The organism is Streptomyces sp. NPDC001219, from assembly GCF_053597915.1.
This window is the reverse complement of record NZ_JBSFJF010000030.1, coordinates 1-96,738: the sequence shown is the minus strand read 5'-3', so window position 1 is coordinate 96,738 and position 96,738 is coordinate 1. Positions and strand designations below refer to the sequence as shown.

Genomic DNA, 96,738 nt, shown 5'->3' with positions numbered 1-96,738 from the left:
GAGCCGCCAGACGGTGGGGGTGAGGGCGGTGCCGGGCCGGCGGTGGAGGGTGACGCGCAGCTCGTACGAGGTCAGGCGGAGGCCGCTCGCGGGGGTGTCGATGGCGAAGGTGTCGGTCGAGATGCTGCTGCGGCCGTCCTTCTGGCCGTCGACGGAGGTGCGCCGTATGTCGGCGTCGCTGTCGCCGGCGGTCCAGCGGCCCATGACGTACCAGGGGGTGCGGCCGCCGTCGGAGTAGGTGCCGCGCAGTTCGACGGCGATCCACGTGCCGGCCGGGGTGTGGGCGTTCCAGGAGGCGACGGCCTCGGTGGCCGGGACCTTGAGGGGGTGTGCCGGGGAGGTCCAGACGGCGTACTCCCAGGCGGTGGTCCGGCCGGTGTGCGGGTCCTTGTAGTCGACGGTGCCGGCCGGGTGGACGAGGCGGATGCCCGGCCGGGAGCCGTGTGCGGGGCCGGTCCCCCGGGCGCGGCCCGAGTGCCAGTCGGCGGTGGTGGTCCAGGCGTGATAGTCCACGAGGCTCTTCGGTCGGCGCGCGGCGGCCTCCGGGGTGGTGGGGGCCGGGGACGCGGGGGGCGTACGGGCGGGGTCGGCGGCCTGCGCCGCGGGGGTGGCGGCGCCCGCCGCGGCGGCGAGCGCGGCTGCCAGGACGGTGCGCCGGGGTGCGGAGCTGGTCATGGAGTGTCCCCCAGTGGGATGCAGAGGAGCGGGTGGGAGAGGCCGGGCGGGTGACGGGCGGCGGGGCAGTGGCTCAACTATTGCCCTTCCGGGCCGGCTGCGGAAGGCGGTGCGGGGCGCGTCGCGGCACCAATATTGGTGTGGACCAGTGGCGTCGGAGCGGTGTGCGGTGGCGGCGTACGCTGGCGCGATGGACCATGGCCTCGCCCCGCTCGCCGCCCGGCTGCACGCCGCACCGCCCTCCTGCGGTCCGGTGCGGCTGGTCGCGGTGGACGGGCACGCGGGGTCGGGCAAGAGCACGTTCGCGGACCGGCTGGCCGACGCGCTGGGCGGGGTGCCGGTGGTGCACACCGACGATCTCGCCACCCATGAGGAACTGTTCGCCTGGAGTGAGCGGTTCGGCTCCCAGATCCTCGGGCCGCTGTCGCGGGGCGAGACGGCGCGCTACGGCGTCTACGACTGGGTGCGCGGGGAGTTCACGGAGGAGCGTGCGCTGGCGCCCGCACCGCTGGTGCTGGTCGAGGGCGTGGGCGCGGGACGGCGGGCGCTGCGGCCGTTTCTGGCGTGCCTGCTGTGGATGGAACTGACGCGCGAGGACTCCTGGGAAAGGGGTCAACTCCGCGACGGACCGGGGCTCTCCGCGTTCTGGAGTGGCTGGATTCCGGCGGAGCGCGCGCACTTCGCAGCGGATGCTTCGCGCCCGTACGCCGATTTCCTGGTCCACCAGGGGCAGATGGGGTACGAGGTAGTGGTGGGACCTTCCGGAACACCCTGAGCGGCCCCCTATTTCACCCTCCGTAGCCAACCGCGGCCGACCCGCCCGGCGCCGCCGACAGGGTCCCGCCGAGTACCTCAACTCGGCTTGACCTGGGGGGCGTACAGGACTTACGTTCTCAATGTGCGGTTCAACGGACCGCCCACAGATGCGAAGCCCCCGGTTGTTCCCCCGTGATCGGGGGCTTCGTTCTGTCCAGATGCCGCTCGCGCCGCCGGTCGGGAGCCTCTCTCCCTCACCCAGGGTCACCGCATTCTTCGCGCCGTCACCTCGCGCCCCGCCGTACGTTCTTGGCCCGCACCGCCCTCTTCGGCGTGCACCGATCCCGCAGGTACCATGCGAGTCCGTGCCACCGCCGGCCTGGGACCGAGGTGTGCGCGGAGACGGTCAACTCCCGTCCGCCGTATGCCGGTTAGGGAGCCGCGGCCGGGCACTCGCCCGGCGCCGCGCGGGGGACGCTTTGTGGGGGGACGGGATGGATTTCGGCACTCAGGGTTCGCCCGCCCCGGCCGAGCTCGCCTGGCTGCGCGCGGTCGACGCCTACACCGTGGGCGCCTATCCGCAGGCCGAGGAGGAGTTCCGGGCCGCGGTACGGCTCGATCCGACGATGGCCGACGCCTGGCTCGGCCTGCACGCACTGCGCGCGGACACCTCCCTCGCGCTGCTGCGGATGCACCGGCACCGCGAACGCTTCGGCGACATGCGGGCCCGCCACCGACGCACCCTCAACTCCTGGTACTGGCTGGGCTGGTGGGTCCAGCCGGTGCTGGAGACCGGCCGCGATCTGCTGCTCGCCCACGCCTCCCACTGGCTCGACGGCCGCCATGTCGCCGAGCTGGACCAGGCGCTGGCCGGCTGCCCGCCCGTCGACACCGACCCCCAGGTCCGCTTTCTGCACGCCTGCCGCGCCTACCTCGTCAAGGACTGGGACCAGCTCGTACGGCACACCGAGCCGCTGCTCGCCGACCCGGTGCTGGGCATCGAGGCGGGGCTGTTCGGCGGCATGGCGCGGGTCCGGCTGGAGATGTACGGGCAGGCCGAACCCCTGCTGGCGGCCGCGCTGATGCGCTGCCGCAGCGAGCAGCCGCAGCGCAAGGAGCTGCGCTACTGGCTCGCCCGCGCCCATGAGGGCACCGGCCGCAGCGCCGCGGCGCTCCCCCTCTACCGCGCCGTGCACCGGGTCGACCCGGCGTTCATGGACACCGCGGCGCGGCTCGCCGCCATCGCCGAGGGGGACGGCCTGGACGAGGGCGCCGATCTCGCGACGGTCTCCGCCGCGGGCCTCGGCCAGGGGGCCGGCGGCGACCCGGACCCGCCGGCCCCGCTCGACCCGGTCGACGGCCGGGAGCTGCTGGTGACCGGCGAGGCGGACGGGCCGGACGGCGGTGAGGGCGGCGGCCCGCCCGCCGGGGGCGACGCGGCGGCCCGGGTCAAGGCGACGGCCTCGGTGCCGCGCGGCGCGGAGCGGCTGCCCGCCGGGCCCGCCGATCCGGTGCTGCTGGAGAAAGCGCTGGCGGAGCTGGAGCGGATGGTCGGCATGGAGCCGGTCAAGCGGCAGGTGCGGGCGCTGTCGGCCCAGCTGCGGATGGCGCGGCTGCGGGCGAGCCAGGGGCTGCCGGTGCAGCCGCCCAAGCGGCACTTCGTCTTCTCCGGCCCGTCCGGCACCGGCAAGACCACCGTGGCCCGGATATTGGGGCGGGTCTTCTACGCCCTGGGGCTCCTCGGCGGCGACCATCTCGTGGAGGCCCAGCGGTCGGATCTGGTCGGTGAGTTCCTCGGCCAGACCGCGGTGAAGGCCAATGAGCTGATCGACTCCGCGCTGGGCGGGGTGCTGTTCGTCGACGAGGCGTACAGCCTGTCCAACTCCGGCTACAGCAAGGGCGACGCCTACGGCGACGAGGCCCTGCAGGTGCTGCTCAAGCGCGCCGAGGACAACCGCGACCGGCTGGTGGTCATCCTGGCGGGCTACCCGGAGGGCATGGACCGGCTGCTGGCCGCCAACCCGGGGCTGTCGTCCCGCTTCACCAGCCGTGTCGACTTCCCCAGCTACCGGCCGCTGGAGCTGACCGCCATCGGTGAGGTGCTGGCCGAGGAGAACGGCGACCACTGGGACGAGGAGGCCCGCGACGAGCTGTGCAGCATCAGCGGGCATGTCGTCGAGCAGGGCTGGATCGACGAGCTGGGCAACGGCCGCTTTCTGCGCACCCTGTACGAGAAGAGCTGCGCCTACCGCGATCTGCGGCTCTCCACCTGGCGCGGCACCCCGACCCGCGACGACCTCGCCACGCTCCGGCTGCCGGATCTGATGCAGGCCTACGGCGAGGTCCTCTCCGGCCGCGGCCCGGACACGCCGGGGCGGCCGGAGTTCTGAGCGGCGGCCGGCCGCCCTCGTCTCAGCCCGTCGGCACCCGGTCCTCCGCCGGCAGCGGGGCCTCCTCGCGGGGCTCGCTGACCCGGTCGCCCGCGCGGCCGCGGGTACGGGCCGCCGGTGCCCGCCGGTGCGCGGGGTCACGGACCTCCCCGACCAGCATCTCCAGCACGTCCTCCAGCGCGACCAGGCCGAGCACCCGGCCGGTCGCGTCGGCGACCGCCGCCAGATGGGAGGCGGCCCGGCGCATCGCCGTCAGCGCGTCGTCCAGGGGCAGCTCGGCGCGCAGCGTGGTCATCGGGTGCCAGATGCGCTGGGGCACCGCGCGGTCCCGTTCCTCCAGGTCGAGGACGTCCTTGACGTGGAGGTAGCCCATGTACGCGCCGCCGGGGGCGCACACCGGGAAGCGGGAGTAGCCGGTCCGTACGGTCAGCTCCTCCACCTGGCGAGGGGTCACGGTCGGTTCGACGGTGACCAGTCCCGCCCGGTCGAGGAGGACCTCCGTGACGGGGCGGCTGCCCAGTTCCAGGACGTCCGAGAGCTGTTCCTGCTCGGCCGGCTCCAGCAGGCCCGCCTGCCCCGCGTCCTCCACGAGGTGGGTGAGCTGCTCACTGGTGAAGGCCGCCTCGACCTCGTCCTTCGGCTCCACCCGGAAGATCCGCAGCACTCCGCGGGCGCAGGCCCCGAGCAGCGCAGTGACCGGGCGGCACAGCCGCGCGAAGGCGACCAGACCGGGGCTGAACCACAGGGCGGTCTTCTCCGGCGCGGCCATCGCCAGGTTCTTGGGGACCATCTCGCCGATGACGAGGTGGAGGAAGACCACCAGCGCCAGGGCGATGACATAGCCGAGCGGGTGGACCAGGGCGGCGGGCAGGTGCACCGCCTCGAAGAGCGGCTCCAGGAGGTGGGCGACGGTCGGCTCGGCGACCGCGCCCAGCGTCAGCGAGCAGACGGTGATGCCGAACTGCGCGGCGGCCATCATCTGCGGGAGGTTCTCCAGGCCGTGCAGCACCTGCCGGGCCCGGGTGGAGCCCTCGGTCGCCAGCGGCTCGATCTGGCTGCGGCGTACCGAGACCAGGGCGAACTCGGCGCCGACGAAGAAGCCGTTGGTCAGCACGAGCAGCACCGCGAAGAGAAGCTGGACCAGCGTCATCGGGCCACCTCCGCGCCGAGCACGAGGGGTTCACGGCGCGCCCCGGGGGCGGCGGGCGCCATGACGGTCGCGGTCCGTACGATCCTTATCCGCTCGGCGCGGTGGTGCGACACCAGCCGCACCCGCAGCCGCCAGCCGTCGAGTTCCGCGATGTCGCCGGGGGCCGGGATACGGCCGAGTATGTGGGCCACCAGTCCTGCCACCGTCTCGTACGGTCCTTCGGGGGCGTCCAGGCCGATCCGCCGCAGGGTGTCCACCCGGCAGCCGCCGTCGGCGTCCCAGGCGGGGCGGCCCTCCTCGGGCGGGGCCTGACCCAGCTCGGGCAGGTCCACCCCGTCGTGCTCGTCGCGGACCTCGCCGACCAGCTCCTCGATGATGTCCTCCAGGGTCACCACACCGGCGGTGCCGCCGTACTCGTCGACGACCACCGCGATCGGCTGTTCGCTGCGCAGCCGCTCCAGCAGCGGCTGAACCGGCAGTGTCTCGGGCACCAGCAGCGGCGGTACCGCGATCCGGGCGGCCGGGATGCGCAGCCGGTCGTGCGCCGGGACGGCCAGCGCGTCCTTGAGGTGCACCATGCCGACGATCTCGTCGAGGCGGGTGCGGTAGACGGGGAACCGGGACAGGCCGGTGGCGCGGGTGAGGTTCACCACGTCCTCGGCGGTCGCGGACGCCTGCAGCGCGCTCACCCGGACGCGTGGCGTCATGACGTTCTCCGCCGTCAGATCGCCCAGCGAGAGGGTGCGCACGAAGAGGTCGGCGGTGTCCTGCTCGATGGCACCCGCGCGGGCGGAGTGCCGGGCGAGCGAGACCAGTTCGCCGGGGGTGCGGGCGGAGGCCAGCTCGTCGGTCGGCTCCACGCCCAGGGCGCGCACCAGGCGGTTGGCGACGGTGTTCAGCAGGGTGATCACCGGGCGGAAGAAGTGGGAGAAGACCCGCTGCGGGCCGGCCACGACCCGGGCGACGGGCAGCGGCTTGGACACCGCCCAGTTCTTGGGGACCAGCTCGCCGATGACCATCTGGACGGCGGAGGCCAGCAGCATGCCGATGACGACGGCGGTGCCGGGGACCGCGCCCTTGGGCAGGCCGGTGGCGAGCAGCGGCCCGGCCAGCAGTTCGGCCAGGGCGGGCTCGGCGAGCATGCCGACGACCAAGGAGGTGATCGTGATGCCCAGTTGGGTGCCGGACAGCTGGAAGGAGAGTTCCCGGAGGGCGGAGACGACGGTGTGGGCGGCGCGGTCGCCGTCGGCCGCGGCGCGTTCGGCGTCCGCCTTCTCGACGGTGACGAGTCCGAACTCGGCGGCGACGAAGAAACCGTTGGCCAGGATCAGGACGAGTGCCGCGGCGAGCAGCAGCAGGGGGCCGGTCATGCCGCCGCCTCCGTGGTATGCGGGGGTTGGGGAGGGGCGGCGCAGGTACTACAGGACGATCCGTCCATTGCCGGAGGGAGTCACTCCTCGGGTCGCAGTGGTCCCCTTGAGGGGCGGGGCGCAGGGCGCGCCCCGGAGAACAGAGTAAACAGCGGGGCCTCGATTAGGGCAGGCTCATCCGGCCGTGTGGTCGACAGCACCATGCTTCTCGGTGAGGTCGCGCAGCGCGCGGGCGTCCCGGATGGCCTGGTCCCGGGCGATGCCGGGCTGGATGCCCATGGCGGGCAGGCTGGTGCCGTCGGCGAGGTCGAGGTGGACCCAGGGGTCGCCGGCCCGGAGGTTGACGCGTACGACCTGCGCCCAGGCCAGTTCGCGCCGGGTGGTGAGGTTGACCACCGTGACGCCGTCCTGGCTCGCGACCACCTTCGGGCGGGCGAGGAGCAGGAGGACGGCCAGCACCAGCAGTCCGGTGAGGACGAAGCTCAGCCGCTCGCCGCCGCTCAGCTTCGGCAGCGCCAGCGCGATCGCCGTGAGGGCGGCGAGCTGGGCGAGGCCCACGGAGTACAGGACGACCCGGGTGCGGGTCGGCCGGAAGGTCACCGGCAGGCTGGGCAGGGGCGCGGACACGTCGTCGGTCTTCCGTGAGGGGTGAGGCAGGGGGGTACGGGATCTGGCCGGGGCCGCGGGTCAGAGCCGGCAGGCGTGGATGCCGGTGGTCAGGATCGCGCGGGCGCCGAGGTCGTAGAGCTCGTCCATGATGCGCTGGGCGTCCTTGGACGGGACCATCGAGCGGACCGCGACCCAGCCCTCGTGGTGCAGCGGGGAGACGGTCGGCGACTCCAGGCCGGGGGTGAGGCCGACGGCCTTCTCGACGTGCTCGACCCGGATGTCGTAGTCCATCATCACGTACCGGCGGGCCACCAGGACGCCCTGCATACGGCGCAGGAACTGGCGCACCTTCGGGTCGTCGTCCGGCGCGCCGGTGCCGCGGATGACCACGGCCTCGGACTTGAGGATCGGCTCGCCGATGATCTCCAGGCCGGCGTTGCGCAGGGTGGTGCCGGTCTCCACGACATCCGCGATGATCTCGGCGACGCCGAGCTGGATGGCGGTCTCCACCGCGCCGTCGAGGTGGACGACGGAGGCGTCCACACCGTTGTCGGCGAGGTGCTGCCGGACCAGGCCGGAGAACGAGGTGGCGATCGTCATGCCGCCGAACTCGCTGACCTCCTTGGCCGTGCCCGGGCGGGTGGCGTAGCGGAAGGTCGAGCCGGCGAAGCCGAGCTGGAGGATCTCCTCGGCCGGCGAGCCGGAGTCCAGCAGCAGGTCACGGCCGGTGATGCCGATGTCGAGCTTGCCGGAGCCCACGTAGACCGCGATGTCGCGGGGGCGCAGGAAGAAGAACTCGACCTCGTTCTCGGCGTCGACCAGGACCAGTTCCCTGCGGTCCTTGCGCTGGCGGTAGCCGGCCTCATGGAGCATCGCCGACGCAGGCTCGGACAGTGAACCCTTGTTGGGGACAGCGATGCGCAGCATGAGAGCGAATTCCTTTGCAGCTGAGAGGTGTTGGTGGTGCGGTGGGGTGGATCAGAGGTGGGCGTAGACGTCGTCGAGGGAGATGCCCTTGGCGACCATCATGACCTGGAGGTGGTAGAGGAGCTGGGAGATCTCCTCGGCGGCGGCCTCGTCGGACTCGTACTCGGCGGCCATCCACACCTCGGCGGCCTCCTCGACGACCTTCTTGCCGATCGTATGGACACCGGCCTGCACCAGCTCGGCGGTGCGGGAGGTGGCGGGGTCGCCGGTGGCGGCCTTCTGCTGGAGCTCGGAGAACAGCTCCTCGAACGTCTTCTTGGACATGATGGTGACCACCCTACGCGGTCGGCCCCCGCTCCTAGCGCCAGGGCTCGGACACGGTCCGCAGCGTCGCGGCGGTGGCGACCGCGGCGGTCACCGCCTCGTGGCCCTTGTCCTCGACGGACCCCTCCAGGCCCGCCCGGTCCAGGGCCTGCTGCTCGGTGTCGCAGGTCAGCACGCCGAAGCCGACCGGTACGCCGGTGTCCACCGCGACCTGGGTCAGGCCCTGGGTGACGCCCTGGCAGACGTAGTCGAAGTGCGGTGTGCCGCCCCTGATGACCACGCCGAGGGCGACCACCGCGTCGTAGCCGCGGCCGGCCAGGACCTTGGCGACCACCGGCAGCTCGAAGGTGCCCGGCACCCGCAGCAGGGTCGGCTCGTCGATGCCCAGCTCGGTGAGGGCGCGCAGCGCGCCGTCCACGAGGCCGTCCATGACCTGCTGGTGCCACTGCGCGGCGATGACGGCCACCCGCAGGTCGCCACAGTTCTTCACGGTCAGTTCGGGTGCGCCCTTGCCGCTCACGGTTCTCCTCGTTCGGGTGATGGTGCGGTTGGTGGTGACGTGGTGCCGGGTGGCTACTGGTTGTCGCAGGTGGTGGGGCGGTCGGGCTCGAGCCAGGGGAGGTCGTGGCCCATCCGGTCGCGCTTGGTGCGCAGGTACCGCAGATTGTGTTCGCCGGCCTGGACGGGCATCGGCTCCCGGCCGGAGACCCGCAGGCCGTGCCGCAGCAGGGCGGCGGTCTTCTCGGGGTTGTTGGTCATCAGGCGCAGGGAGCGCACCCCGAGGTCCTGGAGCATCTGCGCGCCCGCCGCGTAGTCGCGGGAGTCGGCGGGCAGTCCCAGTTCGAGGTTGGCGTCGAGGGTGTCGCGGCCGCGCTCCTGGAGTTCGTAGGCGCGCAGCTTGGACAGCAGGCCGATGCCGCGTCCCTCGTGGCCGCGGAGGTAGATCACCACACCGCGTCCGGCCTCGGCGATCTGCCGCAGTGACGCCTCCAGCTGGGGGCCGCAGTCGCAGCGCAGGGAGTGGAAGATATCGCCGGTCAGGCACTCGGAGTGCACCCTGACCAGGACGTCCTCGCCGTCGCCGAGCTCCCCGGCGACCAGTGCGATGTGCTCGACGCCGTCGACGGTGGAGCGGTAGCCGTAGGCGGTGAACTCGCCGTGCGCGGTGGGCAGCCGGGTCTCGGCCTCGCGGCGGACGGTGGGCTCGGACGACTGCCGGTAGGCGATCAGGTCCTCGATGGAGATGATCGACAGGCCGTGCTTACGGGCGAACGGCACCAGCTCCGGCAGCCGCAGCATCGTGCCGTCCTCACCGGCGATCTCCACGATGGCGGCGGCCGGGCGCAGTCCGGCCAGCCGGGCGAGGTCGACGCCGGCCTCGGTGTGGCCGTTGCGGACCAGCACCCCGCCGGGCCGGGCGCGCAGCGGGAAGATGTGGCCGGGCCGGACGAAGTCACCGGCGGCCGACTCCCCGGAGGCGAGCAGGCGGAGGGTGGTGGCGCGGTCGGCGGCGGAGATGCCGGTGGTCACGCCGTGCGCGGCGGTGGCGTCGACGGAGACGGTGAAGGCGGTCCGCATCGACTCGGTGTTGTGCTCGACCATCTGCGGGAGTTCCAGCCGGTCCAGCTCCGGGCCCTCCATGGGGGCGCAGATCAGCCCGCGGCACTCGCTCATCATGAACGCGACGATCTCGGGGGTGGCCTTCTCCGCGGCGACGACGAGGTCGCCCTCGTTCTCGCGGTTCTCGTCGTCCACGACGACCACCGGGCGGCCTGCGGCGATATCGGCGATGGCCTGCTCGACGGGGTCGAGCGCCAGTGCCGCGGCGTCCTCGTCGTACCAGCTCTGCAGTGCGGTCATGCCGCTGCTCCTTCCAGGACGGGGCGGGCGGCCGCGCGCGAACGCAGCCACCAGTCGCGCAGGCCCCACACGACGAGGGCGAGATAGACGACGTAGACGAGGCCGGAGAAGGCGAGCCCGCTGCTGAAGGCGAGCGGGACGCCGACGATGTCGACCAGCAGCCAGGCCAGCCAGAACTCGACCAGACCGCGGGCCTGGGCGACCATCGCGGCGAGCGTGCCGACGAAGATGTAGGCGTCCGGCCAGGGGTTCCAGGACAGCTGCGGGACCAGGGTGAACAGGGTGCCGACGGCCGCGGTGCCCAGGGCGGTGCCGCCGAGCAGCACACCGCGCTCGCGCCAGCCGGCGAAGCGTACGGCGATGGAGCCGTCCTGGGCCTGCTGCCGGCCGCGCTGCCACTGCCGCCAGCCCCACAACGCCACGCCGATGACGAGGAGTTGCTTGCCGACGCCGCCGCTGAGGTGGGCGGAGGCGTAGGCGGCGACGAGGACGACGCCGGACAGGAACTGGGCGGGCCAGGTCCAGATCGAGCGCCGCCAGCCGAGTGCCAGGGCGGCCAGGCCGATGGTGTTGCCGATCATGTCCGACCAGATGACGTGCTGCCCGAGGGCCGTGAAGGCCTCGCCGTTCAGCGTGTCGAGGACGCTCACCGGTCCATCTCCTTGATCTCGTCGAGGTCTCCGCGGTCGTCGGAGCCCCGCCCGAGCAGCCGCTCGACGTACTTGGCGAGGACGTCGACCTCGAGGTTGACGGGGTCCCCGGCCTTCTTGAGACCCAGGGTGGTCAGCGCCAGGGTGGTGGGGATGAGGCTGATGGTGAAGTAGTCGTCCGCCGCGTCGACGACGGTGAGGCTGACGCCGTCGACGGTGATGGAGCCCTTCTCCACCACGTAGCGGGACAGCGCGGCGGGCAGCGCGACCTTGACGATCTCCCAGTGTTCGCCGGGGGTGCGTTCGAGGATCGTGCCGGTGCCGTCGACATGGCCCTGGACGAGGTGTCCGCCGAGCCGCCCGCCGAGCGCCATCGGGCGCTCCAGGTTGACGCGGGAGCCGGCGGCCAGTGCGCCGAGGCTGGAGCGGTTCAGGGTCTCGGCCATCACGTCGGCGGTGAACTCACCGTCGGCGGTGTCCACGACGGTCAGACAGACACCGTTGACGGCGATCGAGTCACCGTGCTTGGCGTCCTCCGTGACGACGGGGCCGCGGAGCCGGAACCGGGAGCTGTCGCCGAGGTCCTCGACGGCGGCGACCTCACCCAGTTCTTCGACGATTCCGGTGAACACGTCAGTTCTCCTCGTTCAGGGCGTGGCGGATGGGGGTGGCGGTGATGCGCAGGTCGGGTCCGAGCCGTTCGGTGTCGGTCACGTCGAGCCGCAACGCCTGGGCGATGGTGGTGATTCCGGCGTCGCCGACGGCGGCCGGTCCGGCGCCGAGCAGGACCGGCGCGAGATAGCCGACGACCTTGTCGACGGCCTGCGCGGCGAGGAAGGCACCGGCGAGCGTGGGGCCCCCTTCGAGGAGCACGGAACGGACGTCCCGCTCGTAGAGGGCCTGGAGCAGCGCGGGGAGGTGCAGGCCGCGCCCGTCGGCGGCGCGCGGCAGCCGGACGAGCGGGGCGAGGCCTTCGAGGTGGCTCGCGTCGGCGTCCTCGGCGACCGCGACGAGGGTCGGCGCGGTGCCGTCCAGGACGCGGGCGCCGGCCTTCACGGCGGTGGCACCGGAGTCGACGATGACCCGCAGCGGCTGGCAGATCGCGTCGTCGGACAGACCCGCGATCCGGGCGCCGAGCTGCGGGTCGTCGGCGCGGGCGGTGCCGGAGCCGACGATCACGGCGTCCGCGGCGGCACGCAGCCGGTGCACGTCGGCACGCGACTGGGGCGAGCTGATCCACCGGCTGGTGCCGTCGGCGGCGGCGATCCGGCCGTCGAGGGTCGCGGCGTACTTCCACAGCACGAAGGGGCGGCGGCGCAGTACCGACGTCAGCCAGGCCTCGTTGCCGGCCGCGGCCTCGTCGGCGAGCAGTCCGCCCTCGACGTCGATCCCGGCCGCGGCCAGGGTGACGGCGCCGCCGGTGGCGGTCGGGTTGGGGTCGGAGACGGCGTAGACGACGCGGGTGACCCCGGCGTCGATCAGCGCCTGGGCGCAGGGGCCGGTGCGGCCGGTGTGGTTGCAGGGTTCGAGGGTGACCAGTGCGGTGCCGCCGCGGGCCCGTTCGCCCGCGGCACGCAGGGCATGGACCTCGGCGTGCGGCCCGCCGGCCCGCTGGTGCCAGCCTTCGCCCGCCGTACGGCCCGCGGAGTCCAGGACGACACAGCCGACCACGGGGTTGGGGCTGGTGTGCCCGAGCCCGCGCGCGGCGAGCTCGATGGCTCGGCGCATCGCCGCGATCTCGACGGGGGCTGCGGTGGCCACCGGGTCCTCCTGCCTCTCAGGGCACGGACTCCGGGGCTGTCGGACGACAGAAGCGGAAACGACGCCACGGGAACACCGCGGCCGGACATACACGGACCGCCCGGGAAAATACCCGGACGCGCCGCCGACGGCGGTGTACCGAAGCTCGCCCGCCGCGCACTGCCTCCCATCCGGACTTTCACCGTCGGTGCAGGAATTTCACCTGCTCAACCGGCCGCTGGCTGCGGACGGGTCGCGGACTGTTACCGCCGGTTCGGAATTACACCGACCCCGGAGTGCGCTGCTGCTTTTATGTCAGTACAGCTTCAGTCTGCCACGCCGCGTCGTCGCCCATGCGGGCGAAGCCCTGTGGGCTGCCTCACAGCCCCCGGCGCGCCGCCCGTGTCACAGACGGCGCGCGTGAGGCGTCATAGCGAGGACGTACCCGTTCCTCCACCTCTCAAGGACTGATCCACGATGGCGACAATTCTGGTGACCGGCGGCACCGGCACACTCGGACGCCCCCTGGTGCACCGGCTGCTCGACGACGGCCACGACGTCCGGTCGCTGAGCCGGCACCCCCACACCGGCCGGGAGCGGCCGCGGCCGCACTCCTACGCCGTCGATCTGCGCGACGGCACGGGGCTGCCGGAGGCGCTGGCGGGCGTGGACGCGCTCGTGCACTGCGCCAGCTCACCGGCCGGCGGCGACATGGAGGCGGCCGGGCGGCTCGTGCAGGCGGCGAAGGCGGCGGGCGTCCCGCACCTGGTGTACATCTCGATCGTCGGGGTGGACCGGGTCCCGCTCCGCTACTACCGGACCAAACTCGCGGTGGAGCGGCTGATCGAGGACTCCGGCATCGGCTGGACGGTGCTGCGCACGACGCAGTTCCACCATCTGGTGCTCCAGATCATCAAGGCGGGCGCCCGTTCACCGGTACTGCCGGTGCCGACCGGGGTACGGGTGCAGCCGGTCGAGGTGAACGAAGTCGCCGCCCGCCTCGCCGAGTTGGCGGCCGGCCCCCCGGCGGGCCGGGTCCCCGACATGGGCGGCCCCGAGGTGCTGACCGCCCACGACCTCGTACGGACCACCCTGGAGGCGGGCGGCCGGCACCGGCTGCTGCTGCCCGTGCGGCTACCGGGCGCCACCGCCGCCGCGCTGCGCCGCGGCGGGAACCTGACGCCCGAGCACGCGGAGGGGCGGCGGACTTATGGGGAGTTCTTGGCGGAGAGGGTGGGTGGGTGAGGGCTGTTCGTTGGGGGTGATGGCCGGTGGGCGGGTGAGGGGCTGGCGCGTGACGGGCCGGCGTATGAAGGGCTGGCGCGACCGTGCGACGTCGGGAATACCCGCCCGCCTCCTGCGCGTTGTGGCCCGCAAGGGGGACCCGCACCCCCTACGGGATCTGTTCCCGCCCCCCTGAAGGGACACCCCCTCAGGCCCGGGGCGACACCCCCGGCCCCACCGCCCCGAACAGTTCGTTCTGCGCGGCGTCCCGGGCGGCGAGCACCGCGCCGAGCAGTACCGCCCGTCCGCCGACCGTCCCCGCGCGTACGTCGGTGCGCAGCGGGGAGAGCCGGGCCAGCTGGGCGGCGACCCGGTCGGCGAGTTCGGCGCCGCCGCCGCAGCCGGTCTCGCCGCCGAGGACGACACACCCGGGGTCGAGTACGGCGCACACGGCCGCCACGCCGAGGGCGATCCGTGCGGCCAGCGCGTCGAGGAAGGCGGCTCCGGCGTCCCCGGCGGCCACGGCGGCGCGGACGAGGGACTCGGCGGGCGGGACGTCGGTGGGGGCCTCGGTGGAGGGCCCGTCAGGAGCCGCCTCGGTGGAGGGCCCGTTCGCCCCGCTCGCCCCGCTTCTCACCCCGTTCGGGCCGGCGGCTTCGGCTTCGTCGGACGGTCGGTCCCGTCCCGCTGTCACGGCGGCCGACGACACCCCGTGTTCCGCCGCGAGGGCGCAGATCGCGGCGGAGCCGGCCAGTGCGTGGAAGCCGCCGTCGCAGCCGGTCGCGGAGGGCAGCGCGCCGGTGCCGGGGACCGGCAGGAAGCCGATCTCGCCGGTGCCGCCCGAGGCGCCGCGCCGCAGCGTGCCGTCCAGGACCACGGCGGCGCCGGTGCCATGGCCGAGCCAGAGCAGGACGAAGGTGTCCCGGTCGCGGGCCGCGCCGTCGCGCTGCTCCGCGATGGCGGCGAGGTTGACCTCGTTCTCCAGCAGGACGGGGACGCCCGTCCGCGCACGCAGCGCGCCGACCAGTCCGTCGTGCCACGGCGAGATCCAGTCGGCGGCGCCGAGCCGTCCCGTGGCGGGGTCGATCAGGCCGGGGGCGCCGACGGCGATGGTGTGCGGCGTGTGTGCGCCCGCGGCGGCGAGCGCCTTGTCGACGGCGGCGAGCGCGGTGGCCACGGCCGTATCGGGGGCGGCCTCCGGACCGATGGGGACGGTGTGTTCGGCGCGCACCCGGCCGAGGAGGTCGGCGACGGCGACGGCGACGCTGTGCGTCCGCAGGTCGAGGCCGACGAGATGGGCCCGGTCGGCGACGATCCCGTAGAGCCGTGCGTTGGGCCCGCGCCGCTGCGTGCCGCTCTCGCCGACCACGGCGATCAGCCCGGCCTCCTGGAGGCGCTCGACGAGGTCCGCCACGGTCGGCCGGGACAGGCCGGTCAGCGACTTGAGCTGACCTGCCGTCAAGGGGCCCTCGGATTGGAGCAGTTGGAGGGCCAGGCGGTCGTTGATCAGCCGGGCGGTGGCCGGGGAGGCGGTGCGGCGGTCCGCTGCCGCGCGCGGTGGATGCATGGCGGGATTCTGTCATCCGGCCGGGCCAACGCCCTTATTATCAGGCAGGGTTCCTGATAATTTACCGCCCATGGCTGGCAACGACGGCGCCACTCCGCCTCTCCCCCACCACACCGGACTGCGCCGCGCGCGTTGGTCCATTGCCGCGGTGTTCCTCATCCACGGCTCGGTCACCGGCAACTTCGCCACCCGCATCCCCTGGATTCAGGACCACACCGCCCTCTCACCGGGCCAACTCGGCCTGGCACTCGCCTTCCCCGCGATCGGCGCGTCCCTGGCGATGCCGCTGGCCGGCCGGATCAGCCACCGCCTCGGCGCCCGCACCGCGCTCCGCGGACTGCTCGCCCTCTGGACCCTGTCGCTGGTCCTGCCCGCCCTCTCCCCCGGTCTGTTCGCGCTGGCCGCGGCATTGCTGGCGTACGGCGCGGCCTCCGGGATGTCGGACGTCGCGATGAACGCGCTCGGCCTGGAGACCGAGGACCGGCTCGGCAAACCGATCATGTCGGGGCTGCACGGTATGTGGAGTGCGGGCGCCCTGCTCGGCTCGGCGGCCGGCACCGTCGCCGCGCACGCCGGGTGGGACGCCCGGCTCCATCTGGCCGGTGCCGCGCTCGTACTGACACTGCTCGGCGCGCTCGCCTGCCGGGGTGTGCTGGATCTGCGGAGCACCCCCGACGAGCATCCGCCGCCGCGCTTCGCGCTACCGCCGAGATCGGCGCTGGTCATCGGGGCGATCGGGTTCTGCGCGGTGTTCGCTGAGGGCGCCGGCCTGGACTGGTCGGCGGTCTACCTCCGCGACGAACTGGGTACCGACGCGGGCCTGGCGGCCGCCTCGACCACCGCTTTCGCCTGCACGATGACGGTCGCGCGGCTGGCCGGGGACCGGGTGGTGGCCCGCTTCGGCGCGGTGCGCACGGTGCGGGCCGGCGGGGTGCTGGCGGCGGCCGGTGGGCTGCTGATCGTCACGGCGCGGCATCCGGCCATGGCGATGGGCGGGTTCGGGCTGATGGGCCTCGGGATCGCGGTGGTGGTCCCGCTGGCCTTCGCGGCCGCCGGCCGCAGCGGCCCCGCCCCCAGCCAGGCGATCGCGGGCGTCGCCACGATCACGTACACCTCCGGCCTCATCGCACCGTCCGCGATCGGCGGCCTCGCCCAGGCGACCTCGCTGCCGGTGTCGTTCATGCTGGTCACGGCGTTGGCGTGCGGGCTGGTGGTGGGCGCGCGGGTGCTGCGGGTGCCGAGCCGTACGGCGTCGGGCGGCGCTCCCGCGGTGACGGGAGATCTGGAACGGTCCTGAGCGCGGCGGCCGATGGGGCGGCGGCGCCCCGGGCAACGCCCGCGCCCCGGCTCCCCGCCAACGCCCGCCCGCGCCCCGGCGCCTCAGGCCGCGTCCGCCTCCGTGCCCTCGTCCGGAGTCTCCGGCCGGAGCAGCCGGTCGGCTATGGCGCGGGCGTGGTCGGACCAGGGGGTGGGGCGCAGCATCTGTGCGTCGATGCGGACGAGCACCCGGTGCCCCTGGGCGTAGGTCTCTGCGCCGTCGGCCGAGCAGAGCCGGAAGCCGTACGTGAGGCCGGTGCGGCCGAGGCGTTCGACCCACAGGTGCGCCGCGTAGTGGCCGGGCCGGGTGACCGGGCGCTCGTAGGAGACGCGCATCTCCTTGATGACATTGCACATGTCACCCGCGGTGGCCCAGTCGCCGTCGAAGCCGAAGCCCTGCTCGTGCCAGTACTCCGCCCAGGCGCGCTCGGCGAGCAGCGGGTAGCGGGAGTTGTGGAGCATGCCGAGCGCGTCGAGGTCGTCGAAGTGGACGGTGACGGGCACCAGCGCGCCGTACGGGACGGTGGTGGCCTGCAGGGGTTCGACGCTCACGGGGGGTGCTCCTGGGTTTCTCGCGCTCAACGGCGCGGTAGGGGCGGAGGGTGCTGTTGCGAGGGGTGGGGCCCGTACGAGGAGCCCGGGCCATGGTAAGCGGCTGCTTAGGGTGCGGTGGACGCCGGGATGCCTGCGGCGGGTGAGCCTCGCCCCGGCTCCGGAGGCAGGCGTCCCTGCCAGGCTGCTGCACAGCGGGCTAACCTCACCCCATGGGCACGGACCTCACCGTCCTGGTCGTCGACTGGGCGCACCTCATGGAGACCGCACCGGACGACCGCCTCAAGGTGCTGCAGGAGTCGGCGTACGCGGATGACGAGAGCGGCGAGGTCGAGGCGGGCTGGGTGTGGCCCGGGGAACCGGACCGGGCCTGGCTGGGCCGGTACGAGTTCGGCGGCACCCTCGGCTCGTACAAGCCCCACTTCTGGGCCACGCAGGCGTGGGAAGACGTCCGGGGCGCCGCCGGGACCACCCTGCGGACCGCGCTGGACGAGTTCCTCACGGGACTGCTCTGGCCGGGCCCTGACGCCGACAGCGATGCCGGGCACGTGGACGACGGGCTCTTCCCGTCCGAGGACGGCCTGTGGCGGCCCGGACCGCTCATCGCCCGCGGCCCCCGGACCGTGGTCCGTCTGCACCGCTGCTGGCAACGGGCCGCCCCCGCCCTGCCGCGCCTGCGGGAGCCGTACGCCCGCCACGCGGCCTGCCCGGGGCGGTGGATCGCGGACTTCGAGGAGTTCACGGCGCTGCTGTCCGGCTGGGCCGAAGTGGTCGACGAAGCCCGGCGACGCCGGTGGGGTCTCATCGGGCTTCCCCTCTGAACCGGCGTCGGAACGCGCCACAGGGCGACGTCCTGGCCGAGTTCCCCGCGTCCAGGGAGACTTGGACGGCACCTGGCGGCCGTCACGGCTGACGGTCTTCACGCGCGAGCGAGTTGCCCGAATCCCGGCCGGCCAGGTCGCTCCTCGCAGTGGACAGCGGACAACGGGACGGAAGGGTAAGCATGGCGAACAGTGCACTCCTCGTGATGGATGTCCAGGAGGACATCGTGGAGATCGCTGACGACGGGTCCGGGTATCTGCCGCGCCTGCGGGGTGCGATCGACGGTGCCCGGGCGGCGGGAATCCCGGTGATCTACGTGGTCATCGGCCTGCGGCCGGGCCACGCTGACGTCAGCCCCCGCAACCGGGTACTCAGCGCCATCGTGCAGGCCGGTCTCTTCACCGAAGGCGCTCCCGGTACCGAGATCCACCACGACGTCACGCCCCGGCAGGGCGACATCGTGGTCACCAAGAGGCGGGCCAGCGCGTTCTCGGGCAGCGATCTCGACGTGGTGCTCAGGGCGCGCGGCATCGACAGCCTCGTTCTCACCGGCATCGCGACCAGTGGCGTGGTGCTGCACACCCTGTGCCAGGCCAACGACCAGGACTTCGGCCTCACGGTCCTGGCGGACGTCTGCCTCGACACCGACCCGGAGGTTCACCGGTTCCTCACCGAGCGGATGTTCCCGCAGTGGGCGGATGTCGTCACGGCCGAGGAGTGGGTCGGCACCCTCGCGCCGTAGGAGGGGAGGGCGCCCCGGCCCGGCGCCGCCCGGCCGCGCCCCGTCCCGCCCCCAAAATATTGCGTCGAACGCGGAGTTGATCCCTGAGAGGGTCGTGGGCGTCCCGTATGCGCCGCGAAAGGAATGCCCATGCCTCGTGCCGTCTCGTTGATTCGCTCCGCGTCGCTGTCCGATGTCGCGGAGTACGCCTACGCGGCCACGGCGCCGGCCGAGGCACGGCTGATTTTCCTCGCGGGTTCCTGTCCGCTGAACGAGGACGGCTCCACCGCGGCGGTCGGGGACGTCGCGGGGCAGGCCGCCAAGGCCGTGGAGAACATGCGGACCGCGCTGGCGGACGCCGGTGCCTCGCTGCACGACGTCATCAGCACCCGCGTGCTCGTCGCCTCCAGCCGCCAGGAAGACCTGGTGACGGCGTGGGAGGTGGTCCGGGACGCGTTCGGTGAGCACGATGCGCCGAGCACGCTGATGGGTGTCACGGTGCTCGGCTACAACGACCAGCTCGTCGAGATCGAAGCCGTCGCCGCGGTGCTCGATTCCTGAACGGGAAGGGCCGACTCAGGGTGGACGCGCGGGCCAGCCGTCACCGGCACACCTGCCCCGGCGGCCCCGCCCGCTCGCGAACCACCGCCCCCGGCCCAGCAGATGCGCCCCTCTCGGGGCGGTGGGACGGTGGTGGGACAGCTCGTACAGCTCATGCCGTGTCCTGGGTGGGGTCAGCCCACGGGTCCGCCGGCGGGCAGTGCGATGCCCTCCCCGCCGGTGCGCGGTCTGTCGGCCCCTGTCTGTGTGCGGCCTGTCGCGGCCCGGGGGTGTGGTGGGTCGCGCGGCCGGTGAGGCTTCCGGTGTACCGGGGCGGGATGCTCCGGCCGGGCGGTCGCGGCACGCACCCGTTCACCGTGGAGGTATCGCCGTGACCGAGAACTACCGAGAAGGCACCCGGGAGAGCACCCTTACCGTGCCGCCCGTGGCGCTCTGCGGAGACCCGAAGGACATCGACGAATTCCTCTGGCACATGGCCCTGGACTGCAAGGAGAGGCAGATCAACGCGTTCTGGCTGGTATCCAGAGGAGTCAAGGGATATCTGCTGGTGGCCACCGACCGCATCAAGGGGATCGAGTGCCCGGACCTCGTGTCGGGCGCGTACTCCAGCAATAATTACTGGCAGGTCGCCGAGGAGCGGGCGGGCTTCTGGTTCGGGCAGCAGAAGTGGGGTGTGGTGGGGCTGGGGGTCAATGCGGCCCCCCACCGTTCGCACGGCCAGTTGCACATCCATATGTCCGCGGTCCGCCAAGGGGTGAAACCCGCGCTCGACATGGCGTACCAGTCGGGCAGGATCGCGAAGGACTGGAAGAACTGGCCCACGTACCTGAACACGGTCACCGGCGAGGACATGAGCGGCAATCCGCAGTCCCGGACCTATCGCGTGGTCCACACGGACAGCTTCAAGACCCTCAATCTCTTCAAGGCCCTCTACGACAATGTCGTGGTCACCCGCAATGAGTCCATGGGCGACCAGACAATGATCGTCATCGAGGCGGGAAACGGTCCGGCCGACGGGTATTACATCCTCAACAGCTGGGACGGCCTTCCCCATCCCTCCACCGCTCCCCAGGGAATCGGGGTCTGCGACAGTCTCCTCATCTGCAAGTGAGTTCGTTTGCACGTGAGTTCACTTGCAGGTGAGTTCATCTGCAAGTGAGACCTGCGCGAGGGCGGACAAACGGCAGGGAGAAGGGAAATGCCGTCCCGTCGGCGTGCGAGGTGTCGCGGGCGCGTCAGTCGTCCCCGTCGGTGGGCTTGCTGTATTCGCCGGTCCCGGCGTCGAGGAGGGGCGTGCCCGGCCGGGCCGCCGCCTTGGAGAGCCAGCGCAGGGAGTGGTAGCCGGTGAGCACGGTGAGCGTGCCCAGCGCGATACCGCTCAGTTCGAAGTTCTCGCCGAACTTCAGTGAGACGCCACCGATGGCGATGATGATTCCGGCCGCGGCGGGAATGAGGTTCAGCGGGACCGAGAAGTCCACCTTGTTCCGCACCCAGATCTGGGCTCCGAGCAGGCCGATCATGCCGTACAGGATGACGGTGATACCGCCCAGCACCCCGCCGGGAATCGCCGCGACCACCGCGCCGAATTTCGGGCACAGTCCGAAGAGCAGGGCGAAGCCGGCCGCCGCCCAGTAGGCCGCGGTGGAGTAGACCCGGGTGGCGGCCATGACGCCGATGTTCTCGGCGTAGGTCGTGGTGGCGGGGCCACCCACCGCGGTGGACAGGACCGTTGCCGTGCCGTCGGCGACGATCGCCACGCCCATCCTGTCGTCCAGGGGGTCACCGGTCATCGCGCCGACCGCCTTGATGTGTCCGGCGTTCTCCGCGATCAGCGCGACCAGGACCGGCAGCGCGACGAGGATCGCGGAGGTGGAGAAGTTGGGTGCGTGAAAGGTGGGAACGCCGATCCAGTCGGCCTTTCCGACACCGGAGAAGTCGATGCGCCAGTGGTCGGTGACCTTGCCCGCGCCGTTGACGGAATGAATCCGTCCCGCGGTGCGGTCGAGAATCCAGGACAGCGCATAGCCGAAGACCAGGCCCAGGAAGATGGCGATCCGCGACCAGAAACCCCGGAGCACGACGAGCGCGAGCCCGGTGAACAGCATCGTCGCCAGCGCCGTCCACTGGTCCTGGGGCCAGTACGTGGACGCCGTCACGGGCGCGAGGTTGAAGCCGATCAGCATCACGACCGCGCCGGTCACCGTCGGCGGGAGCACCGCGTGGATCACCCGCGCCCCGACGACGTGGATGGCGATGCCGCAGCCCGCCAGGCAGGCGCCCACCACGAGCATCGCGCCCGTCAGGGTGCCGGCGTCTCCCCCCTGGCCGGCGATGACGACGGACACCCCCACGAAGGAGAGCGAGGAGCCCAGGTAGCTGGGGATGCGTCCGCGGGTCATCAGCAGGAACAGGGCGGTGGCGACACCGGACGCCATCAGGGCGAGGCTGGGGTCCAGGCCCATGAGGACGGGGGCGACGAAGCAGGCCCCGATCATCGACACCACGTGCTGGGCGCCGAGCGCGATCGTCCGCCCCCAGGTGAGGCGCTCCCCGGGCCGGACCACCTCGCCGGGCTTCAGATGGCGCCCGTCGCCATGCAGTTTCCATCCGAAACCGGCCATGATCACTCTCCACTCCGCGACGCCCTGCACGTCACAGAGCCGAGGTGATTCATAGTCGAACGAATGCTTCTGGACAAACTGACGCCGCGCCCCCACCGCATGCGTACGCGTCACAAGCGGGCGCGCCGCCCATTACCCCGATCCGGTCATCGGGACCACACAAACCTCACTATCCGCATTCCCACTGTCACGCTGGGTGGATGACGACGACTCAGGATCACGGCGGTCCCGGCCGCACGGGCCCGGCCGGGGGAGCCGCGCCCCGCCCGCCGACCGGAGCGGGAGGCGTGGCCGGCCCGCATGTGGCGGAGGTACTGGCGCGGATGCGGGCACTGGCGGCGGGGTTGCCCGCCGAGGACGGGGTGGCGGTCTTCAACGGCGTCTACCTCGCGGTCACGGAGGCGGTGGCGCGGCGTATCGGGGACGGTACGTTCCAGGACCCGGCGGCCGCCGGTGAGCTGGACGTCCGTTTCGCGCGGCGCTACTTCGCCGCGGTGGACGCCGCGTCCGCCGGGCTGCGGCCGCCGGCCTGCTGGCGGCCGCTCTTCCAGCTCCGCCGCCACCCGGGAGTGCGTCCGCTCCAGTTCGCGCTGGCCGGGATCAACGCCCACATCGGCCACGATCTGGCGCTGGCCGTCCTGGACACCTGCCGGGCGCTGGAGTGTGAACCCGCCGCGCTGGAGCAGGACTTCGAGCGGGTCGGCGGGGTGCTGACGAGCCTGGAGGAGCGAATCCGTGAGCTGCTGATGCCCGGCCCCGATGTGCTGGACGTCGCCGATCCGCTGACGCATCTGGTCGGGTCGTGGAGCCTGGACAAGGCCAGGGACGGTGCCTGGGTGGCGGCCAGGGCGCTGTGGGGCGTACGCCGGCTGCCGGAGGTGGCGGAGGAGCTGACCGAGCGGCTGGACGCCGGGGTGGGCCTGGTCGGGCGGATGCTGCTGACTCCGCTGCCCGGCTGAACGGCGTCCCGGGCCTCCCCTGGCCCGACGTCTACCGCTCGGTCGCCGACCCGCTGGTGACCCTGACCCTGGCCGCGGCCGCCATTTGGTGGCCACGCTGCCCGCCGCGCGCGGCAACGGTGCGGCTGCCACCACCGCACCGCAGATCCGCCCACCCGCCAACAGTCCTCAGTCCTCCGGCAGTTCGACCGGGGCTATCTCGTCGTACACATCGCCCGGACCCGGGTTGGTGGTGTCCGTCGCCCCGCCGAAGTGGTGCATCACGCCCCACACCGCGTTCAGGGCGGTCTGCACCGCGCCCTCGGCCCAGCCGGCCGTCCAGGAGATGTCGTCGCCGGCGAGGAAGAGGCCGCGCTTGTCCGCGGGCAGGCGGTCCTGCATGAAGTGGGTGAACAGCCGCCGCTGGTAGCGGTAGTGGCCGGGCAGGTTGGCCTTGAACGCGCCCATGAAGTAGGGCTCGTTCTCCCAGGAGACGGTGACCGGGTTGCCGATGATGTGCTTGCGGATGTCGACCTTCGGATAGATCTCGCCGAGCGACTTCAGCATGACCTCCATCCGCTCGTTCACGTCCAGCGGCAGCCACTTGAGGCTGTCGTCGCACCAGGTGTAGGAGAGGCAGATGACGGCGGGTTCGTCCGGTCCGTTGTCGAGCAGGTACGTCCCGCGGGTCATCCGGTCGGTCAGCGTCATCGACATGACGTCCCGCCCGGTCTCCTCGTCCTTGTCCAGCCAGAAGGGGCGGTCGACGGGGACGAAGAGCTTGCTGGACTCCATGTAGTGGGTGCGCTCCATCGCCGTCCAGTGGTCGATGGGGAACAGCGAGTCATCGCACGCGATCTTGCTCAGCAGCATCCAGGACTGCGCGGTGAAGACGGCCGCCTCGTAGGTGCGGATGTCGCCGTGGGCGTCGGTGACGGTGATGTGGTTGCCGGCGGTGCGGTGCAGGCGGGTGACCGCGGGCCGGGGCGTGCCGTCGTGCAGCGAGGACAGCGAGGTGCCCGGCGCCCAGTGCACGATCTTCTGCGGCTCGCGCTCCCACAGGCGCAGCGGCAGCTGCTGGCTGCCGCCGACGATGCCGCGGTGGTGGTCGTCGGCCTCGGTGTAGACGACCCGCAGGATCTCCAGGATGGAGTTGGGGAAGTCGGTGTCCCAGCCGCCGGTGCCGAAGCCGACCTGGCCGAAGATCTCCCGGTGGCGGAAGGACTTGAAGGCGGTCGAGTCGCAGAGGTAGCCGTAGAAGGTCTGGTTGTCGAGCTTCTCGACGAGCCGGGACCAGATCTCGCGGATGCGCGGGACGTCGCGCTCGCGGATCGCCTGGTTCATGTCGGAGAAGTCCGCGCCCTCTTCCAGACAGGCGTTCCAGGCGTCCATGACCTGGTGGTAGACCTCGGGCAGGTCGTCGACGGTGCGGGCGTAGTGCGACTCGCCCTTGAGGTCGACGACGGTCGACGGGGTGTCCGCCGCCAGCGGGTTGGGGAACGGCTCGGTCGCGAGGCCCACCAGGTCGATGTAGTGCTGGAGCGCCGTCGAGGACGGCGGGAAGCGCATCGCGCCCATCTCGGCGGTCAGGCCCGCGGCGTCGGCCGGGGTGCCGTCGAAGCCGACGGTCCGCAGCCGGCCGCCTATCTGGTCCGCCTCGTAGACGACGGGCCTGAGGCCCATCTTCATCAGCTCATAGGCGGTGATGATGCCGGAGAGGCCGCCGCCGATGACCGCGACCTCCTTGCCGTGCTCGGTCGCGGGGACCTGGCCGAGGCCCGCCGGGTGGGCGAGGAAGTCGTCGTAGGCGTACGGGAAGTCCGGGCCGAACATGGTGATCGGCGGCTGGGCATCCGCGTGGTGGGCGGCGGTGGGCACCGTGGACGTCATCGGGGACGGGCTCCTTGCAGACAGGGCACAGCAGGCAGGGCGGCTCGGGCCGGGTGGGCCGGCCTGCGGCGGATCGGTGGGGGGTGTGGGGCGGGGTCAGGTCACGTCAGCGGGCCGTACAGCTCGGGCCGGCGGTCGTGCAGATACGGGTTGTCGGCCCGGGACTCCTTGAGGAAGGCGGCGTCGACCTCGGCCCGGACCAGCTGCTCGGTGCGGCCGGCACGGGTGCGGACCACCCCGTCCGGGCCGGCCAGGCAGCTGAGGCCGACGAACTCGAACTCACCTTCCGTGCCGACCCGGTTGACGTACGCCACGTACATCTGGTTCTCGAAGGCGCGGACCGGAATGACGGACTCGGCGACGAACTGGAAGGGGTGCATCTGCGCGGTGGGCACCAGCAGCAGATCGGTGCCGGCCAGTGCGTGGGCCCGGACGTTCTCCGGGAACTCCACGTCGTAGCAGATCATCACGCCGATCCGGAGCCCGGCCAGCTCGGCCTGGACGACGGCCCGCCCCCCCGGGGTGAACCACTCGCGCTCGAAGCAGCCGAAGAGGTGGGTCTTGCGGTAGTTGGCGAGGCGCTCGCCGTCCGGGCCGATGAGCTGCGCCGAGTTGTAGACAGCGGCGCTGTCGTCCTCGTCCTGCGCGGCGCGCTCGGGGTAGCCGTAGAGCACCGCGATGCCGTGCTCGGCGGCGATCTTCCCGACGGCGCGGGCGCTGTCGCCGTCGGCGGGCTCCGCGAGGCGGTGGACGTCACCGCCGATGGCGTAGCCGGTCAGGAACAGCTCAGGGCAGGCGAGGAGCCCGGCGCCGGTCGCCGCGGCCTCGCGGGCGGCGTCCTCGATCACCCGCAGGTTGTGCGCGACATCGCCGGGCCGTCCCGAGCTCTGGAGCAGGGCGGTGTGCAGCGACGTCATGGGACCCCTCGGCGGGACGGTGCGGGCGGACGCATTGACGGTACGGTCCGCCGGTGATCCGGGACAAGGCGCCACCGTTGCGCGCCGAGGAGTGATTCATTGCGCTTTCAAGCGGCTGTGCGGTGATTCGTTGCGCCCGCGCGGGGCACCGGGCCGGACGGCTGCGCCGCTGGTGGCAGGGGTCCCGCCCGATGCCGGTGTGGTCCGGCCGTGGTGCGGGCGTCCGGTCGTTGCCGTCGGGGACTGATGATCAATAGGTTCGGGGCAGCGCGGTTTCGTTGTGCGCTGACCCGGAACAGGAGCGGTGATGGCGGCGATGCGGGCGGTTCCCCTTAAGGGCGGACCGGTGGAGCTACGGGGTGCGCTGGACCTGGAGGTCACACCGGCGGGGGTGCTGCCGCGGCGGTTGCCCGAGTGGACCAAGGAGCAGTACCAGGACCCGTCGGTCCACGGGGTGACCCTGATGCCGTCGGGGGTGCGGCTGGTGTTCCGCACCGACGCGCGTGAGCTGGAGCTCGACGTGCTCACCTCCACGGGGCAGCTCGACACCGACGCCGGGCCCCAGCCGACCGGCACGCTGGAGCTGCTGGTGGACGGCGCGCCGGCCGGGCGCCGGCAGGCGCCGGTGGGGAACGTGGTGCGGATGGCGGAGCCGGGGGCCGAGCAGCGGATGGTCCCGGGCGAGCCGGGGACCGTACGGTTCACCGGGCTGCCGGACGGCATGAAGACCGTGGAGCTGTGGCTGCCCCAGCAGACGCCCACGGAGCTGGTCGCCCTGCGCGCGGACGGTGAGGTGCTGGCGCCGCTGCCGGACGGGCGGCGCCGCTGGGTGCACCACGGGAGTTCCATCAGCCACTGCCTGGAGGCGGACGGACCGACCGGCACCTGGCCGGTGGTGGCGGCCGCGCTCGGCGGCGTGGAGGTGATCAACCTCAGCCAGGCGGGCAACGCCGTGCTCGACCCCTATGTCGCCCGGACGATCCGGGACCTGCCCGCCGACCTGATCAGCCTCAAGGTGGGCATCAACATCGTGAGCCTGGCGGCCTTCCGGCTGCGGACGTTCGGCCCGGCGGTGCACGGCTTCCTGGACACGATCCGGGAGGGGCATCCGGACACCCCGCTGCTGGTGATGTCCCCGGTGAGCTGCCCGGTCCTGGAGGAGACCCCCGGCCCGACGACGATCACCCCGGACGGGAAGCTCGCCGCCCTGGGTGATCCGGCCGATGTGGCGAGTGGCGCGCTGTCGCTGGCGGTGGTCCGTGCCGAACTGGCCCGGATCGTGGCGGCCCGGCGGGCACACGACCCCCACCTCCACTACCTCGACGGACGCGAGCTGCTCGGCCCGGACGAGACGGATGACCTGGCCGACGGGCTGCACCCCGGCGCGGCCGCGTACCGCCGGATGGGCAAGCGCTTCGCGGCGCACGCGTTCGCGGACGACGGGCCCTTCCGGTGAGCGGTCTCCCCTCCGTGTGAGCCGGCGCGGGCGACCTGCTCCGGCGGTAGGGGAGGCCCGGCGGCCCGGCGCGCGCCTCCCGCGTGCGCCCCGGGCCGCCGGTCAGCGTCCGGGGGTCAGATTGGCGGTCATCCGGTCGAGGACGGTCACCGTACGGACGTAGTCGTCGTCGGTCAGCCCGCGCATCAGGCGGGCGCGGGCCGCACCGATCAGGCTCGCGGCCTCGGCATGGGCCCGCCGGCCGGCCGCGGTGAGGGCGAGGGTGTCCCCGTCGGCGGTGAGCAGGTCGCGGGCGAGCAGGGCGCCCGCGACCTCGTCGAGGGTGGGTGATCCGGTCTCCCAGAAGGGCTCCAGCAGCCGGCTCAGCACCGGCCGGGCGAGCGGCCCCTGGAGCGCCAGGCTGTTGAGCACCTGCCAGTCGCGGCGGGTCAGCCGGTGCGTGGACAGGGTGCGCGCGAAGTCCGCGTCGATGAGGGCGTCGAGGGCCTTGAGGTAGTGGCCGAGGGGCTTCAGCGGGCCGGTCATGAGGGCTGCCTCCGGGAGGGGTCCAGGCTGGGCGCGGACAGATACATGCACCATGACAAGTACTTGTCTCCGAGTATTCTTCTCTCCCGGGCAAGGGGCAAGGCCTTTACGGCGAGCGGAGCGGCCGGGTAAGCGAGTTGCGGGGTATGACCGGGACCGGCGGGACGGAGGGCACGCGGATGCCGAAGACGGTGCGGGACGAGGACCAGGACCCGACGGGCGGCGGCGGGGACGCGGAGGTCGCGGCGATCGAGCGGGCCATGGTGGCCCTGCGCCGGAGCGCCGCCCGCCGGACGCTGGCGCGAAGGGCGGCGCGGCAGGGCGGGCGACCGGTGCCGGAGGGGGCCGCGTTCGAGGTGCTGGATGTCGTGGAAGCGGCCGAGGAGCGCGGGGAGCCCGCGGGGGTGCGGGAGGTGGCGGACGCGCTGCGGGTGGACCAGCCGCGGGCGAGCAAGCTGGTGGCGGCCGCCGTGCAGGCCGGTCACCTCCGCCGTGAGGCCGATCAGGCGGACGGCCGGCGCACGCTGCTGACCGTGACGCGGGACGGCCGGGAGCTGCTGGAGGCGGCGCACCACTTCCGCCGGTCCGCGGTGGCGCGGGTGACCCGGGACTGGCCGGCCGCCGAACGCGCCGCGTTCGCCCGGCTGTTCACCCGCTTCATGGACGATTTCGACGCGGTGCACGGGCCCTCCGGGGAGGACTGACCGGCCGTCAGGAACGGCGGCCCGGGGGCGGTCAGCCCTCTCCGGGCGGCACGTCCCGTACGGACTCCAGCACCGTCTCCCGCACCAGCCCGCGCAGCCAGCGGTGCCCCGCGTCGGCCTCCTGGCGCGGATGCCAGGCCATCTCCAGCTCCGTCGGCGGCAGTTCGAGCGGGATCGGCAGCGTGCGCAGGCCCAGGCCGCGGACCGTCGCCGCCCCGGCGCGCTCGTTGGCCAGGCCCACCGCGTCGCTGTCACGGACCATCATCAGCGAGGCGGCGAAGGTCGGGACGGTGGCGATCACCCTGCGCCGCAGTCCGTGTGCCGCGAGCGCCGCGTCGACGGGCCCGGTCAGCCGGCCGCGGCGGGAGAAGTTGAGGTGCGCGGCGTCGGCGAAGCGGCGCACGGTGAGTGTCCCGTTGGTCAGCGGATGGCCCTCGCGCACCACCGCGACCTTCCGGTCGGTGAACAGCGCCTCCCGGCGGATCTCCGGTTCGGGGCTGTCGATGACGCCGAGTTCCAGGTCCGCTGCGCCGTCCCGCAGCAGCGGCACATCGATATGGCTCTCGCCGAGAAAGCGCAGCACGACCTGCGGCGCTTCCCGGGCGGCGCGGGCGACGAGGCGCGGACCGACGGAGGTGACGAAGAGGTCGTTGGCGTTGACGGTGAACACCCGGGCCAACTGGGCCGGGTCGGCCGGCGCGGACGGGGCCAGCACGCCGTGTGCCGCCGCCACCAGCCGCCGCACCTCGGCCCGGATCTCCAGGGCGCGCGGGGTGGGCACCATATGGCGGCCGGCACGCACCAGGACGGGGTCGCCGGTGGTGCGGCGGATACGGCCGAGGGCGCGGCTCATGGCCGGCCCGGAGAGCCCGAGCCGGTCGGCGGCCGCGGTCACACTCTGCTCTTCGAGCAGGGCGTCCAGTGCCGTCAGCAGGTTGAGGTCGATGTTTGCGTTTCGCGCAATCATGGAGTGCACACCTTGCATTTGAGGTCAACTGCAAGGGACCTTAGCGTCCCGCCCATGACCTCCACCGCTTCCCTTCCCAAGTCCCCGCCCGCGCCCGGCGGCATCCGGGCCCGTCCGCGCTCGGTGACGGCCGCGATGTGTGCCTGTGTGCTGGTCGCGCAGTCGCTGGTGGCCGCGATGAACCTCGCGATACCCAGGATCGCCGCCGGCGCTCTGCACCCCTCCCCCGCCCAGCTGTTGTGGATCGTCGACACCTATGTGCTGGTCTTCGCGGGGCTGTTGATCCCGGCGGGTGCGCTCGGGGACCGGGTGGGCCGCAAGGGGGTGCTGCTCACCGGGCTCGGCGTGTTCGCCGCGGGCGCGCTGCTGAGCGCGCCGGCGACCACGCTGCCGGTGCTGCTGGCGGGCCGGGCGCTCTCCGGCGCGGGCGCCGCCCTGCTGGTCCCCGCGACCATGGCCGTGCTGCTGCACACCGCCCCGCCCGACCGCAGGGCCGGGGCCGTCGCCGCCTGGAGCACCGCGATCGGCATCGGCGGGCTGGCGGGCAACGCGGGCGGCGCGCTGATCCTGCAGTTCCTGCCGTGGCAGGGGCTGTTCTGGGTGTACGTGCCGCTCGGCCTGGGCCTGCTGGCCTGGGTGGCGGCGGCCGCGCCCCGGGTCCCCCGGCAGACCGCGGCGCTCGATCTGCCCGGTTCGGCGCTGCTGGTCCTGGGCGCGGCGGCGCTGCTCTTCGGCGTCATCGAGGGCCCGGGGCGGGGCTGGTCCTCGGCCCCGGTGACCGGCGCCTTCGCCCTGGCGCTGGTGGTGTTCGCGCTGTTCGTACGGCACGGGCTGCGGGCCGCGCACCCGGTGCTGGACCCCCGGCTGTTCCGGCTGCCGAGGCTGCTCGCCGGCAGCCTGGGCATCGCCGGCACCTTCTTCGGGATGTTCGCCCTCTTCTACGTCAACGCCCAGTTCCTGCAGTACGTGAAGGCGTACTCGCCGCTCCGGACGGGCTGTGCGATCGCGCCGCTGGCCCTCGGGATGATGGCGGTGACGCGGTACGGCCTGCGCTGGGCACGGCGCGCCGGTGAGGCCAGGACGGCCGGTACGGGACTGGCGCTGGTCGCGGCCGGTCTGCTGCTGCTCGCCACCGCGGACGCCGGCACCCCCTACCTCTGCTACCTGGCGTTTCTCCTGGTGATGGCGGCCGGTGCGGGGCTGGCGACGCCGACGCTGTCGCAGGCGATCGTGGCGTCGGTACCGGCCCACCGCTCCGGGATGGGGTCCGGACTCCAGGGCGCGGCACGGGAGTTGGGCGCGGCGCTGGGGATCGCCGTGGTGGGCACCGTGCTGTCGGTGCGCTTCGCCTCGGGGACCGGGCACGGTGCCGCGACGGCCGCCGCGTTCACCGAGGCCACGGCGCTGGGCTACCGGATCGCGGCGGGGGTGGTGCTGGCGGTGGGCTGCGCCGTGGTGTGGGGCCTGCGGACCGGTGCGCGGGCCGGGCGGAACGGGTGCTGAGCCGGGGCCCCGCAGGCCATCGGGTGCGGGGCCGTCAGCCCGGCGCCCCCGAGCTGTAGCGCCGCAGCAGCGGCGAGAGGACCAGCACGGACTTGGTCCGCTCCACGAACGGCTCGCCCGCGATCCGCTCCAGCACCCGCTCGAAGTGCCGCATGTCGGAGGCGAAGACCTGGACGACGGCGTCCGCCTCACCGGTGACGGTGGAGGCGGACGCCACTTCCGGGTAGCGCGACAGGCCGCGGTGGATCGCCTCGGGCGAGGTGTTGCGGCGGCAGTAGATCTCGATGAACCCCTCGGTCTCCCAGCCGAGCGCGGCCGGGTCGACCCGTACGGTGAATCCGGTGATCGCGCCGTCCGCCCGCAGCCGGTCCACCCGGCGTTTGACGGCCGGTGCGGAGAGCCCGACCTCCTGGCCGATATCGGCGTAGCTGCGGCGGGCGTCCGCGGCGAGGGCGTGGACGATGCGTTCGTCGAGGTCGTTCAGTCGCACTGCGGGTGGATCACTTCTCTGCGGTGGCCAATCGGGAGCGGCGCATGCCGTATCCGAAGTAGACCACAAGGCCCACGACCATCCAGACACCGAAGACCACCCAGGTCACGGCGCCGAGGCTGCCCATCATGTAGAGGCACAGCAGGAAGCCGATCGCCGGGAAGAGCGGCGAGAGCGGGGTGCGGAAGCTGCGCGGCATGTCGGGCCGGGTCCGGCGCAGCACGATCACCGCGATGTTGACCAGCGCGAAGGCGAACAGGGTGCCGATGCTGGTGGCGTCGGCCAGCTCGCCGAGCGGCACCGCGGCGGCGAGCACGCCGCAGAACAGCGAGACGATCACGGTGTTGGCGCGCGGCGCACCGCTCTTCGGGTGCACCTTGGAGAACACCTTCGGCACCAGCCCGTCCCGGGACATCGCGAACAGGATGCGGGTCTGGCCGTAGAGCACGGTCAGCACGACACTGGCGATGGCGACGACCGCGCCGAAGGCGAGCAGCACGGCCCACCAGCTCTCGCCGGTGACCGCCTTCATGATCCCGGCGAGCGCGGCCTCCGAGCCCTCGAACTTCTTCCAGGGCATCGCGCCCACGGCGATCGCCGCGACCAGGCAGTACAGCGCCGTGACGATCACCAGCGAGAGCATGATCGCGCGCGGCAGGTCCCGCTGCGGGTTCTTGGCCTCCTCGCCCGCGGTGGAGGCGGCGTCGAAGCCGATGTACGAGAAGAACAGGGTGGCGCCGGCGGCGCTGACGCCCGCCATGCCCATCGGGAAGAAGTTCGCGTAGTTGCCGGAGCGCACGCCCTGGACGGCGACGCCGCAGAACAGCAGCAGCGCGGCGATCTTGACGACGACCATGATCGTGTTGGCCCGGGCGCTCTCCTTGGCGCCGCCCAGCAGGAACACCATCGCCAGCAGCACGACCAGCAGGGCCGGCAGGTTGAAGATGCCGCCGTCGCCGGGCGGCTGGGACAGCGCGTCCGGGATGGTGAAGCCGAAGACGCCGTTGAGCAGCTCGTTCAGATACTGGCCCCAGCCCACGGCGACGGCCGCGACCGAGACGCCGTACTCCAGGATCAGGCACCAGCCGCAGACCCAGGCGACCAGCTCACCGAGGGTGGCGTAGGCATAGGAGTAGGACGAGCCGGAGACCGGGATGCTGCCGGCCAGCTCCGCGTAGGACAGCGCGGAGAACAGCGCGGTGACACCGGCGAGCACGAAGGCGAGGATGACCGCGGGCCCGGCGTCCGGGACGGCCTCGCCGAGGACCACGAAAATGCCGGTGCCGAGGGTGGCGCCGATGCTGATCATGGTCAGCTGCCACATACCCATCGACCGGCGGAGCGTTCCCCCTTGGCCCTTGCCGCCCTCGGCGACCAGCCGCTCGACGGGCTTGCGCCGCATCAGCCGAGTGGCCATGCCCCCTGACGAGGGGGGCGGGGGGTCGCTGTCCCCTGCGGGCGGGGCTGCGCCGTGCTCCAACACTGGGGTGGCTCCTTTATCGCTGCCGATCAGAATGACGGGTACGGATGGCGGCGACCGGCAGCGGTCGGTACAAGGGCATGCCGAAGCACTCCGTAGCAGGAGACCGCCGAGCAGGCGGACTCCGCCACTCCACGTACAGCGCTTGACCTTACGGCCCGCCGCTGACCTGCCGTAATGCAGGTTCCTTGCGCAACAGTGCACGATTGTTGCGCACCGGCACGGCGGGCGGTCGTTCGTTGCGCGCCAAGTTCCGATCGTACGGGTACCGGCCGGGTGACACCGACCGGGGCCCCGGGTTCCACTTACCCGAACGGCCCCGCACCGAGCCGGTGCGGGGCCGTTGGACGGCGGCTTGGGGACCGGCGAGCGGCCCCGTGGCGGGTCAGTTCCAGCTGTCGTGCAGCGGCTTGCCCTCGGCGTAGCCGGCGGCGCTCTGCACACCGACCACGGCCTTCTCGGCGAACTCCGCCAGGGAGGCCGCGCCCGCGTAGGTGCAGGAGCTGCGGACGCCCGCGATGATCGAGTCGATCAGGTCCTCGACGCCGGGGCGCGCCTGGTCGACGAACATCCGCGAGGTGGAGATGCCCTCCTCGAAGAGCGCCTTGCGGGCCCGGTCGTAGGCCGACTCGTCGCTGGTGCGGTTGCGCACCGCACGGGCCGAGGCCATGCCGAAGCTCTCCTTGTACGGCCGGCCGTCGGCGGTGTGCTGGAGGTCACCGGGCGATTCGAGGGTGCCGGCGAACCACGAGCCGACCATGACGTTGGACGCGCCCGCGGCCAGTGCCATGGCGACATCGCGGGGGTGGCGGACACCGCCGTCCGCCCAGACGTGCTTACCGAACTTCCTGGCCTCGGCGGCGCACTCCAGCACCGCGGAGAACTGCGGCCGGCCGACCCCGGTCATCATCCGGGTGGTGCACATCGCGCCCGGTCCGACACCGACCTTGATGATGTCAGCGCCGGCCTCGATCAGATCGCGGACGCCCTCGGCGGCGACGATGTTGCCCGCCACGATCGGGACCTGCGGGTCCAGCGCCCGGACCGCCCTGATCGCGGTGATCATCGACTCCTGGTGGCCGTGCGCGGTGTCCACCACGAGGGTGTCCACACCGGCCGCCAGCAGGGCCTTGGCCCGCCCGGCCACATCGCCGTTGATGCCGACGGCGGCCGCGATCCGCAGCTTGCCGTCGGCGTCCGTTGCGGGGGTGTACAGGGTGGCGCGGAGCGCGCCCTTACGGGTGAGGATGCCGACCAGCATGCCGTCCGCGTCGACCGCGGGCGCGAGCTTGCGGTTGGCGGCGTCGAGGCGGTTGAAGGCCTCCCGCGGGTCGATGTCCGCGTCCAGGACCAGCAGGTCCTTGGTCATGACCTCGGCCACCTGCGTGAAGCGGTCCACCCCGGCCAGGTCGTGCTCGGTGACGACGCCGACCGGGCGGCCGCCCTCGACGACGATGCCCGCGCCGTGCGCCCGCTTGGGCAGCAGCGCCAGCGCGTCGGCCACCGTCGCGACCGGGGACAGCACGATCGGCGTGTCCAGGACCAGGTGGCGGCGCTTTATCCAGGTCACGACGTCGGTGACGACGTCGAGCGGGATGTCCTGAGGGATGACGACCAGGCCACCGCGGCGGGCCACCGTCTCGGCCATCCGGCGGCCGGCGATCGCCGTCATGTTGGCGACCACGAGCGGGATGGTGGTCCCGGTCCCGTCGTGCGAGGACAGGTCCACGCCCTGGCGGGAGCCGACGGCGGAGCGGCCGGGCACCATGAACACGTCGTCGTAGGTCAGGTCGTAGGGCACCGAAGAACTCTCTTCGAGCGCGCCGTTCTTCGGGTTCAGGAATCGCATATGGCCAGGATACGGGCCCTGACCAGGGGTCATGTGATTGTCCGAGCGCCCTGTGGACGGTGTGTGCGATCCCCCAAGGGGCCCCGCGCCGCCCGTGGTGTCCGTGCCGCTCCCCGGCCCTTCGCGCGAGCGGCGGACCGCACGGCATCGTGGCTGGTCGGGCCCGCTACGGCCGCCGTTCCGCGCTCTGCCTGGCCCGTCCCCTGGCCATGATCACGGCGAGTCCGGTGGCGGTGTCCCGCCAGTAGCCCACCGCGTCCGCCAGCACCCCCTCGACGATGCTCCACTCGTCGGGCGCCGCGGCCGCGTAGCCCTGCCAGCCCGTCACCACGAGCAGCCGGCCGCGGTCGGCGGGGCACCAGGACAGATCGGTGAGGCAGTCGTCGAGCGCGTCCCAGTTACGGCCGAACCAGTCCGGCAGCCGCAGCGCGCGGGCGCAGCGGTCCATGAAGGCGGCCTTGTCGGCGACCTCGTCGAGGTCCAGGGAGGCGCCGGTCCAGCCGGCGTCCCGGGCGGCGGCCAGCGCGTCCGCCACCGAGCGCTCGGCGGGCCAGGGCAGCACCCCCGGGGGTGTGCTGCCGTCGAGGACCGCCGCGAGGGGCCGGGGCACGGGAGCCGTCATCGCAGCACCGCCTTGAAGGACCGGTAGTGATCGTTGGTGTAGTACGTCTCATGGCCCTCGCCGGTGACCAGGCGGCGGGCACCGCGGTCCGGTGCGCCGGGGGTGGGGACCGTGTACTCGTGGTAGTAGCCGCGCGGCTGACGGGGCAGCAGCCGCTCGCGGTTGCCGAAGACCGTGCCGTCCTGGGAGTACGGGAAGGGCCCGCCGGCGTCGATGAGCCGCAGGGTGTCCCGTGCCTGGGAGGGCAGCTCGCCGGCCGGGACGACCGGCATGCCCTGTGCCCAGTCCGGTACGCCGGAGGCGCGCGGCGAGCCGCCGACGGCGGTGGCGGTGGACCGCGGCGCTCCGGCCGAACTCCCGTCGCCGCCACCGCCCGTGGAACACCCGGTCAGCACCAGGAGCAGCCCGGCCAGCAGCGCGCCGGCGAGGGCGGCGGCACGGCGCGGGGAGAAGCGGATCACCATGCGCCGATGCTGTCACAGGCCCGCGCGGGCTGCTCGTCGATGGCCGCGCCCCGGGGGTGCCCCCGGGCGGTGCGGCGCCGGTGCTCCCCGGCCGCTCCGCCCCGCCGGGGTCCGGCGTACGTCACGCCCCGTCAGGGTCCGCCCGGTCCAGTGCGGGGCGCGGCCCCGGGCCGGTCTCCAGCAGCAGATGGTCGGCCGCCGCGGTGTCCGTGACCAGGCTCGTCACCAGCCCGGAACGCAGCACCGCACCGATCGCGGCGGCCTTGCGCCCGCCGCCCGCGATGGCGACGACCTCCGGGATACGGCGCAGTCGGTCCGCCTCGACCGTGATGCACCGCTCGCCGAGGTCCCGGCCGATCCGCCGCCCCTCGGCGTCGAAGAGGTGCGCCGACATCTCGGCGGCGGCGCCCAGCGAGGCGTAGTGCTCCCGCTCCTGCTCGCTCAGCATGTCGTAGACGGTCGAGACGCCCGGCTCCCAGGAACCGATGGAGACACAGGCGACGGTGACCTTGTCGAAGTAGTCGAACGCGCGGGCGATGCCGGTCTGGCGGCGCAGCGCCTCGGCCGTCGCCGAGTCGGGCAGCAGCATCGGCGCGTAGATCGGGTGCGCCTCGCCCCCGGCGACATCGGCCGCGCGGCGCACCGCCTCGACGGAGCCGCGGTCGGCGGTCCCGGCGTCGTAGACACCGGTCAACTGCACGACGGTGCACGGCGGGAGGCGGTGCAGCGCGGCGGCCATGTGGATGGTCGACCGGCCCCAGGCCAGCCCCAGCACATCGCCCTCGGTGACCAGCTCGCCCAGCAGGTCGGCCGCGACCTCGCCGAGGTTCTCCGGGTCGGCGGCGTCCTCCGGCGGGGTCTGGCCGCCGAAGGCGGGGGGAGCGTCGGCGGGCGACTCGACGACCACCGCGTGCCGCAGGCCGTAGCGGGCCCGCAGCGCGTCGGAGCGTTCGGCGTCCAGCTCGGAGGGCACCCGGATCTCGATCCGTACGAGATCACGTTCCAGTGCCGTCTCCAGCACCCGCGCGACCTTGAACCGGCTGACGCCGAATTCCTCCGCGATCTGAATCTTCGACTTGCCCTCAAGATAGAAACGGCGGGCCATGGCCGCGGCCTGCACCAGCTCGGCAGGGCCCATTCCGGACTGTGGGCGGCTGGCTACCACGAAATTCTCCCCTTTTGCGCATCTGATCGAGTCTTTGCTCATCCTTTCAGAAACCCGGGGGCAACGGGGACCACGAGCGCCCCGACCCTCGTGAACGCTCGGTTGCGCCACGGGCAAGAGGCGGCACCGCACCGCGGGGAAATTCCCCTGGCCGGAATATGCCGGGCCGCCCGTGCCCCCTTCCGAAATTCAGTGCGCGCAGCCCCAGCCCGCCGCCGCGGTCGCCGTCTCGGCCTTTTCCCGCAGGTCCCGTACCGCCTTGGCCGGATCGTCCGCGCCGTACACCGCGGAGCCCGCCACGAACACGTCGGCGCCCGCCTCCGCGCACCGCTCGATGGTCTCCGCCGAGACCCCGCCGTCCACCTGGAGCGCCAGCTCCAGACCGTGCCGGGAGATCAGCTCACGGGTACGGCGGATCTTCGGCAGCATGATGTCCAGGAACGCCTGGCCGCCGAAGCCCGGCTCCACGGTCATGATCAGCAGCATGTCCAGCTCGGGCAGCAGATCCTCGTACGGCTCGATCGGCGTGGCCGGCTTCAGCGCCATCGACGCCCGCGCCCCCTTGGCCCGGATCTCCCGCGCCAGCCGTACGGGCGCCGCCGCCGCCTCCACGTGGAAGGTCACGGAGCCGGCCCCGGCCTCGATGTACCGCGGCGCCCAGCGGTCCGGGTCCTCGATCATCAGATGCAGGTCGAGCGGGGTGTCCGTCGCCCTGCTCAGCGACTCGACGACCGGTACACCGAGGGTGAGGTTCGGGACGAAGTGGTTGTCCATGACGTCGACGTGCAGCCAGTCGGCGCCCTCCACGGCCTTCGCCTCCTCGGCGAGCCGGGCGAAGTCGGCGGACAGGATGCTGGGGTTGATCAAGGCCATGCCCCCAGTATGGCGTGCGGCCCGGGGGCCGGCGGAGGGGGGACGGGCGCGAGGGCGCGGGCGGGGCTTTCACACGGGGGTTACCGCGCCCCGCCGAGGACGGGCCCCGAGGCGGGCCCAGGCGCCCGCCCGGTCAGCCCGCCCGTCAGCCCGTCCGGCGCAGCAGGGCCAGGTACATCGCGTCCGTGCCGTGCAGATGCGGCCACAGCTGGACGTCCGGGCCGTCGCCCAGTGCCGGTACGCCGGGCATCAGCGGGCGGGCGTCGATCCACTCCACCTCGACCGGCTCGCCGCCGCGGCCCTTGATCACGTCGTCCACCACGGCCCGGGTCTCGGCCGGATGCGGCGAGCAGGTCGCATAGCCGACGACACCGCCGACCCGGACCGCCGCGAGCGCCTCCCGCAGCAGCCCGCGCTGGAGCGGGGCGAAGCCGTCCAGGTCCTCCGGGCGGCGCCGCCAGCGTGCCTCGGGGCGGCGGCGCAGCGCGCCCAGGCCGGTGCAGGGCACGTCCACCAGCACCCGGTCGAAGGAGCCGGGCCGCCAGGCCGGGCGGGTGCCGTCGGCGGCGATGACCGCGTACGGGCCGGGGTTGCCCTCCAGGGCCCGGGACACCAGCCGGGCGCGGTGCGGCTGCTTCTCCGACGCCAGCAGGGCGGCACCGCGCTGCGCGGCGAGCGCCGCCAGCAGCGCCGCCTTGCCGCCGGGGCCGGCACAGCCGTCGAGCCAGGCGTGGTCGTCGCCCTCGACGGGCGCGTTGGCCAGCGCGAGGGCGACGAGCTGGCTGCCCTCGTCCTGCACCCCGGCGCGCCCCTCGCGGACCGGGTCCAGCGCGCCCGGCTCCCCGCCTTCGGCGAGCCGCACCGCGTACGGGGACCACCGCCCGGGAAGCGTGCTCTCCTCGCCGGCCGCCGCCACCAGCTCCTCGGTGGTGCTCCGGCCGGGCCGGGCCACCAGGGTCACCTCGGGGCGTTCGTTGTCCGCGTCCAGCAGGTCCTCGATGCCGGCCCGGCCGCCGCCGAGCGCGTCCCACAGGGCCGAGACGATCCAGCGGGGGTGGGCGTGCACGATGCCGAGGTGGTCCTCGGGGTCCTCGTCGTACTCCGGGGCGACCCGCTCCAGCCAGCCGTCCAGGTCATGGGCCGCGACCTTGCGGAGCACCGCGTTGACGAACTTCGCCCGGCCGTCGCCCAGCACCACCCGCGCCAGTTCGACGCTGGCGCTGACCGCGGCGTGCGTCGGGATGCGGGTGCCGAGCAGCTGATGCGCCCCGAGGGTCAGCACGTCCAGGACCGGCGGGTCCACCTCCCGCAGCGGCCGGTCCACGCACTGCGCGATGATCGCGTCGTACGTCCCCTGCCGGCGCAGCGAGCCGTAGACCAGCTCCGTCGCCAGCGCGGCGTCCCGGGAGTCGAAGTCACCGCGCTCACGCGCCTTGCGCAGCAGCGGCGGCAGGACCAGGTTCGCGTAGGCGTCGCGCTCGTCGACGGCCCGCAGCGCCTCGAACGCGAGAATCCTGACCGGGTCCTTCTGCGGGCGGCGATGGGGCTTGCTGGGGCGACGGCGCGGCTGCTGACTCACAGAAAAGGTGCTCCGGATACGAGATGAGGGGTCCGTCCCAGCCTACGCGGGCCCGCCGGGCCCGGCGCGCGGCGGTGGCCGGCCGCGGTGCGGGCCCGCCGTCCGCCGGTGACGGAGCGCCGAGGGGTCAGTCCCCCAGCCGCTCCCCGCCCTCGATCCGCACCCCGCGCGCCCAGTCCGCCGCCTTCATCGGCTTCTTGCCCTGCGGCTGGACCCAGACGAGTTCCACCGGGTGGCTGCCGGTGCCGACATGCACCGCCTTCTTCGTGACGGCGAGTTCGCCGGGTGCCAGGCCCAACTCCGCCTGGTCCGTGGCGGGGACGGCCGACATCAGCTTGAGGCGCTCGCCGCGGAAGACCGTCCAGGCGCCGGGCGCGGGCGCGCAGCCGCGGATCACCCGGTCGACCCGCAGCGCGGGCGTCGCCCAGTCCACCTTCGCGTCCTCGACCTCGATCTTCGGGGCGAGCGTGACGCCCTCGGCCGGCTGCGGCACGGCCTGCAGCGTGCCGTCCTCGATGCCGTCCATCGTCGCCACCAGCAGCCCGGAACCGGCGAACGCCAGCCGGGTGAGCAGATCGCCGCTGGTGTCCGTGGGCCGGACCTCCTCGGTCAGCACCCCGAAGACCGGGCCGGAGTCCAGGCCGGTCTCGATCTGGAAGGTCGAGGCGCCGGTCACCTCGTCCCCGGCGAGCACCGCGTGCTGCACCGGCGCCGCGCCCCGCCAGGCGGGCAGCAGCGAGAAGTGCAGATTGACCCACCCCTTGGCGGGGATGTCGAGCGCGGTCTTCGGCAGCAGCGCACCGTAGGCGACCACCGGGCAGCAGTCCGGCGCGATCTCCCGCAGCCGGGCCAGGAAGTCCTCCTCGCGCGGCTTGGCGGGCTTGAGCACCTCGATGCCCGCCTCCTCCGCGCGCTCCGCGACGGGGCTGGCGACCAGCTTCCGGCCGCGTCCGGCGGGGGCGTCGGGCCGGGTCACCACGGCCACGACCTCGTGCCGGTCGGAGGCGATCAGGGCATCGAGGGCGGGTACGGCGACCTCGGGGGTGCCGGCGAAGACAAGCCTCATGGGTGGTGAACTACCTCTCACACGCAGCGGAACGACACACCAGTCTATGGGTCCGCCCCGGGTCACAGGCGGTGCGTCCAGGGGGCGTACACCATTTCCCGCGCCTCGTACGGAAGCTCGCACGCCCCCATACCGTGACCAGAGCCGCTGCTGTCGCGTTGGTCAAACAGCATTGACCCGACCGGGCCGCTTCGGCGGCCCGCTCGCTGTCATCCTTCCTATTCCACGCCGGTTCGAGAGGCTTGCTCATGGCCGACCACGCAACCCACGACGCCCAGGCGCGCGCCAGCCTGCATCTCCTGGTGCGGGACATCGAGCGGGTGCGCCGGCAGGTGGACGCACTGCGCACGCTGACCGCTCAGCTCGGCAACGTCTACCGGCCACGGCGCACGGGCCCCTCCGCGGGCTTCGTCGTCTACGGACGCGCGCCCGCTCCGACGGTGCGCCTCGCCCAGGAACTGCGCGACAGCGTCGAAACCCTCGTCACGGCCGCGGTCGACTTCGACCGGTCGCTGGGCTTCTCGTGGGACGCGGTGGGCTCGGCGCTCGGCGTCACCAAACAAGCCGTACACCGCCGTTACGGCTCCCGCAGAGCCACTGCCCAGCCCGCCACGGAGGACAACGGCGCCGAACCTGCGGTGCGTTCGGCCGAGACCTCCGCGACCCGCGCGGTCACCGTCGCCGCGGGGCTGCCCGGCTCCGCGTCCGTCCCCGCCGCCCGGTCCATGCCCTCCCAGCCCTCCGCCGCCACCCGCGACGAACCGGCCCGGCCGGGCGCCTTCCCCGGCCCCCGCAACGGCTGAACCACCCGCGACACCGGGCGCCTTCGCCCCCACGCCGCTCGCCAACGCCCCGGGACGCCGACCTGGTCCCGGGGCGGCGCCATGTCCGCGGAGGCCCGGCTGCGAGGTCCGTCTCCTGGCGCCCGCTCCGCCCCGGCGGTCCCTCACCCCAGGTCCGGCGGATCGATCCGGACCCGTACGGCCTCCCCCTCCCGCTTCACCAACCGGGCTGCGCGGGCCGCCTTGAGAGCGGCGGCGAGGGCCGCGCCCTGACCGGGGCGGACCCGAACCAGCGCGCGCTCCCACTGCTCGCCCGGCGGCGGATCGCCCGGCCGGCGCGGGCGCGCGGGGTCCGGGACCGGAAGCGGTACGGGGCCCAACACCTCGGCGCCCGCGGGGAGTCCGGCGGAACGCAGCAGTTCCGTGACGTCCTCGGTGCGGCCGGCCACGGAGGCCATCCGCGACACCGGCGGGAAACCCAGCTCGGCCCGCTCGGCCAGCTCACGGACCGCGTGGCCGACCGGGTCCCAGCGCACCAGCGCCTGCACCGGCCGCAGCGTCGGCTCCGCGATCACCGCGACCGTGCCGCCCTCGGCCTGCCCGCGGACCAGCGCGGCGGCGCCCAGCCAGCGGCGCAGCGCCTCCTCCCCCGCCCGCAGGTCCGGCCGCCCGAGCAGCGCCCAGCCGTCCAGCAGCAGGGCCGCCGCATAGCCGCCGCCCTCGGCCACCGGCTCGGCCCCCGGGGTACTCACCACCAGCGCGGGGACACCGGGCACCGTGGCCAGCACATGGTCCCGCCCCGAGGTCCGCACCGGCACCGCCGGGAACACCCGGCCCAGCTCCTCCGCCGTCCGCCGCGCCCCCACGATCTGGGCCCGCAGCCGCACGCCGCCGCACTCGGAGCAGTGCCAGTCGGGCTCCGGCCGACCGCACCACCCGCAGCACAGCTCGCCGGCGTCCTGCGACTCCAGCGGGCCCGCGCAGGCCCGGCAGCGCGCGGGGGTACGGCAGCGCTCGCACGCCAGCCGGGGCGCGTATCCCCGGCGCGGGACCTGGATGAGCACCGGCCCGCGCTGCAGGCCCTCCCGCACCAGCTGCCAGGCCATCGTCGGCAGCCGGGCGGCCCGCGCGGCGGCGTCCCGGGCCTCGTCACCGTCGCCGACCGTACGCACCAGGGGGGCCGCGGCCCGCACCTGGGCGCGGTCGGCGATCAGCGGGCGGGCCCAGCCCGTCTCGACCAGCTGGGCCGCCTCGACCGTGCAGCTCAGCCCGCCCAGCAGGAATCCGGCGCGCTCATGGACCGCGCGCTGGACGAGCACCTCGCGGGCATGCGGCTGCGGGGCGTGCGGATCGCTGTGGCTGGCGTCCCCGTCGTCCCAGAGGGCGACCAGGCCCAGCCCGGCGACCGGCGCGAACATCGCCGCCCGGGTCCCGACCACGGCGCGCACCGCGCCCCGGCTGACCGCCAGCCAGCGGCGGTAGCGCTCCTCCGGCCCGGCGTCGGCGGTCAGCAGCACATGGCGGTCCGTGCCGATCAGCTCGCCGAGCGCCGCGTCCACCCGCGCCGCCGCCCGCCCGTCCGGCACCACCACCAGCGCACCGCGCCCGCCCGAAAGCGTCGCGGCCACCGCCCGCGCCAACTCCTGCGGCCAGGTCGCCCCGGGCAGCGCCGTCCACACCGCCCGCGGCGCTTCCCCCTGGGCCAGCGCCGTCAGAAACCCGGCGCCCGCCCCGTAGCGCTCCCAACTTCCCGGCTCCGGCGGCGGGTTGGGAGGCAGGGGGTCGGGCGAGGGCTTGGCCTCCGCGCGTGCCCGGCGGGGTGGCACGGCCAGCTGCACCACATCGGCGAGCGTCCCGGCATAGCGGTCGGCGACCGACCGGCAGAGCCCCAGCAGCTCGGGTGTCAGCACCCGCTCGGGGGAGAGCACCTGCGCGATCGGGGCGAGCACGCCCCGGTAGTCGCTCTCCGCGACCCGCTCCACGATGAATCCGCTGACCAGCTTGCCGCCCTCGCGCCGGCCGCCCTTCTCCCCCGCCCCGAAGCGCACCCGCACCCGGACCCCGGGCTGCGCCTCGTGATCCATCGCCGCCGGTACCGCGTAGTCGAAATACCGGTCGAGGTGCACCAGCCCCTTGTCGACCAGCACCCGCGCCACCGGCAGCTCGGCGGCCAGCTCGGCCCCCCGCCACGTCCGCGGCTTCGCCCGCTCCGTCTTGGTCTCCCGCACGGCCTCCCGGATGAGGGCCAACTGCTCGCCCGCATCCGGCGCCCCCGCGTCCGGTCGCCCGTTCTCCCTGCTCACAGCATCAGTCTTAGCAGACCGCACGGACAGTGCCGGGCGGGCTGTGGACAACCGACGGCCCCGGACCGGCGAGCGGTCCGGGGCCGTGGCATGTCACACGGGCGCGACGGGACTTACAGCCCCGCGGCCTTCTTCAGGGCCTCCACCCGGTCCGTGCGCTCCCAGGTGAAGTCCTCCAGCTCACGGCCGAAGTGGCCGTAGGCGGCGGTCTGGGAGTAGATCGGGCGGAGCAGATCGAGGTCGCGGATGATGGCCGCCGGACGGAGGTCGAAGACCTCACCGATGGCCTGCTCGATCTTGTCGGTGTCGACCGTGGCGGTGCCGAAGGTCTCGACGAAGAGACCGACCGGCTCGGCCTTGCCGATCGCGTAGGCGACCTGGACCTCGCAGCGGGCCGCGAGGCCGGCGGCGACGACGTTCTTGGCGACCCAGCGCATCGCGTAGGCGGCCGAGCGGTCGACCTTGGACGGGTCCTTGCCGGAGAAGGCGCCGCCACCGTGGCGGGACATACCGCCGTAGGTGTCGATGATGATCTTGCGGCCGGTCAGGCCGGCGTCACCCATGGGGCCGCCGATCTCGAACCGCCCGGTCGGGTTGACCAGCAGACGGTAGCCGTCCGTGTCCAGCTTGATGCCGTCCTCGACCAGCTGGTTGAGGACGTGCTCCACGACGAACTCGCGGATGTCGGGCGCGAGCAGCGAGTCCAGGTCGATGTCGCTGGCGTGCTGCGAGGAGACCACGACGGTGTCGAGGCGGACGGCCTTGTGGCCGTCGTACTCGATGGTGACCTGGGTCTTGCCGTCGGGGCGGAGGTAGGGGATGGTGCCGTTCTTGCGGACCTCGGAGAGGCGCTTGGAGAGCCGGTGCGCGAGGTTGATCGGGAGCGGCATCAGCTCCGGGGTCTCGTCGCAGGCGTAGCCGAACATCAGGCCCTGGTCGCCCGCGCCCTGCCGGTCCAGCTCGTCGTCGTCGCCCTCGACGCGGTTCTCGTACGCGGTGTCGACACCCTGGGCGATGTCCGGGGACTGCGCGCCGATGGACACCGAGACGCCGCAGGAGGCGCCGTCGAAGCCCTTCTTGGACGAGTCGTACCCGATGTCCAGGATCTTGTTGCGGACGAGGTTGGGGATGTCGGCGTACGCCTTCGTCGTCACCTCGCCGGCCACGTGCACCAGGCCGGTGGTGATCAACGTCTCCACGGCGACCCGGGAAGTCGGGTCTTCCTTGAGGAGAGCGTCGAGAATGGTGTCGCTGATCTGGTCAGCGATCTTGTCAGGGTGTCCCTCGGTGACGGATTCCGAGGTGAAAAGGCGGCGGGACACATCGCTCCCTGGGGTTGCAGCGGCTGCTGGCTGATCATTGGCGGAAGGGCCGAGAGCTGCGCTCGGCCCGATCCACTCGCCAGTTTATCGGTCGGATGCGGTGTTCGGACACGCGGTCTCGATTTATGGACCCCCCGTGACCTGGGACACCGCGGCTTACGCTAGGACGATCACCTCGAGAATGGGCCGGGTCAAGGGGACATGCCCGATTTCTAGGGCTGACGGAGTGATTCCGGGGCCGGTGCGACGCGTCAGCGACGAGTCTCGGCCAGGCGCGGTGCGACCAGGTCCCAGACCGTCTCGGCCAGGGTTTCCTTGGGCCCGTACGGCACCGGGGTCTCGGTTCCGTCGGCCGCGAGGATCACCGCCTCGTTCTCCGCGGAGCCGAAGGCCTTGTGCTCCCCGACCTCGTTGACGACCAGCAGGTCACAGCCCTTGCGGGCGAGCTTGGCGCGGCCGTTGGCGAGCACCTCGTCGGTCTCGGCGGCGAAGCCGACGACGAGCTGCCCCGGGACGGCCCGCTCGGCGGAGAGCTCGGCGAGGATGTCCGGATTTCGCAGCAAGGCGATGGGTTCCGGCTCCTGGCCCTCGACCTTCTTGATCTTGCCGGTGGCGTAGGCGGCCGGGCGGAAGTCGGCGACCGCGGCGGCCATGACCACGGCGTCGGCATCCGCGGCGGCCTTCACCACGGCCTCGTGGAGCTGCCGGGCGGTCCCGATGTGGATCACGTCGACACCGGCCGGATCGGGCAGCTCGGTGTTCCCGGCGACCAGGGTGACCCGGGCGCCGCGGGCCACCGCGGTACGGGCCAGTGCGTAGCCCTGCTTGCCGGAGGAGCGGTTGCCCAGGTAGCGGACGGGGTCCAGCGGCTCGCGGGTACCGCCCGCGCTGATCACCACATGGCGCCCGGCGAGATCCTGCTCCGCCGCCCGCGCGCCACGGGCCAGCACCCGGCGGCAGAAGTCGAAGATCTCGGCCGGGTCGGGGAAACGGCCCTTGCCGGTGTCGACGCCGGTCAGCCGGCCGACCGCGGGGTCGATGACCAGCGCGCCCCGGCGGCGCAGGGTGGCGACGTTCTCCTGGGTGGCGGGGTTCTCCCACATCTCGGTGTGCATCGCCGGGGCGAAGATCACCGGGCAGCGGGCGGTGAGCAGGGTGTTGGTGAGCAGATCGTCGGCGAGGCCGTGGGCGGCCTTGGCCAGCAGGTCGGCGGTGGCCGGGGCGACCACGACGAGGTCCGCGGCCTGGCCGATGCGGACGTGCGGGACCTCGTGGACGGACTCCCAGACCTCGGTGCCCGCCGGGTTGCCGGACAGTGCCGACCAGGTGGCCTCCCCCACGAAGTGCAGCGCCGAAGCGGTCGGCACCACCCGTACGTCGTGCCCGGACTCGGTCAGCCGCCGCAGCAGCTCACACGCCTTGTAGGCGGCGATCCCGCCGCTGACCCCCAGGACGACCCTGGGCCGCTCCCGCTCGCGCTTGTCCATCGCTCCGCCGCTCCCCGGCCTAGGTCCCTACGTATGCCCCTATGACACACCAAGGGCCCGGCGGATGCTCCGCCGGGCCCTTGGGTACCGCATTGCGCTGCTTACTGGGCGGGGCCCTCGATGGCCTCGGAGGTCAGCAGACCCGCGTTGATCTCGCGGAGCGCGATGGAGAGGGGCTTCTCGTGGACGTGGGTGTCCACGAGGGGGCCCACGTACTCGAGCAGGCCCTCGCCGAGCTGCGAGTAGTACGCGTTGATCTGGCGCGCACGCTTGGCGGCGTAGATCACCAGGCTGTACTTCGAATCGGTGGCCTCGAGAAGCTCATCAATGGGCGGGTTGATGATGCCCTCGGGTGCAGTGATGGAAGAGGACACTCTCTACCTTCCGAAGGGGGATGGAGCGGGGGTGGAACGAAAAGTCTCGGCCGATCCGGGGAGCTGCGCGGTCAGCCGCTGGAGTTCCGGTCCTCGGATCGATGCAACATCAAGGCTAGCAGCTCGCGGCTGACGTCCTCGACGGAGGTGTTGACAAGCGTCACATCGAACTCCTTCTCCGCCGCCAGCTCGATCCTGGCGGCGGCCAGCCGGCGCTCGATGACCTCCGGCGCCTCCGTGCCCCGGCCGGTGAGCCGGCGGACCAGCTCGTCCCAGCTCGGCGGGGCCAGGAAGACCAGCTCGGCCTCCGCCATGGACGCGCGGACCTGGCGGGCGCCCTGCAGGTCGATCTCCAGCAGGACCGGCTCCCCGGCCTCCAGGCGGTCCAGCACCGCCTTGCGGGGGGTGCCGTAGCGGTTGCCCGCGAACTCGGCCCATTCGAGCAGCTCACCGTTGGCGATGAGCTTGTCGAACTCCTCGTCCTCCACGAAGAAGTAGTGGACGCCGTGCCGCTCCCCGGGGCGCGGCTTGCGGGTGGTGGCCGAAACCGAGAGCCAGACCTCGGGGTGGACCTTGCGCATATGCGCGACGACCGTGCTCTTGCCGACCCCGGAGGGGCCGGAGAGCACGGTCAGTCGCGGTTGTCTGGCCGGGGGCTCGGGGGTCGTCCCCCGGGAGACTGCAGAACTCATGCAGCGATTATTCCAGCTTCCCGGTGATGCCGGAAAATTCAGGAAGCGGTGCTGCCGAACTCGCGCTCCAGCGACGCGATCTGGTTGGAGCCAAGACCCCGGACACGGCGGCTTTCGGAGATGCCGAGCCGCTCCATGATCTGCTTGGCGCGGACCTTGCCGACGCCCGGCAGGGACTCCAGCAGGGCGGAGACCTTCATCTTGCCGATGACGTCGTTCTCCTGGCCCTGCTTGATGACCTCATGGAGGGAAGCACCGGAGTGCTTGAGCCGATTCTTGACCTCGGCGCGCTCCCGGCGAGCCGCGGCGGCCTTCTCGAGCGCGGCTGCGCGCTGTTCAGGGGTAAGGGGCGGAAGAGCCACGCCTACGTCACCTCGGATGTCGAACTGTCGGATACGGACCAGTGTGGAACCTAGTCACCCCGCATGTGCGGAGCAACGAGCAACGCGCTTACGTGCAGTGCTCTCGACGGAGACTAGCGGCAGAGGGCGCCGGAGTCAGCGAGAACAGACGAAAAGTCCTGGTCAGACTCAGCTGACCAGGACATTTCGGGACCAAAGTCCCCGACTTTCCGCTTCTAGGCGAGCGCGGTGCGCACTTCGCCGGCGAAGCGGTCCGCCGCAGCTCGCAGCGCCGCGGCGTCCGGACCGTGCCGCAGCACCCCCCGGCTGACGCTCGGGACGACGTTGTGTACGGCGTTTCCGAAGACCTTCGGCAGGTCGGCGGGGGTGGCGCCCTGCGCGCCGATGCCGGGGGCGAGCAGCGGGCCGTTGATCGCCAGGTCGAACGAGGAGAGATCGCCGAGCGTGGCGCCGACGACCGCGCCGAAGGAGCCCAGCGGCTCGGCACCGGCGTTCTCGGCCGCAAGATGGCCGAGCATCGTCGCCGCGAGGGTACGGCCGTCCTCGCGCACCGCCCGCTGGACCTCCGCGCCCTCCGGGTTGGAGGTGAGCGCGAGGACGAAGAGTCCGGCGCCGTTCTCACGGGCCAGGTCGGCGGCGGGGCGCAGCGAGCCGTAGCCGAGGTACGGGGAGACCGTCAGCGCGTCCGAGAACAGCGGGGAGTCCGGGCGCAGGAAGGTCTCGGCGTAGGCGGCCATGGTGGAGCCGATGTCGCCGCGCTTGGCGTCCATCAGGACCAGGGCACCGCGCTCGCGCGCCTCGACGACGGCGGTCTCCAGGACGGCCAGGCCGCGCGAGCCGAAGCGCTCGAAGAACGCGGACTGCGGCTTGAAGACGGCGACCGTCTCGCCGAGGGCCTCCACCACGGTCCGGGTGAACCGCGCCAGGCCCGCGACATCGTCGTTCAGGCCCCAGTCGGCCAGCAGCGAGGCATGCGGGTCGATGCCGACGCAGAGCGGGCCACGGGTGTCCATGGCGCGGCGCAGCCGCGTGCCGAAGGGCTCCGGGGTCATGCGGTCACCTTCTTGTGCTCGGCGCCGACGGCGTCGGCGAGGGTGGCGTAGGGGCTGTTGCGCAGCCGGGCGGCCAGCCCCTTGTGGATCGCACGGCACCAGAACGGGCCCTGGTAGATGAAGGCGCTGTAGCCCTGCACGAGGGTGGCGCCGGCGAGGATGCGCTGCCAGGCGTCCTCGGCGTCCTCGATGCCGCCGACCCCGATGAGGGTGATCGTGTCGCCGACCCGGGCGTAGAGGCGGCGCAGCACCTCCAGGGAGCGCTCCTTGACGGGCGCGCCGGACAGGCCGCCGGTCTCGGCGACCAGCTCGGGGGCGGAGGTCAGCCCGAGGCCCTCGCGGGCGATGGTGGTGTTGGTGGCGATGATCCCGTCCAGGCCGAGTTCGACGGCGAGGTCGGCGACCGCGTCCACGTCCGCGTCGGCGAGGTCCGGGGCGATCTTGACCAGCAGCGGGACCCGGCGGTCGGTGACGGTGCGGTCGGCGGCCTCGCGGACCGCGGTCAGCAGCGGCCGCAGGTGGTCGACGGCCTGGAGGTTGCGCAGCCCCGGGGTGTTCGGGGAGGAGACGTTGACGACCAGGTAGTCGGCGTGCGGGGCGAGCCGCTCGGTGGAGGTGACGTAGTCGGCGGTGGCCTCGGCCTCCGGGACGACCTTGGTCTTGCCGATGTTGACGCCGACGGTGGTGGGGAAGACCGGGTGGCGGGCGGCGAGGCGGGCCGCGACGGAGGCGGAGCCGTCGTTGTTGAAGCCCATCCGGTTGATCAGCGCGCGGTCCGGGACGAGCCGGAAGAGGCGCTTCTTCGGGTTGCCCGGCTGCGGCTGGGCGGTGACCGTGCCGATCTCGACGTGGTCGAAGCCGAGCATGGTCATCCCGTCGATGGCGACGGCGTTCTTGTCGAAGCCGGCGGCCAGGCCGAAGGGGCCGTGCATCCGGCGGCCCAGGGCCTCGGTGCGCAGCTCCTTGTGGCGGGGCGCGAGCGCGGCCGCGAGGAAGGTGCGCAGCATGGGGACGCGCACGGCCAGCTGAATCCAGCGGAAGGCCAGGTGGTGGGCCTTCTCGGGGTCCATACGCCGGAAGATCAGTTGGAAGAGGAGGCGGTACATCGTCGGGTGGGGCCTTCCGCGCTGAGGAAGTGGGCAGGGGGATCACGAAGAGGGGGACACCGTTGTGGTGTCCCCCTCCCGGCCGCTACTCCTGGCGGGCCGCGGTGAGATGTTCGGCGTGCTCCTGGAGGGAGCGCACGCCCACGTCCCCGCGGGACATGGCCTCGATGCCCTGGACGGCGGCGGCCAGCGCCTGGACCGTGGTCAGGCACGGGACGCCGCGGGCGACGGCGGCGGTACGGATGTCGTAGCCGTCCAGCCGGCCGCCGGTGCCGTAGGGGGTGTTGACGATCAGGTCGACCTGGCCGTCGTGGATCAGCTGGACGATGGTCTTCTCGCCGTCCGGGCCCTCGCCCTCGGAGTTCTTTCGCACCACGGTGGCGTTGATGCCGTTGCGGCGCAGCACCTCGGCGGTGCCGGAGGTGGCGAGCAGTTCGAAGCCGTGGGCGACCAGCTCACGGGCCGGGAAGATCATCGAGCGCTTGTCACGGTTGGCGACGGAGACGAACGCGCGGCCCTTGGTGGGCAGCGCCCCGTAGGCGCCGGACTGGGACTTGGCGTACGCGGTGCCGAAGACCGAGTCGATGCCCATGACCTCGCCGGTGGAGCGCATCTCCGGGCCGAGGACGGTGTCCACACCGCGGCCGTGGATGTCGCGGAACCGCGACCAGGGCATCACGGCTTCCTTGACCGAGATCGGCGCGTCCAGCGGCAGGGTGCCGCCGTCGCCCGCCTTGGGCAGCATGCCCTCGGCGCGCAGCTCGGCGACGGTCGCGCCCAGCGAGATCCGGGCGGCGGCCTTGGCCAGCGGTACGGCGGTGGCCTTCGAGGTGAAGGGGACCGTACGGGAGGCGCGGGGGTTGGCCTCCAGGACGTAGAGGATGTCCCCGGCCATCGCGAACTGGATGTTGATCAGTCCGCGGACGCCGACGCCCTTGGCGATGGCCTCCGTCGAGGCCCGCAGCCGCTTGATGTCGAAGCCGCCGAGGGTGATCGGGGGCAGGGCGCAGGCCGAGTCGCCGGAGTGGATGCCGGCCTCCTCGATGTGCTCCATGACGCCGCCGAGGTAGAGCTCGTGGCCGTCGTAGAGCGCGTCGACGTCGATCTCGATGGCGTCGTCGAGGAACCGGTCGATGAGGACCGGGTGCCGGTCGATCAGGCCGGCGTGGCGGGTGAGGTACTCCCGCAGCGAGGGCTCGTCGTAGACGATCTCCATGCCGCGGCCGCCGAGCACGTAGGACGGGCGGACCATGACCGGGTAGCCGATCTCGGCGGCGATCTGCTGGGCCTCGGCGAAGGAGAACGCGGTGCCGTACTTGGGGGCCGGCAGTCCGGCCTCGGTCAGCACCCGGCCGAAGGCGCCGCGCTCCTCAGCGAGGTCGATCGCCTCGGGCGAGGTGCCGACGATCGGCACGCCGTTGTCCTTGAGCGCCTGCGCCAGGCCCAGCGGGGTCTGCCCGCCGAGCTGGACGACGACACCGGCGACCGGGCCGGCCTGGGTCTCGGCGTGCACGATCTCCAGCACGTCTTCCAGCGTCAGCGGCTCGAAGTACAGGCGGTCGGAGGTGTCGTAGTCCGTCGAGACGGTCTCCGGGTTGCAGTTGACCATCACGGTCTCGTAGCCGGCGTCGCTCAGCGCGAACGAGGCGTGGACGCAGGAGTAGTCGAACTCGATGCCCTGGCCGATGCGGTTGGGGCCGGAGCCGAGGATGATCACGGCCGGCTTCTCGCGGGGCGCGACCTCGTTCTCCTCGTCGTAGGAGGAGTAGAAGTACGGCGTCTTCGCGGCGAACTCGGCGGCGCAGGTGTCGACGGTCTTGTAGACCGGGCGGACGCCGAGGGAGTGCCGGACCTCACGGACGACGTCCTCGCGCAGTCCGCGGATCTCGGCGATCTGGGCGTCGGAGAAGCCGTGGCGCTTGGCGTCGGCGAGGATCTGCGGGTCGAGCTTGTCGGCCGCGGCGATCTCGTCGGCGATCTCCTTGACGAGGAAGAGCTGGTCGACGAACCACGGGTCGATCTTCGTGGCGTCGAAGACCTCCTGCGGGGTGGCGCCGGCCCGGATCGCCGTCATGACGGTGTTGATCCGGCCGTCGGTCGGGACCTGGGCCTTCTCCAGCAGCTCGGCCTTGTCGCCCGGCTCGCCGACGAAGTCGAACTGGCTGCCCTTCTTCTCCAGGGAGCGCAGGGCCTTGTTGAGCGCCTCGGTGAAGTTCCGGCCGATGGCCATCGCCTCGCCGACCGACTTCATGGTCGTGGTGAGCGTGGCGTCGGCGGCCGGGAACTTCTCGAAGGCGAAGCGCGGCACCTTGACGACGACGTAGTCGAGGGTCGGCTCGAAGGACGCCGGGGTCTTCTCGGTGATGTCGTTGGGGATCTCGTCGAGGGTGTAGCCGACGGCGAGCCGGGCGGCGATCTTCGCGATCGGGAAGCCGGTGGCCTTGGAGGCCAGCGCGGAGGAGCGCGAGACGCGGGGGTTCATCTCGATGACGATGACCCGGCCGTCCTCGGGGTTGACCGCGAACTGGATGTTGCAGCCGCCGGTGTCCACACCGACCTCGCGGATGACCGCGATGCCGACGTCCCGCAGGGTCTGGTACTCCCGGTCGGTGAGCGTCATCGACGGTGCGACGGTGATCGAGTCGCCGGTGTGCACGCCCATCGGGTCGAAGTTCTCGATGGAGCAGACGACCACGACGTTGTCGTTCTTGTCGCGCATCAGCTCCAGCTCGTACTCCTTCCAGCCGAGGATGGACTCCTCCAGGAGCACCTCGGTGGTCGGCGAGAGCGTCAGGCCCTGCCCGGCGATCCGGCGCAGCTCCTCCTCGTCGTGGGCGAAGCCGGAGCCGGCGCCGCCCATGGTGAAGGAGGGGCGGACGACGACGGGGTAGCCGCCGAGCTCGTCCACGCCCGCCAGGACGTCGTCCATGGAGTGGCAGATCACCGAGCGGGCGGACTCGCCGTGGCCGATCTTCTTGTTGACCTCCGCCACGACCTCCTTGAACAGGTCGCGGTCCTCGCCCTTGTTGATCGCCTCGACGTTGGCGCCGATCAGCTCGACGCCGTACTTGTCGAGGGTGCCGGACTCGTGCAGCGAGATGGCCGTGTTCAGGGCCGTCTGGCCGCCCAGGGTGGGCAGGAGCGCGTCCGGGCGCTCCTTGGCGATGATCTTCTCGACGAAGTCCGGGGTGATCGGCTCGACGTAGGTGGCGTCGGCGATCTCCGGGTCGGTCATGATCGTCGCCGGGTTGGAGTTCACCAGGATGACGCGCAGGCCCTCGGACTTGAGGACCCGGCATGCCTGGGTGCCGGAGTAGTCGAACTCGGCGGCCTGGCCGATGACGATCGGGCCGGAGCCGATGACCAGGACGGACTGGATATCGGTGCGCTTAGGCACGCTGGCCCTCCATCAGGGAAACGAAGCGGTCGAAGAGGTACGCGGCGTCGTGCGGACCCGCGGCGGCTTCGGGGTGGTACTGGACGCTGAAGGCCGGCTGGTCGAGGAGGTGCAGGCCCTCCACCACGTCGTCGTTGAGGCAGACGTGGGAAACCTCGGCGCGGCCGAAGGGGGTGTCGGAGACCTTGTCGAGCGGGGCGTCGACGGCGAATCCGTGGTTGTGCGCGGTGACCTCGACCTTGCCGGTCGTACGGTCCTGCACCGGCTGGTTGATGCCGCGGTGCCCGTACTTGAGCTTGAAGGTGCCGAAGCCCAGCGCGCGGCCCAGGATCTGGTTGCCGAAGCAGATGCCGAACAGCGGCGTCTTGCGCTCCAGCACCCCGCGCATGACGGAGACCGGGTGGTCGGCGGTGGCCGGGTCGCCGGGGCCGTTGGAGAAGAACACGCCGTCCGGGTTCACCGCGTAGACGTCCTCGACGGTGGCGGTGGCGGGCAGGACGTGCACCTCGATGCCGCGCTCGGCCATCCGGTGCGGGGTCATGCCCTTGATGCCCAGGTCGATCGCGGCGACGGTGAACTTCTTGGTGCCGATCGCCGGGACGACGTAGGTCTCCTTGGTGGCGACCTGGGTGGAGAGGTCGGCGCCCTGCATCTCGGGGGCCTGGCGCACCTTGGCCAGCATCGTGCCCTCGTCGGGCAGCGCGTCGCCGGAGAAGATGCCGACGCGCATGGCGCCGCGCTCGCGCAGGTGGCGGGTCAGCGCGCGGGTGTCGACGCCGCTGATGCCGACGACGCCCTGGTCGACCAGCTCGTCGTCCAGCGAGCGCACCGAGCGCCAGTTGGACGGGAGGCGGGCGGGGTCGCGGACGACGTAGCCGGAGACCCAGATCCGTCCGGACTCGGGGTCCTCGTCGTTCACACCGGTGTTGCCGATGTGCGGCGCGGTCATGACGACGACCTGGCGGTGGTACGAGGGGTCGGTCAGCGTCTCCTGGTAGCCGGTCATGCCGGTGGAGAACACCGCTTCGCCGAAGGTCTCCCCCACGGCCCCGTAGGCGCGGCCGCGGAAGGTGCGGCCGTCCTCCAGGACGAGTACGGCGGGGATCTTGGCAGTCCCCCTGGTGGAGGTCGTCATCGTGCGCCTTCCGTTTCGGTGTGCTCGGTGGTGCTGTGCTCGGTGGTGCTGTGTTCGGTGGTGCTGTGTTCGGTGGTGCTCAGCTGGTTCAGGGCCTCGACCCAGGCCGGGTGCTCGCCCGCGCGGTCGGAGCGGAAACCGGAGTCGATCTCCTTGTCCCCGTGCCGCCAGGTGACGATCAGCAGGCCGCCCTCGGGCAGGACCTTGCCGGCGATGCCCTTGTCGAGACGGGCGCCGCGCAGGGCGGCGGCCGGCACGAAGAAGTCCTCGGCGCCCGGTCGTACGACGTCCAGGCCCTGGTCGGTCAGGGTCAGTTCGGCGCGGCTGCGGGTGCCCAGACCGCGGGCCACGATCCGGTCGAGCCACTGCCCGGCGGTGGTGGACCCGTGGTAGCGGCCGCTGAGCCGCAGCCGGGGCTCTCCGAGGCCGTCCGGGGCGGTCGGCAGCTCGGGCAGATCGCCCTGGAGGGTGCCGCGCCATTTCCAGCCCTGGCGCATCAGCCAGTAGACGAAGACGACGAAGACCAGCAGGCCGACGACCCAGCCGATCCGTGCGGCCCAGTCGGTGACCGGCGCGGACTTCTGCGCTTCGGCCAGGTGGATCAGTGGAGGAGTCACGCCAGCTTCCCGTCGACGACCGTTGCCCGGCCCCGCAGGAAGGTGTGGGTGACGCGTCCCGGCAGCTCACGGCCCTCGTAGGGGGTGTTGCGGCTGCGGGAGGCGAAGCCCGCGGGGTCCACCTCTCCACGGTAAGCGGAATCGAGCAGCGTGAGGTTGGCGGGCTCACCAGCCGAGACGGGGCGGCCGTGGCCCTTGGCCTGTCCGATCCGCGCGGGCGCGTAGGACATCCGGTCCGCGACGGCCTCCCAGGTCAGCAGCCCGGTCTCGACCATCGTCTGCTGCACGACCGACAGCGCGGTCTCCAGGCCCACCATGCCCATGGCGGCCGCGGCCCACTCGCAGTCCTTGTCCTCGTGCGGGTGCGGGGCGTGGTCGGTGGCGACGATGTCGATCGTGCCGTCGGCGAGGGCCTCGCGCAGGGCCATCACGTCGCGCTCCGTGCGCAGCGGCGGGTTGACCTTGTAGACGGGGTTGTAGCTACGCACCATCTCGTCGGTGAGGAGCAGGTGGTGCGGCGTGACCTCGGCGGTGACGTCGATGCCGCGGGACTTGGCCCAGCGGACGATCTCGACGGAGCCGGCGGTCGACAGGTGGCAGATGTGCACCCGCGAGCCCACGTGCTCGGCGAGCAGGACGTCCCGGGCGATGATCGATTCCTCGGCCACCGCCGGCCAGCCCCCGAGCCCCAGCTCCGCCGAGACGATGCCCTCGTTCATCTGGGCGCCCTCGGTGAGCCGCGGCTCCTGGGCGTGCTGCGCGACGACACCGCCGAAGGCCTTCACGTACTCCAGCGCCCGGCGCATGATCACGGCGTCGTGCACGCACTTGCCGTCGTCGGAGAAGACGGTGACCCCGGCGGCGGACTCGTGCATGGCACCCAGCTCGGCGAGCTTGCTGCCCTCCAGGCCGACGGTGACGGCACCGATGGGCTGCACATCGCAGTAGCCGTGCTCCTGGCCGAGGCGGTAGACCTGCTCGACCACGCCGGCGGTGTCGGCGACGGGGAAGGTGTTGGCCATGGCGAACACCGCGGTGTAGCCACCGGAGGCGGCCGCCCGGGTACCGGTCAGCACGGTCTCGGAGTCCTCGCGGCCCGGCTCGCGCAGATGGGTGTGCAGATCGACGAGGCCCGGCAGAAGGATCTTGCCCTCGGCCTCGATGACGTCGGCGCCCTCGGCGGACAGTCCGGCGCCGACGGCCTCGATGGTCTCGCCGTCGATCAGGACGTCCTGGGCCTCGCCGCCGAGCACCTTCGCACCACGGATCAGGATCTTGCTCATGTACTTACTTCTCCTCGGTACGGGTGTGGGTGACGGCAGGCTCGTTGCCGCCGAGCAGCAGGTACAGGACGGCCATGCGGACGGAGACCCCGTTGGTCACCTGCTCGATGACCGTGCAGCGGTCGGAGTCGGCGACCTCGGCGGTGATCTCCATGCCGCGGACCATCGGGCCGGGGTGCATCACGAGGGCGTGCTCGGGCATCCGCGCCATCCGCTCGCCGTCCAGGCCGTAGCGGCGCGAGTACTCCCGCTCGGTCGGGAAGAAGGCGGCGTTCATCCGCTCGCGCTGCACCCGCAGCATCATCACGGCGTCGGTCTTCGGCAGGACGCGGTCGAGGTCGTAGGACACCTCGCACGGCCAGGTCTCGACGCCGACCGGCACCAGGGTGGGCGGGGCGACGAGGGTGACCTCGGCGCCGAGGGTGTGCAGGAGGTCGACGTTCGAGCGCGCGACGCGGCTGTGCAGCACGTCGCCGACGAGCGTGATGCGCCGCCCGCTCAGGTCCTGGCCGAGCCCGGCGTCCGGGCCGGTCAGCCGGCGCCGCATGGTGAAGGCGTCGAGCAGGGCCTGAGTGGGGTGCTGGTGGGTGCCGTCGCCGGCGTTGATGACGGGAGCGTCGATCCAGCCGGAGTTGGCGAGCCGGTAGGGGGCTCCGGAGGCGCCGTGCCGTATGACGACGGCGTCGACGCCCATCGCCTCCAGGGTCTGGGCGGTGTCCTTGAGGGACTCGCCCTTGGAGACGCTGGACCCCTTGGCGGCGAAGTTGATGACGTCCGCGGAGAGCCGCTTCTCGGCGGCCTCGAAGGAGATCCGGGTCCGGGTGGAGTCCTCGAAGAAGAGGTTGCAGACCGTGCGTCCGCGCAGGGTGGGGAGCTTCTTGATCGGCCGGTCGGCGACCCGGGCCATCTCCTCGGCGGTGTCGAGGATCAGGACGGCGTCGTCGCGCGTGAGGTCGGCGGCCGAGATGAGGTGACGCTTCATCCGGTTTTCTCCGTGGGTGAAGGAGGTGTACGGGATTGTCCGTTGAGCGGGCATGCCTGCGGGCCCGGGGTCACCGGGTCCGTGCGCGATGCGCTAGCGCTCGCCGGCCGGGGCGGGGTGCTTCACACCGAGCAGCACGGCGTCCCGGCCGTCCTCCTCGGTGAGCTGGACCTTGACCGTCTCCCGCAGCGACGTGGGGAGGTTCTTGCCTACGTAGTCCGCGCGGATCGGCAGCTCGCGGTGGCCCCGGTCGACCAGGACCGCCAGCTGCACGGCGCGCGGCCGGCCGATGTCGCCCAGGGCGTCCAGCGCGGCGCGGATGGTGCGTCCGGAGAAGAGGACGTCGTCGACGAGGAGGACGACCCGGCCCTCGACGCCGTCGGCGGGAATGTCCGTGCGGGCGAGCGTGCGGGCGGGGCCCAGGCGCAGGTCGTCGCGGTACATCGTGATGTCGAGCGAGCCGACCGGGACCGTACGGCCGGTGATCTCCTCGAGCTTGGCGGCCAGCCGCCGGGCGAGGAAGACGCCGCGGGTGGGGATTCCCAGGAGCACCACATCGTCCGCGCCCTTGGCGCGTTCGACGATCTCGTGGGCGATACGGGTGAGCATCCGCGCGATGTCCGGGCCTTCGAGCACCGGCCGCACGGGGAGCTGAGCGCTCGCGTCGGAACTGTTTGCGTCCATATGAAACGGACCTCCTTCTCCGCCTCACGGGACGGACCTTAAAGGACGTCGGAATAACGCGGCCCAGGTTACCAGGGGCCTTCCCACGCCCCGTCCGCACCCCTGACGGGTGAGGGTCTGCCCCGTTCCGCTTGACGAAGTCAGATTACGCTGCGTAACCTCACAGTGAGTTACCAGCCCGCGGCGGAGCCGCATGTCGATACAGCCGTCTGGGGAGTTTTATGTCCAGCGAATACGCCAAACAGCTCGGGGCCAAGCTCCGCGCCATCCGCACCCAGCAGGGCCTTTCTCTCCACGGCGTCGAGGAGAAGTCCCAGGGCCGCTGGAAGGCCGTGGTGGTCGGTTCGTACGAGCGCGGCGACCGCGCCGTGACCGTGCAGCGCCTCGCCGAGTTGGCGGACTTCTACGGCGTTCCGGTGCAGGAACTGCTTCCGGGCACGACACCGGGCGGCGCGGCCGAGCCGCCGCCGAAGCTGGTGCTCGACCTGGAGCGCCTCGCCCATGTCCCGCAGGAGAAGGCCGGCCCGCTGCAGCGCTACGCCGCCACCATCCAGAGCCAGCGCGGTGACTACAACGGCAAGGTGCTCTCGATCCGCCAGGACGACCTGCGCACCCTCGCGGTCATCTACGACCAGTCGCCCTCGGTGCTGACCGAGCAGCTGATCAGCTGGGGCGTGCTCGACGCCGACGCACGCCGCGCCGTGTCGCACGAGGAGCTCTGACCCCCTCGTACCTGCAGAAACGTGCCGCCGCTCCGGGTTTCCGGGGCGGCGGTTCGGCGTTTCGGGGGCCGTTCCACGGCGCCCCGACCCACCGCCGTCCCCCGGGACACCCCGCGAAGGCCGCTGACGGCGTTCTGCGGGCATGCGAAGGGCCCGGAGCCTTGCCCTTCGCTCCGGGCCCGTTCACACGCTCTGCCGACCGCCTACTGCGCCTCGCGCCGCAGGCTCGGCTTCAGCTCCTTCAGCCGGCCGAGGAGGCCGTTGACGAAGGACGGGGAGTCGTCCGTGGAGAACTCCTTGGCGAGCTGCACCGCTTCGTCGATCGCCACCGCGTCCGGAGTGGCGTCCACCCAGAGCAGCTCGTAGGCGCCCAGGCGCAGGATGCTGCGGTCGGCCGCCGGCATCCGGTCCAGGTCCCAGTCGACCGCGTAGGTGGAGATCAGCTCATCGATGCGGGCGGCCTGCCCCGCGTATCCCTCGACCAGCTCCAGGGTGTATTCGTTCACCGGCGGCTGCCGTGGATCGGTCCGGGCGTGCCGCATCCAGTCCGCGAGCACGGACTGCACATCGGCACCGCGCTGGTCGGCCTCGAAGAGTATCTGGAAGGCGCGCTTACGGGCCTTGGTGCGGGCGGCCACGGTTAGCTGTTCACCCGGCCGAGGTAGTCGCCGGTGCGGGTGTCGACCTTGATCTTCTCACCGGTGGTGATGAAGAGCGGCACCTGGATGGAGTAGCCGGTCTCCAGCTCGGCCGGCTTGGAGCCGCCGGTGGAGCGGTCACCCTGCACGCCGGGCTCGGTGTGCTTGATGTTCAGCTCGACCGCGGCGGGGAGCTCGACGTAGAGCACCTCGCCCTCGTGCTGCGCCACGACCGCCTCGAAGCCCTCGATCAGGTAGTTCGCGGCGTCGCCGACGGCCTTGCGGTCGACGTGCAGCTGGTCGTAGGTGTCCATGTCCATGAAGACGAAGTAGTCGCCGTCCATGTACGAGAACTGCATTCCGCGCTTGTCGACGGTGGCCGTCTCGACCTTCACACCGGCGTTGAAGGTCTTGTCCACCACCTTGCCGGACAGCACGTTCTTGAGCTTCGTGCGGACAAAGGCAGGGCCCTTGCCGGGCTTGACGTGCTGGAACTCGACGACGGACCAGAGCTGGCCGCCGTCGAGCTTGAGCACCATGCCGTTCTTGAGGTCGTTCGTGGATGCCACGGTTGCGGAATCTCCTGGACTGCAGGTGGTGGGACCCGGAGCGGCACACGCCGAAACCCTACGGCTCAGAGTGCGAGCAGCTCCTTGGTCGTGATCGTGAGTAGCTCGGGCCCGCCGTCCGCCTCTGGACGGACGACGAGTGTGTCGTCGATCCGGACACCCCCGCGGCCCGGGATGTGAACCCCCGGCTCGACGGTGACCGGCACGCAAGCGTCCAGTTTACCCATGGCGGCAGGGGACAACTGAGGGTCCTCGTCGATTTCGAGTCCCACACCGTGCCCGGTCCACGCTCCGAGCCGCTCGCCGTACCCCGCGGCATCCAGGACATGGCGGGTCACCCGGTCCACCTCGCGGCACTCCACACCCGGCGCCAGCGCCTCCCGCCCGGCCCGCTGGGCTGCGAAAACGAGATCGTACAGCTCGATCTGCCAGTCCGAGGGCGTGGTGCCGATGACGAAGGTCCGGCCGATCTCGCAGCGGTAGCCGCGGTAGTTGGCGCCCAGCCCGACACTGAGGAAGTCGCCCTCCTCGACCCGCCGGTCGGTGGGCAGATGCCCGGGGCGGCCGGCGTGCGGGCCGGTGGCGACGGACGTGGGGAAGGCCGGGCCGTCCGCGCCGTGGTCGACCAGCCGGCGCTCCAGCTCCAGCGCGAGATGCCGCTCGGTGCGGCCGACCAGGATCGACTCCAGGAGTTCCCCCAGGGCCTGGTCGGCGATCTCCGCGGCGATCCGCAGGCAGGCGATCTCGTCGTCGTCCTTGACCAGCCGCTGCGCCTCGACCGCGCAGGCCAGGTCCGTCAGCCGCAGCCGGGGCGCGACCTGGGAGAGCGCCCGGTGCCGGGTGACGGTGAGGTGGTGCTCCTCGACGGCCAGGAAGGCCGCTCCGGCCTTCGCGGCCAGGTCGGCGCCGGCCACGACCGGGTCGCCACCGCGGGTCGGCAGCACCGTGACCCGTACGTCCTCGGCCGGGCGCCCCTCGGAGGGATCGCCGCTCAGCGGCCTGCCGCACAGCAGCATGTCGTCCGCCGGCCCCAGCAGCAGCGCGGCGCCGGGCGGCGCACAACCGGTGAGGTAACGGACGTTCGCGGGGCGCGAGATCAGTGCGGCGGTACTTCCGGCCCCGGCTGCGCGGTCGCGCAGCCGCGTGCGTCGGGCCGCGTACAACTCGGACATATCACGAGCGTACGGCGACTCCCCCGAGGTGGCCGGTCGAGCGGGGCCGCCCGGGGGAGGACCGTCGTCCCGTCTACCAGCTGGGCGGGCTGGCGATGCTCCGGGCGACGACGTCGTCCAGTACCCGCACGGTCGTGGCGACGTCGTGCTGGGAGTTGTCGATGATCGGCAGACCGGAGCCGTACCAGCCGGCCATCCGCCCGTGAATCCTGGCCACCTCCTCGTCGGAGAGCCGGCGGTTGCCGCTGCGCCGGGCGTTGCGCTCCAGCACGATCTCCAGTCCGGGCAGCAGCACGATCGGCAGCAGCCCGGGGCCGACATGGCGCTTCCAGCCGCCGAGGCCGATGACCGGGCGGTCGGGGAAGACCGCGTCGTCGAGGATGCAGGAGATGCCGTTGGCGAGGAAGTTACGGGCCGCGAAGCCGCAGGTGCGGCGGGCGAGGCGGTACTGCGCCTCGGAGTGGTCGTTCCAGCCGGACTGGGGGTCGGCGAAGCCGGCCCGGACCCACTCGCGGACGTCGTCGAGGCTGATGTGCGCGGTCGGCACCCGCCGGGTGTCCGCCCAGTGGCGCGCCACGCTGGTCTTGCCGGCCCCGGCCGGGCCGATGAGCAGCACCGCGACGGCCGCGTGCGTGGCGTCCGGAGCGGCGTCGGTGGGCGGGCTGGGCAACGGCACCGGGGCGCCCGGGGGCAGCGGCACATGGCCGGTGACGTCCGTGCTGTGCGGGGTGGGCGGGGCCTGCTGGGGCGCGGGCCCGTGCCAGCCCTGGCCGGCGGCGGGGGCCGGCTGCTGCGCGGGCGGCGGGGCCGGGGGCGAGGCGGGCGGAGTGTGCCCTCCCGGGGCGGGTCCCCCCGGGGCGGGCGTCCAGTGCATGGCGGCCCCGGGTCCTGATGCCTGCCCGTGGGGCGGCGGCAGCGGAGCCCCCACTGCGTAGTGCATCCGGTGGCTCTCCGTCTCGTGCGGTCGACGTGGTGCGGTGCTCCCCCGGCTCCCGCCGGATGGTGCGGCGGACGCCGGGCTCGGCCGCCCGGCGCCCCCTGCGGGTAACCCACCGGCCCGGACGGGCCGTTGTGCCCCGCGGCCGCCGGCGGGGTGGTGCTGCTGCGAACGGTACCCTCCCGGGCCCGCCCGGAGGATCTCCTGCCCCGGCGTCCGCCGCGGGAACACCGGGGCGCCGTGATGGTACGTCAGTCGCGCAGTTCCTCGGCCAGCGCGCGGAGCGCCAGACGGTACGAGCCGATGCCGAAGCCGGCGACCGTACCGCTGGCGATGGCCGCGATGACCGAATTGTGGCGGAACTCCTCGCGGGCGTACGGGTTGGAGATGTGCACCTCGATCAGCGGGGCGGTGCGCTGGGCGGCCGCGTCCCGCATGCCGTACGAATAGTGCGTGAAGGCACCGGGGTTGATGATGACCGGGAGCGAGGCGTCGGCGGCCTCGTGCAGCCAGCGGATCATCTCCCCCTCGTCGTTGGTCTCCCGGACCTCGGTCTCGAACCCCAGCTCCTTGCCGAGCCTGCCGCACTCCTCGACCAGCCCGGCGTAGGAGGTGGCGCCGTAGACGTCGGGCTCACGGGAGCCCAGCCGGCCGAGGTTGGGGCCGTTGAGGACGAGCACCCGCCGGGCCTTGCCGCTCGTGCCGCTCACGCCGCGATCTCCGCGTGTGCGGCGAGCAGCATGGCCGGGTCCGGGCCCTCCAGGACAGTGGGCTTGGCCAGGCCGTCCAGGACGATGAAGCGCAGCCGGTCGCCGCGGGACTTCTTGTCGACCTTCATGGTCTCCAGCAGCTTGGGCCACTGGTCGCCCCGGTAGGTCAGCGGCAGCCCGACGGACTCCAGGACGGAGCGGTGCCGGTCGGCGGTGGCGTCGTCCAGCCGGCCGGCAATCCGGCCGAGTTCGGCGGCGAAGACCATGCCGACGGAGACGGCCGCGCCGTGCCGCCAGTTGTAGCGCTCGTTCTTCTCGATGGCGTGCGCCAGGGTGTGGCCGTAGTTGAGGATCTCCCGCAGACCGGACTCCTTGAGGTCCGCGGAGACCACCTCGGCCTTGACCCGGATCGCCCGCTCGATCAGCTCGGCGGTGTGCGCGCCGTCCGGGCGCTTGGCGGCCTCGGGGTCGGACTCGATCAGGTCGAGGATCGCCGGGTCGGCGATGAAGCCGGCCTTGATGACCTCGGCCAGACCGGAGACGTAGTCGTTGACCGGCAGCGAGTCCAGCGCGGCCAGGTCGCAGAGCACCCCGGCCGGCGGGTGGAAGGCGCCGACGAGGTTCTTGCCCTCGGCGGTGTTGATGCCGGTCTTGCCGCCTACCGCGGCGTCCACCATGCCGAGCACGGTGGTCGGCACCGCGATCCAGCGCACCCCGCGCAGCCAGGTCGCGGCGACGAAGCCGGCCAGGTCGGTGGTGGCGCCGCCGCCCACGCCGACGATCACGTCGCTGCGGGTGAAGCCGGACTGGCCCAGCGCCTTCCAGCAGTACGCCGCGACCTCGGCGGTCTTGGACTCCTCGGCGTTCGGCAGCTGGATGGCGATCGCCTCGTAGCCCTGGGAGGCCAGGTCCTCGCGCAGCGCCTCGCCGGTGGCGGCCAGCGCCTCCGGGTGCAGCACGGCGACCCGCTTGACGCCCTCACCGATCAGGCCCGGGAGCTCGCCGAGCAGCTGCCGCCCGACGAGCACCTCGTACGGATCGGTGCCCGCCGTGCCGCCGACCTGGATACGGGTGGCCTGCTCCGTCATGCCTGTTCCTCCCTGTGGGCGGCCCGCGGGGCGTCTCCCGCGGCCTCGCGTAGCTCCAGCGCGTCCAGGATCGCCTCGACGACCTGCCCGGGGGTCCGCTCCCCGGTGGCGACCACGGCGCGCGCGGCCTCGGTGTACAGCGGACGGCGGCGCTCCATCAGCTCACGCCACTGCTTGCGCGGATTGACGGCCAGCAGCGGGCGGGGCGCGTCGAGGCCCACCCGCTTGACGGCGTCCGCCAGTTCGACGTCCAGGAAGACCACCGGCAGTCCGGTCAGCAGCGCGCGGGTGCCCTCGTCGAGGATCGCGCCGCCGCCGAGCGCGAGCACGCCCGGGTGGCCCTCGACCGCGGCGCGCACGGCGGCCCGTTCCAGGTCGCGGAAGTGCGCCTCGCCCTGGTCGATGAAGATCTCGGCGATCGGCCGGCCGGCCGTGGCGACGACATCGGCGTCGGTGTCCCGGTAGCCGACGCCCAGCCGCTCGGCCAGCAGTGCGCCCACCGTCGACTTGCCGGCCCCGGGCGGGCCGATCAGCACGACGGCCGGCGACGTCATCGGATCGCCAGGTTGTCGAGGAAGGTCTGCACGTTGCGGCGGGTCTCCGGCACGCTGTCGCCGCCGAACTTCTCCACCACCGCGTCCGCCAGCACCAGGGCCACCATCGCCTCGGCGACGATGCCGGCGGCCGGCACCGCGCAGACGTCCGAGCGCTGGTGGTGCGCCTTGGCCGCCTCGCCGGTGCTCACGTCGACGGTCGCCAGCGCCTTCGGCACCGTCGCGATCGGCTTCATCGCGGCCCGCACCCGCAGCAGTTCGCCGGTGGTCAGCCCGCCCTCGGTGCCGCCGGAGCGGCCGGAGCTGCGCTTGATGCCGTCGTCGGTCGAGAGGATCTCGTCATGGGCCTTCGAGCCGGGCACCCGCGCCAGGTCGAAGCCGTCGCCGACCTCGACGCCCTTGATGGCCTGGATGCCCATGAGGGCGGCGGCCAGCCGGGCGTCCAGTCGCCGGTCCCAGTGGACGTGCGAGCCCAGACCCACCGGCACACCGTAGGCCAGCACCTCGACGACCCCGCCGAGGGTGTCGCCGTCCTTGTGGGCCTGGTCGATCTCGGCCACCATCGCCTTGCTCGCGTCCGCGTCCAGGCAGCGCACCGGGTCGGCGTCCAGCTTCGCCACGTCGGAGGGCCGCGGGTAGACCCCGTACGGGGCCTTGGCCGCGGCCAGCTCGACGACGTGCGAGACGATCTCGATACCGGCCGTCTCCTTGAGGAAGGAGCGGGCGACCGCGCCGAGCGCGACCCGGGCGGCGGTCTCACGGGCGGAGGCGCGCTCCAGGATCGGGCGGGCCTCGTCGAAGCCGTACTTCTGCATCCCGGCGAGGTCGGCGTGCCCGGGGCGGGGACGGGTCAGCGGCGCGTTACGGGCCAGCGCGGCCAGCTCCTCCGGGTCCACCGGGTCGGCCGCCATCACCTGCTCCCACTTGGGCCACTCGGTGTTGCCGACCATGACCGCCACCGGCGAGCCCAGCGACAGACCGTGCCGCACCCCGCCCAGGAAGGTGACCTGGTCCTGCTCGAACTTCATCCGGGCACCGCGGCCGTAGCCGAGCCGCCGCCGCGCCAGCGCGTCCGCCACCAACTCCGTGGTGATGGGCACGCCGGCCGGAAGGCCCTCCAGCGTCGCCACGAGTGCGGGGCCGTGCGACTCCCCCGCCGTCAGCCAGCGCAACCTGCTCAACGGTGCTCCTCATGTACTGCTCATCCGCGTACGGTCTCTCCCTGATCCTCCCACGTCGTGTGAGACGGGCGGCGCCCAGTCCAGGGTGCGGACCGGGCGCGCGGGGACGTACGGGACGGACCGGGCGTACCGGGCCCGGCACGGCGGGTCAGCGGGCGGCGAGCGCCGCCTCGCCCGCCGTGCGCATCGCGCCCAGCGGAGCCGGCGACCGCCCCGTCATCTGCTCCACCTGCAGGACGGCCTGGTGGACCAGCAGGTCGAGGCCGCCGACCACGGCGCCGCCGCGGTCGGCCCAGGCCGTGGCCAACGGCGTCGGCCAGGGCTCGTAGAGCACGTCGAAGAGCGTGCCGGGCCGGTCGGGCACGGCGGCGGCGAGCGCGTCGGTGGTGCCCGCCGGGGTGGTGGCAACGGTCAACGGCGCCTCGAAGGCCGCGGCGGCGTCCTCCCAGGCGGCCGTGCGGACCGTGACCCCGAGCCGCTCGCCCCAGCCGCGCATCTCCTCGGCCCGTGCCGCGCTGCGGACATAGGCGGTGACCTCGCCGGTGCAGATCCGGGAGAGCGCGGCGAGCGCGGAGGAGGCGGTGGCACCGGCGCCCAGCACCGACGCCCGCTCGACCTGCCGCACCCCGCGCTCACGCAGCGCGGCGATCATGCCCGGGATGTCGGTGTTATCGCCGAGGCGCCGCCCGTCGGAGGTGAGGACCACGGTGTTCACCGCCTCGACGGCGGCCGCGGTGGGGCTGATCTCGTCGAGCAGCGGGATCACCGCCCGCTTGAGCGGCATCGTCAGCGACAGACCCGCCCACTCGGGGCCGAGCTTCCCGACGAAGCCCGGCAGGGCCGCCTCGTCGACCTCGAAGTGGTCGTACGCCCAGTCCGCCAGCCCCAGTTCCGCGTAGGCGGCACGGTGCAGCACCGGGGAGAGGGAGTGGGCGATCGGGGAGCCGAGGACCGCAGCCCGACGGGTGGTGCTCATTGCTTGGCTTTCTCTTGTTCCTTGACGTAAATGCGGCGGTTGCGTTCGTGCTGCTCGTTCGTCTCGGCGAACAGCGTCTTTTCCGGATTGATCGAGACGAAGTAGTACCAGTTGCCCTTCTTCGGGGCGATGGCCGACCTGAGCGCTTCCTCACCCGGATTGCCGATCGGCCCCGGCGGAAGCCCCTTGAACTTGTAGGTGTTGTACGGGTCGTTGAAGTTCCGCAGATTGTCGACGGAACCGGTGTCCAGGGTGCTCTGGGACTTGGCGTAGTTCACCGTCGAGTCGAAGTCGAGCAGGCCGAAGGTCTCGGTGTTGCCCGGCTTGAGGCGGTTGTAGACGACCCGCGCGACCTTGACGAAGTCGTGCTTGTACTTGCCCTCGGCCTGCGTGAGGCTGGCGACGGTGAGCAGCTCCATCGGCGAGTCGAGGTGCAGCTTCCGCGCGTTCCCCTCCAGGTCGTACTTCGCGTAGACCTGGTTCGCCCGCGCCACCATCTGCTTCAGGACCGCCGCCGGCTTCGCCTTCTCGCCCACGCTGTAGGTCGACGGGTAGAGGAAGCCCTCCAGCGGGTCCTTTATCTTCGCGGAGTCGCTGGCCCAGGACGGCAGGCCGAGGCTCTTGGCCTCGGTCTTCGCGATCTTCTTGGTGCTGCCGGACGCGAGGTGGAGCTTCTTGTCGATCAGCTTGTAGACGTCGCCGGAGCGCAGGCCCTCGCGGATGGTGAGGCCGTTGCGGCTCTTGGGGTCCACCATCAGCTCGACGGCCGAGGCCGCGGACATGTGCTTGCGCAGGGAGTAGGTCCCGGGCTGGAGGACCTTGTCCTTCTTGCTGTCGATGGCCGCCTCGGAGAACGCGTCGGCGCTCTTGACCACGCCTTCGCGCTTGAGGGCCAGACCCATCTGCAGGATCGTGGACCCCTCCGGGATGTCGACCTGGACGTCGCCGGTGCCCTCGCCCTCGTAGTCGGGGGCCGAGCCGAGGTGGCTCATGATGAAGTCGTAGCCGAAATAGCCGACGACACCCACGGCTCCGGCGAAGAACAGGGTGACGACCAGGCAGGTCCGGCCGCTGTGCCGCTTGTTCTTCTTGCCCTTGCCGTTCTTGCCGCGGCGCTCGCGGCCGCCGCCCCGGCCCTCGTCGTGCGGGCCCCGGTCGTCGCCGTCGTCGTCCTCGCGGTCCGCGAAGAACGCGTGCTCCCGCTCCGGCTCACGCGGTCCCGGCTCGGCCCGCCAGTCGTCGCCGGCGCCGGGGCCCTCGTCGTAGTACGGCTCCCCCTGCTCGGGGTGCGGCGGCTGCTGGTACTGCTGGTGCTGCTGCATCCCCTGGGGGGGCTGCCCGCCCTGCATTCCCCGCTGGTCCTGCATCCCCTGCGGGGCCTGCTGCTGCGGATGCTGCTGCGGCGGATAGGCGTCCGGGGCGGCGTAGTAGTCGGAACCCGTTCCGCCGTACGGGTCGGCCGGCTGCTGCTGCCCGTAGGGGTCGTACGGGTCGTAGGGCGTCTGCCCGCCCTGCGACCCGTCCCAGCCGCCGTTGTAGTGCTGCTGGGCATACGGGTCAGGCTGCTGCTGGGGGTACCGGTGGGCCTGCTGTCCGTCCCACTGAGGCTGCTGCGCCTGGCCTCTGGAGGAACCCTGGTCTCCGTAGAGCGGGTCCTCCGGATGCCACGGTTCGGAGCCGTAGCCCCGGCCATACTCGGTCATCGATCCCCTAGAGCCGAGAGGCGGTGCACTCCGGCCTGGCAGCGCGCTTGCTGTACCCGATCCGCCTCTACTTGCACGCGCGGCTGTTCGAACGCCGCACATCGCGCGGAACGTTACCGTACCGCGATCAGATGACCACTTCGACGCTCTCTCCCGGAGGCTCCCCGGAGACGCGTTCGGTCTCCAGTGCGCTCTGCAGGATGACCACCGCGGCCGCCTGGTCGACCACCGAGCGGCCCTTCTTGCTCCGGACCCCCGAGGCCCGCAGGCCCTGGGTGGCCGTGACCGTGGACATCCGTTCGTCGACCAGCCGGACCCCTACGGGGGCGATGGTGCGGGCCATCTCCTGGGCGAAGGCCCGGACCTTGGCCGCGGCCGGCCCCTCTCCCCCACTGAGGGAGCGGGGCAGGCCGACCACGACTTCGAGGGGCTCGTACTCCTCGACGATCGCCTTGAGCCGGCGGTGCGCGGCCGGCACATCACGTCCCGGCACGGTCTCGACCGGGGTCGCGAGGACCCCGTCGGGGTCGCACGAGGCGACCCCGATACGGGCGTCCCCGACATCCACGGCGAGGCGCCGGCCACGTCGCATCTCTGTCACGTGCGTCAGGCCGCCTCGGCGACGAGGCGCTCGACGGCCCCGATGGCCTCGGGCACCGCGGCGGGGTTCTGACCGCCGCCCTGGGCGACGTCCGGCTTGCCGCCGCCCCCGCCACCGAGCGTCTTGGCGGCGGTACGGACCAGGTCACCGGCCTTGATGCCGCGCTCGCGGGCGGCCTCGTTGGTGGCGATCACCGTCACCGGGCGGCCGTTGGCGACCGAGAACAGCGCCACGACGACGGCACGGTCGCCCTGGATGCGGCCGCGGACGTCCAGCACCAGCTTGCGCAGGTCGTCGGCGGAGGTGCCGTCCGGGACCTGCCCGGCGGCCAGCGCCACCCCGCGGACGTCCTTGGCGCCCTCGGCCAGCCCGGCGGCGGCCTGCAGCACCTTCTCGGCGCGGAACCGCTCGATCTCCTTCTCGGCGTCCTTCAGCTTGGCCAGGACCCCGGAGATCTTCTCCGGCAGCTCCTCCGGGCGGCCCTTGACCAGCTCGGTGAGCTGCGAGACGACGGTGTGCTCACGGGCCAGGAACTTGTAGGCGTCCACGCCGACCAGGGCCTCGACCCGGCGGACGCCGGAGCCGATGGACGACTCGCCGAGCAGCTTCACCAGACCCAGCTGGGCGGTGTTGTGGACGTGGGTGCCGCCGCACAGCTCCTTGGAGAAGTCGCCGATGGTGACGACCCGGACGCGGTCGCCATACTTCTCGCCGAACTCGGCGATGGCGCCCTGCTTCTTGGCGTCCTCCATGCTCATGACCTCGGCGTGCACGTCGAGCTCGCGGGAGAGCACCTCGTTGATCTTCTGCTCGACGTCCGTGAGGACTCCGCCGGGCACGGCGGCCGGCGAGCCGAAGTCGAAGCGGAAGCGGCCCGGGGAGTTCTCCGAACCGGCCTGGGCGGCCGTCGGGCCCAGGGCGTCGCGCAGCGCCTGGTGGGTGAGGTGGGTGGCGCTGTGGGCACGGGCGATGGCGCGCCGGCGGGTGACGTCGATGGTGGCGTACGCGGCGGAGCCGAGCACCACCTCGCCGACCTGGACGGCGCCCTTGTGGACCGTGACACCGGGCACCGGCTGCTGGACGTCGCGGACCTCGACGACGGCGCCGGAGTCCAGCCTGATCCGGCCGGTGTCGGCGAGCTGGCCGCCGCCCTCGGCGTAGAAGGGGGTGCGGTCCAGGACGACCTCGACCTCGTCGCCCTCGTGGGCGGCGGGGGCCGGGACACCGTTGACCAACAGGCCGACGATGGCAGACTCGCCCTCGGTGGCGCTGTAGCCGGTGAACTCCGTGGCACCGGACTTGTCGGCGACCTCACGGTAGGCCGACAGGTCGGCGTGGCCGCTCTTCTTGGCCTGGGCGTCGGCCTTGGCGCGCTCCCGCTGCTCCTTCATCAGACGCCGGAAGCCGTCCTCGTCCACCGACAGGCCCTGTTCGGCGGCCATTTCGAGGGTGAGGTCGATCGGGAAGCCCCAGGTGTCGTGGAGCAGGAAGGCCTTGTCGCCGGGCAGGACCGCGGAGCCGGCGGCCTTGGTGTCGGTGACGGCGGTGTCGAGGATGTTGGTGCCGGCCTTCAGCGTCTTGACAAAGGCGGCCTCCTCGGCGAGGGCGACCGTCTCGATGCGGCGGCGGTCCTCCAGCAGCTCCGGGTACTGCTGGCCCATGGTCTTGATGACCACGTCCAGCAGCTCGCCGACGACCAGTCCGCTGGCGCCGAGCAGCCGCATGTTGCGGATGGCGCGGCGCATGATGCGGCGCAGCACGTAGCCGCGGCCCTCGTTGCCGGGGGTGACGCCGTCGCCGATGAGCATCGTGGACGTACGGATGTGGTCGGCGACCACGCGCAGCGAGACGTCGCTGTCGTGGGAGGTGCCGTAGTGGACGCCGGTCAGCTCGGTGGCCTTGTCGATGACGACGCGCAGGGTGTCCGTCTCGTACATGTTCGGGACGTCCTGCAGGATCATCGCCAGGCGCTCGAGGCCGAGGCCGGTGTCGATGTTCTTGCTGGGCAGCTCGCCGAGGATCTCGAAGTCCTCCTTGCCGGTGCCCGCGCCGCGCTCGTACTGCATGAAGACCAGGTTCCAGATCTCCACGTACCGCTCGTCGTTGACGGCCGGGCCGCCCTCGACACCGAACTCCGGGCCGCGGTCGTAGTTGATCTCGGAGCACGGGCCGCAGGGGCCCGGGACGCCCATGGACCAGTAGTTCTCCTTCTTGCCCAGGCGCTGGATGCGCTCCTTGGGCACCCCGACGACCTCGTGCCAGATGCGCTCGGCCTCGTCGTCGTCGAGGTAGACGGTGATCCAGAGCTTCTCGGGGTCGAGGCCGTAGCCGCCGTCGGCCTGGGAGCCGGTCAGCAGCTCCCAGGCGTACGTGATGGCGCCTTCCTTGAAGTAGTCGCCGAAGGAGAAGTTGCCGCACATCTGGAAGAACGTGCCGTGCCGGGTGGTCTTGCCGACCTCTTCGATGTCCGGCGTGCGCACGCACTTCTGGACGCTGGTGGCGCGCGGGGCGGGCGGCTTGACCTCGCCGAGGAAGTACGGCTTGAAGGGGACCATGCCCGCGTTGACGAGCAGCAGCGTCGGGTCGTCCGCGATGAGCGACGCCGACGGCACGACGGTGTGCCCACGCTCTTCGAAGAAGCGCAGCCAGCGGCGGCGGATTTCAGCCGACTCCATCAGTGGTCCTCTTTTCCAGTCGGTCCGGTCAGACCGGTGTGTCCGGTTGTTCTCGTGGTTCGGTACTGCGGTTCGAGTACCGCGCGGCGCGGAGCGGGCAGCTCGCGCACCTCGTTCGGCTCGCCGAGCCCCAGGGCGTCGTGCAGCTGTTCTTCACGGTCCGCCATTCCGGTGCGTACGTCCAATGCAAATTGGCGCAGCCGGTGTCCGGTCTCGACGGCCTTGTCCGCGGCCTGTGCGGCGAGGCTGTCGGGCTGCAGCTTGCGCAGCTTGCGGTGGACCTTGTTGGTGGCCCACACGCCGGCGGCGGCGCCGGTGGTGAACCAGAATGCGCGGCGGAACATCGCTGTGATCAGTCCTTGGAGCGACGGTTGCGGCGCCCGCCACGGCGGGCGCCGGGCAGGATACGGCCGGGGACGACGGTGCGCTGCGGCTCCGGCTCGCCCTTCTTGCCGATCGCGCGGCGCACGCCGTAGCCGAACGCCGCCACCTTGACCAGCGGTCCGCCGAAGGCGGAGGACACGGTCGAGGAGAGCGCGGAGGCGTTGGCGGTGACCTCTTGGACGTCGGCGGCGATGGCATCGACGCGGGCCAGCTGGGTGTGCGCGGAGCGGACCGTCGCGGAGGCGTCGGCGAGGAGGGGTACGGCCTGCTCGGACACCTCGGCCACCATCTTGGTGGTCGCCTTGAGCGTCTGTGCGAGCCTCACCAGCACCAGGGCGAGGAACGACACAAGGATCGCCCAGAAGACGGCCACGAGAATCCCGGCCACCTCTCCACCGGACACGTTGGCACCACTCTCCGACTGGTTCGGTCTGCTTCTCGTCCTGCTCGAACGGCAACCTTGACCTTATCGCGCCGTGACTGTGCGTCCGTACCCCGTTCCCGGTGGCGCGGGGCGGGCGCGGGAGGAATCCGGCGGCGTGATTGTACGGTCCGCATCCTGCCGAGTACGCTCCGTGTGCCATGCGACGCCTCACGCGCCCCGGCCCCGTCTCCCGCCCGTCCAGCGAGCGCCTGCGGGCGCCGGGCCGGCCGGGGAACCTCCCCGCGGAACTCAACCGCTTCATCGGCCGCGACGACGAACTGGCCGCGCTGGCGCGGCAGCTGGAGTCGGACCGGCTGGTGACGCTCACCGGCCTCGGCGGCGTCGGCAAGTCACGGCTCGCCCGCCATAGCGCAGCGATCTTGCAGGATCGCTTCTGCGATGGGGTGTGGCTGGTCGAACTGGATTCCCTGCGGGAGCCGCACCTCCTGGACCACACCGTCGCCGAGGCGCTGGCACCGGCCGACCGCACCGGCCGACCGGTGCGCGCCGCGCTCTGCGACCACCTCGCCGGCCGGGAACTGCTGCTCGTCCTGGACGGCTACGAGCAGCTGGTCGACGCCTGCGCCGAGCTGACCGCGGAGTTGCTGCGCCGCGCCCCCGGACTGCGGGTGCTGGCCGCCGGCCGGCGGCCGCTCGGGCTGACCGGCGAGCGGAACCTCGCCCTGGCACCGCTGAACTCCGCCGATGCGACGGCCCTGTTCACCGACCGCGCCGCCGCCGTGCTCGGCGGCTTCACCGTCGAGGAGGCCGACGAGCCGGCGGTCACCGAGCTGTGCGAGCGGCTGGACGGCATTCCGCTGGCACTGGAGCTGGCCGCCGGACGGCTGCGCGCGCTCTCCGTCGACCAGGTGCTGCACCGGCTCGACGACCGCTTCCGGCTGCTGACCGGTACCGCCCGCGGGGCCCTGCCGCGCCATCAGACGCTGCGCACCGCGATCGGCTGGAGCCATGAGCTGTGCACGCCCGAGGAGCGGCTGCTGTGGGCGCGGCTGTCGGTCTTCGCCGGGCAGTTCGACCTGGAGGCCGCCGAGTACGTCTGCTCGGGCCCGGAGCTGCCGGCCGCCGGACTCCTCGACGTCATCGCGGAGTTGGTCGCCCAGTCGGTGCTGGTGCGGGAGGAGACCCCGGCCGGGGTGCGCTACCGGATGCTGGACACCGTACGGGCCTACGGCGCGGGCTGGCTGGCGGCGACGCAGGACGGCGACCGGCTGCGGCGCCGGCACCGCGACTGGTACCTGGGGCTGGCCACCTGGTGCGAACTGGACTGGTTCAGCTCCCGGCAGGCGGAGATCGCGGCCCGGATCGACGCCGAACTGCCCAATCTGCGGGTGGCGCTGGAGCAGAGCCTGGAGTGCCCCGCCGAGACGCACCTGGGCCAGTACCTGGCGGGCACCCTGTGGTTCTACTGGGTGGGCTGCGGCCGGCTCTCCGAGGGCCGGCACTGGCTGGACCGGGCCCTGGAGCTGGAGAGCGACCACGACGACGCACGGCTGAAGGCGCTGTGGGTGGCCGGCTATGTCGCGCTGATCCAGGGGGACACGGTCGGCGCCCTGGGGGTGCTCCAGGAGTGCCGCGACGAGGCCGAGCGGACCGGCAACGCCACCGCCGCCGCGTACGCGCTGCACCGCACCGGCTGTCTGGCGCTGGTCTGCGACGACATGCCGCGCGCCGAGGAGCTGCTGCGCGGGGCGGTGCGGCGCTACCGGGAGATCGGCGAGCTGAACGGCACGGTGCTGCTGGCGCAGGTCGAGCTGGCGATGGCGGTGGCCTTCCGGGGCGAGCCGGCGGACGCGGTGCGGCTGTGCGAGGACGTGCTGGAGGTGTGTGAGGACCACGGGGAGCGCTGGACCCGGGCGTACGCCCAGTTCGTGCTGGCGTACGCGGCCTGGTCGCGGGGCGACGGCGGGCGGGCCCGGGCCCTGCTGGTGGAGTCGCTGGCCGTCCACCACACCTTCCACGACCTGCTGGGCGTGGTGCTGGCACTCGAACTGCTGGCGACGGTGACGCTCGGCGAGGGGGACGCGGAGGAGGCAGCGGTGCTCCAGGGCGCCGCGGGTCGGATCTGGCCCTCGGTGGGGCTGCCGCTGTTCGGTTCGCGCCACTTCCGGGGGCCGCACGCCGAGTGCGAGGAGCAGGCGCGGCAGCGGCTGGGGGCCGAGCGGTACGGGCGTGCCCTGCGTACGGGCGAGCGCCTCGGCCTGGACGCGGCGGTGGCCCGGGTGCTGCGGCCCGCCGGCCCGGTGCCCGCCCGGCACCGCTCCGTACGGATCGCGCCGCCGGGAACGCACGAGCCCGCCGCCTCCCCCTCCGCGAGCGGCGGGGAGACGGCGGGCTGAGCGTGGTGCTGCGCCTGCGGTGGTGCTTAGCGGGCGTAGTACTCGACGACGAGCTGCTCGTCGCAGATTACCGGGATCTCCTTGCGGTTCGGGTCCCGGTCGAGGCGGAACGCCAGAGCCTGCAGGTTGACCTCGATGTAGCGCGGGGTCTCGCCGTCGGGGGCGTAGCCACCCTCACGCGCGACCTGGAAGGGGTGCTTCTCGCGGCTGCGCTCGCGGACCATCACGACGTCGCCGGGGCGGACGCGGAAGGACGGCTTGTCGACCTTGCGGTCGTTCACCGAGATGTGGCCGTGGACGACCATCTGGCGGGCCTGGTAGATCGTGCGGGCGATGCCCGAACGCAGGACGAGCGCGTCCAGACGGCGCTCAAGCTCGATGATCAGCGCTTCGCCGGTCTTGCCTTCGACCTTCCGAGCGCGGTCGTAGGCACGCGCCATCTGGCGCTCGCTGATGTCGTACTGCGCACGCAGGCGCTGCTTCTCGAGCAGACGGACCTTGTAGTCACTGCTCTGCTTGCGGCCACGGCCGTGCTCGCCGGGCGGGTAGGGACGGGCCTCGAAGTACTTGACGGCCTTCGGCGTCAGCGCGATGCCGAGCGCGCGGGACTTCTTGACCTTGGGACGCGACTGGTTCACGTGGAACGTTCCTCCATGTAAGTTAGGTGAGGCTTACCTTAGCGCGAGGAGAACGCATGTTTCGACCGGGGATCCCCCTGCCCAGTGCACACCGCACCGAGTCGGGTCAGCCGCGTCCCGTGGAAGGCGCCCAGCAGCCCACCGCCGCCGAGCGCATACGAACCCTCGTCGAGTCCAATGGTATGGCGTCTCTGAGTGTCCCCGGTGTCGAGGACCCCGACGAGACCGGACTCTCGGCACCGGTCTGCCGGACCGTGACACCCGACGGAGACGTGCTGTTGCTGGTTTCCGGGGACTCTGCGGCGGCTCGGGCGGCGGCACACGCCCAGGACGACGACCTCACGGCCGTGATGGAGATCACGGATGTTGCACCCGTTTCGGTGCCCCATCGCATCCGTGGACGGGCCTGGGTGGCCGGCTGGCTCACCCCCGTACGCAACGAGCAGCGTGCCGAGGCGGCGATGCTGCTCGCCGAGCGGCACCCGGTCGGCGAGCTGCTCGGCATCGGCGAGGCGCTCCAGCCGGAGCCCGCCCCGGGCCTCTACGGGCGGACCGCCTGGATGATGCTGCGCCTGGAAGTCGGCGAGGGCGCGGTGGACGACCTGTGGGGCGCCGAGTCCGTCGAGCCGGACGACTTCGCCGAAGCGGCTCCGGACCCGCTGATCCTCCACGAGGCGGAGCTGCTGCAGCATCTGCACGCCGCGCACAGCGAGCAGGTTCGCGGGCTGTGCACCCTGCTGGGCAACCGCGGGGAGGTCTGCGGGCTGCGCGACCGGGCCGTGCCGGTGAGCCTGGACCGCTTCGGGCTGCGGGTGCGCTTCACCGACGCCGAGCAGCGCTCCTTCGACGCACGGTTCGACTTCCCCGAGCCCGTACGGGACGTGGCCGAGCTGCGGCGGGCGATGCACCGCCTCTTCGAGGCCGCGGCCGGGTAGCGGACGGCCGCCGCCCGGCCGTCCCGCTACTCGGCGGTGCTCTCGCCGGAGTCCGTACGCAGCCGGACCCGTACTCGCTCGACGACATCGGCGTAGCGCGCCTCCGCACCATGGCGGGTGGGCTCGTAATAGCGCGTGCCGTGCACCTCGTCCGGGGCGTACTGCTGGGCCGCGATACCGCCCGGCAGGTCGTGCGGATAGCGGTAGCCCTGGCCGTGGCCGAGCTTCTGGGCGCCCTTGTAGTGGCCGTCGCGCAGATGGAGCGGCACCGCGCCCGCCCGGCCGGCCCGGACGTCCGCCAGGGCGGCGTCGATGGCCATGTAGGCGGCGTTCGACTTCGGCGCCAGGGCGAGCGCGATGGTGGCCTGGCTCAGCGTGATCCGCGCCTCCGGGAAGCCGATCATCGCCACGGCCTGGGCCGCGGCGACCGCGGTCTGCAGGGCCGTCGGATCGGCCAGCCCGATGTCCTCGCTCGCCGAGATCATCAGCCGGCGGGCGATGAACCGCGGGTCCTCCCCCGCCTCGATCATGCGCGCCAGGTAGTGCAGCGCGGCGTCGACGTCCGAGCCCCGGATGGACTTGATCAGTGCGCTGGCGACGTCGTAGTGCTGGTCGCCGTCCCGGTCGTACTTGACCGCCGCCCGGTCGACGGACTCCTCCAGCGTCTGGAGGGTGATCTCCTTCTCGCCCTTGGCCAGCGCGGAACCGGCCCCCGCCTCCAGGGCCGTCAGCGCGCGCCGGGCGTCGCCGCCCGCGATCCGCAGCAGATGCCCCTCGGTGTCCTCGGGGAGGGTCACCGCACCCGCCAGCCCGCGCGCGTCGGTCAGCGCGCGCCGCAGCAGGCCGCGCAGATCGTCGTCCGTCAGCGGTTCGAGGGTCAGCAGCAGGGAGCGGGACAGCAGCGGCGAGATCACCGAGAAGTACGGGTTCTCGGTCGTCGCGGCGATCAGGGTGACCCAGCGGTTCTCCACGGCCGGCAGCAGGGAGTCCTGCTGGGCCTTGCTGAAACGGTGGATCTCGTCGAGGAAGAGGACGGTCTCCTTGCCGTAGCCGCCCGAGGCGCGCCGCGCGCCGTCGATGACCGCGCGGACCTCCTTGACCCCCGCCGTGATCGCCGAGAGCTCCACGAAGCGCTTGTTCGTCGCCTGGCTGACGACATACGCCAGGGTCGTCTTGCCGATGCCCGGCGGCCCCCACAGGAACACCGACGACGGGCCGGCGGGCCCCCCACCGCCCTCGCCGACGAGCCGGCGCAGCGGCGAGCCCGGCTTGAGCAGATGCTGCTGGCCCACGACTTCGTCGAGGGTGCGCGGGCGCATCCGGACGGCGAGCGGGGACCCGGCGGGGTCCTTCTCCTGGCGGTCTTCGGCAGCGGCGGTGAACAGGTCGGGCTCCACGATCACGAGCCTAAGCCACCCCACTGACAACGCCCCGGCCGCCGTCAGGACGGGCCGGGGCGCGGGCAGCGCGTCGGGCGGGGCTCAGATGAGGCTGCTCCAGTACGTCCACCACTTGGTGAGGATCAGCAGCGCGATCACGCCGTACCAGAGCACCGGGACGACCCAGTGGAACTCCAGCACGGCCCGGCGCAGCCCGTCGGGGGCCGGGATGATCCCGTGCTTGAGGTTGTGCACGGTGGTGTACCAGAACATCAGGATCGTGATCAGCCACGTCAGCGTGCACCACAGGCACAGCGAGTTGATGACGTACAGCGACTGGGACATCAGCCACATGCAGAAGACCGTGCCGAGCAGCGTGCCGACGTTCAGTCCGATCCAGTACCAGCGGCGGAAGCGGGCGCCGGCCAGCAGGGCCATGCCGACCCCGATGACCACGCCGAAGGCGACCAGACCGGCGACCGGGTTCGGGAAGCCGAAGACCTCCGCCTGCGGGCTCTGCATGATGTTGCCGCAGGAGATGATCGGGTTGAGGCTGCAGGCCGGCTTGTAGTGCGGGTCCTTCAGCAACTCGATCTTGTCCAGGGTGATGACCCAGGACGCGAGCAGACCCAGCGCTCCGGTGATCACCAGGAGCACCGCGAAACCGCGACCCGAGCCGATCGTGCCCGTGCCGCGCGCGCGGTCGTCGTCGGTGGACACGTCGTCCAGCGCTGTCGTCGTCATATCGGAGTTCCGTCGATCCCTCGGGAGTAGGGGCTGGCACGGGCCCGGTCACGGCCCCGCCGTTCATTCTGCCCCAACTCCACCATGAACCACTGTGCGATGAGCATAAAGACGGATGCCCCGCTCACAGCGTTCTCTCAGCTTGTGCCGCGTTCCGCCCGGCCCGTCCGCGTACCGGCGGTCCGTGCACACCGGTGCGGCCGTGCGGAAACCCTCCGCCGGGATGAACACGCGGCTCGGCGTTGACACCGGACGCCCGGCGGCACGGCGGGGCCCGGTAACGCCCGAGGGGCCCGGCCGGCCGATCGCCGTCCGGGCCCCTCGGGGTGCGCGCCGCGCCGCGGCCTCAGCCCAGCGTGCGCCGGACCTCCTCGGCCACGGCGTCCAGCGCGACCGCGGTCTGCTCACCGCTCTCCAGGTTCTTGAGCTGGACCACGCCCTCGGCCAGGTCCCGCTCGCCGGCCACCAGGGCCAGCCGCGCGCCGGAGCGGTTGGCGGACTTCATGGCGTTCTTCAGGCCCTTGCCGCCGAACGCGAAGTCCGTGGCGACACCGGACCGCCGCAGCTCGGTGACCACGCCGAACAGCACCCGGCGGGCCTCCTCGCCCAGCGGGACGGCGTAGACGGCGGTGGCGGCGGGGATGTCGAGCGTGATGCCCTCCGCCTCCAGCGCCAGCACCGTGCGGTCGACGCCCAGCGCCCAGCCGACGGACGGCAGCGCGGGGCCGCCGATCATCTCGGAGAGGCCGTCGTAGCGGCCGCCGCCGCCCACCGCGGACTGCGAGCCGAGGCCGTCGTGGACGAACTCGAAGGTGGTGCGGGTGTAGTAGTCCAGGCCGCGGACCAGCTTCTCGTCGTCCTCGAAGGTCACGCCCGCCGCGGTCAGCAGCTCGCGCACCTGCTCGTGGTACGCCTTGCAGGCCTCGCAGAGGTAGTCGCGGAGCCGGGGCGCCCCGTCGAGCTGCTTCTGCACGGCCTCGCGCTTGTCGTCCAGGACGCGCAGCGGGTTGATGTCGACCCGGCGCCGGGTGTCCTCGTCCAGGTCGAGCCCGCGCAGGAAGTCCTGCAGCGCGGCGCGGTAGACGGGGCGGCACTCCTTGTCGCCCAGGGAGTTGAGCAGGATGCGGAAGTTCCGCAGGCCCAGCGCGCGGTAGGCCTGGTCGGCCAGGATGATCAACTCGGCGTCCAGCGCCGGGTCTTCGGCACCGATGGCCTCGGCGCCGACCTGGGAGAAGTGGCGGTAACGGCCCTTCTGCGGGCGCTCGTAGCGGTAGTACGAGCCGGAGTACCAGAGCTTGACCGGGAGGTTGCCGGCCTTGTGGAGGTTGGCCTCCAGTGCGGCGCGCAGCACGGACGCGGTGCCCTCGGGGCGCAGCGCCAGCCGGTCGCCGCCCTTGGTCTCGAAGGCGTACATCTCCTTGGTCACGATGTCGGTGGACTCACCGACACCGCGCGCGAACAGCTCGACGTTCTCGAAGCCGGGCGTCTCGATGTAGCCGTAGCCGGAGTTCCTCAGCGGCGCGGAGATCGCCTCGCGCACCGCGAGATAGGTGGCGGACTGCGGCGGAATGAGGTCGTAGGTGCCCTTGGGGGCCTTGAAGGTGCTCACGGAAGCTCTCGTCACATTCCTCGTCGCGGAGGGGCACTGAAGCCGTCTCCGAGGCCGGCGGCCACTTCCCGGAGGAAGGGGTTGGTGGCGCGCTCGCGGCCGATGGTGGTCTGGGGGCCGTGGCCGGACAGGACGACGGTGGAGTCCTCCAGCGGCAGGCACACACGCGCCAGCGACTGCAGGATCTCGGCGTGGTCGCCGCCCGGCAGGTCGGTGCGTCCGATGGAGCCGGCGAACAGCAGGTCGCCCGAGAAGAAGACCGGCGGAATGTCGGCCTGCTCGGGCATCCGGAACGTCACCGACCCCTTGGTATGGCCCGGGGCGTGCGCGACGGAGAACTCCATCCCGGCGAGTTCCAGGGCGGCACCGTCGCTCAGCTCCTTGACGTCGTCCGGCTCCCCCACGGTGAGTTCGCCCATGAGCTGCTGACCGATGGAGCGGCCGAGGGCCTTCTCCGGGTCGCTCATCATGAAGCGGTCCTCGGGGTGAATCCAGGCCGGGACGTCGTGCGCGCCGCACACCGGGACCACGGAGGCGACATGGTCGATGTGGCCATGGGTCAGAACGACCGCGACGGGCTTGAGCCGATGCTTCGCGACGGCGTCCTCGACTCCTTGGGCGGCCTGGTGGCCCGGGTCGATGATGACGCACTCCTCGCCGGCGGCGGGGGCGACCAAGTAGCAATTGGTGCCCCAGGCCCCGGCGGGGAACCCGGCAATCAGCACGTTCGTCCTTAAAGGTCGGTGGTGAGGGTCGGTCCGCGGGACCGCTCCCGGAACATCTCAGCAGCTCCAGAGCCTACCGGCGGGACTCCCGGCAGGGCGAACCCGGATACGGTACGGCCACGGCGGACGACAGCGATCGGTGATCGGACGAAGGAGACGACCGGTGGTCAGCAGAGATCAGCGGAGACGGCAGCTCGCCAGGGAGAAGTACGAGCGCCGGCAGCAACGGCGGTCCGTGGAACAGCGCAGGACCAAACGCCGCAATGTGGTCCTCGCGTCGGTCCTGGCCGTCGTCCTGGCAGCCGGTCTCACCGCCTACGTCTCCGCCGGACTGACCGGCCGGGACGACGACGCCGACCGGGCGGCGGCACCTCCGTCCCCCTCCAGGGCGCCGGACCCCTGCGACCGCCCCGCCAAGGGCAGCCCCTCCGCCAAGACCTGGAAGAAGGAGCCGGCGATGTCCGTCGACACCTCGGCCTCCTACACCGCGAAGCTGGCGACGACCTGCGGCGCCATCGAGCTGAGGCTGGACGCCGGCAAGGCACCGCATACGGTCAACTCCTTCGCCTTCCTGGCCGGTCAGGGCTACTTCGACCACAGCAGGTGCCACCGCCTGGTCGACCAGAACATCTACGTCCTGCAGTGCGGCGACCCGAAGGGCACCGGCCAGGGCACCCCCGGCTACACCCTCCCGGACGAGAACCTCAAGGACCCCCGGCTCAAGGGCGGTGTCTATCCGGCGGGCACCGTCGCGATGGCCAACCGCTACGACGGCCGGAGCGAGAAGACCCGTGACTCGGGCGGCAGCCAGTTCTTCCTCGTCTACCAGGACAGCAAGCTGCCCCCGAACTACACACCGTTCGGCACCGTCACCGGCGGTATGGACGTGCTGAAGAAGATCGCCAAGGCCGGTTCGACGCCCGACCCGCAGACCGGCAATACCGCGCCGAACGCCACCGTCGTGATCGACAAGGCATCCGTCAACAAGTCCTGACCTGCCGGGCGACCTGGGGCGGTGCGGTGGCACTCGCGGTCCGAACCTCGGAATTTCGGTCGTGCTGGATGCGGACAGCCGACCGCCGGTCGCCTAGATTGGCGTTGTGTAGGGTGCCTGTCCGACGGCTCACCCTCACCCGCAATTCAGCCCGTCGGACCGGTCAGGGCGCGGCTCTGCCGGACAGAAACTGTGGACGATGCCGGGGGGGCCGCACGCCCTCGTCGGCATCATGTGGAGGAGGCGCTGTGAGCAGCGACCCATGGGGCCGCGTCGACGAGACGGGGACCGTGTACGTGCGTACCGCCGACGGCGAGCAGGTCGTCGGATCGTGGCAGGCGGGCACTCCCGAGGAGGCCCTCGCCTACTTCGAGCGCAAGTATGAGGGCCTGGTCGTCGAGATCGGCCTCCTCGAGCGCCGGGTCAAGACCACCGACCTGTCGGCGAAGGACGCCACGACCGCGATCGAGCATCTGCGCACCCAGGTCGACGAACACCACGCGGTGGGCGATCTGGAGGCGCTGAAGAAGCGGCTCGACAAGCTCGTCGAGGCCGTGGAGGCGCGCCGCGAGGAGCGCAAGGCGCAGAAGGCGCGGCAGAGCGACGAGGCCCGGCACGCCAAGGAGAAGCTGGTCGCCGAGGCCGAGGAGCTGGCGGCCAGTGAGCAGTGGCGGGCGGCCGGCGAGCGGCTGCGCGCGCTGGTCGACACCTGGAAGGGCCTGCCGCGGCTCGACCGGAAGACGGACGACGAGCTGTGGCACCGCTTCTCGCACGCCCGCTCGGCGTTCTCCAAGCGGCGCAAGGCGCACTTCGCCTCGTTGGACGCCCAGCGCGAGGACTCCCGTAAGGCCAAGGAGAAGCTGGTCGCCGAGGCCGAGGCGCTGTCGAAGTCGACGGACTGGGGGGCCACCGCGGCCCGCTACCGCGAGCTGATGACGGACTGGAAGGCCGCCGGACGTGCCCAGCGCGAGCACGAGGACGACCTGTGGAACCGCTTCCGCGGCGCCCAGGACATCTTCTTCCAGGCGCGCAGCGAGGTCTTCGCGGAGCGCGACGCCGAGCAGCGGGAGAACCTGACCCGCAAGGAGGAGCTGGCCGTCGAGGCCGAGAAGCTGCTCCCCGTCTCGGACCTGAAGGCGGCGCGGGCGGCGTTCCGCTCGATCAATGAGCGGTGGGAAGCCATCGGCCATGTCCCGCGCGACGCCCGCCCGAAGATCGAGGGCCGGATGCACGCCGTCGAGCGGGCCATCCAGGAGGCCGAGGAGAGCGAGTGGCGCCGGACGAACCCCGAGGCGCGGGCCCGTGCCGCGGGGCTGACCGGCCAGCTCCAGGACGCGGTCGACAAGCTGGAGAAGCAGATCGACACGGCACGGGCGGCGGGCAACAACGCCAAGGCCGACAAGCTCGGCCGGGAGCTGGAGGGCCGCAAGGCGCTGCTGGACCAGGCGCTCAAGGGCCTGGAGGAGTTCGGCGGTTGATGGTGCGGTGAACCGCCGCCGCTCTCGCGGTGGTGGCTGATCGCCGCCTGGTTCCTCAGTTGGTGGCTGAGGTGCCTGATACGAGAAGGGCCCCGGTACGTGCGTACCGGGGCCCTTTCGTGTGCGCCTACGGTCGGCGGGCCGATGTCACCCGGTACACGTCGTACACGCCCTCCACGCTCCGTACGGCCTTCAGGACGTGACCCAGGTGCTTGGGGTCGCCCATCTCGAAGGTGAAGCGGGAGGTGGCGACGCGGTCGCGGGAGGTCTGGACGGCCGCCGAGAGGATGTTGACGTGCTGGTCGGACAGAATCCGGGTGACGTCCGAGAGGAGCCGGGAGCGGTCCAGCGCCTCGACCTGGATGGCGACCAGGAAGACCGAGGACTGGGTGGGCGCCCACTCGACGTCGAGAATCCGCTCCGGCTGCCGGGACAGCGAGTCGACGTTGACACAGTCGGCGCGGTGCACCGAGACGCCGTTGCCGCGGGTGACGAAGCCGATGATGGGGTCGCCCGGCACCGGCGTACAGCAGCGGGCCAGCTTGACCCACACATCGTCGACGCCCTTGACGACCACACCGGGGTCGGCGCTGGAACGGCGCTTGGAGCGCGGCCGGATCGGGGTCGACTCGGCGATGTCCTCGGTGGCCTCGTCCTGGCCGCCGAGCGCCTGCACCAGCTTCTGGACGACGCCCTGCGCGGCGACATGGCCCTCGCCGATCGCGGCGTACAGCGAGGAGATGTCGGGGTAGCGCATCTCGTGCGCCAGGGTCACCAGCGAGTCGCCGGTCAGAATCCGCTGGATCGGCAGGTTCTGCTTGCGCATGGCGCGCGCGATGGCGTCCTTGCCCTGCTCGATCGCCTCGTCGCGGCGCTCCTTGGAGAACCAGCCGCGGATCTTGTTGCGGGCGCGCGGGGACTTGACGAAGCCCAGCCAGTCGCGGGACGGCCCGGCACCCGTCGCCTTGGAGGTGAAGACCTCCACCAAGTCGCCGTTGTCCAGGGTCGATTCGAGCGGGACGAGGCGGCCGTTGACCCGAGCGCCTATCGTGCGGTGGCCGACCTCGGTGTGTACCGCGTACGCGAAGTCGACGGGGGTGGCGCCGGCCGGCAGTGCTATGACGTCGCCCTTCGGCGTGAAGACGAAGACCTCGTTGCGGGACAGGTCGAAGCGCAGCGACTCCAGGAACTCGCCCGGGTCCTCGGTCTCCTTCTGCCAGTCGAGCAACTGCCGCAGCCAGGCCATGTCGTTGACGGTGTCCTGGCCCTTGCCGGCGTTCTTCGGGATATCCGTACGGATCTTGGAGGCGCCCGCGACCGCTTCCTGCTTGTACTTCCAGTGCGCGGCGATGCCGTACTCCGCGCGGCGGTGCATGTCGAAGGTACGGATCTGCAGCTCGACGGGCTTGCCGCTGGGGCCGATCACCGTGGTGTGCAGCGACTGGTACATGTTGAACTTCGGCATCGCGATGTAGTCCTTGAACCGGCCGGGGACCGGGTTCCATCGCGCGTGGATGGTGCCGAGGGCGGCGTAGCAGTCGCGGACGGTGTCGACGAGGACGCGGATGCCCACCAGGTCGTAGATCTCGGCGAAGTCGCGGCCGCGCACGATCATCTTCTGGTAGACGCTGTAGTAGTGCTTGGGGCGGCCGGTGACGGTGGCCTTGATGCGGGCGGACCGCAGATCGGCCTGGACCTCGTCGGTCACTATGGCCAGATACTCGTCGCGCTTGGGCGCCCGCTCGGCGACCAGCCGCACGATCTCGTCGTACATCTTGGGGTAGAGGATCGCGAAGGCGAGGTCCTCCAGCTCCCACTTGATGGTGTTCATGCCCAGGCGGTGGGCGAGCGGAGCGTAGATCTCCAGCGTCTCGCGGGCCTTCTTCTCCTGCTTCTCCCGCTTGAGGTAGCGCATGGTGCGCATGTTGTGCAGCCGGTCGGCGAGCTTGATCACCAGGACCCGCGGGTCCTTGGCCATCGCGACGACCATCTTGCGGACGGTCTCGGCCTGCGCGGCCTCGCCGAACTTGACCTTGTCGAGCTTGGTGACGCCGTCGACCAGCAGCGCGACCTGGTCGCCGAAGTCGCGGCGCAGGGTGTCCAGGCCGTACTCGGTGTCCTCGACGGTGTCGTGCAGCAGGCCCGCCATCAGCGTGGCCGGGTCCATGCCCAGCTCGGCGAGGATGGTGGTGACCGCGAGCGGGTGGGTGATGTACGGGTCGCCGCTCTTGCGCTTCTGGCCGCGGTGCCAGCGCTCGGCGACCTGGTAGGCCCGCTCGACCTGGCGCAGCGTGGCGGTCTCAATCTTGGGGTCGTTACCGCGGACGGCCCGCAGCAGCGGCTCCAGGACGGGGTTGTACGGGCTGGAGCGCTGCACGCCCAGCCGGGCGAGGCGGGCCCGTACCCGGTTGGGGGAGCCGGAGCGGCCGGCCGGGGCGGGCGGCAGCGGCTTGGCGGCCGCGGGCTGGTCGGCGTTGGCGGGCGGCTTGGCCGCTCGGGACGGCGCGGAGGCCGGCTGCGACGAGGAGGCGGGCCCCGGCCTGGGCGCCGGGCGGGGCCGCTCGGCGGGTGCCGGGGACGCGGAGGTCGGGCCGGCGGGCGGGCGGGGCGTGGCGGTGCCGTCGGGCGCGCCCTGCCGCTCGGGCTGGGGCGCGTCCGGGGAAGCCCCGTCCCTGGGCTTCGTCTCGTCCGGGCGCGCGGCGTCGGTTCCCTTCGGACGCAGTCCGGGGGAGAGCGGCTGGGCCTCGTCTGGCAAGAGCACTCCTCAGGCGGTTCCGGACCCCAGAACCTCGTACGGGCCGGGATGCCATGGTATCGACCCCGTGACCGCAACTCCCCCGCGGCCACGGGTCCGTACATGACACAGCAGCGGGGGCACCCGGATTCTTCCGGATGCCCCCGCTGCGGAGTTGCGGTGCGCGACGGCTCAGACCGTGATCAGGGCCTCCAGCGGAGCGCCCTTCAGGCCCGGCTCCAGCCGCTGCCGCCCGGCGAGAAAGCCCAGCTCCAGCAGCACGGCCAGGCCCGCGACCTCGGCGCCGGCGCGGCGGATGAGCTGCAGCGAGGCGTCGGCGGTGCCGCCGGTGGCGAGCACGTCGTCGATCACCAGCACCCGGTCGCCCGGGGCCAGCGCATCGGTGTGGATCTCGATCTCGGCGGTGCCGTACTCCAGCTCGTAGGCCTGCCCGAGCGTGCTGCCGGGCAGCTTGCCCGCCTTGCGGACGGGGACGAAGCCGACACCGGCCCGGACCGCGACCGGAGCGGCGAGTATGAACCCGCGCGCCTCCAGACCGACGATCTTGTCCACCCGGTGGCGTCCGCACAGCTCGGCGAACGCCTCGGTCAGCGCGCCGAACGCGGCCGGGTCCGCCAGCAGCGGGGTGATGTCCTTGAACACCACACCCGGCTGCGGGTGGTCCGGGATGTCCGTGATCCGGCTGAGCAGCAGCTCACGCAGTTCCGCGGGGGCGCTCATCGGCGCTTGCCCGACGGGCGGCCGCGTCCGCGGTTACGGGCGGTGGGCTGGTGGCGCGGGCCGACGACCGCGGCACCGTCCTCGGCGGGGCCGGGCTCCTGGCCGTCCTCCGCGTCATCCTGGCCCGCGTCCTTGGCCGCGGCCGCGGCACGCTTCGCCTTGACCCGCTTGGCCAGCGCCTTCATCTGCGGCTCGCGGCTCTTCAGGTCGGCGACCAGCGGGGTCGCAATGAAGATCGACGAGTAGGCACCGGCGGCGAGGCCGACGAACAGGGCCAGCGAGATGTCGTTGAGCATGCCCGCGCCCAGGAAACCGCCGCCGACGAACAGCAGGCCGGCGACCGGGAGCAGCGCCACGACCGTGGTGTTGATGGAGCGCACCAGGGTGCTGTTGATCGAGCGGTTGGCGACCTCGCTGTAGGTGAAGCGGGTCTGCTTGGTGAGGTCCTTGGAGGCTTCCTTGAGGCTGTCGAAGACGACGACCGTGTCGTACAGGGAGTAACCGAGGATCGTGAGCAGACCGATGACCGTGCCGGGGGTGACCTCGAAGCCGACCAGGGCGTAGACACCGACCGTGATCGTGAGGTCGTGGATCAGCGCGATCAGGGCGGCGAGCGCCATCCGCCACTCGAAGGCGATCGCCAGATAGAGCACCACGAGGACCATGAAGATCCCCAGGCCCAGCCAGGCCTTGTTGGCGATCTCCTCACCCCAGCTCGGGCCGACCAGCTGGGTGTTGACGTCCTTGACCGGGATGTTCAGGTCCTTGGCCAGCTCCTCCTGGACCGGCAGCGCCTGCTTGGTGTCCAGACCGCTGATCTGGATGCGCAGCCCGCCGCCGCCGAGCTTCTGCACCACGGCCTGGTGGCCGGCGGCCGCGGACTCGGCGTGGTGCTGGGCCTGCGGGGCGGAGATTCTCGTCTCCGGGGTGGTGAAGACCGCGCCGCCGGAGAACTCGATGCCCATGTTCAGACCGCGCACCGCCAGGCCGACGAGGGCCGTGATGGTGATGAGGATCGAGAGGCTGTACCAGATCTTCCGCTTGCCGATGAAGTCGTAGCCGACCTCGCCGCGGTAGAGCCGGGCGCCGATGTTGCCGAGCTTCGACATCTCACGCCTCCTTCGTCTGGGTGGGGGCGGTGCGACGGCGTCGCAGCGGCGGCTTGGCGCCCAGGCGCTTGGGATCAAGGCCGGACCAGGGGTGTCCGTTGGAGAAGAACGCCCGCCGGGCCAGGATCGTCATCAGGGGCTTGGTGAAGTAGAAGACCACGACGACGTCGAGGACGGTGGTCAGGCCGAGCGTGAACGCGAAGCCCTTCACCTTGCCGACGGTGACGATGAACAGCACCGCGGCGGCCAGGAACGACACGAAGTCGGAGACCAGGATCGTACGGCGGGCCCGTGGCCAGCCGCGCTCGACGGCCGGGCGCAGACTGCGGCCCTCGCGGATCTCGTCCCGGATGCGTTCGAAGTAGACGATGAACGAGTCGGCGGTGATACCGATGGCCACGATGGCGCCGCAGACCGCCGGGAGGTTCAGCGCGAACCCGATGGTCGGGCCGAGCAACGTCATGATCGTGTACGTCAGGATCGCCGAGACCAGCAGACTCGCCAGCGCGACCAGCGCCAGCCCGCGGTAGTAGGCGACGAGGTAGACCACGACCAGCGCCAGGCCGATGGCACCCGCGAGCAGACCGGCGTGCAGCTGCTCACCGCCGAGCGCCGCGGTGACCGTGGTCTCGTCGGCGATCTTGAAGGAGAGCGGCAGGGCGCCGTAGGACAGCATGTTGCCCAGGTCCTCGGCGGTCTGCTGGGTGAAGCCGCCGGAGATCGTGGCGCTGCCGCCGTTGAGGCGCTCGTTGACCCGGGGGTCGGAGACCACCGCGCCGTCCAGGACGATCGCGAACTGGTTCTGCGGCGGCGTCTTGCTCGCGAGCTTGCCGGTGACGTCCGCGAACTTCTTGCCGCCCTCGGAGGTGAAGTCCATCTGGACGATCCAGCCCTGGGCCGACTGGCTGTCGAAGACGGCCTTGGCGTCCTTGACGTCCGTGCCCTCGACGCCGATCGGGCCGAGCACGTACTTCTGCGTGCCGTCGTCCTTGCAGGCCACGACCGGCTCGGACGGCTTGGCGCCGGCGGCGCGCTCACCGGCGGCGGCGCGGCCCTTCTTGCTGGAGCAGTCCAGCGCGTTGAGCTGCTTCTGGAGGGCCGGCGGGATCTCCGCGGCGCCCGGGGGCGCCGGCGGTGCCGCGGGGGTGGAGGGCTTGGCCGGACCGGAGGGGGTGGGCTGGGCGGACGGCGCCTTCTTCAGCGCGTCCGTCGCCGCACGGCCCTGGGTGGTCGGCTTGTCGCCCGGCGACTGCGAGGCCTGCTGCTGGGTGCCCGGCTCCTGCTGGGCCTTGTCACCCGCGGCCTTGTCGCCCTTGGCCTTGTCGTTCGCGCGCTTCTTGGAGGGGCTGGGCTTGGGCTCGGGGGTCTTGGTGCCCGCCGTGGTGGTGAGCACCGGCCGGAACCCGAGCTGAGCGGTCGTGCCGACCTGCTGACGGGCCTGCTTCGCGTTCGTCCCTCGCGGGATGTTCACGATGATGTGGTTGGTGCCCTGCGTCTGGACCTCGGTCTCGGACACACCCAGACCGTTGACCCGCCGGTCCATGATCCCGGCGGCGGTCTTCATGTTGGTCTCATTGATCGCGTTGGGCTTGCCGGGCATGTTCTCGGCCTCGAGCGTGAAGCTCGTGCCTCCGGCGAGGTCGATGCCCAGCCGGGGCGTCAGCGAACCGGCATAGAACATGCCGCCGACCAGCCCCACGATCGCGATGATGACCAGGACCAGGGCACGGCCCGGATGCCCCTGGCTCGCGGGCGTCCTGCGGCCCTTCTTCGGTGCTGCCACCTTCTCGTATCTCCCTGTCCAACCCCTCGGCCCGGGATACCGGCCAAGGGGCCACGAAGTCTTGTGGGGACGTGCCCCCGCCGGAGCCTAGACCGTCCCGGAACCGCGGCGCACGACATACCCGCGTGCTCCGCGGTTCCGTGGGGATGGACTACTTCGCGTCGTCGCCGGACTTCTTGTCGTCCTTCGCGGCGTCGGCGTCGGCCTTGACGGCGTCCTTGGCCTCGGCGGCGGGCTCGGCGTCCTTCGCCTCGTCGGCGGCGGGCTTGTCCGCGGCGGGCTCACCGGCCGGGGCGGCGGTCTTGCCCAGGTCGATCTTGTCGGCCTTGTCGGCGTCCGCGGCGTCGCCGGTCAGCGAGGAGGCGTCGTCCGGGACGACCGCCCCGTCACCGTGGATCGGGTCGGCACCGTCCAGGATGCGGTTGTACTCCTCGTCCGCGAGCACGGCGCCGATGGCGTTCTTGGCGTAAATGGCGTGCACGCCGGGGGCGACCTCCAGGAGGACGGTGTCCTCGTGGACTTCCTTGACGGTGGCGTACATGCCGCCGATCGTCCGGACGCCGGTGCCGGCCTGCATTTCATTGCGCATCTGCGCGGCCGCCTGCTGCTTCTTCTTGGCGGACCGCGTCATCAGGAACATGGCCCCGATGAGGACAATGAAGGGGAGGAGAGTCACGATATTGGGCACGGGACGGAAATCCTTCGCACGACCGCTGCTGCGCGGTCTCATAGAGCGGGGTGGGAATGCCGCCCATACGAACGGCATCGGCGGAGTCTAGGCGAGTCCCCACCAGTGGAACAACGCACAGCATCCCACCGCAGTTCCTGGCCGGGCGAGTCCCCGCGCCGTCACGCCCCGAACAAGCCCTGCTGCCCGCCGGGGCCCCCGTGCTGCTGCGGCGGGACGAGCCCCAGGTGGGCCCAGGACGCCGGGGTCGCGACCCGGCCCCTGGGGGTCCTGGCCAGCAGTCCTTCCCGTACGAGGAAGGGCTCGGCGACCTCCTCGACCGTCTCCCGCTCCTCCCCCACCGCGACCGCGAGGGTGGACAGGCCGACCGGGCCGCCGCCGAACAGCTTGAGCAGGGCCGTGAGCACGGCGCGGTCGAGGCGGTCCAGGCCGCGGGCGTCGACCTCGTAGACCCCGAGGGCCTGGGAGGCGATCTCGCGGGTGATCAGGCCGTCGGCCTTCACCTGGGCGTAGTCACGGACCCGGCGCAGCAGGCGGTTGGCGATACGGGGCGTGCCGCGGGAGCGGCCGGCGATCTCCGCGGCGCCCTCGGGATCTATCTCGACGTCCAGCAGCCCGGCCGAGCGGTGGATGACCCGCTCCAGCTCGGCGGGGGCGTAGAACTCCATATGGGCGGTGAAGCCGAAGCGGTCGCGCAGCGGGGGCGGCAGCAGACCGGCCCGGGTCGTGGCGCCGACCAGGGTGAACGGGGGGAGTTCGAGCGGGATGGCGGTGGCTCCCGGGCCCTTGCCGACGATGACGTCGACGCGGAAGTCCTCCATCGCCATGTAGAGCATCTCCTCGGCGGGCCGGGACATCCGGTGGATCTCGTCGAGGAAGAGGACCTCGCCCTCCTGGAGGGAGGAGAGGATCGCGGCGAGGTCACCGGCGTGCTGGATGGCGGGGCCGGAGGTGATCCGGATCGGGGCGCCCATCTCGGCGGCGATGATCATCGAGAGGGTGGTCTTGCCGAGGCCCGGGGCGCCGGACAGCAGGACGTGGTCGGCGGTGGCGCCACGGGCGCGGGCGGCGCGCAGGACCAGGTCGAGCTGTTCGCGCACCCGCTCCTGGCCGACGAACTCCTCCAGGTCCTTGGGCCGCAGCGCGGCCTCGACGGCGGTGTCCTCGCCGTCCGCGTCGGCCCCGACCAGCCGGTCGGGCCCGCCCGTGGCGGCGTCGTCGCTGGTGGGCGGTGCGGTGTCGTCCCAGTTCACTGCGGATTGCCTCGCGGGGTCGGGGCGGCCGGGCCGCCGGGGTGGTCGAACGGCCGGGGGTGCGGGGTCCGGGCCGGGGTGGTCATCGGGCGCGGTTCAGGGTCTGCAGGGCGGCCTTGAGCAGCTGCGGTACCTGCGGCGCGCCGCCGTCGGCGAGGGCCGCCTCGGCCTGCGGGGCGACCGCGGTCACCGCCTCGTCCGCCTCGCGGGTGGCGTAGCCCAGGCCGATCAGCGCGGCGTGCAGCTGGTCGCGCCAGCCGGGGGTGACGGCGCTGCCGACGCCCGCGCGGCCGGTCCCCACCGGCTCCCCGAGCCGGTCCTTGAGCTCCAGGAGCAGCTTCTGGGCGCCCTTCTTGCCGATGCCGGGCACGGCGGTGAGGGCCTTCTCGTCGCTGGTGGCGACGGCCCGCCGCAGCGCGTCCGGGGAGTGCACCGCGAGCATGGCCTGGGCGAGCCGGGGCCCGACGCCGCTGGCGGTCTGGAGCAGCTCGAAGGTCTGCCGCCCGTCGTCGTCGGTGAAGCCGTAGAGGGTGAGCGAGTCCTCGCGGACGACGAGGGAGGTGGCGAGCTTGGCCTGCTGTCCGACGCGCAGCGTGGAGAGGGTGTCCGGGGTGCACTGGACGGCCATGCCGATACCGCCGACCTCGACGACGGCGGAGTCCGGGGCGAGGGCCGCGACCGGGCCGGAGACGAAGGCAATCATCGGGTGCCCTTCTGGGGTGCCGTCCTGCGGGGGCCGGCGGACGGGAGGGTGGCGGGAGCGGCGCGGCGGGCCGCGGCGTGCGCCTGCTGGAGGCGGTTGACCGCGGGGGCGCGCCAGATGTGGCAGATGGCGAGGGCGAGGGCGTCGGCGGCGTCGGCGGGCTTCGGCGGTGCGTCGAGCCGCAGCAGCCGGGTGACCATCGCGCCGACCTGGGCCTTGTCGGCCCGGCCCGAGCCCGTCACGGCGGCCTTGACCTCGCTGGGGGTGTGCAGCGCGACCGGCAGCCCGCGACGGGCCGCGCACAGCATGGCGACCGCGCTGGCCTGGGCGGTGCCCATGACCGTACGGACGTTGTGCTGGCTGAAGACCCGCTCGACGGCCACGTACTCGGGGCGGTGCTCGTCGAGCCAGGCGTCTATCCCGCGCTCGATCTCGACCAGCCGTTGGGCGATGTCGAGGTCCGCCGGGGTACGGACGACGCCGACACCGACCATCGTCAGCGGACGCCCCGCGACCCCGTCGACCACCCCGACCCCGCAGCGTGTCAGCCCCGGGTCCACCCCCAGCACCCGCACCACGCCCCCTTCCCCGGCCTTCCCAGGCCGACCGACAGACTGTTCGTGCAGGTTATCGGCTGCCACTGACAATGCGTCGGAGCGGGGCGGCGCATTCCGCCGGTCCCGCTGCGCGGGCTCCGGAGGGACCACGGGGACGCGGCTCCAGGAATCGAAAACTCCGCTTTTTTATTCGCACACCATCCACTAATTGATCTTGTATCGTGTGCCGAAGCGCATCCGCACCGACCATGCGGGCCGCGTATTTCCGCTGTTCGGGCGGTAGTTGACGCCCGTACAGAAGGCGTTGAAGAACAAGATCGGGGAACCATGCGTCGTATATCCAAGGCTGCCGTCGCCGCCTCTCTCGCCATCGCCACCCTCGGGCTCACCGCCCCGGCCTCGCAGGCGGCGTCCGCCTCCGCCGACGGTATGAACCGCGGCAGCAGCGGCTGCTTCAACTGGTCCTACGCGGACGGCACCTCCACCACGACCGTCTACTGGCACAACACCTGCAACAAGAAGGCTCAGCTCTTCATCTGGTGGAAGAACGGTGCCGTGGACCAGATGAAGCGGGTGGACGCCGGCGCGCACGGCAAGGGGCACATCAAGCACGCCGGCAGCGTCAAGTCGATCGAGGCCTGACCTGAAGCAGGACGACTGACCGGCCCCCTGGGGCCCGGAGCAGACGAAACGGCCCGCCGGATCTCTCCGGCGGGCCGTTGTCGCGTCTGGGCGAGAACCGTCAGGCGTCGACCTTGGCCATCACGTCGTCCGAGACGTCGAAGTTGGCGAAGACGTTCTGCACGTCGTCGCTGTCCTCCAGCGCGTCGATCAGCTTGAAGATCTTGCGCGCGCCCTCTTCCTCCAGCTCGACCTGCATGGTCGGGACGAAGTTGGCGTCGGCCGAGTCGTAGTCGATGCCGGCCTCCTGCAGAGCACTGCGGACCGCGACCAGGTCGGTGGCCTCGCTGAGCACCTCGAAGGACTCACCGAGGTCGTTGACCTCCTCGGCGCCCGCGTCCAGCACCGCGCCCAGGACGTCGTCCTCGGTCAGCTCACCCTTGGGGACGATCACCACGCCCTTGCGGTTGAACAGGTACGACACCGAACCCGGGTCGGCCATCGAACCGCCGTTGCGGGTCATGGCGACACGGACGTCCGAGGCGGCGCGGTTGCGGTTGTCGGTGAGGCACTCGATGAGCACCGCGACACCGTTGGGGCCGTAGCCCTCATACATGATGGTCTCGTAGTCGGCACCGCCGGCTTCGAGGCCCGCACCGCGCTTGACCGCGGAGTCGATGTTCTTGTTGGGCACCGAGCTCTTCTTGGCCTTCTGGATGGCGTCGAAGAGGGTCGGGTTGCCGTCCGGGTCGGCGCCGCCGGTACGCGCCGCGACCTCGATGTTCTTGATCAGCTTCGCGAAGAGCTTGCCGCGCTTGGCATCGATCACGGCCTTCTTGTGCTTCGTCGTAGCCCATTTAGAGTGGCCGGACATCCGCCTGTCTCCTTCGCGTAACCAACGTCTGAAACGAACGCCATAGATCCTACCGGGGCCAGGTCACGGGGTGTTACTCCCGCCCGGCACCGGCCGCCGCCCCTGGCGGAGCCCCGGAGCCCGTCCCCCGGATCAGCCCCCGGCCTGCCGCACCATGTCCACGAACAGCGCGTGGACCCGGTGGTCGCCGGTCAGTTCCGGGTGGAAGGACGTGGCGAGGACGTTACCCTGCCGCACGGCCACGGTGTGCCCGTCGTACGTCGCCAGGACCTCGACCGCGCCGCCGACCGACTCGACCCAGGGCGCCCGGATGAAGACGCCCTCGACCGGTCCGCCGGGAATCCCGGCGACGTCGATGGCCGCCTCGAAGGACTCGTTCTGCCGCCCGAAGGCGTTACGGCGCACGATCATGTCGACGCCGCCGAACGTCTCCTGGTCCTCGCGGGCGTCCAGCAGCTTGTCCGCGACCATGATCATGCCGGCGCACGTGCCGTAGACCGGCCTGCCCGCGCGGACGAAGGCGCGCAGCGGCTCCAGCATGCCGAAGGTGACGGCCAGCTTGGACATGGTGGTGGACTCGCCGCCCGGTATGACCAGGCCGTCGAGCCCGTCCAGCTCCTCGGGACGGCGTACCGGCCGGGCCAGGGCGTCCGCCTCGGCGAGCGCGGTGAGGTGCTCGCGGACGTCACCCTGGAGGGCCAGCACACCAATGGTGGGGGTGCTCATCTAGGTGTCCTACCAGCCGCGGTTGGCGTAGCGCTCGGCCTCGGGGAGGGTGTCGCAGTTGATGCCGACCATGGCCTCGCCCAGGTTGCGGGAGACGTCCGCGATGACCTTCGGGTCGTCGTAGAAGGTGGTGGCCTTCACGATCGCGGCGGCGCGCTTGGCGGGGTCACCGGACTTGAAGATGCCGGAGCCGACGAACACGCCCTCGGCGCCGAGCTGGCGCATCAGCGCGGCGTCGGCCGGGGTGGCGACACCACCGGCGGAGAACAGCACGACCGGCAGCTTGCCGAGCTCGGCGACCTCCTTGACCAGCTCGTACGGGGCGCGCAGCTCCTTGGCGGCGGCGAACAGCTCGTTGTTGTCGTAGCCGCGCAGCCGGGCGATCTCGCCCTTGATCTGGCGCATGTGGCGGACCGCCTCGACGACGTTGCCGGTGCCGGCCTCGCCCTTCGAGCGGATCATGGCCGCGCCCTCGGTGATCCGGCGCAGCGCCTCGCCCAGGTTGGTGGCACCACAGACGAACGGGGTGGTGAAGGCCCACTTGTCGGAGTGGTTGACCTCGTCGGCCGGGGTGAGGACCTCGGACTCGTCGATGTAGTCGACGCCGAGCGACTGCAGGACCTGGGCCTCGACGAAGTGGCCGATCCGGGACTTGGCCATGACCGGGATGGAGACGGCGTTGATGATGCCGTCGATCATGTCGGGGTCCGACATCCGGGCCACGCCGCCGTCCTTGCGGATGTCGGCGGGGACCCGCTCCAGGGCCATGACGGCGACGGCGCCCGCGTCCTCGGCGATCTTCGCCTCTTCCGGCGTGACGACGTCCATGATCACGCCGCCCTTGAGCTGCTCGGCCATACCGCGCTTGACGCGCGCGGTTCCGGTCTCGGGGGTCTGGGGCGTGGTGGGCGTGCTGGACACGGTTGACCTCACTCAATGCGGGTGGCTGTACTGCTGCGCCCACACAACCGTTGGTGAGCGGCCCGGGAAAAGGGCCAATTAGAGGTCAGTGGCTCGTCACCGCCGGGAGTCGCCCGCTGCGGCCCCCGCCCCCGGCTCCCGCTGCCCGGTTCAGTTCCCGGCCGAGCGGTCGTCCAGGACGGCCGGGGGCTCGTCATCCATCTCGAAGGCCAGCGGGAACGGCGCATGCCCGGCGAGCCGGAAATAACGGACCACCCGGTGGCGGCGGACCGCGCGGGCGGCCCTTACGGCGTCGTTGTGGAACCGGCGGGCCATCGGGACACGGCGCACCGCGGCGGTGAGCTCGGTGACCGTCTGCTCGCCCCCGGGCGCCTCGCGTACGGCCTCCAGCTGCGCCTCCTCCGCGAAGATCGCCCGCAGCGCCTGGCTCAGCTCACTCTCCGCGACCTCACGGTGGTCCTCCTCGGCCTGCCGGGCCTCGTGCGCGGCCTGGTAGAGAACGATCGAGGCGGCCGGGTCCAGGACCCCCGAGGTACCCACCTCCTGCGCGACGGAGGCCCGTCGCAGCAGCTGGGCGTCGAGCGCCGCCCGGGCCGCGTCGATACGTGCGTGCAGCCGGTCGAGGCGGCCGGCCGTCCAGCTGAGGTAGACACCGATGAGGACGATCGCGACGGCGATCCAGATGAGCGTGGTCACTGCCGCACCATACGCGGCTGGCGCCGCGTGGTTTTCGCCCCACGTTTTCGGCTGGCCCGCCGTGGGGGCCTCGCGCCGTTTCGGGTCCGCTGCGCGGGGCGTGGCATCGGGTGATGCTTGTGCGTTCCTCGCCGTTGCGCCTGCGGCGGGCGGGTCCGCTGCGCGGGGCTGTCGGGTGCGGTGACGGGCCTGCGCGGGTGGGGTGTGCCGGACTGCTTCGCTTTACGTCCGGCACAC

Annotated in this window: 90 protein-coding genes, 1 pseudogene and 1 riboswitch; of the genes and pseudogenes, 19 read left to right on the top strand and 72 right to left on the bottom strand. The window is 72.1% G+C overall.

Features of this window, described 5'->3' with window-relative positions; translation table 11 throughout:
- Positions 1-675: pseudogene (locus tag ACWC9R_RS20665) on the bottom strand (peptidase C39 family protein); the annotation flags it as partial.
- A 190-nt stretch (positions 676-865) separates the two neighbouring features.
- Here ACWC9R_RS20665 and ACWC9R_RS20660 point away from each other — a divergent pair.
- Complete coding sequence (locus tag ACWC9R_RS20660) at positions 866-1,450, top strand: uridine kinase family protein (RefSeq protein WP_450733436.1); 585 nt, start codon at positions 866-868, stop codon at positions 1,448-1,450.
- Between the two features lie 475 nt (positions 1,451-1,925).
- On the top strand, positions 1,926-3,821 hold the full coding sequence (locus ACWC9R_RS20655) for an AAA family ATPase (RefSeq protein ID WP_450733434.1): 1,896 nt from the start codon (positions 1,926-1,928) through the stop codon (positions 3,819-3,821).
- 22 nt (positions 3,822-3,843) lie between these two features.
- On the opposite strand, the gene ACWC9R_RS20650 is transcribed toward ACWC9R_RS20655, so the two are convergent.
- The 10 genes from ACWC9R_RS20650 to ribD form a co-directional block, all read right to left on the bottom strand.
- Entirely contained in the window at positions 3,844-4,971 is a 1,128-nt protein-coding gene (locus ACWC9R_RS20650; protein ID WP_450733432.1) for a hemolysin family protein, read from the bottom strand.
- The gene (locus ACWC9R_RS20645) at positions 4,968-6,341 is read right to left on the bottom strand and encodes a hemolysin family protein (RefSeq protein WP_450733430.1); all 1,374 of its coding nucleotides are present in this window, start codon (positions 6,339-6,341) and stop codon (positions 4,968-4,970) included. The genes ACWC9R_RS20650 and ACWC9R_RS20645 overlap by 4 nt, the downstream gene beginning before the upstream one ends.
- A 174-nt stretch (positions 6,342-6,515) precedes the next feature.
- Positions 6,516-6,968 (bottom strand): PH domain-containing protein, encoded by a 453-nt coding sequence (locus tag ACWC9R_RS20640; RefSeq protein ID WP_450733429.1) that lies wholly within the window; start codon positions 6,966-6,968, stop codon positions 6,516-6,518.
- Between the two features lie 60 nt (positions 6,969-7,028).
- A complete protein-coding gene (hisG, locus tag ACWC9R_RS20635; RefSeq protein WP_386433700.1) occupies positions 7,029-7,877 on the bottom strand; it encodes an ATP phosphoribosyltransferase in 849 nt (282 codons plus the stop codon).
- 51 nt (positions 7,878-7,928) lie between these two features.
- Positions 7,929-8,201 (bottom strand): phosphoribosyl-ATP diphosphatase, encoded by a 273-nt coding sequence (locus tag ACWC9R_RS20630; RefSeq protein WP_086720687.1) that lies wholly within the window; start codon positions 8,199-8,201, stop codon positions 7,929-7,931.
- A gap of 34 nt (positions 8,202-8,235) precedes the next feature.
- On the bottom strand, positions 8,236-8,721 hold the full coding sequence (ribH, locus tag ACWC9R_RS20625) for a 6,7-dimethyl-8-ribityllumazine synthase (protein WP_362602438.1): 486 nt from the start codon (positions 8,719-8,721) through the stop codon (positions 8,236-8,238).
- A 53-nt stretch (positions 8,722-8,774) separates the two neighbouring features.
- Entirely contained in the window at positions 8,775-10,061 is a 1,287-nt protein-coding gene (locus tag ACWC9R_RS20620; protein ID WP_362602435.1) for a bifunctional 3,4-dihydroxy-2-butanone-4-phosphate synthase/GTP cyclohydrolase II, read from the bottom strand.
- On the bottom strand, positions 10,058-10,711 hold the full coding sequence (locus ACWC9R_RS20615; RefSeq protein WP_362602432.1) for a nicotinamide mononucleotide transporter family protein: 654 nt from the start codon (positions 10,709-10,711) through the stop codon (positions 10,058-10,060). The genes ACWC9R_RS20620 and ACWC9R_RS20615 overlap by 4 nt, the downstream gene beginning before the upstream one ends.
- Positions 10,708-11,343, bottom strand: a complete 636-nt coding sequence (locus ACWC9R_RS20610; protein ID WP_450733425.1) for a riboflavin synthase — start codon at positions 11,341-11,343, stop codon at positions 10,708-10,710. Before ACWC9R_RS20610 ends, ACWC9R_RS20615 begins: the two co-directional genes overlap by 4 nt.
- A gap of 1 nt (position 11,344) precedes the next feature.
- Positions 11,345-12,472 (bottom strand): bifunctional diaminohydroxyphosphoribosylaminopyrimidine deaminase/5-amino-6-(5-phosphoribosylamino)uracil reductase RibD, encoded by a 1,128-nt coding sequence (gene ribD, locus ACWC9R_RS20605; RefSeq protein WP_450733423.1) that lies wholly within the window; start codon positions 12,470-12,472, stop codon positions 11,345-11,347.
- 152 nt (positions 12,473-12,624) lie between these two features.
- Positions 12,625-12,755, bottom strand: a riboswitch (FMN riboswitch).
- Positions 12,756-12,928: 173 nt separating this feature from the next.
- On the opposite strand from ribD, the gene ACWC9R_RS20600 reads away from it, so the two are divergent.
- Positions 12,929-13,696 carry an SDR family oxidoreductase gene (locus ACWC9R_RS20600; protein WP_450733421.1) on the top strand — a complete coding sequence of 256 codons (768 nt, stop codon included), beginning with the start codon at positions 12,929-12,931 and terminating at the stop codon, positions 13,694-13,696.
- Between the two features lie 187 nt (positions 13,697-13,883).
- Here the strand turns inward: ACWC9R_RS20600 and ACWC9R_RS20595 are convergent, their stop codons facing one another.
- Complete coding sequence (locus tag ACWC9R_RS20595; RefSeq protein WP_450733419.1) at positions 13,884-15,242, bottom strand: ROK family transcriptional regulator; 1,359 nt, start codon at positions 15,240-15,242, stop codon at positions 13,884-13,886.
- 70 nt (positions 15,243-15,312) lie between these two features.
- Between ACWC9R_RS20595 and ACWC9R_RS20590 the strand changes: the two genes are divergently transcribed.
- Positions 15,313-16,539, top strand: coding sequence for an MFS transporter (locus ACWC9R_RS20590; protein ID WP_450733417.1), 1,227 nt, complete (start codon positions 15,313-15,315; stop codon positions 16,537-16,539).
- Between the two features lie 83 nt (positions 16,540-16,622).
- Here ACWC9R_RS20590 and ACWC9R_RS20585 read toward each other — a convergent pair whose 3' ends face one another.
- Complete coding sequence (locus ACWC9R_RS20585; RefSeq protein WP_450733415.1) at positions 16,623-17,111, bottom strand: acyl-CoA thioesterase; 489 nt, start codon at positions 17,109-17,111, stop codon at positions 16,623-16,625.
- A 212-nt stretch (positions 17,112-17,323) separates the two neighbouring features.
- Here ACWC9R_RS20585 and ACWC9R_RS20580 point away from each other — a divergent pair, with 212 nt between their 5' ends.
- From ACWC9R_RS20580 to ACWC9R_RS20565, 4 genes are all read left to right on the top strand, one after another.
- Complete coding sequence (locus tag ACWC9R_RS20580; protein ID WP_450733414.1) at positions 17,324-17,932, top strand: hypothetical protein; 609 nt, start codon at positions 17,324-17,326, stop codon at positions 17,930-17,932.
- Positions 17,933-18,114: 182 nt separating this feature from the next.
- A complete protein-coding gene (locus ACWC9R_RS20575) occupies positions 18,115-18,675 on the top strand; it encodes a cysteine hydrolase family protein (protein ID WP_450733412.1) in 561 nt (186 codons plus the stop codon).
- Positions 18,676-18,804: 129 nt separating this feature from the next.
- A complete protein-coding gene (locus ACWC9R_RS20570) occupies positions 18,805-19,215 on the top strand; it encodes a RidA family protein (RefSeq protein ID WP_450733410.1) in 411 nt (136 codons plus the stop codon).
- Between the two features lie 424 nt (positions 19,216-19,639).
- Positions 19,640-20,326 carry a CDP-diacylglycerol diphosphatase gene (locus tag ACWC9R_RS20565; RefSeq protein WP_450733408.1) on the top strand — a complete coding sequence of 229 codons (687 nt, stop codon included), beginning with the start codon at positions 19,640-19,642 and terminating at the stop codon, positions 20,324-20,326.
- Positions 20,327-20,450: 124 nt separating this feature from the next.
- Here the strand turns inward: ACWC9R_RS20565 and ACWC9R_RS20560 are convergent, their stop codons facing one another.
- Entirely contained in the window at positions 20,451-21,836 is a 1,386-nt protein-coding gene (locus ACWC9R_RS20560) for a uracil-xanthine permease family protein (protein ID WP_450733406.1), read from the bottom strand.
- 200 nt (positions 21,837-22,036) lie between these two features.
- Between ACWC9R_RS20560 and ACWC9R_RS20555 the strand changes: the two genes are divergently transcribed.
- Positions 22,037-22,795 carry a DUF5995 family protein gene (locus tag ACWC9R_RS20555; RefSeq protein ID WP_450733404.1) on the top strand — a complete coding sequence of 253 codons (759 nt, stop codon included), beginning with the start codon at positions 22,037-22,039 and terminating at the stop codon, positions 22,793-22,795.
- A gap of 168 nt (positions 22,796-22,963) precedes the next feature.
- Here ACWC9R_RS20555 and ACWC9R_RS20550 read toward each other — a convergent pair whose 3' ends face one another.
- Positions 22,964-24,664 carry a flavin monoamine oxidase family protein gene (locus ACWC9R_RS20550; RefSeq protein ID WP_450733402.1) on the bottom strand — a complete coding sequence of 567 codons (1,701 nt, stop codon included), beginning with the start codon at positions 24,662-24,664 and terminating at the stop codon, positions 22,964-22,966.
- A 101-nt stretch (positions 24,665-24,765) separates the two neighbouring features.
- Complete coding sequence (locus tag ACWC9R_RS20545; protein ID WP_450733400.1) at positions 24,766-25,581, bottom strand: carbon-nitrogen hydrolase family protein; 816 nt, start codon at positions 25,579-25,581, stop codon at positions 24,766-24,768.
- A 316-nt stretch (positions 25,582-25,897) separates the two neighbouring features.
- Here ACWC9R_RS20545 and ACWC9R_RS20540 point away from each other — a divergent pair, with 316 nt between their 5' ends.
- Positions 25,898-27,037, top strand: coding sequence for a GDSL-type esterase/lipase family protein (locus ACWC9R_RS20540; protein ID WP_450733440.1), 1,140 nt, complete (start codon positions 25,898-25,900; stop codon positions 27,035-27,037).
- A 102-nt stretch (positions 27,038-27,139) separates the two neighbouring features.
- Here ACWC9R_RS20540 and ACWC9R_RS20535 read toward each other — a convergent pair whose 3' ends face one another.
- The gene (locus ACWC9R_RS20535) at positions 27,140-27,562 is read right to left on the bottom strand and encodes a MarR family winged helix-turn-helix transcriptional regulator (protein ID WP_450733398.1); all 423 of its coding nucleotides are present in this window, start codon (positions 27,560-27,562) and stop codon (positions 27,140-27,142) included.
- Positions 27,563-27,741: 179 nt separating this feature from the next.
- Between ACWC9R_RS20535 and ACWC9R_RS20530 the strand changes: the two genes are divergently transcribed.
- A complete protein-coding gene (locus ACWC9R_RS20530) occupies positions 27,742-28,266 on the top strand; it encodes a MarR family winged helix-turn-helix transcriptional regulator (RefSeq protein ID WP_450733397.1) in 525 nt (174 codons plus the stop codon).
- A gap of 31 nt (positions 28,267-28,297) precedes the next feature.
- Here the strand turns inward: ACWC9R_RS20530 and ACWC9R_RS20525 are convergent, their stop codons facing one another.
- A complete protein-coding gene (locus ACWC9R_RS20525) occupies positions 28,298-29,233 on the bottom strand; it encodes a LysR family transcriptional regulator (protein WP_450733395.1) in 936 nt (311 codons plus the stop codon).
- Between the two features lie 54 nt (positions 29,234-29,287).
- On the opposite strand from ACWC9R_RS20525, the gene ACWC9R_RS20520 reads away from it, so the two are divergent.
- Positions 29,288-30,736, top strand: a complete 1,449-nt coding sequence (locus tag ACWC9R_RS20520) for an MFS transporter (RefSeq protein ID WP_450733393.1) — start codon at positions 29,288-29,290, stop codon at positions 30,734-30,736.
- A gap of 34 nt (positions 30,737-30,770) precedes the next feature.
- On the opposite strand, the gene ACWC9R_RS20515 is transcribed toward ACWC9R_RS20520, so the two are convergent.
- From ACWC9R_RS20515 to fmt, 9 genes are all read right to left on the bottom strand, one after another.
- Entirely contained in the window at positions 30,771-31,226 is a 456-nt protein-coding gene (locus ACWC9R_RS20515) for an Lrp/AsnC family transcriptional regulator (protein WP_362602384.1), read from the bottom strand.
- 10 nt (positions 31,227-31,236) lie between these two features.
- The gene (locus ACWC9R_RS20510; protein ID WP_450733391.1) at positions 31,237-32,709 is read right to left on the bottom strand and encodes an amino acid permease; all 1,473 of its coding nucleotides are present in this window, start codon (positions 32,707-32,709) and stop codon (positions 31,237-31,239) included.
- Between the two features lie 382 nt (positions 32,710-33,091).
- Complete coding sequence (locus tag ACWC9R_RS20505; protein ID WP_450733389.1) at positions 33,092-34,555, bottom strand: GuaB1 family IMP dehydrogenase-related protein; 1,464 nt, start codon at positions 34,553-34,555, stop codon at positions 33,092-33,094.
- A 166-nt stretch (positions 34,556-34,721) separates the two neighbouring features.
- Positions 34,722-35,177, bottom strand: coding sequence for a barstar family protein (locus ACWC9R_RS20500; RefSeq protein ID WP_362602376.1), 456 nt, complete (start codon positions 35,175-35,177; stop codon positions 34,722-34,724).
- Positions 35,174-35,641 (bottom strand): ribonuclease domain-containing protein, encoded by a 468-nt coding sequence (locus ACWC9R_RS20495; RefSeq protein ID WP_450733387.1) that lies wholly within the window; start codon positions 35,639-35,641, stop codon positions 35,174-35,176. The genes ACWC9R_RS20500 and ACWC9R_RS20495 overlap by 4 nt, the downstream gene beginning before the upstream one ends.
- Before the next feature lie 121 nt (positions 35,642-35,762).
- The gene (locus ACWC9R_RS20490; protein ID WP_362602370.1) at positions 35,763-36,779 is read right to left on the bottom strand and encodes a sugar-binding transcriptional regulator; all 1,017 of its coding nucleotides are present in this window, start codon (positions 36,777-36,779) and stop codon (positions 35,763-35,765) included.
- 216 nt (positions 36,780-36,995) lie between these two features.
- Complete coding sequence (rpe, locus tag ACWC9R_RS20485) at positions 36,996-37,679, bottom strand: ribulose-phosphate 3-epimerase (RefSeq protein ID WP_450733385.1); 684 nt, start codon at positions 37,677-37,679, stop codon at positions 36,996-36,998.
- A gap of 145 nt (positions 37,680-37,824) precedes the next feature.
- Positions 37,825-39,258, bottom strand: coding sequence for an RsmB/NOP family class I SAM-dependent RNA methyltransferase (locus tag ACWC9R_RS20480; RefSeq protein WP_450733383.1), 1,434 nt, complete (start codon positions 39,256-39,258; stop codon positions 37,825-37,827).
- Positions 39,259-39,385: 127 nt separating this feature from the next.
- The gene (fmt, locus tag ACWC9R_RS20475) at positions 39,386-40,324 is read right to left on the bottom strand and encodes a methionyl-tRNA formyltransferase (protein ID WP_450733381.1); all 939 of its coding nucleotides are present in this window, start codon (positions 40,322-40,324) and stop codon (positions 39,386-39,388) included.
- A gap of 248 nt (positions 40,325-40,572) precedes the next feature.
- Between fmt and ACWC9R_RS20470 the strand changes: the two genes are divergently transcribed.
- Positions 40,573-41,127: a hypothetical protein gene (locus tag ACWC9R_RS20470; RefSeq protein WP_450733379.1), complete on the top strand. Its 555-nt coding sequence runs from the start codon at positions 40,573-40,575 to the stop codon at positions 41,125-41,127.
- 143 nt (positions 41,128-41,270) lie between these two features.
- Here the strand turns inward: ACWC9R_RS20470 and ACWC9R_RS20465 are convergent, their stop codons facing one another.
- The 14 genes from ACWC9R_RS20465 to pyrR all read right to left on the bottom strand — a co-directional run bounded on the left by ACWC9R_RS20465 (position 41,271) and on the right by pyrR (position 57,902).
- Positions 41,271-43,409, bottom strand: coding sequence for a primosomal protein N' (locus tag ACWC9R_RS20465; RefSeq protein WP_450733377.1), 2,139 nt, complete (start codon positions 43,407-43,409; stop codon positions 41,271-41,273).
- Between the two features lie 113 nt (positions 43,410-43,522).
- Positions 43,523-44,731, bottom strand: a complete 1,209-nt coding sequence (gene metK / locus ACWC9R_RS20460) for a methionine adenosyltransferase (RefSeq protein ID WP_450733375.1) — start codon at positions 44,729-44,731, stop codon at positions 43,523-43,525.
- Between the two features lie 251 nt (positions 44,732-44,982).
- Entirely contained in the window at positions 44,983-46,218 is a 1,236-nt protein-coding gene (gene coaBC / locus ACWC9R_RS20455) for a bifunctional phosphopantothenoylcysteine decarboxylase/phosphopantothenate--cysteine ligase CoaBC (protein ID WP_450733373.1), read from the bottom strand.
- 101 nt (positions 46,219-46,319) lie between these two features.
- Positions 46,320-46,592 carry a DNA-directed RNA polymerase subunit omega gene (rpoZ, locus tag ACWC9R_RS20450; protein ID WP_005319902.1) on the bottom strand — a complete coding sequence of 91 codons (273 nt, stop codon included), beginning with the start codon at positions 46,590-46,592 and terminating at the stop codon, positions 46,320-46,322.
- A 71-nt stretch (positions 46,593-46,663) separates the two neighbouring features.
- Complete coding sequence (gene gmk, locus ACWC9R_RS20445; protein ID WP_393360168.1) at positions 46,664-47,284, bottom strand: guanylate kinase; 621 nt, start codon at positions 47,282-47,284, stop codon at positions 46,664-46,666.
- 38 nt (positions 47,285-47,322) lie between these two features.
- Positions 47,323-47,646 carry an integration host factor gene (locus tag ACWC9R_RS20440; protein WP_006607450.1) on the bottom strand — a complete coding sequence of 108 codons (324 nt, stop codon included), beginning with the start codon at positions 47,644-47,646 and terminating at the stop codon, positions 47,323-47,325.
- 215 nt (positions 47,647-47,861) lie between these two features.
- A complete protein-coding gene (gene pyrF / locus ACWC9R_RS20435) occupies positions 47,862-48,698 on the bottom strand; it encodes an orotidine-5'-phosphate decarboxylase (RefSeq protein ID WP_450733370.1) in 837 nt (278 codons plus the stop codon).
- Positions 48,695-49,804: a quinone-dependent dihydroorotate dehydrogenase gene (locus tag ACWC9R_RS20430; protein WP_450733368.1), complete on the bottom strand. Its 1,110-nt coding sequence runs from the start codon at positions 49,802-49,804 to the stop codon at positions 48,695-48,697. Before ACWC9R_RS20430 ends, pyrF begins: the two co-directional genes overlap by 4 nt.
- A gap of 85 nt (positions 49,805-49,889) precedes the next feature.
- Entirely contained in the window at positions 49,890-53,201 is a 3,312-nt protein-coding gene (gene carB / locus ACWC9R_RS20425) for a carbamoyl-phosphate synthase large subunit (RefSeq protein ID WP_450733366.1), read from the bottom strand.
- Complete coding sequence (gene carA / locus ACWC9R_RS20420; protein ID WP_450733364.1) at positions 53,194-54,336, bottom strand: glutamine-hydrolyzing carbamoyl-phosphate synthase small subunit; 1,143 nt, start codon at positions 54,334-54,336, stop codon at positions 53,194-53,196. Before carA ends, carB begins: the two co-directional genes overlap by 8 nt.
- Positions 54,333-54,953, bottom strand: a complete 621-nt coding sequence (locus tag ACWC9R_RS20415; protein WP_450733362.1) for a PH-like domain-containing protein — start codon at positions 54,951-54,953, stop codon at positions 54,333-54,335. Before ACWC9R_RS20415 ends, carA begins: the two co-directional genes overlap by 4 nt.
- On the bottom strand, positions 54,950-56,236 hold the full coding sequence (locus tag ACWC9R_RS20410) for a dihydroorotase (protein ID WP_450733360.1): 1,287 nt from the start codon (positions 56,234-56,236) through the stop codon (positions 54,950-54,952). Before ACWC9R_RS20410 ends, ACWC9R_RS20415 begins: the two co-directional genes overlap by 4 nt.
- A 4-nt stretch (positions 56,237-56,240) precedes the next feature.
- Positions 56,241-57,218: an aspartate carbamoyltransferase catalytic subunit gene (locus ACWC9R_RS20405; RefSeq protein WP_450733358.1), complete on the bottom strand. Its 978-nt coding sequence runs from the start codon at positions 57,216-57,218 to the stop codon at positions 56,241-56,243.
- A gap of 93 nt (positions 57,219-57,311) precedes the next feature.
- Positions 57,312-57,902, bottom strand: a complete 591-nt coding sequence (pyrR, locus tag ACWC9R_RS20400) for a bifunctional pyr operon transcriptional regulator/uracil phosphoribosyltransferase PyrR (protein ID WP_362602325.1) — start codon at positions 57,900-57,902, stop codon at positions 57,312-57,314.
- A gap of 221 nt (positions 57,903-58,123) precedes the next feature.
- Here pyrR and bldD point away from each other — a divergent pair, with 221 nt between their 5' ends.
- Positions 58,124-58,624, top strand: coding sequence for a transcriptional regulator BldD (gene bldD, locus ACWC9R_RS20395; protein ID WP_018087605.1), 501 nt, complete (start codon positions 58,124-58,126; stop codon positions 58,622-58,624).
- A 203-nt stretch (positions 58,625-58,827) separates the two neighbouring features.
- Here the strand turns inward: bldD and nusB are convergent, their stop codons facing one another.
- From nusB to ACWC9R_RS20325, 14 genes are all read right to left on the bottom strand, one after another.
- Positions 58,828-59,262, bottom strand: coding sequence for a transcription antitermination factor NusB (gene nusB / locus ACWC9R_RS20390; protein WP_450733356.1), 435 nt, complete (start codon positions 59,260-59,262; stop codon positions 58,828-58,830).
- 2 nt (positions 59,263-59,264) lie between these two features.
- Complete coding sequence (gene efp / locus ACWC9R_RS20385; protein WP_362602321.1) at positions 59,265-59,831, bottom strand: elongation factor P; 567 nt, start codon at positions 59,829-59,831, stop codon at positions 59,265-59,267.
- 65 nt (positions 59,832-59,896) lie between these two features.
- Positions 59,897-61,003, bottom strand: a complete 1,107-nt coding sequence (locus tag ACWC9R_RS20380) for an aminopeptidase P family protein (protein ID WP_450733354.1) — start codon at positions 61,001-61,003, stop codon at positions 59,897-59,899.
- Between the two features lie 73 nt (positions 61,004-61,076).
- Positions 61,077-61,943: a Pro-rich N-terminal domain-containing protein gene (locus ACWC9R_RS20375; RefSeq protein ID WP_450733352.1), complete on the bottom strand. Its 867-nt coding sequence runs from the start codon at positions 61,941-61,943 to the stop codon at positions 61,077-61,079.
- A 248-nt stretch (positions 61,944-62,191) separates the two neighbouring features.
- A complete protein-coding gene (gene aroQ / locus ACWC9R_RS20370; protein WP_450733350.1) occupies positions 62,192-62,650 on the bottom strand; it encodes a type II 3-dehydroquinate dehydratase in 459 nt (152 codons plus the stop codon).
- Positions 62,647-63,738: a 3-dehydroquinate synthase gene (aroB, locus tag ACWC9R_RS20365; RefSeq protein WP_450733348.1), complete on the bottom strand. Its 1,092-nt coding sequence runs from the start codon at positions 63,736-63,738 to the stop codon at positions 62,647-62,649. The genes aroQ and aroB overlap by 4 nt, the downstream gene beginning before the upstream one ends.
- A complete protein-coding gene (locus ACWC9R_RS20360) occupies positions 63,735-64,292 on the bottom strand; it encodes a shikimate kinase (protein WP_450733346.1) in 558 nt (185 codons plus the stop codon). Before ACWC9R_RS20360 ends, aroB begins: the two co-directional genes overlap by 4 nt.
- The gene (aroC, locus tag ACWC9R_RS20355) at positions 64,289-65,473 is read right to left on the bottom strand and encodes a chorismate synthase (RefSeq protein WP_450733344.1); all 1,185 of its coding nucleotides are present in this window, start codon (positions 65,471-65,473) and stop codon (positions 64,289-64,291) included. The genes ACWC9R_RS20360 and aroC overlap by 4 nt, the downstream gene beginning before the upstream one ends.
- Before the next feature lie 148 nt (positions 65,474-65,621).
- The gene (locus tag ACWC9R_RS20350) at positions 65,622-66,449 is read right to left on the bottom strand and encodes a shikimate dehydrogenase (RefSeq protein WP_450733342.1); all 828 of its coding nucleotides are present in this window, start codon (positions 66,447-66,449) and stop codon (positions 65,622-65,624) included.
- Positions 66,446-68,152, bottom strand: a complete 1,707-nt coding sequence (gene mltG, locus ACWC9R_RS20345; RefSeq protein WP_450733341.1) for an endolytic transglycosylase MltG — start codon at positions 68,150-68,152, stop codon at positions 66,446-66,448. Before mltG ends, ACWC9R_RS20350 begins: the two co-directional genes overlap by 4 nt.
- A gap of 127 nt (positions 68,153-68,279) precedes the next feature.
- Positions 68,280-68,744, bottom strand: coding sequence for a Holliday junction resolvase RuvX (gene ruvX / locus ACWC9R_RS20340; protein ID WP_362602499.1), 465 nt, complete (start codon positions 68,742-68,744; stop codon positions 68,280-68,282).
- Between the two features lie 14 nt (positions 68,745-68,758).
- The gene (alaS, locus tag ACWC9R_RS20335) at positions 68,759-71,428 is read right to left on the bottom strand and encodes an alanine--tRNA ligase (protein WP_450733339.1); all 2,670 of its coding nucleotides are present in this window, start codon (positions 71,426-71,428) and stop codon (positions 68,759-68,761) included.
- Positions 71,428-71,772: a DUF6167 family protein gene (locus tag ACWC9R_RS20330; RefSeq protein ID WP_362833219.1), complete on the bottom strand. Its 345-nt coding sequence runs from the start codon at positions 71,770-71,772 to the stop codon at positions 71,428-71,430. Before ACWC9R_RS20330 ends, alaS begins: the two co-directional genes overlap by 1 nt.
- Positions 71,773-71,780: 8 nt before the next feature.
- Entirely contained in the window at positions 71,781-72,215 is a 435-nt protein-coding gene (locus tag ACWC9R_RS20325; RefSeq protein WP_174887034.1) for a DUF948 domain-containing protein, read from the bottom strand.
- Positions 72,216-72,394: 179 nt separating this feature from the next.
- Between ACWC9R_RS20325 and ACWC9R_RS20320 the strand changes: the two genes are divergently transcribed.
- The gene (locus ACWC9R_RS20320; RefSeq protein ID WP_450733337.1) at positions 72,395-74,593 is read left to right on the top strand and encodes an ATP-binding protein; all 2,199 of its coding nucleotides are present in this window, start codon (positions 72,395-72,397) and stop codon (positions 74,591-74,593) included.
- 26 nt (positions 74,594-74,619) lie between these two features.
- Here the strand turns inward: ACWC9R_RS20320 and rpsD are convergent, their stop codons facing one another.
- Positions 74,620-75,231, bottom strand: a complete 612-nt coding sequence (rpsD, locus tag ACWC9R_RS20315; protein ID WP_362602284.1) for a 30S ribosomal protein S4 — start codon at positions 75,229-75,231, stop codon at positions 74,620-74,622.
- A 182-nt stretch (positions 75,232-75,413) separates the two neighbouring features.
- Here rpsD and ACWC9R_RS20310 point away from each other — a divergent pair, with 182 nt between their 5' ends.
- On the top strand, positions 75,414-76,166 hold the full coding sequence (locus ACWC9R_RS20310) for a DUF2470 domain-containing protein (protein ID WP_450733335.1): 753 nt from the start codon (positions 75,414-75,416) through the stop codon (positions 76,164-76,166).
- Between the two features lie 26 nt (positions 76,167-76,192).
- Here ACWC9R_RS20310 and ACWC9R_RS20305 read toward each other — a convergent pair whose 3' ends face one another.
- The 4 genes from ACWC9R_RS20305 to ACWC9R_RS20290 all read right to left on the bottom strand — a co-directional run bounded on the left by ACWC9R_RS20305 (position 76,193) and on the right by ACWC9R_RS20290 (position 80,623).
- Positions 76,193-77,563 carry a replication-associated recombination protein A gene (locus tag ACWC9R_RS20305; RefSeq protein ID WP_450733333.1) on the bottom strand — a complete coding sequence of 457 codons (1,371 nt, stop codon included), beginning with the start codon at positions 77,561-77,563 and terminating at the stop codon, positions 76,193-76,195.
- A gap of 84 nt (positions 77,564-77,647) precedes the next feature.
- Positions 77,648-78,289: a vitamin K epoxide reductase family protein gene (locus tag ACWC9R_RS20300; RefSeq protein WP_450733331.1), complete on the bottom strand. Its 642-nt coding sequence runs from the start codon at positions 78,287-78,289 to the stop codon at positions 77,648-77,650.
- A gap of 346 nt (positions 78,290-78,635) precedes the next feature.
- On the bottom strand, positions 78,636-79,898 hold the full coding sequence (gene hisS / locus ACWC9R_RS20295; RefSeq protein ID WP_450733329.1) for a histidine--tRNA ligase: 1,263 nt from the start codon (positions 79,896-79,898) through the stop codon (positions 78,636-78,638).
- Between the two features lie 11 nt (positions 79,899-79,909).
- Positions 79,910-80,623, bottom strand: a complete 714-nt coding sequence (locus ACWC9R_RS20290) for an MBL fold metallo-hydrolase (RefSeq protein WP_362602272.1) — start codon at positions 80,621-80,623, stop codon at positions 79,910-79,912.
- Positions 80,624-80,786: 163 nt separating this feature from the next.
- Between ACWC9R_RS20290 and ACWC9R_RS20285 the strand changes: the two genes are divergently transcribed.
- Both ACWC9R_RS20285 and ACWC9R_RS20280 read left to right on the top strand, forming a co-directional pair.
- Positions 80,787-81,617, top strand: a complete 831-nt coding sequence (locus ACWC9R_RS20285; protein ID WP_450733327.1) for a peptidylprolyl isomerase — start codon at positions 80,787-80,789, stop codon at positions 81,615-81,617.
- A gap of 248 nt (positions 81,618-81,865) precedes the next feature.
- Positions 81,866-83,095: a DUF349 domain-containing protein gene (locus ACWC9R_RS20280; RefSeq protein ID WP_450733325.1), complete on the top strand. Its 1,230-nt coding sequence runs from the start codon at positions 81,866-81,868 to the stop codon at positions 83,093-83,095.
- 127 nt (positions 83,096-83,222) lie between these two features.
- Here ACWC9R_RS20280 and ACWC9R_RS20275 read toward each other — a convergent pair whose 3' ends face one another.
- From ACWC9R_RS20275 to ruvC, 8 genes are all read right to left on the bottom strand, one after another.
- Positions 83,223-85,850, bottom strand: coding sequence for a RelA/SpoT family protein (locus ACWC9R_RS20275; RefSeq protein WP_450733323.1), 2,628 nt, complete (start codon positions 85,848-85,850; stop codon positions 83,223-83,225).
- Between the two features lie 171 nt (positions 85,851-86,021).
- The gene (locus tag ACWC9R_RS20270) at positions 86,022-86,570 is read right to left on the bottom strand and encodes an adenine phosphoribosyltransferase (protein WP_393360202.1); all 549 of its coding nucleotides are present in this window, start codon (positions 86,568-86,570) and stop codon (positions 86,022-86,024) included.
- Complete coding sequence (gene secF, locus ACWC9R_RS20265; RefSeq protein ID WP_450733321.1) at positions 86,567-87,679, bottom strand: protein translocase subunit SecF; 1,113 nt, start codon at positions 87,677-87,679, stop codon at positions 86,567-86,569. The genes ACWC9R_RS20270 and secF overlap by 4 nt, the downstream gene beginning before the upstream one ends.
- Position 87,680: 1 nt before the next feature.
- Positions 87,681-89,462, bottom strand: coding sequence for a protein translocase subunit SecD (gene secD / locus ACWC9R_RS20260; RefSeq protein ID WP_450733319.1), 1,782 nt, complete (start codon positions 89,460-89,462; stop codon positions 87,681-87,683).
- Positions 89,463-89,613: 151 nt separating this feature from the next.
- Positions 89,614-90,192 carry a preprotein translocase subunit YajC gene (yajC, locus tag ACWC9R_RS20255; protein WP_450733318.1) on the bottom strand — a complete coding sequence of 193 codons (579 nt, stop codon included), beginning with the start codon at positions 90,190-90,192 and terminating at the stop codon, positions 89,614-89,616.
- A gap of 119 nt (positions 90,193-90,311) precedes the next feature.
- Positions 90,312-91,403: a Holliday junction branch migration DNA helicase RuvB gene (gene ruvB / locus ACWC9R_RS20250; RefSeq protein WP_450733316.1), complete on the bottom strand. Its 1,092-nt coding sequence runs from the start codon at positions 91,401-91,403 to the stop codon at positions 90,312-90,314.
- A gap of 82 nt (positions 91,404-91,485) precedes the next feature.
- The gene (ruvA, locus tag ACWC9R_RS20245) at positions 91,486-92,106 is read right to left on the bottom strand and encodes a Holliday junction branch migration protein RuvA (RefSeq protein ID WP_450733314.1); all 621 of its coding nucleotides are present in this window, start codon (positions 92,104-92,106) and stop codon (positions 91,486-91,488) included.
- A complete protein-coding gene (ruvC, locus tag ACWC9R_RS20240) occupies positions 92,103-92,681 on the bottom strand; it encodes a crossover junction endodeoxyribonuclease RuvC (RefSeq protein WP_450733437.1) in 579 nt (192 codons plus the stop codon). The genes ruvA and ruvC overlap by 4 nt, the downstream gene beginning before the upstream one ends.
- A 309-nt stretch (positions 92,682-92,990) precedes the next feature.
- Between ruvC and ACWC9R_RS20235 the strand changes: the two genes are divergently transcribed.
- Positions 92,991-93,305, top strand: a complete 315-nt coding sequence (locus tag ACWC9R_RS20235) for a hypothetical protein (RefSeq protein ID WP_450733312.1) — start codon at positions 92,991-92,993, stop codon at positions 93,303-93,305.
- 100 nt (positions 93,306-93,405) lie between these two features.
- Here ACWC9R_RS20235 and ACWC9R_RS20230 read toward each other — a convergent pair whose 3' ends face one another.
- The 4 genes from ACWC9R_RS20230 to ACWC9R_RS20215 form a co-directional block, all read right to left on the bottom strand.
- Positions 93,406-94,158, bottom strand: coding sequence for a YebC/PmpR family DNA-binding transcriptional regulator (locus ACWC9R_RS20230; RefSeq protein ID WP_362602244.1), 753 nt, complete (start codon positions 94,156-94,158; stop codon positions 93,406-93,408).
- 132 nt (positions 94,159-94,290) lie between these two features.
- Positions 94,291-94,884 (bottom strand): pyridoxal 5'-phosphate synthase glutaminase subunit PdxT, encoded by a 594-nt coding sequence (pdxT, locus tag ACWC9R_RS20225; protein ID WP_450733310.1) that lies wholly within the window; start codon positions 94,882-94,884, stop codon positions 94,291-94,293.
- A 9-nt stretch (positions 94,885-94,893) separates the two neighbouring features.
- Positions 94,894-95,805, bottom strand: coding sequence for a pyridoxal 5'-phosphate synthase lyase subunit PdxS (gene pdxS / locus ACWC9R_RS20220; RefSeq protein WP_450733308.1), 912 nt, complete (start codon positions 95,803-95,805; stop codon positions 94,894-94,896).
- Between the two features lie 150 nt (positions 95,806-95,955).
- On the bottom strand, positions 95,956-96,501 hold the full coding sequence (locus ACWC9R_RS20215; RefSeq protein ID WP_362602235.1) for a LemA family protein: 546 nt from the start codon (positions 96,499-96,501) through the stop codon (positions 95,956-95,958).
- Positions 96,502-96,738 lie beyond the last annotated feature (237 nt).

What these genes read in the sequence shown, in the direction of transcription:
- alaS (WP_450733339.1), bottom strand. Translation starts at nt 71,428, where the DNA reads ATGGAGTCGGCTGAAATCCGCCGCCGCTGGCTGCGCTTCTTCGAAGAG.
- aroB (WP_450733348.1), bottom strand. Translation starts at nt 63,738, where the DNA reads ATGACGGAGCAGGCCACCCGTATCCAGGTCGGCGGCACGGCGGGCACC.
- bldD (WP_018087605.1), top strand. Translation starts at nt 58,124, where the DNA reads ATGTCCAGCGAATACGCCAAACAGCTCGGGGCCAAGCTCCGCGCCATC.
- ACWC9R_RS20630 (WP_086720687.1), bottom strand. Translation starts at nt 8,201, where the DNA reads ATGTCCAAGAAGACGTTCGAGGAGCTGTTCTCCGAGCTCCAGCAGAAG.
- ACWC9R_RS20430 (WP_450733368.1), bottom strand. Translation starts at nt 49,804, where the DNA reads ATGTACCGCCTCCTCTTCCAACTGATCTTCCGGCGTATGGACCCCGAG.
- ACWC9R_RS20330 (WP_362833219.1), bottom strand. Translation starts at nt 71,772, where the DNA reads ATGTTCCGCCGCGCATTCTGGTTCACCACCGGCGCCGCCGCCGGCGTG.
- ACWC9R_RS20500 (WP_362602376.1), bottom strand. Translation starts at nt 35,177, where the DNA reads ATGACGGCTCCCGTGCCCCGGCCCCTCGCGGCGGTCCTCGACGGCAGC.
- ACWC9R_RS20525 (WP_450733395.1), bottom strand. Translation starts at nt 29,233, where the DNA reads ATGATTGCGCGAAACGCAAACATCGACCTCAACCTGCTGACGGCACTG.
- mltG (WP_450733341.1), bottom strand. Translation starts at nt 68,152, where the DNA reads ATGACCGAGTATGGCCGGGGCTACGGCTCCGAACCGTGGCATCCGGAG.
- ACWC9R_RS20235 (WP_450733312.1), top strand. Translation starts at nt 92,991, where the DNA reads ATGCGTCGTATATCCAAGGCTGCCGTCGCCGCCTCTCTCGCCATCGCC.
- ACWC9R_RS20230 (WP_362602244.1), bottom strand. Translation starts at nt 94,158, where the DNA reads ATGTCCGGCCACTCTAAATGGGCTACGACGAAGCACAAGAAGGCCGTG.
- rpe (WP_450733385.1), bottom strand. Translation starts at nt 37,679, where the DNA reads ATGGCCTTGATCAACCCCAGCATCCTGTCCGCCGACTTCGCCCGGCTC.
- ACWC9R_RS20655 (WP_450733434.1), top strand. Translation starts at nt 1,926, where the DNA reads ATGGATTTCGGCACTCAGGGTTCGCCCGCCCCGGCCGAGCTCGCCTGG.
- ACWC9R_RS20505 (WP_450733389.1), bottom strand. Translation starts at nt 34,555, where the DNA reads ATGCGATTCCTGAACCCGAAGAACGGCGCGCTCGAAGAGAGTTCTTCG.
- pyrR (WP_362602325.1), bottom strand. Translation starts at nt 57,902, where the DNA reads ATGGACGCAAACAGTTCCGACGCGAGCGCTCAGCTCCCCGTGCGGCCG.
- ACWC9R_RS20470 (WP_450733379.1), top strand. Translation starts at nt 40,573, where the DNA reads ATGGCCGACCACGCAACCCACGACGCCCAGGCGCGCGCCAGCCTGCAT.
- ACWC9R_RS20495 (WP_450733387.1), bottom strand. Translation starts at nt 35,641, where the DNA reads ATGGTGATCCGCTTCTCCCCGCGCCGTGCCGCCGCCCTCGCCGGCGCG.
- ACWC9R_RS20645 (WP_450733430.1), bottom strand. Translation starts at nt 6,341, where the DNA reads ATGACCGGCCCCCTGCTGCTGCTCGCCGCGGCACTCGTCCTGATCCTG.
- ACWC9R_RS20380 (WP_450733354.1), bottom strand. Translation starts at nt 61,003, where the DNA reads ATGTCCGAGTTGTACGCGGCCCGACGCACGCGGCTGCGCGACCGCGCA.
- ACWC9R_RS20320 (WP_450733337.1), top strand. Translation starts at nt 72,395, where the DNA reads ATGCGACGCCTCACGCGCCCCGGCCCCGTCTCCCGCCCGTCCAGCGAG.
- pyrF (WP_450733370.1), bottom strand. Translation starts at nt 48,698, where the DNA reads ATGACCCCGGAGCCCTTCGGCACGCGGCTGCGCCGCGCCATGGACACC.
- yajC (WP_450733318.1), bottom strand. Translation starts at nt 90,192, where the DNA reads ATGAGACCGCGCAGCAGCGGTCGTGCGAAGGATTTCCGTCCCGTGCCC.
- fmt (WP_450733381.1), bottom strand. Translation starts at nt 40,324, where the DNA reads ATGAGGCTTGTCTTCGCCGGCACCCCCGAGGTCGCCGTACCCGCCCTC.
- ACWC9R_RS20540 (WP_450733440.1), top strand. Translation starts at nt 25,898, where the DNA reads ATGCGGGCGGTTCCCCTTAAGGGCGGACCGGTGGAGCTACGGGGTGCG.
- ruvA (WP_450733314.1), bottom strand. Translation starts at nt 92,106, where the DNA reads ATGATTGCCTTCGTCTCCGGCCCGGTCGCGGCCCTCGCCCCGGACTCC.
- ACWC9R_RS20535 (WP_450733398.1), bottom strand. Translation starts at nt 27,562, where the DNA reads ATGACCGGCCCGCTGAAGCCCCTCGGCCACTACCTCAAGGCCCTCGAC.
- ACWC9R_RS20350 (WP_450733342.1), bottom strand. Translation starts at nt 66,449, where the DNA reads ATGAGCACCACCCGTCGGGCTGCGGTCCTCGGCTCCCCGATCGCCCAC.
- ACWC9R_RS20620 (WP_362602435.1), bottom strand. Translation starts at nt 10,061, where the DNA reads ATGACCGCACTGCAGAGCTGGTACGACGAGGACGCCGCGGCACTGGCG.
- ACWC9R_RS20270 (WP_393360202.1), bottom strand. Translation starts at nt 86,570, where the DNA reads ATGAGCGCCCCCGCGGAACTGCGTGAGCTGCTGCTCAGCCGGATCACG.
- ACWC9R_RS20490 (WP_362602370.1), bottom strand. Translation starts at nt 36,779, where the DNA reads ATGGGCCCTGCCGAGCTGGTGCAGGCCGCGGCCATGGCCCGCCGTTTC.
- ACWC9R_RS20660 (WP_450733436.1), top strand. Translation starts at nt 866, where the DNA reads ATGGACCATGGCCTCGCCCCGCTCGCCGCCCGGCTGCACGCCGCACCG.
- carA (WP_450733364.1), bottom strand. Translation starts at nt 54,336, where the DNA reads ATGACGACCTCCACCAGGGGGACTGCCAAGATCCCCGCCGTACTCGTC.
- ACWC9R_RS20590 (WP_450733417.1), top strand. Translation starts at nt 15,313, where the DNA reads ATGGCTGGCAACGACGGCGCCACTCCGCCTCTCCCCCACCACACCGGA.
- ACWC9R_RS20405 (WP_450733358.1), bottom strand. Translation starts at nt 57,218, where the DNA reads ATGAAGCGTCACCTCATCTCGGCCGCCGACCTCACGCGCGACGACGCC.
- ACWC9R_RS20650 (WP_450733432.1), bottom strand. Translation starts at nt 4,971, where the DNA reads ATGACGCTGGTCCAGCTTCTCTTCGCGGTGCTGCTCGTGCTGACCAAC.
- ACWC9R_RS20595 (WP_450733419.1), bottom strand. Translation starts at nt 15,242, where the DNA reads ATGCATCCACCGCGCGCGGCAGCGGACCGCCGCACCGCCTCCCCGGCC.
- ACWC9R_RS20375 (WP_450733352.1), bottom strand. Translation starts at nt 61,943, where the DNA reads ATGCACTACGCAGTGGGGGCTCCGCTGCCGCCGCCCCACGGGCAGGCA.
- ACWC9R_RS20575 (WP_450733412.1), top strand. Translation starts at nt 18,115, where the DNA reads ATGGCGAACAGTGCACTCCTCGTGATGGATGTCCAGGAGGACATCGTG.
- ACWC9R_RS20570 (WP_450733410.1), top strand. Translation starts at nt 18,805, where the DNA reads ATGCCTCGTGCCGTCTCGTTGATTCGCTCCGCGTCGCTGTCCGATGTC.
- ACWC9R_RS20550 (WP_450733402.1), bottom strand. Translation starts at nt 24,664, where the DNA reads ATGACGTCCACGGTGCCCACCGCCGCCCACCACGCGGATGCCCAGCCG.
- gmk (WP_393360168.1), bottom strand. Translation starts at nt 47,284, where the DNA reads ATGAGTTCTGCAGTCTCCCGGGGGACGACCCCCGAGCCCCCGGCCAGA.
- ACWC9R_RS20300 (WP_450733331.1), bottom strand. Translation starts at nt 78,289, where the DNA reads ATGACGACGACAGCGCTGGACGACGTGTCCACCGACGACGACCGCGCG.
- ACWC9R_RS20580 (WP_450733414.1), top strand. Translation starts at nt 17,324, where the DNA reads ATGGGCACGGACCTCACCGTCCTGGTCGTCGACTGGGCGCACCTCATG.
- ACWC9R_RS20545 (WP_450733400.1), bottom strand. Translation starts at nt 25,581, where the DNA reads ATGACGTCGCTGCACACCGCCCTGCTCCAGAGCTCGGGACGGCCCGGC.
- ACWC9R_RS20360 (WP_450733346.1), bottom strand. Translation starts at nt 64,292, where the DNA reads ATGACGTCGCCGGCCGTCGTGCTGATCGGCCCGCCCGGGGCCGGCAAG.
- ACWC9R_RS20520 (WP_450733393.1), top strand. Translation starts at nt 29,288, where the DNA reads ATGACCTCCACCGCTTCCCTTCCCAAGTCCCCGCCCGCGCCCGGCGGC.
- ACWC9R_RS20310 (WP_450733335.1), top strand. Translation starts at nt 75,414, where the DNA reads ATGGCGTCTCTGAGTGTCCCCGGTGTCGAGGACCCCGACGAGACCGGA.
- ruvX (WP_362602499.1), bottom strand. Translation starts at nt 68,744, where the DNA reads ATGCGACGTGGCCGGCGCCTCGCCGTGGATGTCGGGGACGCCCGTATC.
- coaBC (WP_450733373.1), bottom strand. Translation starts at nt 46,218, where the DNA reads ATGGACAAGCGCGAGCGGGAGCGGCCCAGGGTCGTCCTGGGGGTCAGC.
- secF (WP_450733321.1), bottom strand. Translation starts at nt 87,679, where the DNA reads ATGTCGAAGCTCGGCAACATCGGCGCCCGGCTCTACCGCGGCGAGGTC.
- ACWC9R_RS20600 (WP_450733421.1), top strand. Translation starts at nt 12,929, where the DNA reads ATGGCGACAATTCTGGTGACCGGCGGCACCGGCACACTCGGACGCCCC.
- hisG (WP_386433700.1), bottom strand. Translation starts at nt 7,877, where the DNA reads ATGCTGCGCATCGCTGTCCCCAACAAGGGTTCACTGTCCGAGCCTGCG.
- ACWC9R_RS20410 (WP_450733360.1), bottom strand. Translation starts at nt 56,236, where the DNA reads ATGAGCAAGATCCTGATCCGTGGTGCGAAGGTGCTCGGCGGCGAGGCC.
- ACWC9R_RS20560 (WP_450733406.1), bottom strand. Translation starts at nt 21,836, where the DNA reads ATGGCCGGTTTCGGATGGAAACTGCATGGCGACGGGCGCCATCTGAAG.
- ACWC9R_RS20530 (WP_450733397.1), top strand. Translation starts at nt 27,742, where the DNA reads ATGCCGAAGACGGTGCGGGACGAGGACCAGGACCCGACGGGCGGCGGC.
- pdxT (WP_450733310.1), bottom strand. Translation starts at nt 94,884, where the DNA reads ATGAGCACCCCCACCATTGGTGTGCTGGCCCTCCAGGGTGACGTCCGC.
- ACWC9R_RS20555 (WP_450733404.1), top strand. Translation starts at nt 22,037, where the DNA reads ATGACGACGACTCAGGATCACGGCGGTCCCGGCCGCACGGGCCCGGCC.